General features: G+C 52.9%; 106 protein-coding genes and 2 tRNA genes (2 of these 108 cut by a window edge). 40 read left to right on the forward strand and 68 right to left on the reverse strand.

The window, feature by feature from the left end; all coding sequences use genetic code 11:
- The 3 genes from addB to trxA all read left to right on the forward strand — a co-directional run.
- Positions 1-2,869, forward strand: partial view of a double-strand break repair protein AddB gene (gene addB / locus B152_RS0101680; RefSeq protein WP_020590640.1) — the 3' portion only. It extends 170 nt beyond the left edge of the window; the window shows 2,869 of its 3,039 coding nt (coding positions 171-3,039); its start codon lies beyond the left edge, outside the window; the stop codon is at positions 2,867-2,869.
- Positions 2,866-6,366, forward strand: a complete 3,501-nt coding sequence (gene addA, locus B152_RS0101685; RefSeq protein ID WP_020590641.1) for a double-strand break repair helicase AddA — start codon at positions 2,866-2,868, stop codon at positions 6,364-6,366. The genes addB and addA overlap by 4 nt, the downstream gene beginning before the upstream one ends.
- Before the next feature lie 131 nt (positions 6,367-6,497).
- Positions 6,498-6,821 (forward strand): thioredoxin TrxA, encoded by a 324-nt coding sequence (gene trxA, locus B152_RS0101690; RefSeq protein WP_020590642.1) that lies wholly within the window; start codon positions 6,498-6,500, stop codon positions 6,819-6,821.
- Between the two features lie 163 nt (positions 6,822-6,984).
- On the opposite strand, the gene B152_RS0101695 is transcribed toward trxA, so the two are convergent.
- The 16 genes from B152_RS0101695 to aroA all read right to left on the reverse strand — a co-directional run bounded on the left by B152_RS0101695 (position 6,985) and on the right by aroA (position 22,122).
- Positions 6,985-7,179: a tautomerase family protein gene (locus B152_RS0101695; protein ID WP_020590643.1), complete on the reverse strand. Its 195-nt coding sequence runs from the start codon at positions 7,177-7,179 to the stop codon at positions 6,985-6,987.
- A gap of 163 nt (positions 7,180-7,342) precedes the next feature.
- Entirely contained in the window at positions 7,343-8,629 is a 1,287-nt protein-coding gene (locus tag B152_RS0101700) for a bifunctional folylpolyglutamate synthase/dihydrofolate synthase (protein ID WP_020590644.1), read from the reverse strand.
- A 7-nt stretch (positions 8,630-8,636) separates the two neighbouring features.
- Positions 8,637-9,563, reverse strand: coding sequence for an acetyl-CoA carboxylase, carboxyltransferase subunit beta (gene accD / locus B152_RS0101705; protein WP_020590645.1), 927 nt, complete (start codon positions 9,561-9,563; stop codon positions 8,637-8,639).
- A gap of 36 nt (positions 9,564-9,599) precedes the next feature.
- Complete coding sequence (gene trpA / locus B152_RS0101710) at positions 9,600-10,430, reverse strand: tryptophan synthase subunit alpha (RefSeq protein WP_020590646.1); 831 nt, start codon at positions 10,428-10,430, stop codon at positions 9,600-9,602.
- 13 nt (positions 10,431-10,443) lie between these two features.
- Positions 10,444-11,655: a tryptophan synthase subunit beta gene (trpB, locus tag B152_RS0101715; protein WP_020590647.1), complete on the reverse strand. Its 1,212-nt coding sequence runs from the start codon at positions 11,653-11,655 to the stop codon at positions 10,444-10,446.
- Between the two features lie 103 nt (positions 11,656-11,758).
- Positions 11,759-12,640, reverse strand: a complete 882-nt coding sequence (locus tag B152_RS0101720; RefSeq protein ID WP_020590648.1) for a phosphatase PAP2 family protein — start codon at positions 12,638-12,640, stop codon at positions 11,759-11,761.
- Positions 12,641-12,642: 2 nt separating this feature from the next.
- The gene (locus B152_RS0101725; protein WP_020590649.1) at positions 12,643-13,287 is read right to left on the reverse strand and encodes a phosphoribosylanthranilate isomerase; all 645 of its coding nucleotides are present in this window, start codon (positions 13,285-13,287) and stop codon (positions 12,643-12,645) included.
- Positions 13,288-13,355: 68 nt separating this feature from the next.
- Positions 13,356-14,288, reverse strand: coding sequence for a hypothetical protein (locus tag B152_RS0101730; RefSeq protein WP_020590650.1), 933 nt, complete (start codon positions 14,286-14,288; stop codon positions 13,356-13,358).
- Between the two features lie 87 nt (positions 14,289-14,375).
- On the reverse strand, positions 14,376-15,284 hold the full coding sequence (locus B152_RS0101735; protein WP_020590651.1) for a hypothetical protein: 909 nt from the start codon (positions 15,282-15,284) through the stop codon (positions 14,376-14,378).
- Positions 15,285-15,321: 37 nt separating this feature from the next.
- Entirely contained in the window at positions 15,322-16,026 is a 705-nt protein-coding gene (gene pyrF, locus B152_RS0101740) for an orotidine-5'-phosphate decarboxylase (protein WP_020590652.1), read from the reverse strand.
- A gap of 127 nt (positions 16,027-16,153) precedes the next feature.
- Entirely contained in the window at positions 16,154-17,101 is a 948-nt protein-coding gene (gene lhpI / locus B152_RS0101745) for a bifunctional Delta(1)-pyrroline-2-carboxylate/Delta(1)-piperideine-2-carboxylate reductase (RefSeq protein ID WP_020590653.1), read from the reverse strand.
- 204 nt (positions 17,102-17,305) lie between these two features.
- Positions 17,306-17,656: a LapA family protein gene (locus tag B152_RS22110; protein WP_020590654.1), complete on the reverse strand. Its 351-nt coding sequence runs from the start codon at positions 17,654-17,656 to the stop codon at positions 17,306-17,308.
- A 20-nt stretch (positions 17,657-17,676) separates the two neighbouring features.
- Positions 17,677-17,970 (reverse strand): integration host factor subunit beta, encoded by a 294-nt coding sequence (gene ihfB, locus B152_RS0101755; protein WP_020590655.1) that lies wholly within the window; start codon positions 17,968-17,970, stop codon positions 17,677-17,679.
- A gap of 273 nt (positions 17,971-18,243) precedes the next feature.
- Positions 18,244-19,935, reverse strand: coding sequence for a 30S ribosomal protein S1 (gene rpsA, locus B152_RS0101760; RefSeq protein ID WP_020590656.1), 1,692 nt, complete (start codon positions 19,933-19,935; stop codon positions 18,244-18,246).
- Positions 19,936-20,073: 138 nt separating this feature from the next.
- Positions 20,074-20,715, reverse strand: coding sequence for a (d)CMP kinase (cmk, locus tag B152_RS0101765; protein WP_020590657.1), 642 nt, complete (start codon positions 20,713-20,715; stop codon positions 20,074-20,076).
- Between the two features lie 81 nt (positions 20,716-20,796).
- Complete coding sequence (gene aroA, locus B152_RS0101770) at positions 20,797-22,122, reverse strand: 3-phosphoshikimate 1-carboxyvinyltransferase (protein WP_026261194.1); 1,326 nt, start codon at positions 22,120-22,122, stop codon at positions 20,797-20,799.
- A gap of 392 nt (positions 22,123-22,514) precedes the next feature.
- Between aroA and B152_RS22115 the strand changes: the two genes are divergently transcribed.
- Complete coding sequence (locus tag B152_RS22115; RefSeq protein WP_020590659.1) at positions 22,515-22,847, forward strand: TIGR02300 family protein; 333 nt, start codon at positions 22,515-22,517, stop codon at positions 22,845-22,847.
- A gap of 115 nt (positions 22,848-22,962) precedes the next feature.
- Positions 22,963-23,038 (forward strand) — tRNA-Ala (locus tag B152_RS0101780).
- 117 nt (positions 23,039-23,155) lie between these two features.
- Here the strand turns inward: B152_RS0101780 and B152_RS22120 are convergent.
- Positions 23,156-24,082 (reverse strand): LysR family transcriptional regulator, encoded by a 927-nt coding sequence (locus B152_RS22120; protein WP_020590660.1) that lies wholly within the window; start codon positions 24,080-24,082, stop codon positions 23,156-23,158.
- Between the two features lie 147 nt (positions 24,083-24,229).
- Here B152_RS22120 and B152_RS0101790 point away from each other — a divergent pair, with 147 nt between their 5' ends.
- Positions 24,230-25,249 carry an MBL fold metallo-hydrolase gene (locus B152_RS0101790; RefSeq protein WP_020590661.1) on the forward strand — a complete coding sequence of 340 codons (1,020 nt, stop codon included), beginning with the start codon at positions 24,230-24,232 and terminating at the stop codon, positions 25,247-25,249.
- Position 25,250: 1 nt separating this feature from the next.
- Here the strand turns inward: B152_RS0101790 and B152_RS22125 are convergent, their stop codons facing one another.
- The 7 genes from B152_RS22125 to B152_RS0101825 all read right to left on the reverse strand — a co-directional run bounded on the left by B152_RS22125 (position 25,251) and on the right by B152_RS0101825 (position 34,381).
- Positions 25,251-26,249, reverse strand: a complete 999-nt coding sequence (locus B152_RS22125; RefSeq protein WP_020590662.1) for an FAD:protein FMN transferase — start codon at positions 26,247-26,249, stop codon at positions 25,251-25,253.
- Positions 26,250-26,286: 37 nt separating this feature from the next.
- Entirely contained in the window at positions 26,287-26,844 is a 558-nt protein-coding gene (locus tag B152_RS0101800) for a nitrous oxide reductase accessory protein NosL (RefSeq protein ID WP_020590663.1), read from the reverse strand.
- Positions 26,841-27,671: an ABC transporter permease subunit gene (locus tag B152_RS0101805; protein WP_020590664.1), complete on the reverse strand. Its 831-nt coding sequence runs from the start codon at positions 27,669-27,671 to the stop codon at positions 26,841-26,843. The genes B152_RS0101800 and B152_RS0101805 overlap by 4 nt, the downstream gene beginning before the upstream one ends.
- 1 nt (position 27,672) lies before the next feature.
- Positions 27,673-28,599: an ABC transporter ATP-binding protein gene (locus tag B152_RS0101810; protein ID WP_020590665.1), complete on the reverse strand. Its 927-nt coding sequence runs from the start codon at positions 28,597-28,599 to the stop codon at positions 27,673-27,675.
- On the reverse strand, positions 28,596-29,930 hold the full coding sequence (locus B152_RS0101815; protein WP_020590666.1) for a nitrous oxide reductase family maturation protein NosD: 1,335 nt from the start codon (positions 29,928-29,930) through the stop codon (positions 28,596-28,598). Before B152_RS0101815 ends, B152_RS0101810 begins: the two co-directional genes overlap by 4 nt.
- 26 nt (positions 29,931-29,956) lie before the next feature.
- Positions 29,957-31,858 (reverse strand): TAT-dependent nitrous-oxide reductase, encoded by a 1,902-nt coding sequence (nosZ, locus tag B152_RS0101820; protein WP_020590667.1) that lies wholly within the window; start codon positions 31,856-31,858, stop codon positions 29,957-29,959.
- 72 nt (positions 31,859-31,930) lie between these two features.
- Entirely contained in the window at positions 31,931-34,381 is a 2,451-nt protein-coding gene (locus B152_RS0101825) for a NosR/NirI family protein (protein ID WP_020590668.1), read from the reverse strand.
- Positions 34,382-34,871: 490 nt separating this feature from the next.
- Here B152_RS0101825 and B152_RS0101835 point away from each other — a divergent pair, with 490 nt between their 5' ends.
- Positions 34,872-35,450 (forward strand): transporter substrate-binding domain-containing protein, encoded by a 579-nt coding sequence (locus tag B152_RS0101835; protein ID WP_020590670.1) that lies wholly within the window; start codon positions 34,872-34,874, stop codon positions 35,448-35,450.
- Positions 35,451-35,466: 16 nt separating this feature from the next.
- Here B152_RS0101835 and hutG read toward each other — a convergent pair whose 3' ends face one another.
- Complete coding sequence (gene hutG, locus B152_RS0101840; RefSeq protein ID WP_051082926.1) at positions 35,467-36,303, reverse strand: N-formylglutamate deformylase; 837 nt, start codon at positions 36,301-36,303, stop codon at positions 35,467-35,469.
- Positions 36,304-36,400: 97 nt separating this feature from the next.
- Between hutG and B152_RS0101845 the strand changes: the two genes are divergently transcribed.
- Positions 36,401-37,765, forward strand: a complete 1,365-nt coding sequence (locus B152_RS0101845) for a formimidoylglutamate deiminase (RefSeq protein WP_020590672.1) — start codon at positions 36,401-36,403, stop codon at positions 37,763-37,765.
- Complete coding sequence (locus B152_RS0101850; RefSeq protein WP_026261197.1) at positions 37,762-38,463, forward strand: histidine utilization transcriptional repressor HutC; 702 nt, start codon at positions 37,762-37,764, stop codon at positions 38,461-38,463. Before B152_RS0101845 ends, B152_RS0101850 begins: the two co-directional genes overlap by 4 nt.
- A gap of 140 nt (positions 38,464-38,603) precedes the next feature.
- Here B152_RS0101850 and B152_RS0101855 read toward each other — a convergent pair whose 3' ends face one another.
- Positions 38,604-39,830 carry an aminotransferase class V-fold PLP-dependent enzyme gene (locus B152_RS0101855; protein ID WP_020590674.1) on the reverse strand — a complete coding sequence of 409 codons (1,227 nt, stop codon included), beginning with the start codon at positions 39,828-39,830 and terminating at the stop codon, positions 38,604-38,606.
- A 300-nt stretch (positions 39,831-40,130) separates the two neighbouring features.
- Between B152_RS0101855 and B152_RS22130 the strand changes: the two genes are divergently transcribed.
- The gene (locus tag B152_RS22130) at positions 40,131-41,804 is read left to right on the forward strand and encodes a sensor histidine kinase (RefSeq protein WP_083921768.1); all 1,674 of its coding nucleotides are present in this window, start codon (positions 40,131-40,133) and stop codon (positions 41,802-41,804) included.
- Positions 41,805-41,819: 15 nt separating this feature from the next.
- Here B152_RS22130 and B152_RS0101870 read toward each other — a convergent pair whose 3' ends face one another.
- The 17 genes from B152_RS0101870 to B152_RS0101950 all read right to left on the reverse strand — a co-directional run bounded on the left by B152_RS0101870 (position 41,820) and on the right by B152_RS0101950 (position 60,468).
- Complete coding sequence (locus B152_RS0101870) at positions 41,820-42,800, reverse strand: carbon-nitrogen hydrolase family protein (protein WP_020590677.1); 981 nt, start codon at positions 42,798-42,800, stop codon at positions 41,820-41,822.
- A 173-nt stretch (positions 42,801-42,973) separates the two neighbouring features.
- Positions 42,974-44,014 carry a putative transporter gene (locus B152_RS0101875; RefSeq protein ID WP_020590678.1) on the reverse strand — a complete coding sequence of 347 codons (1,041 nt, stop codon included), beginning with the start codon at positions 44,012-44,014 and terminating at the stop codon, positions 42,974-42,976.
- A 200-nt stretch (positions 44,015-44,214) separates the two neighbouring features.
- The gene (locus tag B152_RS0101880; protein WP_020590679.1) at positions 44,215-45,102 is read right to left on the reverse strand and encodes an NAD(P)-dependent oxidoreductase; all 888 of its coding nucleotides are present in this window, start codon (positions 45,100-45,102) and stop codon (positions 44,215-44,217) included.
- A 137-nt stretch (positions 45,103-45,239) separates the two neighbouring features.
- Positions 45,240-45,545 (reverse strand): ArsR/SmtB family transcription factor, encoded by a 306-nt coding sequence (locus B152_RS0101885; protein ID WP_020590680.1) that lies wholly within the window; start codon positions 45,543-45,545, stop codon positions 45,240-45,242.
- A 149-nt stretch (positions 45,546-45,694) separates the two neighbouring features.
- A complete protein-coding gene (locus tag B152_RS0101890) occupies positions 45,695-46,825 on the reverse strand; it encodes an NADH:flavin oxidoreductase (RefSeq protein WP_020590681.1) in 1,131 nt (376 codons plus the stop codon).
- A 132-nt stretch (positions 46,826-46,957) separates the two neighbouring features.
- Positions 46,958-49,357 (reverse strand): ATP-binding protein, encoded by a 2,400-nt coding sequence (locus tag B152_RS24865; protein WP_020590682.1) that lies wholly within the window; start codon positions 49,355-49,357, stop codon positions 46,958-46,960.
- Positions 49,358-49,454: 97 nt separating this feature from the next.
- On the reverse strand, positions 49,455-49,874 hold the full coding sequence (locus B152_RS0101900; protein WP_020590683.1) for an iron-sulfur cluster assembly scaffold protein: 420 nt from the start codon (positions 49,872-49,874) through the stop codon (positions 49,455-49,457).
- Positions 49,864-51,561 carry an NTP transferase domain-containing protein gene (locus B152_RS22140; RefSeq protein ID WP_020590684.1) on the reverse strand — a complete coding sequence of 566 codons (1,698 nt, stop codon included), beginning with the start codon at positions 51,559-51,561 and terminating at the stop codon, positions 49,864-49,866. The genes B152_RS0101900 and B152_RS22140 overlap by 11 nt, the downstream gene beginning before the upstream one ends.
- Positions 51,558-52,259: an XdhC family protein gene (locus tag B152_RS0101910; protein WP_020590685.1), complete on the reverse strand. Its 702-nt coding sequence runs from the start codon at positions 52,257-52,259 to the stop codon at positions 51,558-51,560. Before B152_RS0101910 ends, B152_RS22140 begins: the two co-directional genes overlap by 4 nt.
- Positions 52,256-52,615 carry an XdhC family protein gene (locus tag B152_RS0101915; protein WP_020590686.1) on the reverse strand — a complete coding sequence of 120 codons (360 nt, stop codon included), beginning with the start codon at positions 52,613-52,615 and terminating at the stop codon, positions 52,256-52,258. The genes B152_RS0101910 and B152_RS0101915 overlap by 4 nt, the downstream gene beginning before the upstream one ends.
- Positions 52,602-53,903 (reverse strand): vWA domain-containing protein, encoded by a 1,302-nt coding sequence (locus tag B152_RS0101920; RefSeq protein ID WP_020590687.1) that lies wholly within the window; start codon positions 53,901-53,903, stop codon positions 52,602-52,604. Before B152_RS0101920 ends, B152_RS0101915 begins: the two co-directional genes overlap by 14 nt.
- 3 nt (positions 53,904-53,906) lie before the next feature.
- Positions 53,907-54,854 carry an AAA family ATPase gene (locus tag B152_RS0101925; RefSeq protein WP_020590688.1) on the reverse strand — a complete coding sequence of 316 codons (948 nt, stop codon included), beginning with the start codon at positions 54,852-54,854 and terminating at the stop codon, positions 53,907-53,909.
- A 68-nt stretch (positions 54,855-54,922) separates the two neighbouring features.
- A complete protein-coding gene (locus tag B152_RS0101930) occupies positions 54,923-55,702 on the reverse strand; it encodes an FAD binding domain-containing protein (RefSeq protein ID WP_020590689.1) in 780 nt (259 codons plus the stop codon).
- A gap of 14 nt (positions 55,703-55,716) precedes the next feature.
- Positions 55,717-58,068: a xanthine dehydrogenase family protein molybdopterin-binding subunit gene (locus tag B152_RS0101935; RefSeq protein WP_020590690.1), complete on the reverse strand. Its 2,352-nt coding sequence runs from the start codon at positions 58,066-58,068 to the stop codon at positions 55,717-55,719.
- A 2-nt stretch (positions 58,069-58,070) separates the two neighbouring features.
- A complete protein-coding gene (locus B152_RS0101940; protein ID WP_020590691.1) occupies positions 58,071-58,538 on the reverse strand; it encodes a (2Fe-2S)-binding protein in 468 nt (155 codons plus the stop codon).
- A gap of 133 nt (positions 58,539-58,671) precedes the next feature.
- On the reverse strand, positions 58,672-59,283 hold the full coding sequence (locus B152_RS0101945) for an SRPBCC family protein (protein ID WP_020590692.1): 612 nt from the start codon (positions 59,281-59,283) through the stop codon (positions 58,672-58,674).
- Between the two features lie 204 nt (positions 59,284-59,487).
- Positions 59,488-60,468, reverse strand: a complete 981-nt coding sequence (locus B152_RS0101950; RefSeq protein ID WP_020590693.1) for a helix-turn-helix domain-containing protein — start codon at positions 60,466-60,468, stop codon at positions 59,488-59,490.
- A gap of 323 nt (positions 60,469-60,791) precedes the next feature.
- Here B152_RS0101950 and B152_RS0101955 point away from each other — a divergent pair, with 323 nt between their 5' ends.
- Positions 60,792-61,007 (forward strand): hypothetical protein, encoded by a 216-nt coding sequence (locus B152_RS0101955; protein ID WP_211212091.1) that lies wholly within the window; start codon positions 60,792-60,794, stop codon positions 61,005-61,007.
- Positions 61,008-61,536: 529 nt separating this feature from the next.
- Here B152_RS0101955 and B152_RS0101960 read toward each other — a convergent pair.
- A complete protein-coding gene (locus tag B152_RS0101960; protein ID WP_020590695.1) occupies positions 61,537-61,728 on the reverse strand; it encodes a hypothetical protein in 192 nt (63 codons plus the stop codon).
- Between the two features lie 127 nt (positions 61,729-61,855).
- Here B152_RS0101960 and B152_RS0101965 point away from each other — a divergent pair, with 127 nt between their 5' ends.
- Positions 61,856-62,758 carry a LysR family transcriptional regulator gene (locus B152_RS0101965; RefSeq protein ID WP_211212092.1) on the forward strand — a complete coding sequence of 301 codons (903 nt, stop codon included), beginning with the start codon at positions 61,856-61,858 and terminating at the stop codon, positions 62,756-62,758.
- 39 nt (positions 62,759-62,797) lie between these two features.
- Here B152_RS0101965 and B152_RS0101970 read toward each other — a convergent pair whose 3' ends face one another.
- Positions 62,798-64,006 carry a PQQ-dependent sugar dehydrogenase gene (locus B152_RS0101970; protein WP_020590697.1) on the reverse strand — a complete coding sequence of 403 codons (1,209 nt, stop codon included), beginning with the start codon at positions 64,004-64,006 and terminating at the stop codon, positions 62,798-62,800.
- Positions 64,007-64,243: 237 nt separating this feature from the next.
- On the opposite strand from B152_RS0101970, the gene B152_RS0101980 reads away from it, so the two are divergent.
- The 3 genes from B152_RS0101980 (at position 64,244) to B152_RS0101990 (ending at position 66,730) form a co-directional block, all read left to right on the forward strand.
- Positions 64,244-65,581: an aspartate aminotransferase family protein gene (locus tag B152_RS0101980; RefSeq protein ID WP_020590699.1), complete on the forward strand. Its 1,338-nt coding sequence runs from the start codon at positions 64,244-64,246 to the stop codon at positions 65,579-65,581.
- Between the two features lie 388 nt (positions 65,582-65,969).
- Entirely contained in the window at positions 65,970-66,194 is a 225-nt protein-coding gene (locus B152_RS0101985; protein WP_020590700.1) for a hypothetical protein, read from the forward strand.
- Between the two features lie 230 nt (positions 66,195-66,424).
- The gene (locus B152_RS0101990) at positions 66,425-66,730 is read left to right on the forward strand and encodes a hypothetical protein (protein ID WP_020590701.1); all 306 of its coding nucleotides are present in this window, start codon (positions 66,425-66,427) and stop codon (positions 66,728-66,730) included.
- 51 nt (positions 66,731-66,781) lie between these two features.
- On the opposite strand, the gene B152_RS0101995 is transcribed toward B152_RS0101990, so the two are convergent.
- The 3 genes from B152_RS0101995 to B152_RS24870 all read right to left on the reverse strand — a co-directional run bounded on the left by B152_RS0101995 (position 66,782) and on the right by B152_RS24870 (position 70,177).
- Positions 66,782-67,981: an NnrS family protein gene (locus tag B152_RS0101995; protein ID WP_020590702.1), complete on the reverse strand. Its 1,200-nt coding sequence runs from the start codon at positions 67,979-67,981 to the stop codon at positions 66,782-66,784.
- A gap of 170 nt (positions 67,982-68,151) precedes the next feature.
- Positions 68,152-69,501, reverse strand: a complete 1,350-nt coding sequence (gene hemN / locus B152_RS0102000) for an oxygen-independent coproporphyrinogen III oxidase (RefSeq protein ID WP_020590703.1) — start codon at positions 69,499-69,501, stop codon at positions 68,152-68,154.
- A gap of 112 nt (positions 69,502-69,613) precedes the next feature.
- Positions 69,614-70,177 (reverse strand): c-type cytochrome, encoded by a 564-nt coding sequence (locus B152_RS24870; RefSeq protein WP_020590704.1) that lies wholly within the window; start codon positions 70,175-70,177, stop codon positions 69,614-69,616.
- A 312-nt stretch (positions 70,178-70,489) separates the two neighbouring features.
- Here B152_RS24870 and acnA point away from each other — a divergent pair, with 312 nt between their 5' ends.
- Complete coding sequence (acnA, locus tag B152_RS0102010) at positions 70,490-73,168, forward strand: aconitate hydratase AcnA (protein ID WP_020590705.1); 2,679 nt, start codon at positions 70,490-70,492, stop codon at positions 73,166-73,168.
- A 117-nt stretch (positions 73,169-73,285) separates the two neighbouring features.
- Positions 73,286-74,131 carry a DUF1223 domain-containing protein gene (locus tag B152_RS22150; RefSeq protein ID WP_020590706.1) on the forward strand — a complete coding sequence of 282 codons (846 nt, stop codon included), beginning with the start codon at positions 73,286-73,288 and terminating at the stop codon, positions 74,129-74,131.
- A gap of 17 nt (positions 74,132-74,148) precedes the next feature.
- Here B152_RS22150 and B152_RS0102020 read toward each other — a convergent pair whose 3' ends face one another.
- Positions 74,149-75,048: a LysR family transcriptional regulator gene (locus B152_RS0102020; RefSeq protein ID WP_020590707.1), complete on the reverse strand. Its 900-nt coding sequence runs from the start codon at positions 75,046-75,048 to the stop codon at positions 74,149-74,151.
- 109 nt (positions 75,049-75,157) lie between these two features.
- On the opposite strand from B152_RS0102020, the gene B152_RS0102025 reads away from it, so the two are divergent.
- Genes B152_RS0102025 through B152_RS0102035 form a run of 3 tightly spaced genes read left to right on the forward strand, consistent with a single transcriptional unit; the run spans position 75,158 to position 76,085 of the window.
- Positions 75,158-75,463 (forward strand): putative quinol monooxygenase, encoded by a 306-nt coding sequence (locus B152_RS0102025; protein ID WP_020590708.1) that lies wholly within the window; start codon positions 75,158-75,160, stop codon positions 75,461-75,463.
- Positions 75,460-75,693, forward strand: a complete 234-nt coding sequence (locus tag B152_RS0102030) for a DUF2798 domain-containing protein (RefSeq protein WP_020590709.1) — start codon at positions 75,460-75,462, stop codon at positions 75,691-75,693. Before B152_RS0102025 ends, B152_RS0102030 begins: the two co-directional genes overlap by 4 nt.
- Before the next feature lie 17 nt (positions 75,694-75,710).
- Positions 75,711-76,085 carry a RidA family protein gene (locus B152_RS0102035; protein ID WP_020590710.1) on the forward strand — a complete coding sequence of 125 codons (375 nt, stop codon included), beginning with the start codon at positions 75,711-75,713 and terminating at the stop codon, positions 76,083-76,085.
- A gap of 186 nt (positions 76,086-76,271) precedes the next feature.
- Here the strand turns inward: B152_RS0102035 and htpG are convergent, their stop codons facing one another.
- Positions 76,272-78,164 (reverse strand): molecular chaperone HtpG, encoded by a 1,893-nt coding sequence (gene htpG / locus B152_RS0102040; RefSeq protein ID WP_020590711.1) that lies wholly within the window; start codon positions 78,162-78,164, stop codon positions 76,272-76,274.
- A 271-nt stretch (positions 78,165-78,435) separates the two neighbouring features.
- Here htpG and B152_RS22155 point away from each other — a divergent pair, with 271 nt between their 5' ends.
- Entirely contained in the window at positions 78,436-79,074 is a 639-nt protein-coding gene (locus B152_RS22155) for a hypothetical protein (protein WP_020590712.1), read from the forward strand.
- A gap of 44 nt (positions 79,075-79,118) precedes the next feature.
- Here B152_RS22155 and B152_RS22160 read toward each other — a convergent pair whose 3' ends face one another.
- The gene (locus tag B152_RS22160; protein ID WP_020590713.1) at positions 79,119-80,000 is read right to left on the reverse strand and encodes a copper resistance D family protein; all 882 of its coding nucleotides are present in this window, start codon (positions 79,998-80,000) and stop codon (positions 79,119-79,121) included.
- Between the two features lie 14 nt (positions 80,001-80,014).
- Positions 80,015-80,371 carry a copper resistance CopC family protein gene (locus B152_RS22165; protein ID WP_157230774.1) on the reverse strand — a complete coding sequence of 119 codons (357 nt, stop codon included), beginning with the start codon at positions 80,369-80,371 and terminating at the stop codon, positions 80,015-80,017.
- A 198-nt stretch (positions 80,372-80,569) separates the two neighbouring features.
- Between B152_RS22165 and B152_RS0102060 the strand changes: the two genes are divergently transcribed.
- A complete protein-coding gene (locus B152_RS0102060) occupies positions 80,570-83,338 on the forward strand; it encodes a helicase-related protein (protein ID WP_020590715.1) in 2,769 nt (922 codons plus the stop codon).
- Positions 83,339-83,349: 11 nt separating this feature from the next.
- Positions 83,350-83,748: an RNA-binding S4 domain-containing protein gene (locus tag B152_RS0102065; protein ID WP_020590716.1), complete on the forward strand. Its 399-nt coding sequence runs from the start codon at positions 83,350-83,352 to the stop codon at positions 83,746-83,748.
- Between the two features lie 21 nt (positions 83,749-83,769).
- On the opposite strand, the gene B152_RS0102070 is transcribed toward B152_RS0102065, so the two are convergent.
- Together B152_RS0102070 and B152_RS0102075 are read right to left on the reverse strand one after the other, a co-directional pair.
- Positions 83,770-84,612, reverse strand: coding sequence for an EamA family transporter (locus tag B152_RS0102070; RefSeq protein ID WP_020590717.1), 843 nt, complete (start codon positions 84,610-84,612; stop codon positions 83,770-83,772).
- Between the two features lie 131 nt (positions 84,613-84,743).
- The gene (locus tag B152_RS0102075) at positions 84,744-85,415 is read right to left on the reverse strand and encodes a DUF938 domain-containing protein (protein ID WP_020590718.1); all 672 of its coding nucleotides are present in this window, start codon (positions 85,413-85,415) and stop codon (positions 84,744-84,746) included.
- 90 nt (positions 85,416-85,505) lie between these two features.
- Here B152_RS0102075 and B152_RS0102080 point away from each other — a divergent pair, with 90 nt between their 5' ends.
- The 5 genes from B152_RS0102080 (at position 85,506) to B152_RS0102105 (ending at position 89,626) form a co-directional block, all read left to right on the forward strand.
- Entirely contained in the window at positions 85,506-85,970 is a 465-nt protein-coding gene (locus B152_RS0102080) for a tellurite resistance TerB family protein (protein WP_020590719.1), read from the forward strand.
- A 127-nt stretch (positions 85,971-86,097) separates the two neighbouring features.
- Positions 86,098-86,439 (forward strand): ferredoxin FdxA, encoded by a 342-nt coding sequence (gene fdxA / locus B152_RS0102085; RefSeq protein WP_020590720.1) that lies wholly within the window; start codon positions 86,098-86,100, stop codon positions 86,437-86,439.
- 431 nt (positions 86,440-86,870) lie between these two features.
- Positions 86,871-87,368 carry a CarD family transcriptional regulator gene (locus B152_RS0102090; RefSeq protein WP_020590721.1) on the forward strand — a complete coding sequence of 166 codons (498 nt, stop codon included), beginning with the start codon at positions 86,871-86,873 and terminating at the stop codon, positions 87,366-87,368.
- Between the two features lie 292 nt (positions 87,369-87,660).
- A complete protein-coding gene (locus B152_RS0102100; protein ID WP_211212093.1) occupies positions 87,661-88,476 on the forward strand; it encodes a hypothetical protein in 816 nt (271 codons plus the stop codon).
- A gap of 214 nt (positions 88,477-88,690) precedes the next feature.
- A complete protein-coding gene (locus tag B152_RS0102105; RefSeq protein WP_020590724.1) occupies positions 88,691-89,626 on the forward strand; it encodes a sterol desaturase family protein in 936 nt (311 codons plus the stop codon).
- Between the two features lie 161 nt (positions 89,627-89,787).
- Here B152_RS0102105 and B152_RS0102110 read toward each other — a convergent pair whose 3' ends face one another.
- The 4 genes from B152_RS0102110 to B152_RS24875 all read right to left on the reverse strand — a co-directional run bounded on the left by B152_RS0102110 (position 89,788) and on the right by B152_RS24875 (position 94,577).
- A complete protein-coding gene (locus tag B152_RS0102110) occupies positions 89,788-91,713 on the reverse strand; it encodes an adenylate/guanylate cyclase domain-containing protein (RefSeq protein ID WP_020590725.1) in 1,926 nt (641 codons plus the stop codon).
- A gap of 17 nt (positions 91,714-91,730) precedes the next feature.
- Entirely contained in the window at positions 91,731-93,212 is a 1,482-nt protein-coding gene (locus B152_RS0102115) for a M48 family metalloprotease (RefSeq protein ID WP_020590726.1), read from the reverse strand.
- A gap of 46 nt (positions 93,213-93,258) precedes the next feature.
- Positions 93,259-93,669 carry a rhodanese-like domain-containing protein gene (locus tag B152_RS0102120; RefSeq protein WP_020590727.1) on the reverse strand — a complete coding sequence of 137 codons (411 nt, stop codon included), beginning with the start codon at positions 93,667-93,669 and terminating at the stop codon, positions 93,259-93,261.
- 80 nt (positions 93,670-93,749) lie between these two features.
- Positions 93,750-94,577 carry a thermonuclease family protein gene (locus B152_RS24875; protein WP_157230775.1) on the reverse strand — a complete coding sequence of 276 codons (828 nt, stop codon included), beginning with the start codon at positions 94,575-94,577 and terminating at the stop codon, positions 93,750-93,752.
- A 66-nt stretch (positions 94,578-94,643) separates the two neighbouring features.
- On the opposite strand from B152_RS24875, the gene pip reads away from it, so the two are divergent.
- The 3 genes from pip to B152_RS0102145 all read left to right on the forward strand — a co-directional run bounded on the left by pip (position 94,644) and on the right by B152_RS0102145 (position 98,160).
- A complete protein-coding gene (gene pip, locus B152_RS0102130) occupies positions 94,644-95,612 on the forward strand; it encodes a prolyl aminopeptidase (RefSeq protein ID WP_020590729.1) in 969 nt (322 codons plus the stop codon).
- 163 nt (positions 95,613-95,775) lie between these two features.
- A complete protein-coding gene (locus tag B152_RS24880) occupies positions 95,776-97,785 on the forward strand; it encodes a CAP domain-containing protein (RefSeq protein WP_020590730.1) in 2,010 nt (669 codons plus the stop codon).
- A gap of 298 nt (positions 97,786-98,083) precedes the next feature.
- Positions 98,084-98,160: transfer RNA gene (locus tag B152_RS0102145), tRNA-Arg, on the forward strand.
- A gap of 1 nt (position 98,161) precedes the next feature.
- Here B152_RS0102145 and yczE read toward each other — a convergent pair.
- The 5 genes from yczE to B152_RS24885 form a co-directional block, all read right to left on the reverse strand.
- Positions 98,162-98,842 carry a membrane protein YczE gene (gene yczE / locus B152_RS0102150; RefSeq protein WP_026261205.1) on the reverse strand — a complete coding sequence of 227 codons (681 nt, stop codon included), beginning with the start codon at positions 98,840-98,842 and terminating at the stop codon, positions 98,162-98,164.
- Between the two features lie 25 nt (positions 98,843-98,867).
- On the reverse strand, positions 98,868-99,290 hold the full coding sequence (locus B152_RS26370) for a hypothetical protein (RefSeq protein ID WP_211212094.1): 423 nt from the start codon (positions 99,288-99,290) through the stop codon (positions 98,868-98,870).
- Positions 99,257-99,730 carry a radical SAM protein gene (locus B152_RS26375; RefSeq protein ID WP_211212095.1) on the reverse strand — a complete coding sequence of 158 codons (474 nt, stop codon included), beginning with the start codon at positions 99,728-99,730 and terminating at the stop codon, positions 99,257-99,259. Before B152_RS26375 ends, B152_RS26370 begins: the two co-directional genes overlap by 34 nt.
- 251 nt (positions 99,731-99,981) lie before the next feature.
- Entirely contained in the window at positions 99,982-100,758 is a 777-nt protein-coding gene (locus tag B152_RS0102160; RefSeq protein ID WP_020590732.1) for a type 2 periplasmic-binding domain-containing protein, read from the reverse strand.
- 159 nt (positions 100,759-100,917) lie between these two features.
- Positions 100,918-101,412, reverse strand: a complete 495-nt coding sequence (locus B152_RS24885; protein WP_083921772.1) for a PAS domain-containing protein — start codon at positions 101,410-101,412, stop codon at positions 100,918-100,920.
- A gap of 183 nt (positions 101,413-101,595) precedes the next feature.
- On the opposite strand from B152_RS24885, the gene B152_RS0102170 reads away from it, so the two are divergent.
- On the forward strand, positions 101,596-102,444 hold the full coding sequence (locus tag B152_RS0102170) for a mechanosensitive ion channel family protein (protein WP_020590734.1): 849 nt from the start codon (positions 101,596-101,598) through the stop codon (positions 102,442-102,444).
- A 102-nt stretch (positions 102,445-102,546) separates the two neighbouring features.
- Here B152_RS0102170 and B152_RS0102175 read toward each other — a convergent pair whose 3' ends face one another.
- The 3 genes from B152_RS0102175 to B152_RS0102185 form a co-directional block, all read right to left on the reverse strand.
- Positions 102,547-103,401 (reverse strand): ion transporter, encoded by an 855-nt coding sequence (locus tag B152_RS0102175; RefSeq protein ID WP_026261206.1) that lies wholly within the window; start codon positions 103,399-103,401, stop codon positions 102,547-102,549.
- Positions 103,402-103,655: 254 nt separating this feature from the next.
- Positions 103,656-105,599 carry a methyl-accepting chemotaxis protein gene (locus B152_RS0102180; protein WP_020590736.1) on the reverse strand — a complete coding sequence of 648 codons (1,944 nt, stop codon included), beginning with the start codon at positions 105,597-105,599 and terminating at the stop codon, positions 103,656-103,658.
- 346 nt (positions 105,600-105,945) lie between these two features.
- The gene (locus B152_RS0102185) at positions 105,946-106,413 is read right to left on the reverse strand and encodes a PAS domain-containing protein (RefSeq protein ID WP_020590737.1); all 468 of its coding nucleotides are present in this window, start codon (positions 106,411-106,413) and stop codon (positions 105,946-105,948) included.
- A 308-nt stretch (positions 106,414-106,721) separates the two neighbouring features.
- Here B152_RS0102185 and B152_RS0102190 point away from each other — a divergent pair, with 308 nt between their 5' ends.
- The 3 genes from B152_RS0102190 to B152_RS0102200 all read left to right on the forward strand — a co-directional run bounded on the left by B152_RS0102190 (position 106,722) and on the right by B152_RS0102200 (position 109,236).
- The gene (locus B152_RS0102190) at positions 106,722-107,327 is read left to right on the forward strand and encodes a glutathione S-transferase family protein (RefSeq protein ID WP_020590738.1); all 606 of its coding nucleotides are present in this window, start codon (positions 106,722-106,724) and stop codon (positions 107,325-107,327) included.
- Between the two features lie 18 nt (positions 107,328-107,345).
- Positions 107,346-108,047 (forward strand): helix-turn-helix transcriptional regulator, encoded by a 702-nt coding sequence (locus tag B152_RS0102195; RefSeq protein ID WP_020590739.1) that lies wholly within the window; start codon positions 107,346-107,348, stop codon positions 108,045-108,047.
- Positions 108,048-108,243: 196 nt separating this feature from the next.
- On the forward strand, positions 108,244-109,236 hold the full coding sequence (locus B152_RS0102200; protein ID WP_026261207.1) for an MDR family oxidoreductase: 993 nt from the start codon (positions 108,244-108,246) through the stop codon (positions 109,234-109,236).
- 103 nt (positions 109,237-109,339) lie between these two features.
- Here the strand turns inward: B152_RS0102200 and B152_RS0102205 are convergent, their stop codons facing one another.
- Positions 109,340-109,798, reverse strand: coding sequence for a hypothetical protein (locus B152_RS0102205; protein ID WP_020590741.1), 459 nt, complete (start codon positions 109,796-109,798; stop codon positions 109,340-109,342).
- Positions 109,799-110,048: 250 nt separating this feature from the next.
- Between B152_RS0102205 and B152_RS22195 the strand changes: the two genes are divergently transcribed.
- From B152_RS22195 to B152_RS0102230, 5 genes are all read left to right on the forward strand, one after another.
- Entirely contained in the window at positions 110,049-110,987 is a 939-nt protein-coding gene (locus B152_RS22195) for a carbohydrate kinase family protein (protein WP_157230776.1), read from the forward strand.
- A 24-nt stretch (positions 110,988-111,011) separates the two neighbouring features.
- Positions 111,012-111,926 (forward strand): pseudouridine-5'-phosphate glycosidase, encoded by a 915-nt coding sequence (locus tag B152_RS0102215; RefSeq protein ID WP_281168703.1) that lies wholly within the window; start codon positions 111,012-111,014, stop codon positions 111,924-111,926.
- Positions 111,927-112,086: 160 nt separating this feature from the next.
- Positions 112,087-112,713 (forward strand): TetR/AcrR family transcriptional regulator, encoded by a 627-nt coding sequence (locus B152_RS22200; protein ID WP_020590744.1) that lies wholly within the window; start codon positions 112,087-112,089, stop codon positions 112,711-112,713.
- 42 nt (positions 112,714-112,755) lie between these two features.
- A complete protein-coding gene (locus B152_RS0102225) occupies positions 112,756-113,751 on the forward strand; it encodes an esterase/lipase family protein (protein WP_020590745.1) in 996 nt (331 codons plus the stop codon).
- Complete coding sequence (locus B152_RS0102230) at positions 113,748-114,545, forward strand: hypothetical protein (protein WP_020590746.1); 798 nt, start codon at positions 113,748-113,750, stop codon at positions 114,543-114,545. Before B152_RS0102225 ends, B152_RS0102230 begins: the two co-directional genes overlap by 4 nt.
- 87 nt (positions 114,546-114,632) lie before the next feature.
- Here the strand turns inward: B152_RS0102230 and B152_RS0102235 are convergent, their stop codons facing one another.
- On the reverse strand, positions 114,633-115,343 hold the 3' end of the coding sequence (locus B152_RS0102235) for an NAD-dependent succinate-semialdehyde dehydrogenase (RefSeq protein WP_020590747.1). The gene runs 741 nt beyond the window's last position; the window shows 711 of its 1,452 coding nt (coding positions 742-1,452); the start codon falls outside the window, past its right edge; it ends in the stop codon at positions 114,633-114,635.

Genomic DNA, 115,343 nt, shown 5'->3' on the forward strand with positions numbered 1-115,343 from the left:
TTCGGAGGGGTGTGCCCTGATGTTGCCCCGGTTGCTGCCTCTGGGGGATCTCGACCCGGATGAGCTGTTGATTTCTGCAAGCGAAGTTGGTGTTGGTGGGGGATTGGCAGCTGAACTTCCGCCGGAACTGCCCAAACTTAAGCGGCAGCTGCTGTTGAGCCAGCTGGTGTTGAAGTGGTCAGAAAGCCAGGAAAACGAGCAAAACAGCAACCGTATGCCGGAAGATCAGGCGGTGCGCCTGGCGAGTGAACTGGGGCGATTTCTGGATCAGGTTGAAACGGAAGGATTGAATTTCAGTCATCTGGCAGCGCTGGTACCTGCGGAGTATGCGGAACACTGGAAGGTTACCCTCGAGTTTCTGGAAATTTTAACCCGGGTCTGGCCTGCAGTTGAAGCTACCACCGGAGGAATCGGTTCTGCAGAACGGCGACGGCGTTTGCTTGAGGCCCAGATTGCTCACTGGCAATCCTCTCCCCCGGATCATCCAGTTATTGTTGCAGGTTCGACCGGCTCTATTCCGGCTGCGGCTGAATTGATTGCTGTGATCGCGGCTCTGCCTCTGGGACAGGTTATCCTGCCGGGTATTGACCTGCAGGCGGATGACAAGGTCTGGAATGAGGTCTTACGGGATAGTTCTCATCCACAGCATGGCCTGTCTGTCCTTCTCTCCAGACTTGCTGTTGAACGTGCTGCCATTGACTGTTGGTCAGATCAGAGCGCGGGGCGGGCCGACCCTGCCCGGGTTGCTTTTATCCAGACTGCCATGCGCCCGGCCCAGTCGACAACGGAGTGGCAGGGGTATATCGAACGAACCGACCAGAAAACTTTTGAGCTGGCTCTCGCGGGTGTAACCCGTCTGGACTGTCCCGGATCGGGAGAAGAGGCTCTGGCCATTGCCCTGATCCTGCGATCAGTGCTGGAAGACCCTGCAAAAACGGCTGCGCTTGTTACGCCGGATCGAAATCTGGCCCGCCGGGTTGCGGCGGAAATGGAACGTTGGGGAATCCGGATTGATGATTCGGCGGGTGCCCCTTTGCCGGAAGCACCTCCTGCAGTTTTCCTGCGTCTCACAGCCGAGATGATGGTTTCAAAACTTGCCCCGATTGAGCTGCTGGCGACTTTAAAACATCCGCTCTGCAGCGGAGGAATGGCACCGGGTATCTTTAACCGTATTCTCCGGCGGTTGGAAATTGCGGTCTTGCGCGGTGTCAGACCTGCTTCGGGTTTTCCGGGGTTGTTAAAGGCGCTCAAGGCAGACGAGGAACGCCATCCCGATACGGAACTCAGTTTGTTTGTCGGGAAACTGGCCGGGCTTGCGGAACATTTTGCTCAAAGTCTATCGGAAAGTTCAGGGGCTGACGGAGGCTCCTTCCGCGCTCTGCTGGACGCTCATGTTGCTTTTGCTGAACAGCTTGCCGCCACTGATGATCTTTCTGGCGCGGAGCGTCTCTGGGCCGGAGATGAAGGAACTGCTGCGGCTGAGTTTGTTGCCGAATTGCGCGAAGCAGCAGGGGATGCGCCGGAAGTTTCGGCTCATCGCTATCCGGAAATGATCGCGGCGCTGATGGTCGGGCGTGCGGTCCGGGCCCCTTTCGGGGCACATCCGCGTCTGAGCATTCTCGGGGCGATCGAGGCTCGTTTGCAGCATGCTGATGTGGTCGTTCTTGGTGGATTGAACGAAGGAAGCTGGCCTGCCGAAACCAAATCCGGCCCCTGGATGAGCCGCCCGATGCGCCGGGATTTTGGTCTACCGCAGCCCGAACAGCAAATCGGTCTTTCGGCCCAGGATTTTGTTCAGGCTTTCTGCGCCCCGCGGGTATTCCTCACCCGCTCGGAGAAGGTTGAGGGAGCGCCGACAGTTCCTTCGCGCTGGCTGTTGCGTATGGAAGCGCTGTTGGAGGGCCGCGGTTTAAAAGGTCTTCTGGAGCGTGAGGCAGCGCAATGGCTTCACTGGGTCGAAACACTGGATTTACCGGAAGATCGTATATCCATCGGCCCACCTGCGCCGCGTCCTCCTGTCAGTGCCCGCCCCCGCGAACTTTCTGTTACACGGATCGAGACATGGATGCGTGATCCCTACGCACTTTATGCCCAGAAGATCCTGAAACTGCGCAAACTGGAGCCGATTGACGCGGACCCTTCCGGGGCGGACAAGGGCAGCCTGATTCACGAGACATTGGAACTGTTTCTCAAACGCTATCCCGATGCCTTGCCCGAAGATGCGGAAACCCAGCTTCTGCTCATTGGTGAACAGGTCTTTTCATCTGTGCGGGATCGGCCGGGGATCTGGGCATTCTGGTGGCCCCGGTTCCAGCGCATTGCCAAGTGGTTTGTTGAACAGGAGGCCGTCCGGCGAAAAGAAGTTTCCCGTTCTCACGTCGAGGTGACGGGGCGAATGATCTTACAGGCCCCGGCCGGAGATTTTGTCCTGACGGCCAAGGCGGACAGAATTGACGAGCTGGCCCGAGGCGGCCTGGCTATTCTTGATTACAAGACCGGAACAGTTCCCAGCAGCAAGAATGTCTTTCAGGGGCTGTCACCACAATTGCCGCTGGAGGCCGCAATTGCGGCAGCAGGGGGCTTTGGACATTTTTCGGATGCGGTTAGCGAATTGCTTTATTGGCGTTTGACCGGAGGCGAGCCTGCGGGAGAGGAAAAGAAGGCGCTGGGCCAGCGCAGCAGCGGTGAGAGTGTAGCTGAAGCGGCAACCGTGGCGCTGGAAGGACTGCTGGATCTGATTACCGAGTTTGATCACGAGGAAACACCCTATGCGGCGCGCCCGCGTCCCAAACAGGCGTTGATCTATAATGATTATGAGCACCTCGCCCGGGTCAAGGAATGGGCCAGCAGCAGCGAGGGCGAAGCATGAGTGTTGAGCAGAAAGCTGCCCCGGCGGGGATACAGGAAATTCTTGACAAGGCGACCCGTGAACAGCGCCAGGCAGCAGACCCCACGGCGTCAGTCTGGGTCGGCGCATCTGCCGGAGCAGGTAAAACCAAGGTTCTGACAGATCGTATTCTGAATTTGCTCTTGAGCGGCTCAGAACCAGGAAAAATCTTGGCCCTGACCTTTACCAAGGCCGCAGCGGCAGAAATGGCCAATCGGCTTTCGGGTAAGCTGGCGCAGTGGTCAACCATTTCAGACGAGGTCCTGCAGAACGAACTTTCAAACCTGTTGGGACGTTTCCCAAGCGATAGCGAAACCGTTACAGCACGCCGGCTTTTTGCCCGGGTGCTTGATACACCGGGCGGTATGAAAATCCAGACCATCCATGCTTTTTGCCAGTCGCTTCTGGGGCGGTTTCCACTTGAGGCCGGAGTTGCCCCGAATTTCCAGATTCTGGATGATCGTTCTGCTGCCGAGCTGTTGATCAGGGCGCGCGAGGATGTTCTCTCCGGGCGCGGGGGAGTGAGTGAAGAAGAGGTCACGCAGGCCCTATCTTGTTTGACAGCCTATACCCAGGAACAGTCTTTTGGCCCACTGGTTCAGGAAATTATCCGTGAACGGGGGCGCATCTCTATACTGCTGCAAAAATATGGCAATCTTTCCGGCCTGAGGCAGGCGGTTCACGAGGTGCTTGATGCGCCTGAAGGGGTCGGGATTGAGGAGCTGTTACTGGATGCTTGCAGTGATCGTCTGGTGAATGTGATTGCGCTTGGACAGGCGGCGGACGCCTTGCTGCGGGGGGCAAAAACGGATCAGGAACGGGGGCGGGTTCTCAAAAGCTGGCTTGAGGCTGATCCGCAGCTGCGTCTGCAGCGCTATGCTGATTATTCCGGTGTCTTTTTTACCCAGGCTGGAGAACCGCGCAGTCGTCTGGCAACCAAGGGAGCGCTGGAGGCTTTGCCAGATCTTCCTGAAATCCTGATGGGAGAGATTGAACGCCTGATCCGGGTGAATACTAAATGTAACGCGATCGCGGTTGCGCAGGCAACAATGGCCCTGTTGCTGATGGGGGTTTCAATTCTCAAACGCTACGAGCGTTACAAGGAAGCCCGGGCTTTTCTTGATTATGATGACCTGATTCTCAAGGCCAGGGACCTCCTGCGTGGAGACCGGGCGGTTGCCTGGGTGCTGTTCAAACTTGATGGTGGTCTGGACCATGTCCTGATTGATGAAGCCCAAGATACCAATCCTGAACAGTGGGATGTGGTGGGAGCACTTTGTGAAGAATTCTTCGCCGGAGAAGGGGCGCGCGAAGAAATCAGAACAATTTTTGCCGTTGGTGATGTCAAACAGTCGATTTACAGTTTTCAGCGGGCAGATCCGGCCAAGTTTGAGGAAATGCGTCGTTATTTCCAGAAAAAGGCTGTTGCTGCGGAACAGAAGGTGGAACGGATCAGCCTGGATGTTTCTTTCCGCTCGACCCCCGCGGTTCTCGGAGTTGTCGATCAGGTCTTTGCCTCGGCGGTTGCGGCCGATGGTGTGGCTTTTGAAGCCGTAGCATTGAATCACCAGCCAGTACGTCTGGGACAGGCCGGGCGGGTTGAGCTCTGGCCCCTGATCGCCAGTGAAGCCGCCGGAGAAGAAACACCCTGGACCCTGCCGCTGGCCCAGGAAGCCGAAATGGAATCCCGGGCCCGTCTGGCGATGGTTCTGGCCCGCCGGATTCATTACTGGACCCGATCCGAAGCCGGAGCGGATGATCCACTCTGCCAGTTGCCCGCCAAGGGACGGCGTATACGGCCCGGTGATGTCCTGATCTTGGTCCGGCGACGCAATGCTTTTGTCGAGGAACTGGTGCGTGAACTTAAGGTTCTTTCGGTTCCGGTGTCCGGGGTGGACAGAATGGTGCTGACCGACCAGATGGCGGTAATGGATCTGATTGCCCTGGGGCGTTTTTTACTGTTGCCGGATGACGACCTGACACTGGCAACTGTCTTGAAGGGACCTTTGCTGGGACTGAGTGAGGAGAAGCTCTTTGTCCTGGCTCATAAACGCAAAGGCACACTCTGGTCGGTGTTGCGTGATCGGGCGGGGCAGGATGCTGACTGCGCCAGAGCGGCAGGCTTTCTCAACGGGCTTCTTGCCCGGGCTGACTATACGCCGCCCTTCGAACTGATTTCGCACATTTTGGGACCGCTTGGCGGGCGGAAAAAACTTCTGGCCCGGCTGGGGCCGGATGCCCGCGACCCGATTGAGGAGTTTCTGTCACTTGCGCTGGTTTACGAGCGCGAGGAAACACCTTCGCTGGAAGGATTCCTGCACTGGCTGGAAGCCGGAGAGCAGGAAATCAAGCGCGACCTTGAACAGGGGGGAGATGCGGTCCGGATCATGACTGTTCATGGTTCCAAGGGGTTGCAGGCACCGCTGGTGATCTTGCCGGATACAACACAGATTCCGCAGGCTGACCGCGGGGTGCTCTGGCTCAGGGAGCAGAACAACATTCCGGTCTGGTCGCCACGGACTGCCTTGCAGACCCCGGTTATTTCAACCGCAAGAGAAGGCTTACGCAAAGAAGGCCTCCGTGAATATCGCCGCCTGTTGTATGTGGCCCTGACCCGGGCAGAAGACCGCCTGGTCATCTGTGGCTGGAGCGGGCAAAGAGACCCCTCAGAAGACAGCTGGTACGCCCTGGCCAAATCGGCGCTTTCCGAGACGGCAAAAGAAGAGAATTTTACGTTCCCCGAAGATCCCGCAGGCCTCTGGGATGCACGGGGATGGCTGGTCGAGAATCCCCAGACGGCCGAGGTGAAAAAAGCGTCGAATGAACAGAGGGAAGAAGCGGCTTTGCAGGCTCTGCCGAGCTGGGCCTTTTCTGTTCCCGAGCAGGAGCCTGTGCCGCCAAAACCGCTGGCACCTTCACGCCGCAAGGATGATGAACCTCCGGTACGGTCTCCCCTGGGGGACGGGGATGGCAGCCGTTTCAGGCGCGGGCTTCTGATCCACCGTTTATTGCAGACCCTGCCGGATCTGGGGCGGGATAAATGGGAAGAAGCCGCCCGACGTTTTCTTTCTTCGCCGCTGCATGAGCTGACAGAAGACCAGGTCACCCGGCTACAGGAAGAAACCCTTTCGGTTCTTCGACATCCGGAATATCAGTCATTGTTTGGCCCGGATAGCCGGGCGGAAGTCCCGGTTGTCGGCCTGGTTCGAAGGGATGGAGATGTCGAGGTCATCTCGGGACAGGTGGATCGTCTGGTTATTACAGATAAAAAAGTAATTATTATCGACTATAAAACCAACCGTCCGCCACCTCTTTCGGTAGAGAAGGTCCACCGTGCCTATCTGCGTCAGATGGCTGCTTACCGGATGATTTTGCAGCAAATTTACCCGGATCACGAGATCGAGGCGCATCTGCTCTGGACCGATGATGCCAGATTGATGCTCTTGCCCGACAGCATTCTTGCTCAACATGCACCTTGACGTTGGGGGACCTGAATCCCTACATTCATGCTGACGTTGTGAGCAGGGCTGAGAACATTCCCCATGACATTCTTTGCGGGATGTTCTGTTGCCAGTCCGCTACACACACCAACAATGGCAAGAGGTACAAGATGGCAACGAGCGCAATCAGCGACGCTTCCTTTGAAACAGATGTTCTGAAGGCAAGCGTTCCGGTTCTGGTGGATTTCTGGGCAGAATGGTGCGGTCCTTGTAAAATGATCGCCCCGGCTCTGGAAGAACTTTCGGCGGAACTGGGTGGCAAGGTCGCAATTGCCAAGCTGAATATTGATGAGAACCCGATGACACCACAGAAGTATGGTGTTCGTGGTATCCCGACGCTTCTTCTTTTCAAAGACGGTGAAGTTGCCGCTACGAAGGTCGGCGCAATCGCCAAAGGCCAGCTTAAAGAGTGGATTGAAAACTCTCTTTCCTGAGTGTTCTCAAAAGCTGAAGGCAAAACCCTTTGTGAGTTTTGTCATGAGACAACAAAGCCCCGCAGATTTGCGGGGCTTTGTTATTCGAGAAGCGTTTTCCCATCAGCCGAATGCTTTGTCAGCTGGTTGTTGCAGCAGGTCTTGCAGCGATGAAATGCGAGTCTCAGTGGCGGGCTTTGTCGGTGCATAAAATTCCGCCAGCACCCCAGTTTTCCTTGTTTACATCATCAATGACGACATAAACAGCATCTCTATTGCAACCTGTTATCCGGGCTGTTTCCTCGGTCAGGGTTTTAACCAGAGCACGCTTTTGCTCGAGGGAACGGCCCTGAAACATCTCTACACGGATGATGGGCATAGCCTGTACCTTTTTTTACCTTCTGCAAGAGTAGCGGAAAGCAGGCAAAAAAGCTATCGAAACCAGCGGTACTTATTTGTGATAAAACGAGAGCAGAAGGGGAATTTGTTCTGCTCTCGTTTTGGTCTTCAAGAATCAATTTTCAGCCGGGTTCCTGTTGGGATCAACTGCTCTGGGAAAGGATATGGCCTGCCAGATAAAGAGAGCCGCAAATCAGAATTCTGCCGGGTTTTTCCCGGGCGAGGATTTCCTCTACTGCCTGCTGAACCGTTTCACAGGCACTGGCCTCAAAGCCAGCCTCACGGGCATGTGAGGCAGCGTCTTCGGCACTGAGCGAAGCAGGTTCAAAAGGAATCTCGATTGCCCTCAGGCTATCGCCAAGCGGCGCAAGCGGACGGAGATACTCTGTCGCTGCTTTGGTGTTGAGCATGCCATAGATGATATGAACCGGTTGGTCCTGCCATTCCTGTAAAAAAGCGGCAAGGGCAAGGCCTGCTGATTCGTTGTGGCCGCCATCAAGCCAGAGCTGCCAGTTGCTGTCAGGAAGCAGATCGGGAAGCAAGCCGGTGTGAAGCTGTTGCATCCGTCCCGGCCAGATAGCCCCGGTCAGGCCTGAAGCCATATGCTCTTGTTTAAGATCGAATTCTGTTGCAAGGATTTCGGCACAGGCGATTGCCATTGCGGCGTTCTCGATCTGGTGTGGTCCGAGCAGGTTGGGCTTGGGATAGAGAGCGCTACCTTTGTGTCCGGTGAAGAGGAATCCCTCTTGCTCGACTGTGATGGACCAGTCTCTTCCCTCGACATAAAGCGTTGCACCGATTTCCCGTGCTTTGTTCTCGATAACGGCAAGAGCTTCCTTACACTGTTTGCCGACAACACAGGGGACACCCGGCTTGAGGATACCAGCTTTCTCGCCAGCGATGGCTTCGATCGTGTTGCCAAGAAACTGGGTGTGATCAATGGAAATCGGCGTAATTGCGGTCAGGGCCGGGCGATCAATAACATTGGTGGCATCGAGACGCCCTCCCAGGCCTGTCTCGAGCAACAGGGCATCCGCAGGGATGGTGCTGTAGGCGAGGAAAGCCGCAACGGTGGTTACTTCGAAGAAAGTGATGGAATCAGAGCCGTTGACGGTTTCACAGCGTTCAAGCAGGCGAACAAGCTCTTCTTCGCTGATCAGCTCTCCGGCAAGCCTGATCCGTTCGTGGAACTTGACCAGATGTGGAGAGGTGTAGACGTGCGCTTTTTTGCCACCGGCTTCGAGGATCGCGCGAAGATAGGCAAGCAGTGATCCCTTGCCATTGGTTCCGGCAACATGGATGACGGGGGGAAGCTTTTTTTCTGGATGGTCCAGAAGCTCCAAGAGCCGCTCGACGCGGCTCAGGGAGAGATCAATTATTTTAGGGTGCAGGAGGCTCAGGCGTTCCAGCACAACATCACTACGACGCATGATTATTTCATTCGGCTTTTGAGTTGCCCTTGGGCTTTGCAGCTTTGTCTTCTGTGCTGTCCCGGAGGGGCAGAACTTTGGCTGCGGGGCCTTTCTGGGTCAGAAGATTGAAGATCCGGATCAGGGTCTCGCGCAGTTCATGGCGGTGAACCACCATGTCGACCATGCCATGTTCCAGCAGGTATTCTGCGGTCTGGAAACCTTCAGGCAGTTTCTCGCGAATGGTCTCCTCGATCACCCGTTTCCCGGCAAAGCCGATATTGGCGCCGGGTTCTGCGATGGCAATATCCCCGAGCATGGCGAAAGAGGCGGAAACACCCCCTGTGGTCGGGTCGGTCAACAGAACGACATAGGGCAGACCAGCTTCCTTGACCATATCAACCGCGACGATGGAACGGGGCATCTGCATCAGGGAAAGAATCCCTTCCTGCATTCTTGCGCCACCTGACGCGGGAATAACCAGAAGCGGTGCTTCCTGAAGGACGGCGAGTCTGGCCGCAGTCAGGAGGCCTTCACCAACAGCCGTTCCCATGGAACCGCCCATATAGGTGAAATTAAACACGGCAACAACCGCGGGCATTCCTCCCATGGACCCATGCGCGACAAGGATGGCTTCCTTGTCTTCGTTTTTGGCATTGGCGTCCTTGATCCGGTCGGTATAGCGTTTCAGATCCTTGAACTTCAGTGGATCAGTCATGGTCTTGGGCAGTTCGACCAGGGTATATTCCCCCTCGTCGAACAGGGTTTTCAGCCGATCTCGGGCCGAGATGCGTAGATGATAACCGCTATAAGGGCAAACCCAGAGGTTCTTTTCCAGTTCCTTCTTGAAGATCATCTGCCCTGTAGCAGGGGATTTGACCCAGAGGTCGTCCGGTGTGTCATTCTGCACAAGAGCGCGAATTTTTGGGCGAACGTAGTTGGAAATCCAGTTCATGCTGATCTGCCTTGTTTTTTCTCTTAGCTGTGGCGCTTAACCACGGGCGCTACGCACACCTTCGGAAAGGGTGCGCACATAATCCAGTACTGCCTGGGTGAGGCCGGGTTTTGGCCGGTTGTTCTCGTCCAGGTATTCTTTCAATTTATCAATGATCGCCGAGCCAACCACGGCAGCATCGGCAACCTCTACAGTTCGGGCGGCCTGTTCCGCTGTGCGGATGCCAAAACCGACGGCGACAGGAAGATCTGTCTGGGCCTTGATCGTTGCCACGGCATCCCTGACGACATCCTGGGCCGCGGCAGCTGTGCCGGTGATCCCGAGAATGGAGACGTAATATAGAAAACCGCTGGTGTTGTTAAGTACTTTCGGCAGGCGTTCGCCAACAGTTGTCGGTGTGGTCAGGCGAATGAAGTGCAGTCCTTGCGCCAGTGCCGGGAGGCAGAACTCGTCGTCATGTTCTGGGGGAAGATCGACGATAATAAAGCCGTCAACACCTGCAGCTTTGGCATCGCTGAGGAAAGTCTCGACGCCATAGATATAAATCGGGTTGTAATAACCCATCAGAATAACCGGCGTATCCTGATTTTCTGCGCGGAAACTGCGCACCAGATCCAGGGTTTTGCGCAGGGACATACCCTGTTTCAGGGCGCGCAGGCTGGAGGCCTGAATTGCGGGGCCATCGGCCATGGGGTCGGAAAAAGGCATGCCGAGTTCGATGACATCAGCACCTGCGGCGGGCAGGCCCTTGACGATTTCCAGGCTGGTGGCCAGGTCCGGGTCTCCGGCAGTGAGGAAGGTTACCAGACCGCCGCGCCCTTCGGCGCGCAGGTTGGCAAAGCGTTTTTCTAGTCTGCTCAAGCTCATCTCTTTTTCCCCCTTAGATCTTCACGCCGAGGGCTTCGGCGACGGTGAAGATGTCCTTGTCGCCACGACCGCAGAGGTTCATGAGTATGATCTTTTCCTTGTCCATTTTTGGAGCAATCTTGCACACGTGAGCCAGAGCGTGCGCCGGCTCGAGCGCTGGAATGATGCCTTCGATTTTTGAGAGCATCTGGAAGGCATCCAGAGCTTCGCTATCGGTGGCAGAGGCGTAGTCAACCCGGCCCATGGAGTGTAACCAGGAATGTTCCGGGCCGATCCCGGGATAGTCCAATCCGGCAGAAATTGAATGGGCATCGGTGATCTGGCCGTCTTCGTTCTGGAGCAGGAAGGTCCGGTTGCCGTGCAGCACGCCGGGTTTCCCCCCGGTAAGAGACGCAGCGTGTTCGCCACTGTCGACCCCGTGACCTGCGGCCTCAACCCCGGTGATTGCCACTTCCTTGTCATCAAGGAAGGGATAGAACAGGCCGATGGCGTTTGATCCGCCGCCGATGCAAGCAACCAGCTGGTCGGGCAGGCGGCCTTCAGCTTCGAGGATCTGTTCGCGGGCTTCACGTCCGATAATGGACTGGAAATCACGCACCATCATCGGATAGGGATGCGGGCCTGCTGCGGTGCCGATGATGTAGAACGTTTCTTCCACATTGGCGACCCAGTCGCGCAGGGCGTCGTTCATGGCATCCTTGAGGGTGCCTGTGCCGCTTTTGACCGAGATAACCTCGGCACCCAGAAGTTTCATGCGGAAGACGTTTGGTGCCTGGCGGGCAATATCGGTCGCGCCCATATAAACAACGCAGGGAAGATTAAAAAGTGCGCAGAAGGTCGCGGTGGCGACACCATGCTGACCTGCGCCTGTTTCGGCGATGATACGTTTTTTGCCCATGCGCCGCGCCAGAAGGATCTGCCCCAATACGTTATTGGCCTTGTGAGATCCGGTGTGGTTCAGCTCGTCGCGCTTGAAGTAGACCTTGGCACCGCCCAGTTCTCTGGTCAGGCGTTCGGCAAAATACAAGGGGCTGGGGCGTCCAACGTAATTCTTGGCGTAATAGTCGTAATCGCCTTGAAATGAGGAGTCAGCCTGGGCTGTCTTGTAGGCTTTTTCTACTTCGAGCACCAGCGGCATGAGGGTTTCAGCCACATAACGGCCCCCGAAAATACCGAAATGACCCCGTTCATCCGGGCCGTTTTTGTAGGAATTGGGCGTTTCCATAACTCTATATACTACCTTGTACGTTCGGCGTGTTCACTTGTTGGCGGGACTTTGCCTGAAAAGCGGTTTCCCTGCAAGAGATCCGGGCAGGGCAGGAGGCGAATTAGACCCTGAATATCCTGAACAGGCAAGGGGCGCCGTAGCTGCACCACAGCCCAGTGAGGCTGCCGACGAGGAATGTGGCTATGAGCAAAAGAGCCGAGTTCTGGTCGGGGGCAAGAAACAAAAACAAGGCTGTAGGAGGGAGGCCGATTAGAGGTCGGCAGGCCAGACGAATAAAACTGGCAGGCTTTTCCGGGTGTTTGCCATCCAGCAGGGCCAGGCCCAGGAGCCAGCCAAACAACAGACCTGGGACGAGAATGACGTTATCGGCTTTTACCGGGTCAATCGGATGACCTGCATTGATGACCCAGAGTTCAAGAACATCCCGTCCCGAGGCTTGCTCCGTTGCGAACAGGCCTGCGGCAATCAAAAGCCCGGAAAAGGCGAAAGCAGCAGAAATTCTGGTTTTCGTGTTTTTCCTGTCCCACCAGGCCACGACAGGTTTTTCAAAAAATATCATTACGAGAAGCAGAAAAATCCCGACAACCCAGCCGGATAACACTTGTTCCACGCTGTGGACATGTCCGGCAACTCTGGTCCAGCCGATGACCAGAACGATTGCGGCAGCAAGAATATAAACCCAGAACTTTCGGGAAGAACGGGCGAGCAAACCATAAAACAGCGGCGGTGTCTGGGCGTGCCCCGAGGGCAGGCCATAGGAGGTGCTTTTTTCGATCGCGACCAGGCTTGGATCAAGCCAGTAGGGGCGCGGCTGGGCAAAGAGCATCTTGAAGATGTGTTGCAGGCTGCTGGACAGGCAGAGCGCAAACCACAGCCGGGTGCCCAGGCGCGGACAGATGATCCAGTAAATACAGACCGTAGCAACAAGAAAAAGCCTGACTTCTCCGAGATGGGAAAGTATCGAAACAAGGAAATCCGGCATCTCTATCCTTTGGCCTGTTGAGTAAAGAGTTTGATTTTTTCGGCGGATTTTATCCCCGGGCTGTCCTCAACCCCGGAAGAGACGTCGACAGCAGATGCGCCGGAGATCCGAACGGCATCAGCAACATTTTGACAGGTCAGGCCGCCCGCGAGCATCCAGGGTCTGGACCAGCTCCGCCCGGCAAGCAGGCGCCAGTCAAAGGCATGGGCATTGCCACCGGGCAGGGCATTTTTGAGATCTTTTGGCGGCTTGGCATCAAACAGCAGACGATCTGCGAGGTCTTCAAACGGTGGAATATCCTTGAAGTCCTCTTTGTCTGAAATCTTGATCACCTTCATGATCTCAAGCTTGAAGGTGTTTTTGATCGCGGCGACCCGTTCCGGTGTTTCATTGCCGTGAAGCTGGAGAATATCAAGCGGGACCTGTTTCAGAATTTCCCGGATTTCCTCGTCACTGGCATCAACCAGCAAGCCGACCCGTTTGATACCGGGGCGGACTTGCCGTGACAGGGTCGCGGCCTGATCTATGTAGACATTGCGGGGGCTTTTCGGGAAAAAGACAAAGCCGAGATAATTGGCCCCGGCAGCCTGTGCTGCCGTAAGTGCCAGATCCGAATTAATCCCGCAAATTTTTACTTCTGTCGTCAAGGCTCTGTCCCAAAGTGTGGTCTCTCTAACGTCAAGTTTTATCCTATTCCCTATGAAAAACAAAGGAATCAGGAAAAACGCTCGGCGATTTCGTGATCATCTGCCCAGCCGGTATTGGTCCGGAAGCAATAGAGCAGCATGTTGAGATGAGGCAAGAACAAGAGAAAGGAAATTACAATGAAAGCGAACTGAAGCGGGAGCTGAAGGTAGAGAAACCGGTAGCTGGTCATCATGATAAAGAGGAACTGGGTAAAGGTTTCGCCGTTGCCCAGGGACGGTAAAAATATTGATACGATTCCTGCAAGCAGGAAAAACGCCAGAGATAAAATGAAAAGAGCAACAAACCAGATCAGCGAAAGAAGCAGGAAGGATCCAAAAAGCTTAAGTGACTGACCCCGGGTGTGGCGCCAGCTGTCGCCGAAACCATAGGGTTCATCAAGAGCTGCAGCAGGAATGACATAGGAAAAACGCAGCAGCAGGATGCAATATAAAGCCATAATGGCAAGGAACAGGCCGACCTTTATAAACTCGGGGAGGCTGTTATCCAATGCGAAAGCAAACACAAGCATGAACACGCCCAAAACCAGATAACTGGCAATGACAAGCAGCAGGAGTTTGCCAAAAACGACCCAGTTTCTTTTTTGCAGCGAGGTGATCAGTCCGGACCTCATATCATTCTCGCCCTTGAAGCGGAACCGGATCCAGCAAACGTAGAACTGGAGAGAGATCAGGAGGGTTATCAACATGGTCGCAAGCGAAAGAGCGATCTGCTGTAGTGCAGAACCCGGGTTGAAATTTCCCAGATTAGAGAGATCCGACACGATAAGTTCGGTCGAGAGATACATACTTAAAACCGAGAGCAAGGTTATCGCCAGTGCGGGAAAAATTGTTAGCTTGAGCGCTGTCTTCCCGTTTTTGAAGAGAGGATAAAAAGCCTCCCTCAGGGCCTCGCCAATGGCAATGGAAGCTGCAGCCTGGTTTGAATCGCGATCTATTGTCATCTATTCCCCTCATCCCCTGCGGAGCTCAGTAACTGAAGCAGGGATTATTCAATCAGGGATGGAAGATGCTGCAAAATCGCAAAGACTTCAAGCTGTGAAATCCGTTCCGTCTGATGAAGAGGCTTCCGGGGTGGGAGAGGTTTCCGGTACCCAGCCCGTGCAGGTCCGGAAGGCAAGGGACAACATAGAGATTACGGCGGCTGTCGGCAGATAACTCAATGCAAAAATAATGACCTGAAAGAGGACAAAGGAGAGGGGACTGTTTCCGATTTCTCTGGACAACTGGACTAACATATCTTCTCCCGTTGCAGGTGTGCCTGCCTGCGCTGCGGTTTCCAGCCCGGCAAAAAGGTCCGGAAATAACATGGGCAGCAAGATCGAAGCGATCATGATGATCACCAGACCAGAGGGGATAACCAGAAGCAAGAAGGAGCCAACAAGACGCCAGGCCTGGGCTTTGGTATGTTTCCAGCTGTTATTCATGCTGTATTTTTCGCCAACAGCAGCGGCAGGAAGAATAAAAGAGAGGCGGGCGACAACGTAGATTGCCGCGACGATCAAGCCAATAAAGCCAAAAGGCAGAAGTGCCGGGATGTTGCCAAAGAGAATTTGCACCGGTAGTGAACCGACAAGCACGATCAGATAAAAGAAGGCGAAAAGAACCACGGTTCTGATCAAGAACTGCCAGTGGGTACGGTTCCAGGCTGTGAGGCTGGTTGATTCATCTCCCTGCAGGTGGAGCAGGGTCTTTCTGTGCCAGGCCACGGCAAAAAGGGTGTGGGGGACGTAGCTGGCAATCTGTAACAGCGTGCTGAGTAAAGCACTGTTGGCTGCAGGAATAAGCAGGGCGATAATCAGGCTGGAAAGCAGAAGGGGGAAAAGCGCCATCCGCACCAGAGATCCCATGTTCCCGGTTACAATCCGAAGCGCAGCCATGGATACAGCCCCGACCGGGAGGTCGCTGACAGCTTCTTCTGGTGGTTGTTGCGATGACATTTCTGCTTTCCTCTGGGATTCCTGAGCGAAGATTTATTTAAAGTTCTGCAACGATCCTGCGCGCAGCTGCAACAGGGTCACTTGCGCCAGTAATAGGACGGCCAATAACCAGATAATCCGCCCCTTCCTTGATTGCATCTGCGGGGGTCATTATACGCTTCTGATCATCTGCTGACGCCCAGAGGGGGCGGATGCCAGGGACAACCAGTGTGAAGTCGGGGCCACAGGCCTTGCGCAGCAGGGATATTTCCCGGGAGGAGCAGACGACACCATCAAGGCCACTTTCCTGTGCCAGCAGGGCAAGGCGCTTTACCTGCTCGGCTGCAGGGCCTTTTTGTCCAACATCGGCAAGGTCAGCATCATCCATACTGGTCAGGACAGTAACGCCGAGAACAAGCGGACGAGGGACACCCAGATCTTCCGAGCTCTCACGGGCAGCTTCGGCAGCTGCCTGCATCATGGCTTTACCACCTGAAGCGTGAACATTGAGCATAAAGGGGCGCATGTGCAGGGAGGCCCGAACAGCCCCCGCAACGGTATTGGGGATGTCATGGAATTTGAGATCGACAAACAGCGGTTCGCCACCCATTGCATTGCGGACGGCATCCGGTCCTTGGGCGGTGAAGAGTTCCTTGCCAATTTTTACACCGCCGACTTCGCCGGACAACATGCGTGCCAGATCTCCGGCACGTTTGATGTCTGGTGTATCGATGGGGACAAAGATGCGTTCTTTGGGGGTCATGCTGCCGATCTCCGTACAGAGTTGATATCGGAGCCCATCTCTAACAGAGCCACTCGCCCAGGTCACCCTGTTTCATGCAAGAGCGGTTAATTAACGATGTTTTTCTGCCTGGAGGTGATGCTCGGCTTCACTCAGTTTTAAGGCGTTGATCCACCAGTTGTGCAGCAGCCAGGTCTTCCAGTGCATGACCAACCGATTTGAAGTAGGTGATTTCCTGGTCATTCTGGCGACCGGAGTGTTGTCCGCGACAAAGTTCAAATAGGTCAGCAAGAATGCCCTCTTCTTTTAAAACCCCGCTGCGCAAGGGAATGACAATGTCGCCGCCTTCTTTGGTCGCTCCGGCGCGGGTATCAACAAAGACACTGGAGCGTTTTACAGCCGTATCATCTGCTTCACGCATATCGGGGCGGTAAGCGCCAACAAGATCAAGATGCTGTCCGGGCTGGAGCCAGTCTCCCCTGATCAAGGGCTCCACACTGAGGGTGGCGCAGGAAATGATATCGGCAGCTCGCACGGCGGCTTCAAGATCGTCGCTTGCCCGGGCGGTGAGCCCCGAAGCCGTTACTTCCTGAGCCAGGCCACGGGCTTTTTCCAGATCGCGACCCCAGATGATGACTTCGTGGATCGGGCGAACGGCACGGTGCGCCTCAATCAGATTTGGAGCAAGGACACCATTGCCGACCATGGTGAGCACCTGGCTTTCTGCTCTGGCAAGATAAGAGGCTGCCAGGGCCGAAGCTGCTGCTGTCCGGCGGGCAGTCAGGGTTTTTGCTTCGATCAGAGCGCTGGGGGTGCCGGTTTCGCCGTCAAACAGGATATAGATTCCCTGAATTGCGGGCAGGTTTTTTTTACCATTTTCAGGGCTGACAGTGACCAATTTGACACCAACAGCTTTGCCTGATTCCCAGGCTGGCATGAGCAAAAGAGTTGATTCACGCTGTCCACCAGGCTGTTCCATATCGTGATGGTGCCGTTGGGGAACGGTAATGTTGCCTTTGAATGCCGTGTTCAATGCTTCAATGAGCGAGGGGAAATCGAGGGTTTCTGTTACCTGTTGAGCGCTGATATTCTGCACGACATGTCCTGTAATCTGGATTGGATACAATATCCGAAACCTACCCTCTTTACAGACCAAGAGCAAAATAAATCACGGAAAGATTTGTAGGGGAAATATCTCCGCTAGGCCTTTCAATCAGGCAGATACAGAAGATGTGTCGCGGCCGACCCCTTTTGCTGCTGTTCTCCTTTCCTCTCCACTGTTGAAAACAGGGGTCATTAATCAGGAGGAAAGCAGACCTTGAGATTTTGCTGCAGTTGAAGTTTTTTCAGTCGCTGCTGACTCCAACTTCTGGTTTTTTTCCTGCGCCCGCGACAGATCCCGCTGTAGATCCAGCGCGCGCCATTCGGCTTGGCGGGCTTTTTTCCGCGAGGTGCTGGCGGATAGCCAGGCAAGCAGGACGCCGATCAAAAGACCGACGCCCAGCGAGATAAGAATGATCAGATATAGCGGGTATTGCAGCTGGATGCCAAAGGGCCAGATCTCAAGAGTGACATCTTCACGATTGCTTACGGCAAAGACGAGAATGGCCAGCGTTATTGGTGCTGTCAGAACCCAGCTAAAGCGTTTCACTTGGATAACCTGCTTCCGTTTTATTCAGAATCAACGCCGCCGTTCAGACGTTCGCGGAGTTGCTTGCCTGTTTTGAAGAAAGGAATGTGTTTTGAATCGACTTCGACAGATTCCCCGGTGCGCGGGTTTCTGCCGACACGGGCATCACGGTGTTTAACAGAAAAAGCGCCAAATCCCCGGAGCTCCACTCTGTTGCCCTCAGCCAGCGCATTTGTGATCTCGTCAAAGATCGTTGTGACAATCCGTTCAACATCCCTGTGATAGAGATGTGGATTTTGTTCTGCAATGTGCTGAATGAGCTCTGACTTGGTCATCCCTTACGTCTCCCTGTAGCTGTTTTCGAGCTTTTGTACCACCCGTTCCCTCAGCCCGGTTTTATTTCGGCTTTTGTTCGTCTTAAACTGTTGTGCCGTCGAGTCTGAAAGCCTGTCTTTACCAAGGGTGCCAGAGCTCGAAAAATCCGTCAAGTCTAACCCCTTAAGAATAAAGCATTTCCTTGTGCCATTCTGCCTGTTTAATTTTTAAATAGATACAAAAAAGGCCCGGTGCGTGAACACCGGGCCTTTTTAATTACCGAAGGGTTCGGCTTATTTTTTATCTTCAGCCGCACGGGACAGGGCTTCGCCGAGGATATCGCCGAGGCTTGCACCGGAGTCTGTTGAACCGTAATCAGCCATTGCCTGTTTCTCTTCAGCAGCTTCGTACTGTTTGATGGACAGGGCAATTTTGCGGGATTTTGAATCGATGTTTGTAATACGAGCATCGATTTTTTCGCCCACTGCGAAACGGTCTGTACGCTGTTCGCTACGCTCACGGGACAGTTCAGTTTTGCGGATGGCGCCAACAGCACCGTCTGCAATCTGTACTTCGAGAGCGTTATCTGTAACAGCCGTAATGGTACAGGTAACAACAGCACCTTTTTTCAGGCCTTCGACAGAGCCAGCAAAAGGATCAGAGCCAAGCTGCTTGATACCGAGGCTGATGCGCTCTTTCTCAACGTCAACGTCAAGAACCTTGACTTTGACCATGTCGCCTTTTTTGTACTCTTTCACAGCATCTTCGCCGGAGAGTTCCCAATCCAGATCGGAAAGGTGAACCATGCCGTCAATTTCACCGGGCAGACCAACGAACAGACCGAATTCGGTGATGTTCTTGATTTCGCCTTCGAGTTCGGCTTCAGCAGGGTGAGTTGCCTGGAATGACTCCCATGGGTTGGAAGAACACTGTTTCAGGCCGAGGCTGATGCGACGTTTGGATTCGTCAACATCAAGAACCATGACTTCAACTTCCTGGCTGGTAGAAACGATTTTACCAGGGTGGATGTTTTTCTTGGTCCAGGACATTTCAGAAACGTGAACCAGGCCTTCGATGCCAGGCTCGAGTTCAACGAATGCGCCGTAGTCAGTGATATTGGTAACGCGACCGACCAGCTTGGCACCCATTGGGTATTTGGCAGCAACGCCATCCCAAGGATCTGTTTCCAGCTGTTTCATGCCGAGGCTGATACGCTGGGTTTCAGCATTGAAGCGGATAACCTGAACATCAACCTGCTGGCCAATGGAGAGGGTTTCGCTCGGGTGGTTGATACGTTTCCAGGAGATGTCGGTAACATGCAACAGGCCGTCAACACCGCCGAGATCAACGAACGCGCCGTAATCAGTGATGTTTTTAACAACACCCTGAAGAACCTGACCTTCGGAGAGGTTGGCAACCAGCTCGGAACGCTGTTCTGCACGGGTCTCTTCGAGAACTGCACGACGGGAAACAACGATGTTGCCACGTGAGCGGTCCATTTTCAGGATCTGGAATGGCTGCGGGTTGCCCATAAGCGGAGAAACGTCGCGTACCGGACGAATGTCAACCTGGCTGCCTGGCAGGAAGGCCACGGCGCCGGAAAGATCAACAGTGAATCCACCTTTAACACGACCAAAGATAACGCCATTAACGCGCTCGTTGTCGTTGAAGGATTTTTCAAGCTGTGTCCAGGCTTCTTCGCGTTTGGCTTTGTCGCGGGAGATCATAACATCCCCGGTCTTGCTTTCCATACGCTCGAGGTAAACTTCTACCTCATCCCCAACTTTAAGTTCGGGAGCCTGACCCATGTCAGCGAATTCTTTAAGTGCAACGCGGCCTTCGGATTTGAGGCCAACATCGATTACGGCAACATCACCTTCGATGGCGATGATCATGCCTTTGAGTACGTTCCCTTCGAGACGCTCGGACTGACCGAGGGATTCGTCTAGAAGATCGGCAAAACTTTCCATAGCTGCTTCAGCCATTGGTTAGAGTTCCTTTCAAAATATTGCACTATTCAGGCCGGCCGGTTTTTCCGGCGGTCTACCCAGGACCATCCCGGGCTAGTCATTTATACTGTCTGACAGAAAAACCAGGACTGTAACAAAACACCAGAAGGCCTGTCAGAGTGAGAGACGCTCTTTAATAAGCTGTCTTGCCACCTTGAAGGCCCTGTCGGCATCCATGTCACTGGTGTCCAGTATCACCGCATCATCAGCAGCCCGCAGGGGTGCCGTGTCACGATTACGATCCCGCTGATCACGTTCACGCAAATCTGCCAGTACGCGGGCGTATATAGACTCTTCACCGCGCCCTAGCAACTCTTTATGTCGACGCAAGGCGCGGACTTCCGGCGTTGCCGAGATAAAAAGCTTGATTTCTGCATCCGGGCAGACGACCGTTCCGATATCGCGGCCATCGAGAATCGCCCCTAAGTGCCCGTCAGGAGGGGTTTTTGCGAAGTTGCGCTGAAATTCCAGGAGTGCTTTTCTGACTTCCTGATTGGCGGCGACGATAGAAGCGCCCTGGCCAACTTTTTCATCGCGAATGTCTCCCCGGTCAAGATCTTCCGCTGTCAGGGTGTCGGCAACCTTGGCGGCGAGAATCGAGTCGTCCGGGTCACTGCCGCGTTCCAGAATACAGGAAGCAACGGCCCGATAGAGGGATCCCGTGTCCAGATAAGCAAGATCAAGTGATTCGGCCAGACGGCGAGCCAGAGTTCCTTTTCCCGAGGCAACGGGTCCGTCGATGGCGATAACTGGCAAAGTTGTGTCCTTAAAAACCGTGCTGTAGCAAGCGGGAAAGATAAACCCAGCGAGCTGTTCCTGCTATTGATAAATCGGGTCCTAACTGATTCCGGCACCAAGACTGTTCATCAGAGTGGCAAAACCGGGGAAACTTGTATCGATGGCCTCTGCATCCAGAACAGTAACTTTTTGCCGGGCGGCCATCCCCAGAACCAGGAAACTCATGGCGATGCGATGATCAAAATGGGTTGTGATTGTGCCGCCACCAAGAGGAGCATCGCCGTTTCCTTCGACGATGAGAAAGTCTTCGCCCTCTTCGCAGGTCACGCCACAGGCCTTGAGGCCGTTGGCCACGGCGGAAAGGCGATCACTTTCCTTGACCCTGAGTTCTCCCAGGCCATGCATCACTGTTTTGCCCTCGGCAAAGGCAGCGGCAACGGCAAGTACGGGATATTCATCAATCATGGAGGGAGCACGTTCGGCGGGGACGGTGATGCCCTTGAGCTTGCTGGCCCGGATGAGCAGATCTGCGACGGGTTCGCCCGCTTCAGTCCGTTCGTTTTCCAGCGTAATGTCGGCTCCCATTTCCTTGAGGGTAATGTAGATGCCGTTGCGATGCGGGTTCATGCCGATTCCAGGCAGACGCAGTTCTGAACCGGGATTGATCAGGGCTGCGACAGTCGGGAAGGCGGCGGATGACGGGTCGGAAGGAACAAGCACATCGGCGGCAACCAGTTCCGGCTGTCCGACGATTGTGGTTTCTCTGCCCTCTTTGGTCTGAACAACCCGGACTTCAGCACCAAAGTGACGCAACATCAACTCGGTGTGGTCGCGGGTATGTTCTGTTTCGATTACAGTGGTTTCACCCGGTGTGTTCAGGCCAGCCAGGAGGATACAGGATTTCACCTGGGCCGAAGCCATGGGAAGCTTGTATCTGATCGGCATGGGAGTTGTTGCACCGCGTACCATCAGGGGCAGGCGCTGGCCGGAACGGCAGGAGACCTGCGCGCCCATTTCAGCCAGCGGGTCGGCAACGCGTCCCATCGGGCGTTTGCGCAGGGAGGCGTCACCGGTCATGAAAGTGGTGATTGGGTGACTGCCGAGAATCCCCATCAGCAGCCGGGCAGAGGTCCCGGAGTTCCCCATATCCAGAACATCTTCCGGTTCGCAGAGCCCCCCGATTCCGCGCCCCTCAACGTGCCAGACGCCGTCATCATCCCGGTGGATAGTGGCGCCCAAAGCGGCCATGGCTTTTGCCGTGGCGAGGACGTCTTCTCCTTCAAGCATGCCAAACACTCTTGTCTCGCCGACAGCCAGGGCACCGAACATCAGGGAACGGTGGGAAATGGATTTGTCGCCTGGAACTTTAAATGTTCCTTTTAGCGAGCCGCAAGGAGTAGAGGACAACGACGAATGGCGAGTCATTTTTGCTTCCGTAATTTCTGTTCGATGGATTCATCAGATGGTTTGCATTTCTGTGAATCGGAAAGGCCTGCCCTGTTATCTCTGATACAGAGCTTGAAAGGCTGTCCCTTTGTTTTGTTGACTGTTCCCTGCTGGAGCCGGGCATTTCACCGTCCTCTTAGCATAGGATAACAGGCTTTTACCAGAGCAAGATCATTTGGAAGCTGTCGTTTTTCTCCGAGATAAGTGACTTGAAACTGTCCTGTTGGGCTCCTGTTACAAAATAATTATTTTTTCATAGAAAGCGAATGTTCCTTCACCCTTTGTTGACAGTCTGCGGTGATCATGGCAAAGGCAATTTATCAAGACTATTTTTGTTACCAAAGCGGACTTAACGACTGGAGGATCTGGCTGTGAGTAAGCCGGAATGGGGTAAGAAACATACCTGTCATAGCTGTGATGCTAAGTATTACGATTTTCGAAAATCACCTGTCATCTGCCCGAAGTGCGGTGTTGAGTTCGACCCGGAAGGTGGACGTAGCCGTCGCGGTCGTGCTGCCAAGGCAAAAGCGGAAGCCGTTGTTGCGGCCACTGAAGACGATGACGATATCCTTGTAGATGAGGATTCAGATTCCTTTCCGGATGATGAGGAGCTTCTGAATCTCGACGATGACGATAACGTCGATGATGATGATGAAGATCTTCAGACGGTTAGCGGCAAGTCAGGCGGGATCAGCGACGATTAATTCCCGCTGTTTTCCATGAGATGATTTTTATCTGTTCAGGAGAGATTTTTCTCTTGCCAAGAGGGTAAAGACATCATATTTTCCGCCGCATCCGCAAAAGATGTGGCGGATAAAAGGGGCCATAGCTCAGCTGGGAGAGCGCTTCGCTGGCAGCGAAGAGGTCAGGAGTTCGATCCTCCTTGGCTCCACCATCAAAACCCACCGCCTAAAGCGGTGGGTTTTGTCTTTTTGGCGTTGTTTCTCAAACCCTTCACTTTCCTTTTGTTTTTCACACAAGGTGGTTCAGCCTACGGGCAACAATTCCGCTTCTATGCCGCACGCCAGCTGTTGCCACGTGCAGGGGTAATCCCTTCTGTTTTGCAAAGAAGGCACAAGAGCTGATCAATGAAGGCTTCAGCCCTGCGGGACAGAGATTGCCGCGAGGGGTAAAGCAGATAAATCGGCTTTGAAGGAAGCCGATAATCTGGCAACAGCTGTTCCAGAACTCCCTGCTCAATCTGGTTCTGAATCAGAACCCTTGGGAATTTGGTAAAACCGATTCCCCGGTACAGGGCATTAAGAATAACGTCAGTATTGTCAAAGATGAAGGAGGTTGCCACCTCTGCGGAATAGTTTTTTCCTTGCCGTATCAGCTCGAGATTTTTGGTAGTGTCTTCGCGATAGCGTATCATCTGCAGGCCGGTCAGATCAGCAGGAGCCCGGGGATTACCATGAGTTTTAACAAAATCCGGCGAGGCGACGAGGACCAGGTCGAGATCTCCGATCTTGCGCGCGACGCCTTCGGATTTGCCCAGGGCGCCAACCCGGATTGCAAGATCAAAGCGATCCCTGACCAGATCCATTAGCAGATCATTGAGCTTAAGAGTGATATCAAGACCCGGATACTTTGCCTGCATGTCAAAGACAATCGGGGCGATAAGTTTCTGTCCGATTGCGAGCGGCGCAGTAATTCTCAACTTCCCGGACAGACTATTGTCAAGACTCCCAAGATTCTCTTCCAAGATATTCAACTGATCAATAATCGTATTGGCGGATTGATAAACCAATCTCCCGGCCTCGGTTGGCCGGACTCCGCGTGAGGTCCGGAAAAGCAGTTCCTTGCGGAGTTTGCTTTCAAGAAGGGTGATTTGCTGGCTGGCGGCAGGTTGGCTGATTCCAAGCAGCTTTGCTGCTGCGGAGAGTGATCCACCATCAATAGCGGCAATGAGCGTTCTGAAGAGATGAAGTTGATCCATGGTTCCGCGCTATAAGTATTCGTTATATCGACTATAGCCAAAAGACCCCTGCCCTGCCACCGAATAGTTCCGATATTAAGGGGGTAATTATCGCAAGAGAGATCTTGGTTGATAAGTCGCTCATTTATAAAACATGGAGTAGAAACAATGACATTGACCAGAAGAAATCTGTTGCGGGGGTCTTTGAAAGCAGTTGGTGCTGCCGCCGGAGTTACGGCGGGGGCGGGGCTTTTGTCCTCTGTTGCAGGAGAGAGGTCTCTGATCGGATCAAGTTTTGCAGCGGCACCGAGCGCAGCGGTTCAGACTGCCGGTGTTTACCGTTTTACGGTAGGGACATTGGAAGTGACTGCGTTGCTTGATGGATATTTTGATGCAGACCCGTCCTTGGTTCCGGAATTTGACCGGCAAGTCGTGGACCAGCTGTATCAGGCACAATTCCGAGATTTACCGGGAGAAAAAGTGCGAATCGGAGTGAATTGTTTTGTTATTAATACAGGCGACAAGCTGGTGCTGGTTGATTCTGGAACTGCCGATAAGTATGGCCCAACGATGGGAAGGCTCCCTGAAAATTTGCGTGCTGCAGGGATCGCACCGGAATCTATCGACGCTATTCTTATCACCCACATGCACATTGATCACATCTCGGGGATCTCCTCGATCGATGGTAAAGCACTGTTCCCCAATGCCGAGCTGATTGTTCACAAGGCCGACTGGGATTACTGGCATGATGATGGTGCTATGGCTAAAGTTTCTAAAACCATGCAGGACATTTCGCTGCATTCCCGCGCAATGGCTTTACCCTACAAAAAAAGGCTGACCCTGATTGAAAAAGACGGGGAAATTCTACCAGGGATCGAGGCCATGGCCCTGCCAGGCCATACCCCTGGCCACACTGGTTTCCTGTTGCGGTCTGCCGGGCAGGAAGTGTTGATCTGGGGGGATGTTATCCACTTCACAGCACTGCAGTTTGCCCGTCCGGACTGGCGCGTTGTGTTCGATACAGACATGGACCAGGCCGAGCAGACCCGCCGCCGGATGCTTGACCGGGTTGCTGCGGATCGCGTTGCTGTTCTTGGCAGTCACCTCGACTTTCCCGGACTGGGGCATGTCGCGCGCGAGGGGGATAATTTCAGATACATTCCCTCGACCTGGCAGTATCAGGTCTAAATTACATTTGCTCTTTGAGCGAAGCTGATATCAGGGGCGGGAGAGGTTTCCCGCCCCTGTCAGTTGCATGCACTGTAATGTTGTCGAGAGATGAAATCGCTGTTTCGATCTCTGCCTGGCTGAGGAAAGAAAACCCGGTGGAGAGTGCATCAGCTGTCGTGGCGTCAGGAGCAACAACAGTGAGGGTCAGATATGGCAACGCCCTTTTTGCTGCTGTCGGGTCGAGCAGGTGTGTTGTTCCGTCGTGAAAGGCGGTCCCGAGAGAGGCCGAGGTGGCTACCGCCTCGCCAGGACGCAGGCTGAGCGAGAAGAGCTTTTGCGTGGCAGGGTCCGGTGCGGCAACACGGATCGACCAGTCTCTCTGATCCGGATGCTGGCCCAATGCGCGGATTTCACCGAGGTTTACAAGGCAGTTGTCATAGCCTTCAGCGACAAGCATCCGGGTAATTTTGTCGGTGATATACCCCTGGGCAATACCGTTGAGCGTGATGGCCATGCCTTTTTGGGCAAAAGAAACCCGGTGTTTCTGCAGATTCAGTTTTTGATAATCGACCAATTCGTGAACTGACTGCTCCAGTCTCGGGAAAGAGCTGCGGGGGAAGCGATCTGCCTGCATATGAAGATCCCAGAGCGGCTGGACCGTGATGTCGAAGCTTCCATCCGTCAGCCGGGAAAAATACCGGGCCTGTTCGAGCAGCTCGTAAAATTCGGGTGAGGGGTTCGCTATCTCTGCTGCCCGGTTCAGGCGGGAAATTTCTGATCGGCTGTCATAGAGGCTGAAAATTTTCTCGAGCCGTTTGATTTCGTTAGCCAACTTCAGAGCGAGTTTTTCTGAATCTGGTCGCCGCGGCAGGATAATCTCGGCTTCTCCACCAAGTGCCCGCCCGTGCCAGCGGTGCAGATCTGCTGCTGCACGTAATCCGGAAACGGGCAGAGCGCTGACAAGAGAGGCAGTGGCTGCGATCTGCAGGAAACGTCTTCTGTTCAGGGGAGAGCGCATGACGGGCACCTTGCTGATAAGTGTTTAAAATCGTCTGTCATTGAAAGCCGGAAAGATCCGGGTTATCGGGAATATCGACCATGCCCAGAACATAGTCGCTGGGTATATCGTCCAGCGCGACAATGCGCCCGCCGTTCTGCTGGATAAAATCCCGGGCCGCTGAGGAACTTGAAAAGGGGATCACGGCCGGGGCTCCCATGCCGCCGCGTTGCTGACTTTCGATCACGAGCGTCGCCTGTTCCAGGGCAATCCAGGGCCCGGAGTCCGGGTGGTTCCAGTCGGCCTTGGCCATATCAGTCACATAAATGGCCGTAATCTCGTTATTTTCGTCAGGCAGACGCAGAAACCCGACAGCATCTCGTGTGGCGGCAAACCACAGCGGGGTATCTTTGCCAAGAAGGTGAATCTGGGCCTTGGGGCCGGGATGCCCGGCTGCGGTCATGCCACAGAAATAACTCTGGTCTTCCGAGGTCATGGTCGCTGGATCCGGACGTTTAGCTTCTTCCTGGTCAAAACAGCCAGCAAGAAGAACGGTGCCCAGAAACAGACTGAGGAATTTGGGCAGAAAGTGATAAAGAGCAGATGAGAAAATCATAGTTCTCTCCGCGAAAAGAGAAAGCCCGAGATGGTGAAGGGGATCATGATCCAGGCGTTCAGGGCAGCCAGGGCAAACCAGGGTGGCAGGATTGCCCGGCCAGCAATGGAGGACATGCCTGAAAGGGCTGCGGTACTGTCAAACCCGGTGAGGTTGAGCAGGCGGAAAGAATCGGCCGGGTTGAACAGCAAAAGCAGATTAACCAGATCGGCCTTCAGGGTTTCTCCCTGATCGACCACAAGGATACCCAGAACGGCCATGTCGTAGAGCAGAACAAAGAAAAGCCAGACAGCGACAGCGAGGCCGATGGCTGTGGCCCGCTCTTTTACAACGACGCTGAGAAGATATCCCAGCGAGATAAAAGCGCTGCCGAGCAGGACGGTTGAGCCGATTAATCCGGCAAAGGCCGCCCAGTCCTGTGCCGAGGTGGATTCTGCGCTCGCGGCAATCAGAACCCCCGCGGAACCATAGCCAACAATGGTGGCGAGAGAGAGAATAAAGCTGTGGCCCAGAAACTTGCCAAAGATCAGCTGCCACCGGCTGACTGGATAGGTCATGAGCAGCAGCATGGAGCCGCGCTCTATATCCCCGACGATGGTGTCATAGGAGAGCATCAGGGCAATGAGAGGAACCAGAAAGACAGAAAGGCTTGCCAGGCTGATGACGGTAACCTGCATCATGCTGGCTCGTACACTGCCCACGGGAGCAGTTCCGACAAAGGCGAGGCTGAGGGCTAGCAGGGCAAGCAGGGCGGTTGCCGCAAGAATCCAGCGGTTGCGCAGGGCATCTTTGAACTCTTTTCCGGCAATGGTCCAGATGGCGTTCATCTCAGGCCTCCTTTCTGGTACTGAAGACAGCATAAAGCTGGTCGAGAGAACTGTTGGAAAGCTCGATATCCTCAACAATGGAACCGAGTTCTCCGAGATGGCGCAGCAATAACATTTTTGCCTGTGGCGGACATTCCAGTTCAAGGTGACGGCCATTGAGGCGGGTGATCTGTGCCTGGTGTTTGCGCAAGGGAGAGGCAATCTTATCGGCCATGCCTTCCTTGACGGTAATACGAATGTTCAGGGGAAGCCCGGCGCGTTCGCGCAGTTGCTCCAGTGAACCGGAGGCAACAACACGGCCGGAGTTCATAACGGTCACCGCATCGGTCTGGGCTTCGAGTTCGGTCAATACATGCGAACAAAGCAGAATAGTAACGCCTTCCCGGCGCAGGTCCCGGATGATGTCATAAAACTGGTGACGCGCCGCGGGGTCGAGACCCGAAGTTGGTTCATCAAGCAGCAACACGCGGGGCTTGCCAAGCAACGCCTGGGCCAGGCCAAGGCGCTGTTTCATCCCCTTGGAGTAGGTTTTGAGGCGCCGATCAATCGCCGCGCCCAAACCGACAGTTTCCATCAGTTCAAAACAGCGTTTGTCACTCTCGTGTTTAAGCCGGGCATAAAAACGAATCAGCTCCCGGCCTGTCATGTTTGGCTCGAAAGAGACGTTTTCGGGCAGGAAGCCAATTCCTTCGCGTCGGTTAAACGCGTCCCGGTCGCAGGGATCCTTGCCCAGAATGGTCAGGTTGCCTGCTGTTGGTCTGATTAATCCAAGGATCAGTTTCATTAGCGTTGTTTTACCCGCGCCATTGTGACCGACCAGAGCCATAAGGCAGCCTTCGGGAACAAAGAGATCAACATCGCTTACCGCCTTGTGAGAGGGGTACCACTTGCTGACCTGATTGAGAGAGATGCTGTTGCTGTCTGTCATTGAAAGGGCGCCTTTGTGGCAGGAGGNTTTTCATCTGGCCCGGAGATCAGGAGGGCAGAAATTTCGGGCGGAGTCATCAGCGGGGCGCTGTCATAGACTCCTCCGGGTTGCAGCGAAGGGAACTGGGATTGTGACCAGCGCAGAATTTCGAGTGCGGGTGAATTGATCAGGAGCTTGGCCGAGGGATAGGCCCAGATCACATGGTCGAGCACATCGTTCGGGCGATAGACACTGTCGGCAATACCGTCGCCATTGAGATCAAAAGACGGGTTGTCGCTCCAGTAATTTCCCCGGTTGTTTTCAGACCAGTCGAGACTGCGGGTTCCGACATATTTGACCTGGTGCTGATTGTTGATAAAGGCATTTTCAGTGACGAAGTTTCTTTCCGAGCCAGCGGTGAAGTGGATGCCGATTTCGCAGCCTTCAAAATGGTTGCGGCGAAAACGGTTTTTGCTGGAATTATAGATGAACACACATTTCACGCCGCCATTCTGTACCTGGTTGCCTTCGAAAAGCGACTGGTTGGCGTAGTTCAGGGCAAAGCCATGTTCCCGGTCATTGATCGAGTGATTGTTTTTTACCGTGAGTTTTTTTGAAAACATCAGGGCAAAGCCAACATCGTTTCCCCGCGAAACATTTCCGGAGACCTCGCTGTCGTTGGTATACATATAATGGATGGCAAAACGGGTTTGTTCGAAAGTATTGTTTCGAAATATGTTGTTCTTGCTGGTGTTGGTGAAGATACCATCGCGGCCATAGCGCACGGTGTTGCCTTCAACCACAGAACCGGGAGAATTCCAGATCTGGATGCCATTGCCCCGGTCATTGACCTGCAGGACTTTCAGCCCCTCAATCAGGTTGTTTTTCACCCCGGCCTGCTTCGGTCCCCAGAGGTAGACCCCGATCAGATTATTCTGAAGGTGATTGTTCTCGACCCGGCTTCCGTGGGCTGATTTGCTGACAAAGATGCCTGAATCCTGACGGGAGAGATCCTGACCCGAATTGATGATCTTCAATCCGGATATAACGGTGTTGGGGGCCAGAATCTCAATGGTATGGCCTTTAGTCTGTCCGTCAATAATGGCCCCGGTTTCGCCTTGAAGCGTGATGCTCTGCTCAATCAGGACCGGGCCGTTGTACGTGCCTGGAGAAAGAATGATTTTGTCGCCGTCGCGGGTTTTCTCCAGAACCTCTGTTAAGGGAAGAGATTCTGGAGAGACCCGAAAAATCTCGGCCTGGCTCCCCCCAGGAAACCCAAGCCCTAGCAGACAGCAGCCAAGGGCAAGGACGCTGCGGCAGGAGAGGGTTTTTCCGGGGAGAGCACAGGACATGATTTTCACTCTGTTAATTGAGTTGATCAGGCTGGTTCAACCAGCATCCGGCCGCGCATCTCCATGTGGAGCGCATGACAGAACCACTGACAATAGAACCAGTGCACACCAGGCCGATCTGCAATAAAGGTCGCAGAGGCGGTCTGTTGCGGGCTGATTTCAAAGGCGATGCCATAGTTGGCAAGGGTGAAGCCATGGGTGAGATCCTCGACGTCATCCAGGTTGGTGATGACGATTGTCACCTCGTCCCCCTGCTTGACGGTGAATTTCTCAAGGCTGAACTCCGGCGCTACCGAGTTCATATAGACCCGTACCTTGTTGCCATCACGAATAACATCCTGACAATCTTCAGGATCAACCCCGTCCGCCTTAGCCATGGCAATGGTATCGGCAAAGGTCGGATCGTCTCGTTTGTAGATGTGTGCAGGGTTCACAACAGAGCGATGCACGATGATACAGTCATGGGGCTCGGCAAAGGTCGGGCCGTCATGAACGATTTTCATCTCATCACCGGAAATATCAATAAGCTGATCGTTTTCCGGTTTCAAAGGGCCGACATTGATGTAGCGGTCTTTTGAAAATTTGTTAAGTGTAACCAGCCACTTGCCATCTGCTTCGGAACTTTCCCCCATAGAGGTATGGTTGTGCCCGGGTTGGTAATGTACATCCAGCTTTTGAACGATAGGATCGACCTCCTCCCCTTTGTAGGCGCGAATAGCTTTATCCAGGTCCCACTTGCAGATCTGACTGTCGAGGAAAAGCGTGGTGTAGGCATTGCCCCGGTTATCAAAGGCTGTATGCAGAGGGCCCAGACCAAGCTGCGGCTCGGCGACAATGGCTCCCCTTGGTTCGATTTTGCCTTCAAAAACGTCATCAAGCAGCTCGACATCAATCACGGAAACGGTCGGAGACAGCTTGCCATTGACGACAATGTGGCGCTTGTCGGGGGAGGCATTCACACCGTGCGGGCTGTTTGAGATCGGAATATAGGCTGTCAGAGGTGATCCCTTGCGGCCATCAACCACCGGCACGCCACCTTCGTAGACCTCGTAGTCTCCTTTTGCCACGGCCTCTTCAATACGTTTGATATTGAAAACAACCGCGTGATCCTGTTCCGAAGAGGACATTTCGGCAAGGTTGACGCCTTCTTCCGAATTGTAACAGGAAGCAATGGCATATTTACCCTGATAATCTGCATCGACGTTATCAAGGTTGCCGCTAACCTTGACCTGCCATTTGACTTCCATCGTGTCGCCATCAATCGCACTGAAAATCGCGACGTATTTGCTCGGGTCATCCAGAACAGACCCGTCATTTGGCAGGGGAATCCGGTGTTCACCATTGGCAAAGATATATCCGGTACGTGGATATCTTTGCGGGCGTAAACCGTGAATGTCGGATGCATTCGGGATTTCGATAATCTTGTCGACTTTCATGATATCGCAGCGAACACGAGCCACACGTGTGTTTGCTTTGTCATTCATAAAGATATAACGGCCATCATAGGCCCCGTCCGTGAAGGACATATGGGGATGATGCAGATCTCCGTTCATATAGTCTCCGCCACGGGTTTCCAGAAACTTTCTGGTTTTTGGCAAGAGATTTTCGGTCAGAATTTTTTTGCTTTCATTGGTCACGCCCCAGCCGGTTGCTGAACAGCGGTTGAATACAGGTATGCGCATGAATTCACGCATGGATGGAACACCCATAATACGCAATTCACCAGCCTGGCCTGAGGACCAGAAACCGTAGTATTCATCCAGTTGCCCTGGTTCAACCGAAGCCGAATTACCGCTGGAAGCCTGGGCCGCTTTGGGGAGACCGTTGATGGCAGTGGCTCCTGCTGCTGCTCCGACACCGGCGATGGTGGCCAGCTTGGCGGAACCGCCAAGCAGGTCTCTTCTGGACAGGCCTTTATTTTCAGACATGTCTGTGCTCCTCTTTAATGTGCCGGCCTGTCGCTTGTCTCACCACTCAACAGGTCTGGCGTGCAGTCCCCCCTATGGGGACGGTTCTGCTGCTTCGGGCTTGTTGCCCGGAGCAGCTCTGTCCTCGCTGCCTGGATTTTTTTGATTTCGGGCAGGGTGAACAGATTGTTTCTTGTCGTCTGCGTTATCTGTGCCGATAAAATCGGGAATTTCAGCCGCAGGGCAGCCGCCCTTGATCAGGTTTGCACTTTTGCTTTGCATATCCTGAAGCCGTTCGCTGCGTTTGCGTTTCTGTACCATTGGCGGGCAGCGGTGGTCGTCATGATAGACAACCTGGCAATGCAGACAGTACAGGCATTCGTTCGGATTGATTTCACCTGTGGGATGAATTGCCTGGACCATGCATTCCTTGGCGCAGGTCTGGCAGGGTTTGCCACAGTCTTTTGGGTGTCGTTTCAGCCATTCGAACATGCGCATGCGCCCGGGTATTGCCAGGGCAGCACCGAGAGGGCAGAGATAACGGCAATAGAAACGTTCAACAAACAGTCCGGCGGCCAGCAGGCTGACGGCAAAAAGCACCCAGGGCCATTCGCGGACAAACTTGAGAATGATGGCTGTCTTGAAAGGTTCAATCTCGGCCCAGTGTTCTGCATCTTGCAGGGAATAGAGCGAGAGGCCGAACAGCGCGAGGAAGATGATATATTTCACTGGCCAAAGACGTTCGTGCAGTCCCCATGGCAGCTCGAACTGTGGCACCCGACAGCGTTTGGCGATCTGGTTTAAAAGCTCTTGCAGTGCGCCAAAGGGGCAAAGCCAGCCGCAATAGGCACCGCGGCCCCAAAACAGGAGAGCACCGGCAACGGAGAGCCAGAGCAGGAAAATCATCGGTTCCATCAGGAAGTAGTTCCAGCTGAAATCCGTCAGTAACGCGTTGAAAAAAGTAAGGACGTTGACAACAGAGAGCTGGGCCTGAGCATAAAATCCGACAAAAAACAGGGTAAAGGTCAGGAATGAATTTCGGGTCCAGACGAGCAGTCGAGGGTGCTTGACCAGCCAGTCCTGAAAAAAGAAAATTACTGTGAGGACAGCCAGTGCCAGAGACAGGGCGACAATCTCCAGCTGCTTCAGGTCCCACATCCGTTTCCAGAGCGCAATCCGGCTGGCATCTTCAGAAAGATCAGCCTGGCTCTCTTGAGAAGCGACAGTGTCGGGAACGGCTGTAGCCAGTTTTTCAACTTTGACATAGCTGCCCGGCAGGTCATAGCTCAGATCAAAGGCAAGAAATACTTTCTTGATTGCCCCGACTTCACGGTTGGCCAGGAGTTCGATTCTGAAGGTTTCAGCCGGGTTGAAAGGAACGTTGGTCGGGATTCTGAAAATACCAATTTCCTTGAAATCCGGAGTGCCTTCTGCTTCGAGATCACCAATACGAGTATGAAGTTTATCGCGGAAGCGAACACTGTTTTCGCCCTGGATCAATTGAAAGCGGTCAAAGATCCCGCCACGGACATAACCAGAACCCTTGAAAGAATATCTGCCGTTGGCAAAAATCATGACGGCTTCCTGACCGGGTTCCAGACTGGCAAGCAGGTTCTGGTATTCGGCTTCACCAAGCAGGGTTCGGCCGATGACGGGAACGGAAACCGGAGCAAGGTAAAGATCAATATATATTTCTTCCGGGTCGCCCTTTTCCGGCCTTTGGGCGGCAATGACATTACCGGATTCGGCGAAGGCTGCGTTGATTTCATCAAGCGTAATAACCCGGTGCCTGATCGCGCCGTTGCCAAGCAGAGTATCCCAATCGACCGGGGTTGTCTGGGTTCGGTCCACTGTCCGACGTTCACTCGGCCCTTGCGCGGGGGCAGCAGCTAGCCCGCCCAGACCGATGTGACGGGCAAACTTGATGGCAGAGCGAAAAATTGAATCCTCGATCACCATGATGGTGACTGTGGCGCCGCTGATCATATCCACTTCACCGGCATCCCGTCCTTTGCCGGTACGGGCAACAGCATCAATACCGCTGTAACCCGCCATGAAGTTGGTGATCTTTTTTTCCGGAATACCTATCAGAACGATGGGTTCGCTGTGCTTTACCAGTTTTGTGCCGGTAATTGTGCCCTTGAGATCAATGCCGACCATGACGTGAATGGGTTTACCGGAATAGCCTGTTGCATTGACAAAGTCGGTGTTGAGGTAGGCAAAACCGACCTCCTCGCCATCTGCAATGATTTTGGCGTAGGGAGGTGTCGCGGCGACGGGTTCGAGTTTGCTGGCTCCGGGGAAAAGTTCTTCTGCGGTGATCTTGCTGCTATATTTGGCAAAATTCCCGGACTGACCCGCGTCGTTTGCGCTTTTGGCCAGACCTGTGGTGCTGAGAAAAAAATATAAAAAGAGGACCACAAGCAGGGAAGCCAGGGTATGGAGCAGGACGGCGCCTTGTGAGAAAGCGGGCGTTAGGGCGACGGCGTTTGGACCGCGCTGTAAAGTTCTGGTATCCTGAGCCCACGCCTTTTGGTCTGGCACGCGACAACTCCCTTCGCATCCATTAAGTCCTGACAAGGGGATCTTCTGCCTGTCGAAGGGGGCTGCCCTTGATGTAGGTCAATAAACAGAAAAAAGATGTGATTAAGATAGATGTTATGTGAGCTAATCGCGCTTGGGGACTGGTTAAGAATTAGTGTGGTACAGTTTCTCAAGGTTGGATGAGTGTGTCTGGATGAGCCGGAAAAACCTTGATCTGAAATAAGTGTTGGACGGGAAGCTGATATTGTCTGCATGTGAGAAACGGGTTGTTGCTGCATTCGTTATCAGGCGGTTTTCTGATTGTTATTGTATCTTTTTTCTGTTGCTGACTCTGGTTTTTCTTGTGTTGAGTTTTCCGGTTCGTGCCCAAGAACCAGTTCAGACCCAAGGCGATGTGATCAATTTTGTCACTCTGGATCACCCGCCCTAAGGGTATTTTTCCAGTGCGGGCGAGCCCGAAGGTTATCTGTTTGAAATTACCAACAGTCTGATGGAAGAAGCTGGAGTAGCAGGAACCAATTCTGTTCTTCCAACCTTGCGGCTTTTCAAGGCTCTTGATGAAGGGGCCGCGAGCTGTGCCATTCTTGCCCGGGTTCCTATTCCTGAAGCCCGGTATGACAAGCTTGCGCCTATCGGCAAGGATATTCAGCTGGGTGCCATCCCGAAAAAATCGGTTCTATTGGAAAAGTATGAAGATCTGGTCGGTTTAAAAATTGCGGTGCCGAGAGGCGTTTTTGTCGGTGACCCCTTTGATCATGATATCAGATTGAAAAAAATTCTGACCGATAGTTATGATCTGAGTAGTGTCTTGTTCAAATTTGACCGGGTTGATGCTGTTGTTGGAGCCTATGACAGCCTGCTTTTTAATATGCAGCGGGCGGAAATAGAGCCGGAAAGAATTGGTCTTCCCCTGATTTTTTCTTCCGCGCCCATGTGGGTGATGTGTCAGCCGGGGAAGGTTTCTTCTGATCAGAGAGCCCGCTTGATCACGGCAACAGAGAGACTGCGCAGCAATGGCACGATTGCCAGAATCATCAAAAAATATCTTCAGGCTGATCCGGCTCTGTAAATCAGGAGAATCTGGCTCAGGAACGCAGGCTGCCTGAAAGAACAAGCTGAGTAAGCTGATCAAGGATTTCCCGTAGATGCGGACGAAGGAGATCAGCCTTGGCCTTGTCGTAGTCAAAGGGGAGCTGTTCCCTTGCCAGATGGGTTGTCTGGGTCAGTTCCATCTGGATTGCGTGAATTCCTGTTTTGGGTTGCCCGTAGTGGCGTGTGGTCCAGCCGCCCTTGAAGCGTCCGTTAAGGACAGTCGTGAATCCTTCGGCTTTTTGACAAATATCTTTAACGACCTGTTCAATCAGGGCGTGGCAAGTCTCGCCATGATTGGTGCCGATACTAAAATCAGGCAGTTTGCCGTCAAATAGAAAAGGAATATGCGAGCGGATGGAGTGGCAGTCATAAAGAATGGCTGTGCCATGAAGCTGGCGAACCCGTTCCAGCTCAGTGGCAAGTGCTTCATGATACGGACTGTGAAACAGAGTGCGTCTGCGTTCGATTTCATCAGCATCCGGTTCCTGGCCAGCAAGATAGATTGGCTGGTTATCAAAGTCGGTGAGCGGGCAGAGACTTGTCGTGTTCTGGCCGGGATAGAGGCTGACCCCGCCGGGATCACGATTGGCATCAATGGCGTAGCGATGGAAATTGGCTTTGACGATTGTTACTTCCGGTAACAACCCGCTGTAGAGCTGGTCTATGTGCCAGTCGGTGTCCGTCAGCATTTTCCCGGTTTGATTCAGCTTTTCCAGTATATCCGCAGGGAGCCATGTGCCGGTATGAGGCATGCCGAGAACCACCGGACTGCTTCCTCTTGTCACTGTTACAGCAGTTGGGGTCGAGGGATGTGGGCTGGAGGAGGGCATAGGGAATCTCGCTTGCGAACTGGCTTGATTAGGATGAACTTTTTTGTATTATGTCTGCACATAATGTTTTGTCAAGATGATGACCGGGAGAAGCAGAGTGAGACATTTATGGGCTGAACAGGCGCTGACCGACAGAGGCTGGGAAAAAAATGTGCAGGTGACCATCGGGGATGATGGTGTGATTGCAGCTGTGGAGTCCGATTGTCTTGCCAAAGGACAGCGTTGCGGCATTCTCTTGCCCTCGCCGACCAATCTGCACAGTCATGCTTTCCAGCGTGCTCTTGCCGGTATGACAGAAACCCGTGGCCAGGACCCCCGGGACAGTTTCTGGACCTGGCGCAAGCTGATGTACCGTTTTCTGGATCACCTGACCCCCGATGACATCGAAGCCATCACAGGCTTTGTCCAGATGGAGATGCTGGAGGCCGGCTACGCAGCGGTTTGCGAGTTTCACTATGTCCATCATCAGGCTGGCGGTATTGCCTATGAAGATATTGGGGAACTCTCCAATCGCATTGTCGCTGCGACGGCGGAAACCGGGATCGGCCTGACCCTCTTGCCAGTGCTTTACGAACACGGCGGTTGTGATGGTCGTGCCCTTGGGCCCGGGCAAATCCGTTTTGGCAACACCCCCGGGCGTTTCCAGAAACTGTTCGAAGCCGCAGATAAGGCACTTGGTTTCTTGCCAGGTGATAGCCGACTGGGTGTTGCGCCGCATTCTCTGCGCGCTGTCAGTCAGGAAGGACTGACCTTTGCAACCGGGCTGGCCCCGAAAGCTCCGTTGCATATGCATATTGCGGAGCAAACAGCGGAAATCGAGGAAATTCAGGCGGCCTGGGGCAAACGTCCAATGGAATGGCTGCTTGAGAACCATGAAGTCGACAGTCGCTGGTGTTTGATTCATTCAACGCATATGGAGCCGCATGAAACCGAAAAACTTGCCAGATCAGGCGCTGTAGCCGGACTTTGTCCGATTACGGAGTCCAGTCTTGGTGACGGAATCTTCGACGGGGTTCGCTATCTCTCAAATGGAGGAAAATTCGGGATCGGTTCTGACTCCAATATCCGGATTTCCCTGTCTGAAGAACTGCGGACGCTGGAATATTCTCAGCGGTTGCGGGATCGGGGCCGTGCGGTTTTGGCGACAGCCGAGAAATCAACAGGGCGAGTACTGCTTGATGGTGCCGTTCAGGGTGGAGCCCAGGCCGGACAGCGGAACGCGGGAGTTTTGAAAGCAGGGATGATCGCCGATCTTTTTGCTCTGGATGCCAGTGCTGTAGATCTTCTTGGCAAAGAAGGGGATGCACTGCTGGACAGCTATATCTTTGCCGGTGATGACCGCATGATTACGGATGTCTGGTCTGCTGGCCGTCACCTGGTAAAAGAAGGGCGACACATCAAACATGATGCCCTTGTTGCCCGTTACAAAAAGACCATGCAATCGCTTAGAGACAGAGTTTGACAAGGCAGGAAATCAACAGCTGGCAAAGCGTCAAGGCGGAGGTGATGCGCCGGATTGTCGAGCGTGTCTGGTTGCCCGGGGACCAAATCCCCAACGAGGTTGATCTGGCCGAGGAATTCGGTTGTGCCAGAGCCACGGTCAACCGGGCTTTGCGTGAAGTTGCCGAGGCCGGTCTTGTCGAGCGGCGGCGCAAGGCCGGGACCCGTGTTGCGCTGAACCCGACACGCAAGGCAACGCTTGAAATTCCCATTACCCGACAGGAAGTTGAGCAGCGCGGATGGCGCTGGCGTCATGCTATTCTCGAACGGGAAGAAACCTTGCCGCCCGTGGCCGTGACGACAAGGCTTGGTCTGTCCGGGAAGCTGCCGATGCTGCATATTCGTACGCTGCACTATGCGGATAACAATCCCTTTTTATATGAAGATCGCTGGGTCAATATCTCGGCCATCGAAGCAATCCGGGCGGTTGATTTCCTGACCATCGATGCCAATGAATGGCTGGTCCAGAATGCGCCCTTTACCCGTGGGGATATTACGTTTTCTGCAGCTAACGCCACGGAACTTGAGGCCGAGTTGCTAGAGACTAAAGAAGGGGCGGCAATCTTTGTGATCGACCGCACAACCTGGAATGCGGATATCCCGGTTACCCTCGTGCACCTGGCCTATGCGCCGGGATACCGGGTTCATACGGAACTCTGAACAGGGGTCCAGAGGTGTAAAGCTATAGGGAAGCCTGTTCAGGCATGAGTTCCTCGGCAAGAAATTTTCGATAAAAAAACTGAGAAGCTGCGGGCGTCCTGAGACTGTGATTTTTTTGTAGATGCGTTATGTCTGAAACATTAAAGCGTTGCATCCAGTGCCTTGAGCAGTTTTTCTATGTCGTTGGGGCTGGTGTAGTGGACAAAGGAAACGCGCAGGGCCCCGGCTTCCGGGTCGAGGTTCATTCCCTGGAAAAGCCGGTAGGAATAGAAGTGGCCTCCGGCGGCCATTATACCGTGTTTCGACAGTTTTTCAGCAGCGGCGCGGCCGTCCCCTTTAACAACCATGGAAATTGTCGGAGCCCTGTCTGCCGCAGTGTCCGGGCCGAGGAGCCTGATATCGTTGCGTCCGCGGATATATTCGAGGAGAGGCATCATCAGGGCTTTTTCTTGTGCCTGGAAGAGGTCGTGAATCTGGTGTCCTCGTTTTGCCCTGTCCGGTTGATCCTTGAAGTGGTGGGCATGTACCGCATCAAAATAGTCGGCAATACCACCGGATGCAGCAATCTGGGCATGATCCGGTCCGGCCGGGGTGAGGCGTTTGTGGACAAGACCTGCGTTGAAAAAATGCCCCTGGTTGGCCAGGGCATCCCGGGTTTCTTTTCGGACAACCATCAATCCCTGATGCGGGCCAAAGGTTTTATAAAGTGAGAACAGATAAATATCAGCCTCGAGAGCAGTGACATCTGGAAAGCCGTGTCCTGCGTAGGAAACACCATCAACCACTACACGGGCACCAACTGCATGTGCCCGGCGGGTGATTTCTGCAACCGGGTTGACTTGGGCAATAATATTCGAGCAGTGCGGAAAGGTCACCAGTCGGGTTTTGTCGCCAAGAAGCCGGTCGAGGTCTTTGAGATCGAGATATCCTGTTTGGGGGTCAATCTGCCATTCCCGGATGATAATCCCGCTTTCGGATAAACGTCGCCAGGATCCGGAATTGGCCTCGTGATCCTGATTGGTGACAATGATTTCGTCTCCGGGTTGCAAAATTGCCTTAAACGCCTGGGCCAGAACATAGGTGTTCTGGCTGGTGGAGGGGCCGAGATCGATCTCGTCCTCCCCAACATTCAGATAGGCGGCGAGTTTGGCTAGGGCGTGGTCCATCTCCTGTCCGGCCCGTTCGGAGGCAGGGAAGGGATGATAGGGCTGTAACTTGGTTTGCCGATAATAACGGGTCAGGTGTTCAATCACCTGGCTACAGGCATAGGATCCGCCGGCATTCTCGAAAAAGGACCAGTTTTGCAAAGAAGGTTCTTCAAAAGCAGGAAACTGGGCGCGGATAAAATCGAGATCAAGACGGGTCATGACGGGCTCACTGGGCAGGAAAGGGGAAGGTTACTTCTGTCGAGTTTGGATGCAGGAACTTTATCAAACAGTTTTTTCCTGCTTTGCGTCAAGTCATTCTGTCGCCAGAGTTTGCAGCCCCTGTTTACAACCAGAGTTTTATGTATTTACACCAAATGAGAGAATTTATTAATAAAGCTGAAAGTATGATGATCGCTTGCGTTGCATGGTCGCGCGAACAAAAACGCGTGAAAAATCAGGCCCTGATAACAACAGCAGATATTTGCAAGGGTATGTACTTACCATGACGAGATACTTTGAATGAGCATAAAGTCAGGCCTTACGACCACAGAAAATCCGTTGTATTTGCCAAAACAGACAATCGCTTTTTTTGACCGGGACAGATGCCTGATCGGCTGTCATGCCGATTTCCAGATATTTCTTGGCCTGCCTGACAGGTTTGTCCAGGGCGGCACCGGGCTGGATCAGATTTTGAAATATTGTCTGGGGGAGGAGACGGCTGAAATCAAGGGTGAAATCAAGGGTGAAAACAGGATCAGCGGTCTTGAACAGTGCCAGGAGCTTTTCAGCAAGCAGCAGCCGGTGGTGATCCTGCTTCAGACAAAAAAAATGGTGCAGCTGACAATGGCCGATCTGTCCGGAGGGGGGCTTAGTCTGGTTGTGACAGACGCAACGCCTTACTGTGCGGGAGGGCTGGAGACCATCGCCGCCAAGTTAAAGGTTGTGGTGGAGAGTATCAGCCAGGGAATCTCCCTGTTCGATCATAATCTGGATCTGGTGCTCTGGAACGAACGCTTTTGCGAGGTGATGGAATTCCCCCCCGAACAGCTCAGGCCGGGGATCGCCCTGTCGGAACTGTTCCGCTTTAACGCGGAAAGAGGAGAGTACGGTGCCGGAGATGTCGAGTTGCTGGTGGCGGATCGCATGGAGCTGGCAGCCCGTTTCAAGTCCCATCGCTTTATCCGGAAACTGCGGGATGGCCGGGTGATAGAAATTTCCGGTCATCCTGTGTCTGATGGCTTTGTCACGACCTATACCGATATTACCGAACAACATAAGTCAGCTGCAGCTCTGGCGGAAGCCAATAGACAACTGGAACAACGGGTAAGTTTACGCACCCGAGAGCTGGAACAGGAGCTGGATAACCGAATCAAGACAGAACAGCGCCTGTTGCAAACCATGGAACAAGAGCAGCTGGCAAACCGGGCCAAAACTGAATTTCTGGCGAACATGAGCCATGAACTGCGCACGCCGCTGAACTGTATTATCGGTTTCTCGGAACTGCTGAAGAAACAGATATTCGGACCTTTGGGGCAAGAGCGTTATGTTGAATACTGCACGGACATTCACTCAGCGGGTGTTCACTTGCTTGAGGTTCTGAATGATGTTCTGGACGTATCAAAGCTGGAAGCTGGAGAAATCGAATTACGGGAAGCCAGCTTTGACCTGCAGGAAATTACCCGGGCCAGTATCCAGATCGTGGCTGCGAGGGCCGAGAGCAGTGATCTTAACATCAGTACTCACTTCCCTCCGGATCTTCCGTTTCTTTTTGCCGATCCCCGCCGGGTTAAACAGGTCTTGATCAATCTGCTCTCCAATGCGGTCAAATTTACGCCGGAGGGTGGAAAAATCATGGTTTCTGCATCAATCTCGCTCCAGAATGGCTTGTTCCTCTCGGTACGGGATACGGGTATTGGCATTGGGGTGAAAGATTTAAAGCGGGTTATGGAGCCTTTTGTCCAGGTGGGTGACAGTCTGACCCGCAAGCAGGAAGGAACCGGATTGGGTCTGCATATTGTCGGCAACCTGATGGAAATGCACGGGGGGACGATCGAGCTGGAAAGTGAACCAGGGCAGGGAACCACTGTTACATTGTCCTTCCCTAAAGAACGCCTGCGTTTTGATCCATTGAACAAATTACAAAAAACGGATCCTGCAGAAGAACAGCCACAAGGTGACCGCCTTCTGCATTAGAGAATCTGATCTTTATTAAGCCTGATCTTTGATCACGAGAGTGGATTGGCGGGTTCTGTCAACAGTCAGGCGGGTTACATCGGGACGGGAATAGTGCCCGGCTGGATCAAAGTTCTGTCGTTCCCGCCGTACAAGCTTGTGATCAATCGTTGCAACGGCCAGGCGCTCTTCACCGATGATCGGCTCGATTACCCACTGGCCATCGGGCCCCATCAGACAGGTCCCGCCATTGGCGAGGAAGCCGCGGGTGTCCTGACCCATGATGAGGTCTCGATGTGGCACATCTGCCGGGATATCCTGCAGACGCATCAGACCGCAAACCGACATGACGTAGGAGCGGGATTCCTTGGCAATAAAACCGGGAAGGTCAACGGTGTTGTGAGAGCCACCGGGCCAGCAGGAGAAATGCAGGTCTTCGCCCTGGGCATAGAGCGAGGCCCTTGCCAGCGGCATCCAGTTTTCCCAGCAGTTCAGCCCTCCGACCGTGAACTCCCCCAGAGCGTGGGTGCGCAGGCCGTGACCGTCGCCAGCAGCCCAGCAGAGGCGTTCTTCGTAGGTAGGCATCAGCTTGCGGTGTACTGACCCGATCTGTCCCTGTTTGTCGATATAGACCAGGGTGCAATAAAGGCTGTGGCCGCCGCGATCCTGGGGGCGCTCCATGACGCCAAGATAGATCGCGATTTGACGTTCTTTAGCCAGCTTGCAAAGAGGTTCGAGATCGCCGCGCTCGATGGACACACCTTCATCGAGATAGCGGGCATGAATTTCTTTCTGGATGTCCGAGTTGAAACGGGCACCGTCGGTACGGTCAAGCCAGAAGGGATAGCCGGGTGCCAGTGCTTCGCCAAATCCGACCAGATCGCAGTCCTGATCCGCAGCCTGGGATACATAGTCGGCAATCTTGGCAAGTGTGGCGTCACGGTTAAGCCAGACCGGGGTGATCTGGGCGAGGCCAAGGGTAAGAAGATCTTTGTCGGGGGCGGTTACAGCAGTCATCTTTTTTCTTCCACGGGATTGATGTCGCGGAGAGTTTAGGCGCGGATTTGAGACAAGATCAAAGCCGGATAGCCTTTGGCGGATAGAATAGCGCAAGAATGTGAAAAGAGCGGCGGGATGGCCCGCCGCTCTTGGTCTCAAATGCTAAGAATAAGACACTGCTGAAGTAAAATCTAAAGCGGGTGTATTTTTTCAAAACGTTTCAGATTGTGTTCGAATTCGTTCAAACGACGATAGATCGAGCGTAGTTCAGTAATGGTCGTCCAGTTGTGCAAAAAGAGGGAAAAACTGCCGTGGACTTTCTGGAAGGCGTTGTTTACCTGCACCATAACTCCGAGAAGTATGACGCCAGTGAAGAGGCCCGGTCCCATTATTAGATATGCAGCGATGACCATGAACTGATCGTAAGAATTCAGCCAGACATCAAAATAACCGTAATGCCAATAAAGACGTTTGTAGTTTAAACGAATACCCGTAAAAAGTTCGAAGAGAGTTTCTGATTTTGCATATCCGGCTTTGTTATCTTCCGCCAAGACGAGATCTTTACGGAAAGCGGCTTCTACTCTCTGGTTGTTATATTCCAACCCCGGGAGCTTTATGCCGACGAACCATGAAACAAGCATGCCTCCAAGAGAAACGATTAGTGCTGCCCAGACGAGGGAGCCTTCAATGTCCCTGAGTATGGGAATATCAACTTTACTGCTGAAATCCCAGAGAATGGGCAGGAAAGCAATCAGGGTCATGATCGCCCGGACTATTTGAAGCCCGAGTGATTCAACAATGCGTGCAAAACGATTGCAGTCTTCCTGGATACGCTGAGAAGCGCCTTCAATTTCTTCTTCTACTGTCTTCCATCGTGGAATAAAGCCAAAAGTCATGGCTTCGCGCCATGACAAACCATAAACACGGGTGAACCAACCTGTTGCCGTAGCAATGAAGACATAGGGTGTGGCGAGAATCAGAAAGGATGTCTCACCTTCAAAACCATTGAGAATATAGTCGATCCCCATGAGTTTTTGATAAAAAATGTTTATGCCATCTTCTGATTTTTCGTAAAAATCCTTGGCGTTTTGCAGGTGATCGTAAAAGCCCCCATACCACTTATTGATGGCAACACTAATCTGCACCTGCACCCAGAGTGAAGTTATAAGGATTACTGCGCCGCCATAGGCCCAGAGCGCCCATTGTCTGGATTTGAAGAAGCTGTGGAACATGGGTTTCTTTCTCTTGAGGCCTCAAGACTTAGGATCTGCGCATGCTCGCAAGGGGATAAGGCAGAATCATGGCAGGTGGAATAACAAGAAGTTATTCCCTGAAACAAAGAGAATAGCTTCTTGTTGTGACCGTGTTTAGCACAGGTGTTTCTCAGACAGCGAGAATAATAATTTGCGCGGATCTGCTTCGGGGAAGAGGATCAGTCGTTTTGCAGCAGGTGCACTAGGCTGGAGGTATCCCAGCGTTTGCCGCCACGGCCCTGGACCTGGGCATAGAATTGGTCGATCAGGTGGGTAACTGGCAGGCGGGCCCCGTTGCGCTGGGCTTCTTCGAAACAGATGCCAAGATCCTTGCGCATCCAGTCAACGGCAAATCCGAAGTCGAACTTGCCTTCGCACATGGTGCTGCCCCGGTTTTCCATCTGCCAGGAACCCGCGGCACCCTTGGAGATCACATCGATGACTTTGGCCATATCGAGATTGGCTTTCTGGCCGAAGTTCATGGCCTCGCTCAGGCCCTGAACCAACCCGGCGATGGCGATCTGGTTGACCATTTTGGTCAACTGCCCTGATCCGGCAGGGCCCATCAGGGTGACGGCGCGGGAAAAGCAGTCGGCAACAGGCTTGATCCGGTCAAAGCTGGCTTGCTCTCCACCGCACATGACAGTCAAAACACCGTTTTCCGCTCCGGCCTGACCGCCGGAAACAGGCGCATCGATAAAATGGAGCCCTTGGTCACGGGCGAGGCCATCGAGTTCGCGGGCGACGTCAGCCGAGGCTGTCGTGTGATCAACCAGGATTGCACCCGATGCCATACCAGCAAAAATACCATCTTCTCCCAGTACTACCGAACGCAGGTCGTCGTCATTGCCGACGCAGCAAAAGACGATCTCGGCTCCTTCTGCCGCGCTGCGTGGTGTACTGGCCTTGCTGCCCTTGTGTGCCTTGACCCAGGCCTCAGCCTTGGCCGGACTGCGGTTGTAGACGGTGACGTCATGCCCTTTTGCAGCAAGATGTCCTGCCATGGGATAGCCCATAACTCCCAAACCGACGAATGCGACTTTAGCCATTTTTGTTCCTTCAATCATCCGGGTCGTCCTGATCCAGCGCAGGTGCAAAATCAGAAAATTATATCGGAAAAGAGCTTAGAAACTTGCCGGGGATGACGCAAGGGATGCCGGGAATTGTCTGTGTAAAAGGGGATACAATCTGGTGAAGGAAGAAATCAGAGTGATTGTTCCAGTGCTCGGACAAAATCCTGTATCGTCTGATTTTCCCGCTTGTAGTAAGTCCACTGTCCATGCCGCTGGGAAGAGACCAGATTGGCCCGTTGCAGGTTTGCCAGATAGAGCGAGGTGGTCGACTGGGAGAGGCCCGCTTTCTCCTGAATCCGCCCGACACAGACACCATATTCCTCCATGTCGAGAGGTTGCGGCGGGAAATGTTTTTCCGGCTCGCGCAGCCATTGCAAAATGGCCCGGCGAGTCGGGTTGGACAGGGCTTTCAGTATCTCGTTGATTTCCACGCTCATAGGCTTGGGGTTGTTTCCATCAGGTAAAAAATTGGCAAGCGAATTTCTTGCTACGGGTTGGTGATGCTAATCGCCAATGGTTGATCTTGCAACTGTCACCCCGACTTCCCCTATTATTCCGGGGGGAATGACAGTTGCAAGAGATTCTGTCAGGTCAGGCTTTGCAAGGCTTCTTTGTCAAAAGGAGTGATCAGCTCGAGCTGGCCCGCCTTTATTTTGTTGGCCCACTGTGGATCACTGAGCAATGCCCGCCCAACGGCAACCAGATCAAAATCATCCTTCGCCAGACGGCGGTTGAGTTCTTTGAGATCGGTTGTGCCTGCTTTGGGGTCTTCTGTGCCAGCAAAAATTCCGGATGAAAACTGTTTGTCGAGGCTGACTGAACCAACAGTAATTACGGGCTTGCCGGTTAATTTTCGCGCCCAGGTGGCCAGATTGTCTTCGGAGCTTTCGAAAGCCGGTTCCCAAAAGCGTCGGGTACTGGCATGGAAGACATCAACACCAGCTTGCGCAAGTGGTTGGAGTATAAGGGCCAGCTCTTCAGGGTTTTGAGCGATCCTGGCGTTGTAGTCCTGCCCCTTCCATTGAGAAAATCGGTAAACAATCGGAAAATCCGGGCCAACAGCAGTTCGAATGGCGGCTACAATTTCCAGACCGAGACGGGACCTGTTCTCCAGTGATCCGCCGTAGTTGTCGCTGCGGTGGTTGGTCTCCTCCCAATAGAACTGGTCAATGAGATAGCCATGGGCGGCATGGACTTCAATTCCATCAAACCCAAGCCTCCGGGCATCAAGTGCAGCACGAACATAGGAAGCAATCACGTCTTGGATGTCTTCAAGACTCATCTGTTGTACCGCGATCTGATCATTTTCGCGGATTTCAGAAGGTCCCTGACCCGGAACGGCGGGATCTGGTTGTAGTCCTGCGCGACGAACCGCACCGACATGCCAGATCTGGGGAATGATTTTCCCTCCAGCAGCATGAACTTCCTCGACCACTTTTTTCCAGCCAGCAAGGGCTTTTTCACCGTAGAAAGCAGGTGCGTTATCATAACCATTGGCAGCCTTGTGATCGATGTAGGTTCCTTCTGTGATGATCAGGCTGACTCCTCCTTCTGCCCGGCGGCGATAATAGGCGGCAACATCTGCTCCAGGTATGCCGTTTGGGCTGTGCAGGCGCGTCATAGGAGCCATAACAACACGATTAGCCAGGTCATATGAGCCAAAACGGAAAGGTTTGAAAAGTGGGGCCAGGGTCTCAGGGGCAGTCGTATTATTCATTTTATCGTACTCGTCAGTGATTGATAATGTTGTGTCTGAGATCGTTCGACGGAGACAGGATAAAATTGATATAATCATATATCGATAAATATCAATATATGATTTGTAAAAAACATATACCCATAAATGATCTTATTTTTCCTGGGGATGGCTGTACTGGTGAATCAGCTCAATGAGTCTTTTGAAATCGACAGGTTTCGACAGGTAATCATCCATGCCAGCGGCAATATAGCTGTCGCGGTCACCCTGCATGGCGTTAGCGGTCACAGCGATGATCGGGACAGTTCCCTTTTCTCCCTCAAGGGACCGTATTTTTCTGGTAGCTTCTATGCCATCCATATCGGGCATCTGGATATCCATCAGGACAACATCAGGGGTTTGATGTTTTACGAATTGAAATGCTTCCTTGCCGTTGACAACAACGTCGATCCGGTGCCCCTTTTTGGATAGAAATTTAGTCAGAAGCATCTGGTTTATCTGATTATCTTCAGCAATGAGAATGTGCAGGGAATCTGCGCTGATTTCTCCGGGTTGTAACGGAGGGGAAATCGGGGAGGGGGCATCGGTGATGGTTTCTTTGATCAAAACAGGCGTTGGTCTGGAGAGAATTTCTGCTTCTTCTGCGGGAGCTTGAGCAATTTCCAGTGGTATTTTAAACCAGAACAGACTGCCTTCTTCGGGTGAGCTTTCCAGGCCGACTTCTCCCCCCATCTGGTCACAGAGGTGTTTGACGATGGATAGTCCCAGACCGACCCCCCCGTGTTTGCGACTGGCGGAACCGTCGACCTGGGTGAAGCGTTCAAAAATTCTTCTCTGATCCTCGGGGGCAATACCGATGCCGCTGTCCTGAACACCGCAATAAACCAGTTGTGTTGTGCCTTCGAGGGGCAAAGCGGCAGAAATGGTAACTGTAATCTGCCCCGCACTGGTAAACTTGATTGCATTTGCCAGCAGATTGAACAGCATTTGCTTCAATCTGGTCGGATCACCCTGTAGCCAGAGTGGCAGGGTCGGATCCAGCTCTTTCACAAGTTTCAATCTCTTTGCTGTGACGCGCGGGGATTTTGCCGTGATGATTGAATCGAGCAGTTCGGCAATATTGAAATCCTGATGCTGAAGTTCACTGGTGCCGGCTTCCAGCTTTGAAATATCGAGAATGTCATTGATAAGAACCAGAAGGTGATCTGCTGACTTGCTGATCGAGTTCAGGTATTCCTGCTGCTCCTGATCCAGATTGCTTTCCATCAGCAGGCTTGTCATTCCAACCACACCGTTCATCGGTGTTCTGATTTCATGGCTGACTGTAGCGAGGAATTCAGATTTGCTCCGGTTTGCTTTTTCGGCTTCAAGTTTGGCTGTAAGGAGACGCTGTTCTGTTTTCTGGCGTTCCCTGATCTCGCCTTCTAGCTGTGCATTGGTTTCTCGGAGCCACCGCGTCCGGTCGCGAACCTTGTTTTCCAGTTCATTTTGGTGTTCTCGAATCTCTTCTTCCATTGCGTCAAAGCTCTGGAGGGCGAGTTGGAGTTCGTTGGATTGTGTATGTTTGCTGATGCCATCAGGGAGATCGCGACCATGCCCCAGGGTTGTGATCTTGTCGCGCAGGGTTGCCAAGGGTAATACCACTATCCGACGTAAGGTAATTACGACAAAAAAGAGTGTTATGGCAAAAAAGGCGGCAATCAGCTGCAAGGCGGAACTGATGGCGAATTGCCCTTTTGCGAGGATATCCATCGGGTGGGGGTGAACCAGCCGCATCAGGGAAACGCTGGTAACGTCCCTGATATCAAAGAAAGAATAAAAAACCTCTTCATCCGGGGAGCTATAGATAGCGACTGTTCCAGGATCAATCGTCTCGGTGAAAAGATCCCCCGGGATGGAATATTTTGAGGGTGGTGCTTCCACATCTGTCGAGATTTTGTGGAAAATGACATTGAGATCTGCAGCAATTTTGTCGAGACGTTTTTGATCAAGAAAGCGCCCTATAATCGCTATTCCGTTTGGGGGGCCGTCACCGTTGCTTTTAAGAATCGGATAGGCTGCCAGCAACATAGGCCCCTGCCGGGTCTGAATGTAGCCGGAGATTGATTCATTTGTGATGACGTTTTCTGGCGAGAAATGCTGGATGGTTTGCGGAGAGCTGTAGTTTAGATCCAGGTCGCTGTACCCTTCAGCATCTATGTTCCGCCACCTTCCCCAGGCCAGTTCTCCGTCCATGTTGATGAAGCCAAGCAAATCGATGTCGGTAAAGACCAGGGTTTCATCCGGGGCACTGGAATTGATAAAGTTTACATCCCGGCTGTCCATGTAGTTATAGGTGTCATCCCAGATACCCCAGTCGCTGGAATAGACGACAAGATGGGCGAGCTCGTCATTGAGGGTATTCAGGATCTGATGGCCACTATTCAGGGCATTGTCATGATCCAGACTTTTGAACTGGGGAATGATGACCTTATAGAGAATCCCTGCACTGAACAGGATCAGCGCGAGAAAAAGCACAGCCAACAACGAGCCGATTTTACTCTGGATTGTCATTTTGCTGCCGCTTCCCTCTCCCGAACTTTGCGCGCAATAGTGCGTTGGTACTGCAAAATTTTCAATGCTTGTCGTTACAAGCTATACATCCTTTAGTTTAATTTTTCCTTTCAATTTTTTCTATTGCCTGAAAGGGAAGCAGAATACAGCTGTGTCGGTTTTTTATCGGAACAGCTGGCTGGAACAGGGAAAATGCTTCCCAGGGAGCAGGAAGCACAAGCGCAACCTGTTCTTTTAATTGCATTTTTAATTGCAGGTGCAGGTTTGTGACGGCGTCGAGTTCTTCTCCTACAGCATAGCTGTGCAACAACTCAGCTGAAGCCTTGCAAAGGGCACAGGCGCGCGCTTTATAGCCGATTGCCGTAATCGTTCGCTGATTCAAAGTCAGGTCAATTGTGATCCGGTCACCACAAAGGGGGTTGTCGTGCAGGATTGAGACATCCGGGTTTGCAAGTGAGCTGTCGCCTGCGGATGCGAGTTTGAGGATGGCCTTGTTGTAAAGGGCGTCATCCTGCATCACTGAATCCCCCTGCTGGTTTTGCCATGAGTTTCTCCGCAGATTTTTCTGGAAATTTTTCTGGAAATTTCCCCTGTAAATTTTTGAGAGCCTCGGGGGTATCGATATCTGTAAGTATGGCATCAGTGTTCATGGGAACTTCCTGGATATCGCCAGTATAGTTTCCAAGGAGGTGACGGGCACCATTGTCCCCTTTTATTGTCATCATTTCCGGGATGAACTGACGCGACCAGAGAACCGGATTGCCCCGTTTGCCGATAAAGGTCGGGATGCAGATGGCAGCATTGTTTTCCGGATCGAAGGCATTGATCAACTGGTTGATCTGATTTTTGTCGATCAGGGGCATGTCCCCGAGGCAGACCAAGATAGCATCACTATCGGCGGGGACAGCCTTAAGGCCTGAGATCAGGGAGGTACTGAGACCCTCGGCAAAGCTGGGGTTATGGACAAAATCCAGCCTGTCGTCAGTCAGTTCGGCTCTGATTTTTTCGGCTTCATGCCCCGTGACGACAACGATGTTATCTACTGTACTTTGTTCCAGATTATCGACGACCCACTGAATCATGGGTTTTCCTCGCCATGGTTGCAGAAGCTTGTTGAGTTCTCCCATGCGGCGGGATTGCCCGCCAGCAAGGAGTAACGCCGTAATCTTGTATGCAGGAAGAAGTGCTGTTTCAGACAAGGCGGCGTTTCTGGAGGTTCCTTCGCGGGGTTGGGGTCTGGTGACAATTTCAGACAGGAGACCGCCACAGCCTAGGGAGGTTAAGTCTTTTGCCGTGACCTTTATATCAGCAAGACAGCGCTGCAGTATCCAGTCAAAGCCATTGAGTTTGGGCGAGCGGGCACAGCCGGGGAGACCGATCACAGGGACGCTACTGTGTTCTCCGAGTAAAAGCAGATTTCCGGGGTCAACTGGCATGCCAAAGTGCAGGATCCGGCCACCTGCTTTTTCCAGGCCGGCGGGCAGGCTGTCGCGCCGGTCGGTGATGGCCGAGGCCCCAAAAACAAGGATGAGATCGTGATCGTTGCTCCTGAGTTCCTGAATAGCTGCGGCAATAGCATCAGAACTGTGTTCTGTAACAAGGCAGGTGTGGAGATCGTTGTTGCAACTCTGCAGTCGTCGGGCAACGATTTGACGGGTTTTATCAAGCAGACTGTCCTTGATCTGGGGGAGACTGGTGAGAATAAGACCCACACGTTTTTTGCGGAAGGGAGCGACAGACAGCCTGGCTGCCCGTCCCGCCAGCTCAACGGATCTTGCCGGAGCGGCAAGCGGAATGATCTTGGCGGTAGCGACCATCTGACCAGGATAGACCACGGCATAGGCGGGCAGTGTTGCCATGGTGATGGCTTCATCAATTCCATTAAGCTGGTTAATCTCCTCAGGAGAAACCAGAAACAGACCGTGTGCGGTACTGTAGAGATTACAGCGCCCGGTAAAGGCTTCTTTCAGGGTAATGTTTTCCGCGGTGACGGCCTCGGCCAGTTGAGCGGCAGCAATATCCTCGTGAAGATCCCCTGCTTCCAGTCGCAGGGTTGTCACTTTGTGTTGGCCTGCCCGGACAAGATTTTGCAGGTCGGTTTCTGTCAATCTGTAGCCTTTGCCCAGCCGTCCTTCCGCGATCTTGATCGAATGAGCCAGATAGGTTCCTGCGGCATCCAGAGTTTCGATTTCGGCAAAAATCATTTTTTGTCCCCCTGGTTGTCTCCCTGGTTGTCTCCCTGGCGAAGTGCGGCTGTTATGGCACCGAGAATGGAGAGGGCAATTTCGGCGGGGCTTTTCGCACCGATATCCAGACCAACCGGCCCGTCTATGCGATCCAGCCGGGGAAGGTGTTTCAAGCGCTCCAGCCGTTTGGCATGTGTACGCTTGCTGCCCAGGGCACCAATATAGAAAGCGGGTGAGGGCAGGGCTATTTCCAGAGCAGGATCGTCCAGTTTGGGATCATGGGTCAGAATGACGACAGCAGTCCGGTGGTCGGGTTTTAATTCTGCAAGGGCTTCATCTGGCCAGTCATTGAGGATGGAACAGTCCGGAAACCGCTCTGCATTACCAAAGGCACGACGCGGGTCGATGACGGTAACGTCATAACCTGCCATCCGGGCCATGGGAACGAGAAACTGGGAAATATGGACAGCACCAACAATAACCAGCCGTAAGGGCGGGTTATAAACCTGGACAAAGGTTTGTTTGCCAGCTGTTTCATAAATAAAGGAACGGTCATCCCGGACGGCAGCAAGGATTTGTTCAAGCAGGGGGTGTTCTGCTTGGGGGGAAAGGGGAAAAAGCGTGTCTTGCTGACCTGTTTCCATGTCGGTGAGCAGAACGATTGTCTGTTTTTCCTGTTGTGAGCGGACCAGTTGATCGAGCGTGGATCTTTTCATGAATGTTCCAGCCGTTCGACATAGATCCGGATCGTGCCGCCACAGGCCAGTCCGACATCCCATGCCTGTTCATCGCCAACCCCGAATTCAAGAATACGCGCCTTGCCATCAATCATGATTTCCTGAGCTTCCTGGATCACAGCGCCTTCAATGCAACCTCCGCTGACGGACCCCAACATGGTCATTCGATCATCAATGATCATTATGCTGCCGGGCGGGCGGGGTGATGACCCCCATGTCTGAACCACAGTTGCCAGCGCAACCTTCCGACCCTGATCCTGCCAGAGGGCAGCAGTCAGGAGCAGATCCGGGATCGGGGTGTTTGACATTGGAGCAGGGGTTTTAGTTGAGGCCATTATCTCTCCCGGGTTTGTGTTCCATAGATATTTCAGAGGAGGTGTTCCGTCTGAATTCTGGGAAAGTGTTTCTGTATTTAGGGCTGTTTTGCAAGCTAGCAACCAGGCTTTCCAGGCTGTTGATATTGTGTGCAGACCGGAATTGGTCCACATGGGGCAGCATCAGAGCAATGCCTTTGGCCCGGGGTTCAAAACCATCGAACCGGAGCAGGGGGTTAAGCCAGATCAGCTTGCGGCAGGAGCGGTGCAGACGATCCATCTCGGCGGCAAGATCCTGATCGCTGTCCCGCTCCAGTCCGTCGGTTATCAGGAGAACATTGGCTCCCTGTCCAAGCACTCTTCGGGACCAGTTCTTGTTGAAATCATGAAGCGTTGCCGCAATCTTTGTTCCTCCAGACCAGTCATCTACCTGTTTGCCCACGGCTTCGAGAGCCTCGTCAATATCCCTGTGGCGCATCTGTCGGGTGATGTTGTGCAGGCGCGTGCCAAAAACGAAACTGTGGATGCGGTCCCGGGCGGAGCTGAGGCCATGGATGAAATGGAGTAACATCCGGCTGTAATGGCTCATGGAGCCTGAGATGTCGCAGAGAACCACCAGAGGAGATTTTTCCAGGCGACGTTTTTTTCGCCGGAGAATAATACTATCCCCGCCCAGTCGCAGGCTCGCCTGCAGACTGCGGCGCCCATCAATTATCCGGCCTGTCGCGCTTGAGGTAAAACGTCTGGTCTGGAGGTTTTCCGAGGGCAGCTTCAGCTTTTTCATCAGGCGCAAGGCTCGTTGCTGTTCTGCGCGGGTCATCTGTTCAAAGTCGCGGTGCCTCAGAACCTCTTCGTCAGAGACCGTCATTCTGGCATCAAACTCGACTTCAGGTTCGTCGTCTTCCTTATCACGGAGTGGCTGGGGGGGCTGTTCCGGGGCAAAGGCTTCACTGACCCGACGGAGGGCACGATCTTTTTCATCCCGGGGGGCGTTTTCGAGAAAGGTTGTGGGCAAAAGCATCTGCATGGCCCGTTCCAGCAGTTCGGGATTGCGCCAGAAAATATGAAAACACTGGTCAAAGATCTCCTGCTGATCGTGGCTGGTGATAAAAAGGCAGCGCAAGGTCGCATAGAAATCATCTCGCCGCGCCAGCCCGCCAGTCTTGATTGCCTCAATTGCTTCATGGACCCGTGACGGAGGGACAGGCAAACCCGCTTTTCTGAGGGTGCGGGCAAAATGCAGCAAATTTTCTGCGAGGTAACCTGCTTTGTTGTTTCGAGAGGAGAGGGGGGCCGCGGGTGGTTTCATGGGTCAGGAGCCTGTCTGGGCCAGTGTCCGGGCCAACTCACTTTCGACCCGTTGCAGAATGCTTGCGGCTTCACTGCCCTGTATCCGGGCGATGTCATCCTGATATTTGAGCAAAACGCCCAGAGTGTCCGTAACAGTTTCGGGCGCGAGAGAAACACAGTCCAGCTGGGTTAGTGCCTGGGTCCAGTCAATGGTTTCGGCGATGCCGGGTTGTTTGAAAATATCGGGATTTCTGCGAAGCTCCTGGATAAAAAGAACCACCTGCTGGCTAAGCTTTTCGGCAGCATCCGGGGCCTTGATTTTGAGAATGGCCAGTTCCCGGGCGGCATCGGGATAATCGACCCAGTGGTAGAGACAGCGACGTTTCAGGGCGTCGTGAATCTCCCGGGTCCGGTTTGAGGTAATGATGACGACAGGGGGCTCACTGGCCTTGATTGTGCCGAGTTCGGGAATGGAAATCTGATAATCGGACAGGATTTCCAGCAGATAGGCTTCAAAGGCTTCATCGGCGCGGTCAAGTTCATCAATGAGTAGAATAGGGCTTTTCCCTTCCTTGCCTTCGAGGGCTTCAAGCAAGGGACGTTTGATCAGAAACTCGGGTCTGAAAATGTCCCGGGTCAGAGCTTCCCGGTCGGTTTCGCCACTTGCTTCGGCAATGCGGATCTCGACCATCTGGCGCGGGTAGTTCCATTCGTAGACGGCAGAGCTGATGTCGAGGCCTTCATAACATTGCAGGCGAATCAGAGGGCGATCCAGTGTCGCTGAAAGGACCTTGGCAATTTCGGTTTTCCCGACACCGGCTTCCCCTTCAAGAAACAGGGGTCGTTGCATTTTCAGGGCAAGGAACAAGACAGTGGCCAGGGATCTGTCGGCGACATAGCGGCCTTCCTGTAGCTTCTGGAGGGTGGCGTCAACGGATAACGGAAGCTGGCTCCGCGAGAGATCTGGCATGGGGTACTCCGGCCTGAACAAAAAAGAAAACCGCTTCCTGCGTGATCACAGGAAGCGGTACAGGCTATCTAGCCGCCGATCTGGGCAACGGCACGTTTGGTCAGAACTTTTATCAGGTTGGCTCTGTAGTCAGCCGAAGCATGGATGTCGCTGTTTAGACCTGCCGCTGATACTGAGACTCCCTCAATCGCCTGGGCAGAGAAGTTATTGTTCAGGGCCGTTTCAAGACCCTTATGGCGAAAAACGCAGGGGCCTGCCCCGGTTACTGCCACGCGGACACCGCTGCCGGTTTTTGCAACAAAGACGCCGACGATGGCATAGCGGGACGCCGGGTTGTCGAACTTGACATAGGCAGCTGCCTGAGGTCGGGGGAAGGTTACATTGATAATGATCTCGTTTTCTTCCAGAGCGGTTTCAAAGAGATCGACAAAAAAATCATCCGCATTGATAACCCGTTTGTTTGTGGTGACCTGGGCATTCAGCCCGAGCAAGGCCGCCGGGTAATCTGCGGCAGGATCATTGTTGGCGACGGAGCCGCCAATGGTGCCCCGATTGCGCACCTGCGGATCGCCAATCCCTGCGGCCAGACAAGCAAGGGCAGGAATATCGGCTTTGCTGGCAACCTCGGCATGGGTGGTCATGGCCCCGATGGCAAGCTTGTCATCATCAGGACAAACGCCTCTGAGACTGTCGATTGCCCCGAGGTCAACCAGTGCTTCCGGCTGTGCCAGACGCTGTTTCATCGTGGGGAGCAGGGTCTGCCCTCCGGCGAGTAGCTTGCAGTCCTCTTTGAGGAGGGCAACGGCTTCGTCCAGAGTTTCTGGACGCTGGTAGTCAAATTGATACATGTGCTGTTCCTCCCTCAGAGACCTTGCGCCGCGCGCCAGACTTTTTCCGGCGTTGCGGGCATGTCGATTTCCTTGCCAAGAGCATTGGTGATGGCGTTCATCAATGCCGCAGGGGCAGAGATGGCACCGGCTTCACCGCAACCTTTGACACCAAGTGGATTGGTGGTGCAGGGGGTATTGATGGTCTGGACCCGGAAGGTCGGCAGATCATCGGCCCGAGGCATGCAGTAATCCATGTAGGAACCGGTCAGGAGCTGACCACTTTCCTTGTCGTAGACACAGTTTTCCAGCAAGGCCTGCCCGATGCCCTGGGCAATGCCGCCGTGAACCTGCCCTTCAACAATCATCGGATTGATAACGTTGCCGAAGTCATCAACCGCAACCCAGTCGAGGATTTCAGTCGTTCCGGTGTCCGGGTCGATTTCAACCTCGGCAATATGGGTCCCCGCAGGGAAGGTAAAGTTCAGCGGATCATAGAAGGCTGTCTCGTCCATGCCGGGCTCGACATCCGCCGGGTAGTTGTGCGGGACGTAGGCCGAGAAGGCAATTTCAGCCATGGTCATCTGCTTGTCGGTCCCGGCGACTTTGAAGATCCCTCCGGCGTGTTCGATATCCTCGACTGAAGCTTCCAAAGTATGGGCGGCGATCTTCTTGCTTTTCTCGACGATCTTGTCGATTGCCTTCATGATCGCCGAACCCCCGACCGCGAGGGAACGGGAGCCGTAGGTGCCCATGCCGAAAGGAACCTTGCCAGTATCACCGTGGGATATTTCGACCTGATCAATCGGAACGCCCAGCTGGTCAGAGATAATTTGGGCAAAGGTGGTCTCATGCCCCTGTCCATGAGAGTGGCTGCCGGTAAAGACAGTCACACTTCCGGTCGGGTTGAAACGCACCTGGGCTGATTCCCAGAGGCCGACACCGGCCCCGAGAGAACCTACCGCGGCGGACGGTGCGATACCACAGGCTTCGATAAAGGCCGAGAAGCCGATACCACGCAGTTTGCCTTTGGCCTGTGACTGGGCTTTGCGTGAGACAAAGCCGTTGTAGTCAATGGCCTCAAGTGCCTTGTCCATAGCCAGGGCATAGTTGCCGCTGTCATAGGTCATGATCACAGGGGTTTCATAAGGATAGGCGTCGGGTGCGATGAAGTTGCGTTTGCGGATCTCTGCGGGATCAATACCCATTTCCCTTGCGCCGATCTCGATCATCCGTTCCACAACATAGGTTGCTTCCGGGCGTCCGGCACCGCGATAGGCATCAACCGGGGCTGTATTGGTAAAGCCTGCCTGAACCTCGCAATAGATTGCCGGAATGGTGTATTGCCCGCTTAGAAGTGTGCCATAGAGATAGGTTGGCACGGCTGAGGCAAAGGTCGAGAGATAACAACCGACGTTTGCTTTGGTAGAAACCTTGAGTCCGAGGATTTTTCCATTGGCATCAAACGCCATCTCGGCAAAGGTCTCATGATCGCGACCATGGGCATCACTGAGGAAAGATTCAGAACGCTCTGCGGTCCATTTAACAGGGCGGTTGAGTTTTTTTGTCGCCCAGGCGCAGACGGTTTCTTCGGAATAAATGAAGATTTTAGAGCCGAAACCACCCCCTACATCCGGTGCGATGACCCGGAGTTTATGTTCAGGGGCTACCCCGTTGAAGGCCGAGAGAACCAGACGGTGAACATGCGGGTTCTGGCTGGTGGTATAAAGGGTAATCTCGTCGGTTCCTGAATCGTAATCGCCCAGAGCTGCCCGGGGTTCCATGGCGTTGGGGATCAGACGGTTGTTGCGCAGCTTCATGCGTGTGACATGGTGCGCTGATCCGATTGCAGCGTCCGTCTTGCCGCGGTCACCCAGTTCCCAGTCAAAAGAAAGGTTGCCGGGAACATCATCATGAATCTGTGGGGCGCCCGCTGCAAGGGCATCGCCGACTTCGATAACATGGTCGAGTTCTTCGTACTCTATTTCAACCAGTTCGGCTGCGTCACGGGCCTGTTGCAGGGTCTCGGCAACAACGAGCGCGACCTGATGCCCGACATAGCGCACCCGGCCTATCGCAAGTGCGGGATGGGCCGGGGCCTTGTGCGGCGTGCCGTCCTTGGAGGTGATGCCCCAGCCGCAGATCAGCGGGCCGATTCCGTCAGCCTGCATATCCGGTCCGGTCAGAACAGCAACAACTCCAGGAGCTTTCAGGGCCGCAGTTGAATCGAGACTGGTGATCTTCGCATGGGCGTGCGGAGAACGGATGAAGTAACCATAGGTCTGTCCGGGGCGGGAAATATCATCGAGATACCGACCCTTGCCGATGATAAAGCGTTTGTCTTCCTTGCGTTTGACGGAAGCACCAATACCTGTTTGTGTTCCCATGATCAGCCCTCCATTTCCTGTGCAGCCGCTTTGACAGACTTGACGATGTTCTGGTAACCGGTGCAGCGGCAGATGTTGCCTTCCAGCCCCTTGCGGATGGTCGCATCATCCGGCTTTCCGTGTTTCTTGACCAGATCAACGGCACTCATGATCATGCCCGTGGTGCAGAAGCCACACTGCAGGCCATGATTTTCCTGGAAGGCCTTCTGCATTGGGTGAAGATCGTTGCCCTTGGCTAGGCCCTCGATGGTCGTGACCTCTGCACCATCAGCCTGCAGGGCAAGCATGGTACAGGATTTGGCGCTTTCGCCGTTGATATGAATAACACAGGCGCCGCACTGGCTGGTATCGCAGCCGACGTGGGTGCCGGTCAACCTGAGGTTTTCGCGAAGAAAGGAGACAAGCAGTGTATTGGGCGCAATATCGGCCGTCACCTGCTTGCCATTTACTGTCATGGACACCGTTGGCATCGGTTTCTCTCCTGTTCGTAATCTCGTAGCCAGGCATTTGCTGCTTTGTGGTCTACGTGCCCGAAGGGGCGAAGGTATCGGCCCGTTTTCGGGGAGATACCGGAAGTAATATGTTGTGCACGGCCAGGGCTGGTCAGGTCAGCTGGTAAACAACCACAACAATCAGGACTGCGGCTGCAATCCAGTAAAAGGGTGTATAACCAGCTCTGTCTTTGGTCGCGGAGCTCTGTCTGTCTGCCTGCCCGTTGGCTGAAGTGTCAGAATCACTGTCGGTCAGGGGCTGTGTCTGATTTTCAAGATCGTTGTTCTCGCCGACAATCTCTGTAAATTTGGCAAAAAAATCATCGGCCATTTTTTTTGCAGCGGCATCCACAAGGCGTGAGCCGATCTGGGCGAGTTTGCCTCCGACCTTGGCGTTCACACTGTAAGTTAGAAGGGTTTGCCCATCCTGTTGTTCAAGGGTAACTCTGGCCTGTCCCTTGCCAAAACCTGCGGCACCTCCCTTGCCCTCACCTGTGAGAGTGTAGCCATTGGGTGGGTCAAGATCGGAAAGCGTCACTTGTCCCTTGAATTTGGCTTTTACCGGGCCAACCTTTGCAGTCAGGCTGGCCTGGAGTTCTGTGTCGGATGTTTTCTCAACGCTGTCACAGCCGGGTATGGATCGCTGAAGAATTTCAGGATCGTTAAGAGCCCCCCAGACCTTGTCCTGGGAAGCAGGGATCAGCTGTTGCCCTTCCATTTCCATTGTATTGTGCCTGCCTGTTTGATCTGGTTCCGGGTTTTCCCGAAATTTCTTAATTGGAGTTTTCGGTTCTGATACAGATTTATAAAAATCAGCGTATACAGGAGTATGATCCGATGTCATCTCTGGCTTTAACACTGTTAACAGTTGGCTTCCGATAGTGTCGCGAAATTGCGACAGTTGATCGGGTAAAGAATACAGCCTGTATCAGGCGTCCAGCTTGAGCCGCTTGATCTTGCGGTGGAGTGTCGCCCGGTTGATCCCCAAAGCCCGTGCAGCAGCGGTAACATTGCCCCCGGAGCGTGCCAGGGCATTCTGGATTGTTCGCCGTCCCACAAGCTGATAATCCCGGGCTTCATCGACCTCAAGCCCATAGAGCGTTGAAAGAGGAAGGGGGCGTGCCAGGTCCTTGTCACGCAGACCATAAAGCGTCCGGGCACTCCGTGTTGCGCCGATGACGAGATCGTCCTGGTCTACAGCAATAAGGGCCGGGCTTTGTCGATTGATTGGAACAGTATTTATATCGTTCTTCGGGGTCGCGAGAAGAATGCGGGAAACAGAAAAGTTGTGGCGGAAATATTCAGTTTCGATGCTGCGGGCGGCATCAATAACGGCAAGAGAAATCAGTCGGGAAAAATTCTCCGTGAGATCCGCCCGGGAGGACGAGACGTCAATAATGGCAAGAAGTTTCCCGGTTTGATCAAATACAGGTGCGGCCGTACAGGACAACAGGACATTCTTGCTGTGAAAGTGCTGGTCTTTATGGATTGTCAGAGCCCGCTCTTCGGCAATACAGGTGCCAATGCCATTGGTACCTTCGCTCAACTCGCTCCAGATTGCTCCAGTTCCCAGGCCCCACTTGTCAAAAGTGGTTTGATCAGCCGCCGCGTCGCGCCGATCCAGAAGAATACCGTTGGCATCAGACAGCAATACGCAACAGCCCATGCCACCAACAGCAAGATAAAGACGATCAAGCATGTCAGAGGCGATGCGAATAAGGGGGCCCACACGCTCGCGGGCTTGCTGGAGTTCGGGATCCGATAGTCTTTCCGGAGAACGGGACTGTTCCGGGTCGAGCCTGTGCAGCATCATGGAGCGCTGCCAGGATGCGATAAAGAAGTGCTGTGCTGCTTTGTTGCCCGCAATCGCGTTTTCAATACGCTCCGCATGGCTCGGCGCGGATTTCAAGCGTTTCTCCCCTGTGTATTTTATTTCCCGTATTTTTATTCCCCGGTAACGCTCTGTTTTGTTTTGGTTAATTCAATCGTTCGGGGTTTTTCGCATTATAATAGCAAAGATTGCCCGGCCTTCAAATCAGTTTTACGGCAGGCACATCTTGCAGAAAAGTAGTGCGTTGGAATAGCGGAGAAATTTAGATGGATTGTTTTGCATAAGAAGGGAACCATCAGTGGTTGTGATATCGGGTGGGTGCGTGTTGGCGGGGGCTGGTCGAATTTTTCAGGAGAATGTGCTATGTTTGTTTGACCGTTGCCATATGCGAGGAACTTGTGATGGAAAAAAATCATCGCCTATTTGCTCAATTCAGAACCGCCCAGGATGCAGCCCGGCCTGAAGGAAATCATGGATATTTTTTCTTTCGCCGTGAAATGCTGGAGCGTCAGAAGCGCAGTTATAAAGATCCGCTGAAGCTCTTTCGGATAATACGCACGAAGCAGGATCAGGACCGTCCGGCGGGTGCAACAGATATGTTTATGCGCCGCGAGTAACATTAAACGCGGCGACCATAAAAAAAGACCAACCGGGGGAAGCCGGTTGGTCAAGGCGGGTGCGGATACTCAGGGGGGGAAGGTTCTCTCTAAAGCGTGAGGCCCGGACCCTTGCATCGGGGTAAGATGCTCTTGAATGAAATCTGTTCTCGCGCAGAGGGTGTTTTTCGGCGGCGGTGCAACAGTTTCAAATTTCTATTTATCTCCTGTTACCAGTCTGAGAGGACAGTCATGTTTGATTTAGGTCCTGAAATTCAATCACTGGAGTCTTTAATTATTATTCTTTCAATTTATGATTGTTTATTGTGAATGTCAATCCACGGTAGATTTCTTCTGGAAAAATCTGTTTGGATCGGGGGAAGAAGATTATGTGTGGGGGACGAGTCACAACAGGTGGCGCAATAAAAAAAGAGAACCGTTAAATGTTCTCTTTTTTTATTGCTAAGGAGACAAGAGAAAGTGTCAGCAGGTGGGGTCTGAACGATGCCCACTGGAGTCTCTCAGGAATCCTTTGATCTGTACTCAGGAATCAGGCTGTTCTTGTCAGTGCAAGGACGTAGCGTGTTTTCATGCCGACAAAAGGTGAGGTCAGCAAATGGAACAGCTTTGTTACGAGCTTGTGGGCTTCTGCTGAGCGCAAGCGGCGTGCTGCAAGGATGTGCTGTTCCATATCAGCAGCAGAAAAATCAAAAGCAGCATTATTCAGATTCTGGTATTTCATTGGCTTGATCCTTTCAGATGGTTAGCCGTTGTCTTCAATATGCGCCTTTTCTGCAGAATGATAATATCTCTTGTTGGAGAAGGATTGTTTCGTATATTTTGATAATGCTATGGATGTAATCAGTGATATGACCGTTTTTGTTGAGGTGGTGGAAGCGGGCGGCATGACAGCTGCCGGGCGCAACCTCAACCTTTCAGCTGCTGTAGTCAGCAAGAGAATTGCCAATCTGGAAGAGCGACTTGATGTTCGTCTGCTCAACAGGACGACGCGCCGTTTGAGCCTGACGGATGAGGGGGCGGGGTATTTTGCCCGCTGCAAGGTTATTCTCGAAGACATTGCCGATGCCGAGGCTGCCCTTTCCGGAGTTACCGGGCACGTCAAAGGGACGCTGAGGATAACGGCCCCGGCATCTTTTGGACGAAAGCATATTTCCAGCCTTTTGCCTGAATTTCTGAAGCTACACCCTGGAGTTGCGATTCAAATTAGTCTGAGTGACCAGATTGTTGATATGGTTCACCATGGATTTGACCTTGCCATCCGGACCGGAGAACTACAGGACAGCAGCCTTATTGCCCGGAAACTCAGTCCGGCCCGGCGGGTTGTCTGTGCCTCGCCCGACTATCTGGCACAAGCAGGTATTCCCGGACACCCAAAAGATCTGGAAAAACATAACTGTCTGGTCTTGGGATATCCCGGTGGCGTGCACGATCACTGGCACTTCAAGAGTGTCGAGGGAGAGATTTCTGTCAAGGTTCGGGGAACACTTGAGACCAATAACGGGGAAATTCTCCGGGATGCGGCCAAGGAAGGTATCGGAATTGCGATCAAATCAACCTGGGACATTGCCGAAGAACTGAAGGCGGGGCTGCTGATACCAATTCTGACAAATTATGAACTGCCAAGCGCGGCAGTCTACGTACTCTATCCAAACCGTCAGCATTTGCCGGCCAAGAGCCGTGCTTTTATCGATTTTCTCGAAAGCAAGTTTGGTAGCGAACCCTATTGGGATGAGGGGATTTCTCTGGGATAGGCGAGAGGTGTTGTAGCCGTGTACTCTCTGTTTATGGGACTACGGAGCGGGCTCGAGGCGGTAGAGTCCACCCTTGTTTTCATCAGTAATCAGATAGATCAATCCATCGGGGCCCTGGCTTATATCCCTGATCCGGCCAATTCTGTGGGGGATCAATTGCTCCTCTTCACTGACACGCCCTTCGGGGGTGTAGCGCTGGCGTACCAGCATCTTGAATTTCAGGGCAGCTGTAAAAAGATCGCCCTGCCAGTTGGGAAAAGCGGCCCCGTTGTAGAAGGTGATACCGGCAGGGGCAATGGAGGGTGTCCATTGATGCTGAGGCTGTTGCATGTCGGGCTGCTCTGTATCGCCAATTGAACCGCCTGAGTATTCTTCGCCATAGGTAATGATCGGCCAGCCATAGTTGGCACCGGCAATGAGCCGGTTAATTTCATCTCCGCCCTTCGGACCATGTTCACTCAGCCAGAGCTCATCTGTATCAGGATCAAGGGCAAGCCCTTGCGGATTTCGGTGGCCGTAGGAGAAAATTTCAGCAAGAGCGTCCTTGGTATTCACAAAGGGATTGTCCGGAGGAGCGTTACCCTCGCCTGTCAGTCGCAGGACCTTTCCGGCATGAAGGTCCAGCCGCTGGGCGCTGTCACGGTTTCCTCTGTCGCCAATGGTCACAAACAGATAACCCTTGCGATCAAATAGCAAGCGGGAGCCGTAGTGGTGACTGGCGCTGGAATCCGTTTTGGCAATAAAGACTGTCTGCAGATCCTGCAGCCGGTTTTGTTCCAGTCTTCCTCTGGCAACCGCGGTGGTAGAACCAGACGCAAGGCTGTGGCTGTAGGTGAAGTAAATCCAGTGGTTGGTAGAAAAATCAGGGTGCAGGGTGACGTCAAGAAGTCCGCCCTGTCCGCGAACATGAAGATCAGGCAAAGCCGGCAGGGAAATCTTTTCCAGATGTCCTGCTCTGTAGAGGAAAAACTGCCCGCCGCGTTCTGTAATCAAGAGACTCTGATCCGGCAGGAAAACCATGCCCCAGGGATTTTTCAGCCCCTGTGTCAGGCGAACAAGCCTGAAGTCTTCCTGCTCGCTGTTGAGCGTTGCCATAACGCCTCCTGTATTTGGGAGGTTCTCGGCGGCGTGACTGTTCCCAAGGCTACCCAGAACAATGCTCAAGGTCAAAGAGGTGACGACGAAAGTATGGGATAGACGCCTGGTCAAATAGGAGGAAGCCAGTTTCTTTTGTTGAATAAAAGGCATTGGGGGCTCCTGAAAAACCGGATCGGGCAGGTGGTTGGGAACAAGAATAGAGCAAATCTGGGTAATTCCGAAGCTTTGCCCGAACAGATTTTCGTGAAGATAAATTTTTTTGGAATATTTAGCAGTTTTATTAAATTGTTGGCTCTCCTCAGGCGGCTTAAACCGGAAAGAGATCAGAAAGACTGTGTATGTTCTGCGCTAACCGTGACTTAACCCAAGAGATCAGTGGAGAGACTCATGACCCGGAAAAATGACAATACTGTCGATGGCCCGCAAAACCAAACGATTGCCGGTCGTGCTCTGGGTGTCTTCACCGCGGGAATATCCAACGGAGAATTCGGCTTTCCTCCAGAAACATTGATGATGCTCGAGCGGGGCAAGGGAGCAAAACTCTGGGACAGTGCCGGTCGGGAATATCTGGATTTTTCCATTGGATGGGGATCTTGCCTCGTCGGGCATGCCAGAGAAGAAGTTGTTGAGGCCGTAAGAAAACAGGCTGGATCAGGATCGAACTTTTCCTATCTCAATCGCCATGCGCTGGAGCTGGGAGAAGAGATCCAGCGCTTATCCCCTGGGGTTGAGCGCCTGCGGTTTTGTGCGTCGGGTACCGAGGCGACCATGTACTGTCAGCGTCTGGCCCGAGCCTTTACAGGCAAACCCAAAATTCTCAAGTTTGAAGGGGCTTATCACGGGGCCAATGAAGCAGGTGTGACATCACTTTTTCCGCAGCTGAACTTGCCTTATCCGACACCGGAGCTGACATCGGCAGGAACGCCGATGGCCCGCGAAAATCTTTTGGTCGCCCCCTATAATGATCTCGAGACAACCCGTCAGATTATTGCCAGCAACCGTGACGATTTGGCCGCTGTGTTGATGGAGCCACTCCAGCGCTGCACGCCCCCTTTCCCGGGGTTTCTTGAGGGCGTCCGTCAGCTTTGTGATGAATACGCCATTCCGCTGATCTTTGATGAGGTGGTCACGGGTTTTCGTCTTGCCTATGGCGGCGCACAGGAAAAATACGGTGTTGTTCCTGATCTGGTTGCTTATGGAAAAGCACTGGGCGGGGGGTATCCCATCGGGGCCTTCGGGGGGCGTGCTGATATTATGGATCACGTCAATGAGCACTATATCGGTCAGGAGAACTATGTCTGGATGGCCTCTACTCTGGGGGGGAATCCTGTTTCCACAGCGGCAGCGAATGCCGCGCTGTCGGTATACCGGCAGCCAGGAATATATGAAGATCTGTTTGAAAGAGGAAGTTATCTGCGCCAGCAAATGCGGCTGATTATTGATGATCTGGAGGAGACGGCACAGGTAATCGGAGACGGACCTCTGGCACAGATAGTTTTTACCGACCAGCCTGTATTCAATTATCGCTCTACAGCACAGGGAGATAAAAGAAAGGGGCGGGCAATGATGCTGGCCCTGTTCCGCCGGGGTGTTTTTCTCAACCCGATGGGAACAAAACTTTACCTGTCGATTGCACATGACCGGCAGCTTTGTGATGATTTCCTCGATCGTTTTCGCAGCAGCCTGACAGAGGTCAGGGAGTTGCCATTAAAGGACGCGATCTGAAGTCTGTGGCAATAAAGGCTGGAGGCGTCGGGTCAAAGAGACTCGGGCGCTTGCCTGTTTCCGGGATTTTCTTTGTTCTGTCCTTTTTTCAGAGCAGCGTGTCAAATTGGTGATGCTAGTGGTTCGATTCCAACATTTGCATCTGAGCTTGCCGATGAGAGATGCAAATGTTGGAATCGAACCACTAGCGGAAATCTTTTTTATGAGCTTGTAATCAAGGCGATCTCTTCATACCTTCTGCTCAGCCTTAAATTATCTTTAAATCACCATATGATTGTCTTGTTTAAAACCGAGATTTTACGATAATTGTTATCTAATCGTTTGATCGATTGGTGAGGGCGGAGTATCAGGACAGGAATGATCCTGAAAGCCATATCGAGAGCTATTGATGAGAGAGTCTTCGCGCATGCCTGAAATAGGTGATGTTTTTTCAAAAAGGGATGCTTCATATCAGGATTGGGTCGTGACTGAAGTTTACAAATCAGCCATCGACGGACTGATGTATGCCCGTCTGCGCAATAAAAACATTGGTGACAAGTCTGTCAGCGCTGTTGAATTAACGCGTCGGGGATCTGACTGGTTGCGCAAGATGGCAGCTCCGCCAAAGAGCTGATTGTTTCTGCAAGATCTGAATGATTGACGAGAGATAAACCCGCCGCTTTGCTGCGGGTTTTGCTTTTTGTGCACTCTTGTTACCAGGGGCGCTGGGGTCGTTGTGTGTCGATGGGGTGATAAAAATATGTAAAGGCTTCTGCCGCCTTCTGACGGCCTTGATGCGGTCCTTCCACTTCCATAATTTCTGACCATAGTCACCTGATAACCAAGACAACAGAAAGATGTGTTATGGCCATGCTCAAAGCTGTAAAAAAATCGCCAGAAATCGAGAAACTCCCCCAGGTAGGGGAGGTCTATTCAAAACGTACCCGTTTTCTTCAGGACTGGCTGGTGACGGATGTCTACAGATCTCATGTTGACGGTGTGATCTATGCCCGTCTAAGCAATTCACTGATGGGGGAAAAGAACGTCGGGGCGGCGGAATTGCTCCGTCGGGGATCTGACTGGAGCCAAAAGAAAACGGGTTCCGGCACCGAGGATCACCAAGCGCTCCCTTCTCTCCAGGCTGATCTGCTGATGGTTCAGGGCAAATAAGAAGAGCTTGTGCGGATTACCGGAAGAGATTTTTCTGTCTTCGGGCTGGATTCAGCCTGCTTTTCCATCAGCGCGCGGCTGGAGCATGATCGGAAAAAAGTAAACCGCATAAAGTCCAAAGGCCAGAATCCAGAACAGGGCTGAGCAGTGCAGGAGGTGCGTTGTCCAGGTGCCTTCAAGGAGGCTTTGCAGAACCCGGAGGATTGCTGAAAGACTGAGGAAAACCAGTGCAAGGGTAAGAATTCTGGTGCTTGCAAGAGCTCTGCCGGAATGTCCAAGTCCGGCCCTGATCATGACGATGAGAATCATTGAAGCGATAGAGCCCGCCGTAAGGGCATGGAGCGCGCCTTCCCAGAAATAGCCGTACTGCTGGAGTCCAAAAGCCTTGAGCAGCAGGCCGACGGGGAGCCAGAGGTATCCAAGGTGCATACTCCACAAGAGGGGATCATCAAGGGTGCGCCAGCCCTTCCAGCAGGCAAGGCGTGCAAAATGCAAAAGGGAGAGGATCAGGCAGTAGAGAGCAAAGATCTCAGGGGCGTTCCCGGAGAGCCAGAGATCTCCCGGGACCATCAAAACAGTTCCGGCAATACAGAGCAGGGTCAGGGGCGGAGGTGTTGTGATGGCAACAATCTCGCCCTTTTTCTGTAAGGCATTGCGGGTAAAGGCGGGGACGATCCTGCCGCCGATGATGGTGATCAGGACCAGCAGAATGGAAATGGCAGCCTCAAGCGTGGCGCGCGGGCTGAGCGATATAAATTCCAGCTCTGCAAGATAAAACAGCAAGTTACACCCAGCCAGAAGCAGGAACACAAAGGGGAGCACAAGGTTGCGCAGGTTGCCCGATTTATAAAGTGTGCGTGCTGTCAGACCAGCCAGGACCGGAAGAAAAAGCAGATCAAGGATCACGACAGCTTCCAAAGGCAATAGAGGGCCGGACCAGAGGGCGATCCGCCCCAGCAACCAGAGACTATATAAACCGGCAAGGGGTGCGCCGGATAATGGAGCTGTTCCGGTCCAGTTCGGCATGGCTGTGAGGATAAAGCCCGCCACAGCAGCCGTTCCCAGACCGAAAATCATTTCGTGGCCATGGATCAGGGAGACCGGGATCGGGGAGGTGATCTCAAGCAAGTCTGTGAGGTTCAGTATCCAGAGCAGCAAAGCGAGCAGGGCATAAAGGGCTGCCGAGAGGAAAAAGGGTCTGAAACCTGCTCTCCAGAGTGGCGTGGCCGAGCTTTGCATGACTGTATCCATTTGATTGCCTGCACAACAGTAAGAAGTATTTTAAATGCCTTTAATAGATTTCGATCTGATCATGGGGCAGCAAAAAGCACAAGAGCGACGGGCTGCGACGAATTGTTCCTGTGTTTCGTTCCGGGAAATAGCTGGAGGATCTGGACAGGATGACCGGCAGGAATGGTGTCTCAGACGGCCTGAGAATAAGCCCGCTCCCTTTGGCCATGATATTCGTCGAATACGGCGCAGACCGTCCGGACCAGCGCCCGGGCATCGTCAGTGACCGAGATCAGGGAGCCATCCAGTGTGACAATCCCATCGCTGGCAAGATCCTGTAACTGGCCAAATTCATAACGGAACAGATCAGGGGAACAGCTGTATTGCTCACACAGAAGGGCCAGATCAACCCGGTGATAACACATGAGCTGTTCAATGATTGCGGCGCGCAATTTGTCCTGCCCCTGGAAAGGGATCGATTTGAGAACGGCAAAATTGCCTTTGTTGATCGTGCTTTTATAGGTAGTGATCGGCACCTGGTTCTGGACAAAACCGGCAGGAAGGCATCCGATGGATGAAGCACCAAATCCGATCATCGCTTCTGCCTTGTCGGTGGTATAGCCCTGAAAGTTACGGCGCAGGGTGCCATTGGCAAAGGCAATGGCCATTGGATCATCCGATTTGGCAAAGTGATCAAGGCCAATACGGACAAAGCCATAGGAACCAAGCAGTTCTGCCGCGGCTTCCTGCTGTTCAAAACGTTCGTTGAAGTCAGGTAAAACTTCTTCGGGGATCAGGCGTTGATGCGGTTTCAGGGCGGGGATATGGGCATAACCAAACAGGGCAATACGCTCCGGGGCCATCTCCATGACCTGCCGAACAGTTTCAAGCACCGACTCCACGGTCTGGTAGGGCAGACCGTACATCAGATCCATATTGATGCCGTGGACGCCAGCCTGATGCAGCCAGGAGGCGACCTGTGCGGTTTGCTCAATACTCTGGATGCGGTTGATGGCCTGCTGTACCTTGGGCTGAATATCCTGCACGCCAAGACTGGCCCGATTGATTCCACCTTCCGCCCAGGCGTTGATTGCCTCCTGAGACATATCCCGGGGGTCGATCTCCACCGCAAGTTCGGCATCAGCTGTAAAGCTGAAGGCTTCCCGCAGGGTTCCGAAGAGGGCGCGAACATCTTCAGGAATGAGAATGGTCGGGCTGCCACCGCCAAAATGAAGATGGCTGACCGGGCGTCCCGGTCCCATAACATCGGCAGTCATCAAGATTTCTTTTTGCAAGACAGCCAGATATTCCCGGATAGGCTTGTATTTCTGGGTTATCTTGGTGTGGCAGCCACAGAACCAGCAAAGGCTGTCGCAGTAGGGAATATGGGCATACAGAGACAACGGCATCTCTTCGGGAACGGCGGAAAGCCACTCCCGATAGCTGTCCTCGCTCAGGCCGGGCTGGAAGAGGTGTGCCGTCGGATAGCTCGTATAGCGAGGTACCCCGCGGTCATATTTCTGTATGGTTTCTGTTTTCATGCAAACAGAAATATCCGAGCTGTTGAGTCGGAGCCTTGATTTATGTCAAGCGCGGCGATCAGGCTTTCTTTTTATTCCGAATTCCCCGGACATCAAAGCCACGAATGCTGAACTACTCTGCGCTTTTTGCGGTGATTTGTTTCTGCCGAAACTGAATTTCTGAGGGCCACTGGCTTTTGATGTAGGCCAGGGTTGCGGAAATTTCCTCATCCGTAAGGTTGTCTCCGAAAGCAGGCATGCCGCTGATGAACCCTTCCGGGGCAACCGCGGCACCACCGAATTTGGTGATATGAAGCAAGAGGTTGTCGGGATGGTGCCAGGTGTGACCATCTGCGTTGTGGGGTGGTGCAGGAAGCGTGCCGTCCGAACGGGGAGATCGCCAATTGGGTTCCCCTTCCAGATTCTGGCCGTGGCAGGAAGCACACTGTTTCTCATAGATAGCTTCACCAAGGGAAACCTGCGCCAGATTCGTCGGGTCAGGGAGAGGAAACGCGGCTGATTTTTCGCGGTTTGTCTGTTCGTCTTCAGTTTCAAGGACTCGACTGATTACATAGGCAAGAGCAGCAAGGAAACAGATGGTGGTAATGCAAGCGATCAAAACAGAGAGACAGTTCCATTGTTTTTTACAGATTGGTGTTGCCTGGGCCGGTTCTGTTTGGATCGATTTTTTGGGCATGGGTGCCTCTGTATTTTCCTAATGTGTGCAGGCGAAATTTGTGTTTGGGACCATAGATGTTCCAGTTGGAGGAAGCTCAAGCAGTAAATGCTTATTTTAGTATTAGTGATTACTTCTTATGAAACTTAATTTTTCTTATTTTTGCGGTGCGGCATATATTGATTTTTGTCGTTAAAGGCGTATTTTAACTTCAATGAGTTACGTTTGATGAGAAGGCCGGATCGTTGAGAGCCACTCTTTCGGGAGCTGGATTCTCTTTCTGCGTGAAGAGGCCCCATCTGGAGAGAAGCATACCAGCCGAAGGAGACTAAATTGGCTCTTGGTAAGGATACCCTGAAAACCCGCCGCCAGCTCAAAGTTAATGGTAAAACCTATGACTATTACAGCTTGGAGGAAGCTTCCAAAACACTCGGCGACATTTCACGTCTGCCGTTTTCCCTGAAAGTACTGCTCGAAAATTTGCTGCGCTTTGAAGACAATCGCAGTGTTAGCGTTGATGATATCAAAGCCATGGGCAGCTGGCTGAAAGATTGTCGCTCTGATCGGGAAATTGCCTATCGTCCTGCACGTGTTTTGATGCAGGATTTCACCGGTGTTCCTGCTGTGGTTGATCTGGCCGCCATGCGTCAGGCCATGGTTGACATGGGCGGGGATCCGAAAAAGATCAATCCGCTTTCCCCTGTTGATCTGGTGATTGACCATTCGGTCATGGTGGATTCATACGGCGGTCCCGGCTCGTTCCAGAAAAACGTGGATCTGGAGTTTGAGCGCAATGGCGAACGCTATGCTTTCCTCCGCTGGGGTCAGAAAGCTTTTGATAACTTCCGGGTTGTTCCTCCTGGAACCGGGATCTGTCATCAGGTGAACGTCGAGAACCTGGCGCAGGTGGTCTGGACCAAGGAAGAAGATGGCGTGACCATCGCCTATCCGGACACTCTGGTTGGAACAGATTCTCATACAACAATGGTTAATGGCCTGTCCGTGCTCGGTTGGGGCGTGGGTGGTATTGAAGCCGAAGCCGCGATGCTGGGACAGCCGGTCTCCATGGTTATTCCCGAAGTTGTCGGGATGAAAATGACCGGCGAAATGAAAGAAGGCACCACGGCGACTGATCTGGTTCTGACCATTACTGAAATTCTGCGGTCCCATGGTGTGGTTGGAAAGTTTGTCGAATTCTACGGCTCTGGCCTCGATAATCTGACACTGGCCGATCAGGCGACCATTGCGAACATGGCTCCGGAATATGGGGCAACCTGTGGTTTCTTCCCGGTTGATGCCGAAACAATCCGTTATCTGCGTTTCACTGGCCGCGATGAAGATCGTGTCGCACTGGTTGAAGCCTATGCCAAAGCACAGGGCATGTGGCGGGAAACCAATACTCCTGATCCGGTCTTTACGGCGTCGCTTGAGCTTGATCTCTCGACTGTTGAACCAAGTCTTGCCGGACCAAAACGTCCACAAGACCGGATTTCCCTGAGCAACCTTGCACCGAAGTCAATTGCGACAATCAAGGAAGCTGTCAAAGGCGATATCAAGAAAACAGCCGCAGTTACTGGTAAGGACTACGGGCTAAGTCATGGCGATGTGATGATCGCAGCCATCACCAGCTGTACCAACACTTCGAACCCGTCGGTTCTGATCGGTGCAGGACTGGTCGCGAAAAAAGCCTATGAACTTGGTTTGGCTGTAAAGCCGTGGGTCAAGACTTCATTGGCACCGGGGTCTCAGGTGGTAACTGATTATCTCGAGAAGGCCGGTTTGCAGGATTATCTCAACAAGCTTGGTTTCGATCTGGTTGGATACGGCTGTACAACCTGTATCGGGAACTCCGGACCGCTGGCGGATGAGTATATCGAGGCGATTGACAGGGAAGGCTTGCAGGTTGCCGCGGTTCTTTCCGGCAACCGTAACTTTGAAGGTCGTGTCAGCCCGCAGACCCGTTTGAACTATCTGGCATCCCCACCACTGGTTGTTGCTTATGCGCTTGCCGGGAATGTGACACTGGATCTGCTCAATGACCCGATTGGTCAGGATAAAGCGGGCAAGGATGTCTTCCTCAAGGATATCTGGCCGTCTTCTCAGGAAATTGCTGAGGTTTCAGGTTATGCCCTGACCCCGGAAATGTTCAAGGATCGTTACAGCAACGTCTTTGAAGGGCCTGAAGAGTGGAAGAAGATCGAAACGGCTACTGGCCTGACCTACGACTGGAATGACCAGAGTACCTATGTTCAATATCCTCCTTTCTTCGAAGGTATGAGCCGGGAAGCTGGTGGCTTTAGCGATGTTGCGGGTGCACGCCCACTTCTGGTTCTTGCCGATAACATCACAACAGACCATATCTCGCCTGCCGGTGCGATCAAGGCAGACAGCCCTGGTGGCAGCTATCTGACAGAGCATCAGGTTCGCCCGGTTGATTTCAACTCCTACGGCTCTCGCCGTGGCAACCATCATGTGATGATGCGCGGCACCTTTGCCAACATCCGGATCAAGAACGAAATGGTTGACGGCATTGAAGGTGGTTTCTCCAAGTATAAGGGCGAGACCATGCCGGTCTATGACGCGGCCATGAAGTATATGGCTGACGAGACACCATTGGTTGTCTTTGGTGGCAAGGAATACGGCATGGGATCATCCCGTGACTGGGCTGCCAAGGGGACACGCCTGCTGGGAATCAAGGCTGTCATCGTTGAAAGTTTTGAGCGTATTCACCGATCGAACCTGGTTGGTATGGGCGTCTTGCCATTGCAGTTCAAAGACGGCATGACCCGCCAGAGCCTGAAGATCACCGGGGATGAAACCATTGATCTGTCCGGTATTGCTGACGGGATCAAGCCGGGTATGGATGTGGATTGCCGGATCAGCCGTCCAGACGGTTCTGTGGAGAACATCAAGCTTCTCTGCCGGATTGATACTGCTGATGAGGTGGAATACTACCGTCATGGCGGGATCCTGCATTACGTACTGCGTAACCTGATGAACGACGCCGCCTAGTCGCGATTACGTTGCAAATAAAAAGGCAGTCTGGAATTCCAGACTGCCTTTTTTTGATCGCGTAAACTTGAAGGTGAGTGACTGGTGCAGCAGAGAGCCCGGGATTAATCTGGGCAGATGAAACACTCTTTTTCACTCCTGCTCAAACATCCGGTTACCAAGATTCTGGCTGTTATTCTGGGGCTTTCTTCAGCCTGGGTATATCAGGCTGCAAGGGGGCCTTCCGCTGAACAGGTTGCCGCAGCGGAAGCCCGACTTGGATTTGTTACCCGTGTTGCCGAGGCGTCTGATCTTTCTGAGGGGGCTGCAGAGAGTCTGTCTCCCGTGGTTGTTGAGCTTTTTACCTCTCAGGGCTGTAGCTCCTGTCCTCCAGCCGACGCCTTGTTGAATGAACTGGCTGATCTGCCGGGTATTATCGCGCTATCCTATCATGTGGACTATTGGGATTACATTGGCTGGAAAGATCCTTTCTCCAGCCCTGAGGCCACGGCAAGGCAACGGGGATATGCGCAGGCCCTGGCCTTACGTTATGTCTATACCCCGCAGATTGTTATCGACGGAAAGACCGAAATGGTCGGCTCGCGCAGAGGGGATGTCCTGTTGGCAATCGAGGCGGCGTCACAAAGAGTAAAACCAGTCAGTCTTCATATTGATCAAGTCACCCCGGGCAAATCCCGGATTATTTTTGAGGGTCTGTTGCCTGCGGGTCAAACCGCAACTTTGTGGCTGGCGAGCTTTGATCAAAAGCACGAAACAGAAATTAGCCGGGGAGAGAACAAGGGCCTGTTCATGATCAATCGGCATGTGGTGCGCAATATTGATGCCGTCGCTGTGTGGAATGGTCGCGATAAAAGACTGGATCTTGATCTGGCGTTGTTTGGCGACCCAGGAGGGGGAGACTATGCCGTTATTCTACAAGACGGTACAAACGGTACTGTTCTCGGGGCTGCCTTTATAAAATAATGCCCGGAGCAGAGGGGTTAGTTTTGTCCCTGTAAAACGGGGATCTGTGCCATGTAGTCTTGTAAAAAATCACGAAAACATTTCGCTTTGGCACTGAGAAGCCGCCCGCTTGGCCAAACGGCATAGATATCTCTTTGCGGGCCGCAGCAGGGAGCCATGAGCTGAACCAGCTGTCTGTTTTCGAGAGCGGTGTGTATTTCGCTCCGTGGTAACAGGGCGATACCGACGCCATCAATTGCCATTTGGGTAGCAAGAGTGATGTCATTTACAAATGTACTGGACTGCGGATGAAACGTTTGCCGCATTTTTGTATCCGGGTTGGTGATCTCCCATACAGGCAGGATGTTTCCGGTGATCAGACGATGATCTTTCAGCTCGTCGATTGAGCGGGGTTCTCCCTGTTGCCTGAGATAATCCGGGGCAGCAACCAACAGGGTGGAGACAGACCCCAGGCGTTTTTGGAAAAGTTGCGAATCTTCCTGTGGGCCAACCCGCAAGGCCAGATCAATCTGGGCGGACAATAGATCTTCACGTTCATTGTTGAGCTGTAGATGCAGCTGAATCGCAGGGTAGGCCTTGATAAAGGACGACCACATGGGATGAAGCAATCCAATTGAAATGTTGGTCGGTGCCATGACTCTCAACTGTCCGCCGAGCTGTTGCAGATCCTGATTGAGATCGCGTGTGGTGGTTTCCAACTGTTCTACAAGATGGGCACAGGAGCGGTAATAGGCTTCCCCTTCACTGGTCAGACTGAACTTGCGTGCAGATCTGTGGATGAGTTGACAGCCCAGAGTTTCTTCCAGCTTTTTGAGCCGCCGGGTGACTGTTGCTGCAGGCAGATTTAAATAAGTTGCGGCCCCGGAAAGGCTCTGGTTTCTGGCAATGTGGATAAAAAGAGAGATATCATCAAGCATGATTCCATTAATGGAATTTATAACGTCAATATTCAATATATATATTAAAAATGAAATTAAATATCTTTGTTCTCACTGGGTTTAACCAAAAAAAACAGAGAGAATGATCATGTTGTGGATTAGTGCAGGTATCGAAGTTACGAAGCAGAGTGAAATAGCACGGGCCCGGCGAGAGCTGGAGAAGCTGGTGGGTGAAACACAGACTGAGCCGGATTGCATCAAGTTTGAAATTCTGCAAAATCTGGAAAATCCGGCGTGTTTTACCCTCTGGGAATGCTGGGTGGATGAGGCGGCCCTGAAAGCCCACTTTGAACAGCCTCATACCAAAGCCTATCTCGCGCTGGAGCTGACCGAGGTCATGTATATCGAGCGGCTGGTGTCCTGTGCCGGAGGGTCACTGGAGCAGGCGGCATGAAACAGCGTCTTCTCTTTTCCGCCCTTATGTCATTTGTTCTATCGTTTCTGATGTCCTGCTGGGTGACCTGGATAAACCTTGGCTTGAGTGCGATGTTTATCGAACGCTGGCTCAATGCTTTTATTCTTGCCTGGCCTGCCGCGGCAGCCGTTTCTTTTCTTTTCGGGCCGATTGTCCAGCAGCTGACATTGCGTATTCTGCTGATGCGGCGATCAGAATTTCAGCGTTAAAAGCAGGGAATAAGATCATGCAGCTACAGCGTATTAACCTGCCAGAACTGGGGTTGCCTGTCGGCCCTTATGTCCATGCGGTTCGTCATCAACACACGCTTTATACGTCGGGGTTCACGGCTTATGGCACAGCATACCAATATGGCTCTCTTGCCGAACAAACCCGGGGCATTTTTGAACAGTTGTTGTCGATCGCTGAAGCCCAAAAAACGTCGCTGGAAGGGTTGGTGAAGGTAACAATATTTGTCACTGATCTGGAGCGGATTGCCGAATTAAGAGATTGCCTCATGGAGCTCTATGATGGTGCTGTTCCGGCAAGCTCTCTGGTCAAGGTCGATCGTTTGTTCTCGCCAGAACTTCTGATCGAAGTTGAAGCTATTTTTGCTCTTTGAACAGGGGGTTATCAAAGAAGCAGGGGGCGGTGTCCTTGGACACCGCCCCCTGCTTCTTTTGTGGTTGATGAAAAGGCCTAGTGGTTCGATTCCAACATTTGCATCCCCCACCGGCAAGTTCAGGTGAATTTGACATTTGAAAACGAACCCGGCCGCGGATGGGATTCAAATGTCAAATTTGCTCCACTAGATCAGGCCTTTCCCCATGACCCTGGACATGCGCTGGGCAAAGGTTGCGGCGTCAGCGGGTGCCTGTCCTTCGAGAATGCGGGCCTGATCCAGCAACAGCCAGGCGACGTCTTCAAGTTCTGAAGCGCCACCGTCTTTTTTGATCAAGCCGGAAAGCTGTTTAACCAGAACGTGTTTGGGGTTGATTTCCAGAACCCGTTTGCTGATCCGGTCGACCTGTTTATGGCTGCGCAGGATACGTTCGAGATGGATATCCATATCGCCATCATCCGCAACCAGACAGACAGCTGAATCTGTCAGGCGCTCCGAGCTTCTGACATCCTTGATCTCGCCTTCGAGAGTCAGTTTCATAAAGCCAAGCAGGGCACCTAGTTCGTCCTTGGTTTCTTCCTTGTCTTCAGCTTTGTCTTTATCTGCTTCCTCACCGGGAATCTTGCCAAGATCAGCACCACCACGGGTAACGGACTTGAAGCTCTTGCCTTCAAATTCGGTAACTGTGGTCATCCAGAACTCGTCAACCGGATCATAGAGAACCAGCACGTCAACATCCTTGGCCTTGAAACCCTCAATCTGTGGGCTGCGGCGCAGGGCCTTTTCATCTTCGCCAGAGATGTAATAGATGTGCTCCTGTCCTTCTTTCATACCAGCGACATAGTCAGCGAGGCTGATCCAGCCATCGGTCTTGACAGAGCGGAAGCGGCAGAGCTTGAGCAGATCATCCTTCTGGGCAACATCCTCGTAGAGGCCTTCCTTGAGAACCGGGCCGAACTGTTCCCAGAACTTGATGTATTCCTCTGATTCTTTGGTTGCTTTTTTCTCGAGCAGGCCAAGGACACGTTTGGTGATGCCGCTGCGGATTTTACGCAAAAGCGGATTATCCTGCAGCATTTCACGGCTGATGTTCAGCGGCAGATCCTCGGTATCGATTACGCCTTTGAGGAACCGCAGATACGGTGGAATCAGCTCCTGGCAATCATCGGTAATGAAAACCCGGCGTACATAAAGCTTAACCCCGTGTTTGCGTTCAGGGTGAAACAGGTCAAAGGGCTTGCTGCCGGGAATGAAAAGCAGACCGGAATATTCATGAACACCCTCAACCCGGAAATGTTCCTGAAGCCAGGGATCATCATAGGCATGGGCGACGTGGTGATAGAATTCCTTATATTCCTCATCGGTGACTTCGGATTTGCTCCGGGTCCAGATGGCAGAGGCAGAATTGAGGGTTGCCCATTCTTCGCCGGCTTCCTTGTCATCTTCCTGCTTGATGGCTTTAAAGCGGATGGGAATGGGGATGTGGTCGGAATAGGTCTTGATAATGGTGCTCAGGCGCAGCTCTTCGCCGAATTCACTCTGATCATCTTTCAAGTGCAGGGTAATGGAGGTTCCCCGACCGGCCTTGTCAGCTTCGCCGATGGTAAAAGCACCCTTGCCGTCTGAATCCCATTTCCAGCCTTGTGTCTCACCAGCTTTGCGGCTGACCACACTGACCTTGTCTGAAACCATATAGGCCGAATAAAAACCAACCCCGAACTGGCCGATCAGGTTGTTGCCTTCTTTGCTGCTTTCCATCTGTGACATGAAGGCGCTGGTACCGGAGCGGGCAATCGTTCCCAGATTGTCTATCAGCTCTTCACGGTTCATGCCGATGCCATTATCGCTGATGGTCAGCGTCTTTGCTTTGGAGTTTACTTCCAGATCAATCCGGAAATCCGGATCGTCTTTCATCAGGTTGCCATCGGTCAGCGCGAGATAACGCAGCTTGTCACAGGCATCTGATGCGTTGGAAATCAGTTCGCGCAGGAAGATTTCTTTGTTTGAATAGAGTGAATGGGCAACGATGTCCAAGAGGCGAGAAACCTCGGCCTGGAAGGAGAGTTGTTCCTCAGACATGATTCTTTGTCCACCTTTATTATGCTATGTAATTGATGTTGTTTCATTCCTGAGGAAAGTTCCCCGGGAACAGAAGAGATATGGCGCAGGAAGGTGATTTTTTCAAGTTATTAGAGACGGAGGGAAGCTACAGAAACTTGAACAACGACCCAACTGATGTGCGCAGATGTTGCCGCGTGAGGCGGGGGCAGACTTTGCAGAAGGGGATATCTTAGGGTACAAAGTCGGAAAGTCTAACTTGTCGATGATCTGAATACCTTCAGGAGTAGTTATGTTAAGTCTGGCTCGATTGCCTGTATTACTGGGTGCAATCCTGCTCTTGAGCGCCTGTGCTGCGAGTCCCAATTCTTCACCGATGAAGATATTTGATCGCAAGGGGATTGCCGCGCCAACAATTGATGCTTTCGAGTATTGTCATGGCTATGGCTGTCAGACCAAAGTTAAACTTTCCCTGGATGAAGCAGAAAAAAATGATCTTATTTCGGCTTTCGGTTCGGCGGAAACGCCACAGGAAGAGCGGGCAGGTATGGCCCGGGCCGTTGCCTATATGGAACAGCTGAATGGCCCGAAAACGGGAACGGACAAGGATGTCGGTGGAACCTTTACGGGCTATGGTCAGGCCGGGCAGCTTGACTGTGAAGATGAGGCAACAAACACAACAACAACCCTGATTTTTCTACGTGATCTTGGCTTGCTAAAACACCACCGTTTGCGATCCCAGGTCACAAGAGGATTTTTCTTTCGAGGCTGGCCCCATACCTCGGCAGCGGTGATCGAGATTGCTTCCGGGAAAAGTTATGTAATTGATTCCTGGTTTGAGAGCAGCGGTGTGGCCCCGCACGTTGTGCCTTATGAGATCTGGTCGTCGGGATGGGACCCGGCCAAAGATGGAGCTGTTGAGCCCGAATAGCTGGCCTTATGGTCTGATGCCGGGCAATTCTCTGTCGATGTCGTCTAACGATGGCCCAGATTTTCAGGGGAGACGAGTGTCGTGATACTGGCTGTCGCGAAAAGAATTACAACAACCAGCAATATCTCGCAGCAGATCGCCCGCCGAAGGTGCTGAATGGCAAGCGGGCTTCCTCGACTGATTGCGGGCACCAGGTAAAATTTGTTCAATCCGGCAACACCAAGTAGTAGACCGACTATTCCGATCTTGCCCAAGAGTATCCAGCCGTAGGCAGTTTTAAAGAGCCCCTGGAAACCGCCAGCTATAAACCATGCCATCACAGCGCCTGAAATCAGCAGCAGGGGGATAAGCCAACTGGCGATACGTCCAAAATGTTCAAGGGTTGGGGCGGCGCTAGTCGGAGCCCTCTTCAGGAGCATTAGAAGTGGAGCAAAGCTGCCTGCCCAGAAACTGGCAATGACAAGGTGGAAGAATATGAGGGTTTTGAGCAGAATCTCCGGGCTGTAGAGGCTTGTGTGCCCGGTTAAAATATAAGAGGAGAGGATGAGCAGCAGGCCAAGGATTGAGAGAGGTGTTCTCGCGGTCGTTATTCCCGTTAGGGCGAGTAACAAAAAACCAAATGCCAATAAGATGGAAAGTTTGCCCGCATCAGAAGACAGGACAAGCAGGATCATTTCCAGATCAGCAAGTGCGGTGCTCTCCCCTCCCGCTAACCAAATGGCACTGGTCGCAAGGTTGAGGGCGACAAAAAGAATGCCACAAACGGCAAGGCGTCGTATCAACCGGAATATCTGATCTTTAATGAGGATAATATCCCTTGAGAAGAGCAAAATGAAGATCGTACTGCCACAGGCAAAGAGACTTAGACCATAGAGAGCAGCCTTTTCACCCAATAACAGGAGTTCAAGCAGAGTGTCTGAAAACATTCAAAATTTCTTTGTTAGGGCTTGATTGAGAAGCTGAACGACCCTTTGGTCGGGTGGCCATCGCTTGCTAGGCCCCGCCAATCTATCTGGTAGGTACCTGCTTCGAGGTGGGGCAGGGGCGCAGAAATGATTGATGTTGGTTCGTTGTTTTGTTCGCCCCCCAGGGGGATCAACTCTCCTGCGGGTGTCTCCAGCTTCATAGAGGTTATGCGTACAGGCGAGGGAAAGGTGAGTGTTATCTGTTCTGGTGCGGCCGCAAGGATTGCTTGATCAGCAGGCTCGCTCATCACCATTTTCCCATGGGCGAAGGCGATACCCGGAAGAAGAGTGGCAAAAAACAGGATGCTAATGATCCTGAGGGACTTGAGCATGGACTTCTCCTTTAAACATAGCCGACCAAGGTTAAACCTTCCCCCTGCAGGAGGGTCAACAGAAGTAAATCTTGCCGCGAACATTTCCATCGAGAGCTTTTCTGTGTATAGAGGGCGCCATTGCATTAGGTCATAAATTAAAGATTCGGATTTGCTTCTGTCAGGTTGTTCCCGGGTCCCTTAGCCAGGAGGGATTATATGAGTTTTCTCGCTTCCAAAAAAATCACTGCTGTTCTCGGGCCGACCAACACTGGAAAAACTTTTCTGGCTATGGAGCGGATGCTTGGCTACAGCTCGGGCATGATCGGTTTTCCCTTGCGGCTTCTGGCGCGGGAAAACTACGATAAAGCGGTTGCAATCAAAGGAAAAAACAACTGTGCGCTGGTGACGGGTGAAGAAAAAATCCTGCCGAAAGGAGCGCGATATTTTTTCTGTACGGTTGAATCCATGCCGCTGGACAAGCTGGTAGAGTTTCTGGCCGTCGATGAAATCCAGCTGGCAGCGGATGATGAACGCGGCCATATTTTTACCGATCGCCTGCTGCACGCGCGGGGCACAGCCGAGACCATGTTTATGGGTTCGAGTACAGTCCTGCCGCTGTTGCGCAAGCTGATCAGGGATATCGAACTTATTGAGCGACCTCGCTTTTCCAAGCTGACCTATGCCGGAAGCAAAAAAATTATCCGCCTGCCGCCGCGAACGGCTGTGGTGGCGTTTTCAGCTGCGGATGTCTATATTCTGGCAGAAACGATGCGGCAACACCGGGGCGGAACGGCCGTAGTGCTGGGGGCTTTGAGCCCGCGGACCCGCAATGCCCAGGTGGCCATGTTCGAGAATGGTGAAGTTGACTATCTCGTCGCAACCGATGCGATCGGAATGGGACTAAATCTGGATGTCAATCATGTGGCTTTTGCCCGCATGGAAAAGTTTGATGGACGCATTTCGCGAAGATTGATGCCATCGGAAGTCGGGCAGATTGCCGGGCGAGCCGGACGTCATACCCGGGATGGTACCTTCGGGGTGACGGGTAACGTTAACCCCTTGAGCGAGGATCTGATCGAGCGGGTGGAGAATCACATTTACGATCCACTCAGAGTGCTCTACTGGCGTAATCGGGATCTGGATTATCGTTCTCCAGAAGGTTTGATGCGATCACTGGAACAGAGATCCGAAGATTCGGTTTTGATGCGGGTTCGCGATGCAGATGATCATCTGGCTCTTGCCGCCCTAATGCAAGAAACAACCGTTCAGGAGACGGCAACAACACAAGCATCGGTTAAGTTACTGTGGGAAGTTTGTCAGATTCCGGATTTCAGAAAAATCCTGACTGATCAACATATTCGGTTGCTTTCTCAGATATATCATTATTTGATGAGCAACCGTGGGCTGTTGCCAGATGACTGGGTTTCAGGACAAATTCGGCGGTTCGATCGTATTGACGGGGATATCGACACTTTGGTGTCGAGGATATCCCATATTCGTACCTGGACCTACATTAGTCACAGGGCGGACTGGTTAGAGGATAACGAGCATTGGCAGGGCGAAAGCCGTGCGATAGAAGATCGGTTATCAGATGCATTACACACCCGTCTGACTCAACGGTTTGTTGACAGGCGGGCAACGACATTAGTGCGGAGCCTCCGCGCGGGAGAAAGTATAGTGGCGGCGGTTAAAGCGAACGGAGATGTTATTGTCGAGGGAGAACTCCTTGGACGGATTTCCGGATTTGCCTTTGTCTTGGACGAAAGTCTGCAGGGCGGTGATATCAAGACGGCCCTTACAGCGGCACGGAAAACCCTGATGGCGGAAATGCCTGCCCGGGTGACCATGCTGGAAGAGGACAACGACGGATCTTTTCTGCTCAACGATGCAGCAGAGTTGACCTGGCGCGGCATAGCGGTTGGCAAGCTTGTTAAAGGCGACATTCCGCTTAATCCGCTGGTCGAGGTCTACGGCACAGAGTTTCTTGACGGTCCCATGCGGGAACGGGTTCGGGTACGTTTGAATGGATGGCTTGAACGCCATCTTCGGGCTCAACTTAAACCACTGTTTTTTCTGTCTGAGGCAAAGCTCGAAGGGGCTGCGCGCGGGATCTCCTTTCAGGTTCTAGAGGGGCTGGGACTGGTGCCACGGCATCTGTTGCGAGACCAGATCAATGGCCTGAGTAAAGTTGACCGGAAGGCTTTGGCGGATCTTGGATTGCGTCTGGGCCGAGAAAGCGTCTATCTGCCTAATCTTAATCGTCCCCGTCCCTGTCGTATCCGGGCATTGCTCTGGGCCGCGTGGAATGAACTTTCTGTGCCGGATCTACCGGATTTTGATCTGGTCAGCTTTGAGCCACAGATGACACAAAGCGACAGCTTTTGCGGGGCTGTGGGGTATCGCCGGCTTTCTGATCGCAAGGGCAAGGAACTTGTTTTGCGGGCGGAAATTCTGGAACGCTTGTCTCATGAGGCCTACAAACTGTTGCGTTTGAGCAAGGAAGCAGCAGAACCCAAATCGGAAAAGGGTAATAAAGAAACAGCGACAACGGCTGTTACGGAAGTCGATGTGCCTGCGGCGGAAGCACCGCTGGTCGAAAATACAACTGTAAGTGATGTTGCGATCCAAACGTCGATTCCTGAAGAGGCTGAAACGGTCGGGGTAAGCCCTGCCAATGAAGTTGCTGCTGTGAAAAAAGAAACCAAATCGGATGATGTCCTGGAACTTCCGGCAGGCTCTTTTGTCATCAGCAGTGAAATGCGCAAGGTTTCCGGGCTTGAAGACCAGCTTATCGCCTTCGTTCTGAAAACCCTGCGTTTTCAGCCAAATCGACTGAAAGGCGGAGTGACAACCTTCAGTCTCCGTGGCCCGAAAAAGCAGGACCCGAAGAAGAAAGAAGCCCGCAAGAAACAGGTTGAGGCAGAAAAAGCCCGTATGGCAGATTCTCCTTTTGCTGTTTTACAGGATCTTTCCTTTAACCGCTAAGGTCTGCAAGCGTGCCAGAAAGAGGACAGGAAACGGGAAGCCAAACTCTGCGGATAGACAAGTGGTTATGGTATGCCCGCTTTTTCAAGTCCCGTAGCCTGGCGAGCGAGGCCTGCAGCAGCGGGCGGGTTCGTACGGGTGGTACAGCAGTTCGCAAATCCAGTCATAATATCCGTGTTGGCGATGTTTTGACCTTTAACCAGGGGCCACATATCCGGGTGGTCAAGGTACTGGAGCTCGGTCAGCGTCGCGGGCCTGCCCCCGAGGCTCAGTTGTTGTATGAGGATCTTGAGCCGCCGCAAAAGAAAACCACAAGCACATTTTCTGGTGAAGGAGTGATGCGAGAGGCCGGGAGCGGGCGTCCGACAAAAAAAGATCGCCGGGAGACGGATCGCTTGCGTGGAGATTGAGGCGGCTCAAACGCCCTGTTTCTAAAGCCGGGTCATGATAATACCTGCTGCAATTGCGCAGGCAGAGAGCCAGCGCAACAGACCTGTCTTCTCTTTCAGAAAAATTACAGCAATTAACATGGCAAAGAGAACGCTGCTTTCTCTTAAACCTGAAACCAGAGCGATGGGTGCTTTTGTCATGGCCCATATGGCGATCCAGTAAGAGCCCAGGGACAAGGCACCTGCAATCAAACCGGTTTTCCATTCTGGCAGGGTTTTTGTGACTGCCTGCTTGCCCCGGGTTGCTATGGCAAGGATCAGCATGCACAGGCCATCTCCGGCAAAAAGCACCAGGGTGAAACCTGAGGCTGTTAGCGCCTCACGTGCCCCTATCCCATCAACCAATGTGTAGGCAGCCGTAAAAAAAGCGGTGCCGAGGGCAAAGAGCAACGCTGTGCCTGATAGATGGGGGCTGTTTTTCTGGGGCGCGAAAGCCATCACCATAATGCCAAGGCCAATTGCTACGACCCCGAGACTTTTGGACAGGGTTAGTATTTCGCCAAGGAAGAGGNCGCTGACAATGGAAACGATGAGAGGCGCTGTGCCACGGGCGAGGGGATAAATCTGGCTGAGATCCCCCAGCTGATAGGCTCTGATCAGAAACAGTTTATAGCCGACATGCAGAGCGATGGAGGCAAGAAGCCAGGGGAGGGACTGGAGAGAAGGCAGGGGAAAAAAAGCCAGCAGTCCCAATGAAATCGCTCCCTGAACCAGGGAAAGAAGCAAGATAGAGGAAAAACGATCAAGACCAACTTTGATAACGGCGTTCCAGCTGGCATGCATGAGGGCTCCGAACATGACAGCTATGAAGACATGACTTTCCATCGGGATTGTTTCTCGTTTGTTTGGCGCCACCAAGGTTTAACTTGTTCGTATTAAAAGAGAAAGTTGACCAAAGCCACCATAACTTCTGCGCTAAAAGAATGAAGGTGCAGTAAAGTGTGTTCCTTCTTCACCTAACCGGTTTTTGGTGAAGAGAGGGGGCGCTTAAAGACAAGGGACAGGTTATTGGCGGGCATTGAGACGATTTTTTCCAGATGAAATCCCTGTTCATTCGCCACGCGCTGAACATCTTCCAGTGAGCGGATGCCCCATTCTTTATTCTGGCTGCGTAAACTTTCATCAAAATTGAGGTTTGATGGTGCCGTCGGAACGCCATCCTGAAAGAAAGGGCCATAAAGATAAAGCGGTGAGCTGGGCTTCAGAATACGGCCCATACCGGCAAACAGGCCACAGGTAGCAGCCCAGGGTGCTATATGCAGCATGTTGATACAGACAGCAGCATCGGCCTGTTCAAGAGGCCAGTGATCACTTGTTGTGTCGATATGGAGTGGGGGCAAAAGATTATCAGCTCCAGTATCCTGTAGGTGCGCAGTAATGCCGGGAAAGTTATCCCGACTGTATTCGCTGGTTTGCCAACGCAAGGGGGCGAGCTGCGGACCAAGCCAGGCAGCATGTTCTCCAGTCCCGCTGGCGATTTCAAGCAACAGGCCATCACATGGCAGAATGTCGCGGAGTACGGCCAGAATAGCAGCGCGGTTGCGCTCGGTTGCCGGAGCATGCCGCCGGGGATCGCTCTTTGGGGGAAAGTTATCACCGGAGGTGTTGCTAGTGGGGGTGTCGATCATTAAGTTTGACTTCAGGGGCTGGTTCGTTAGTGCAAGCGAGATAAGGCCGTGACGAGAATTTCCAATAAGTGATTTTATAAAGGTGACACATTGCTCAATCGTATCAAGGAACTTTTTACAGGCTCTTCAGAGACCGCAGGAAAAAATGTCGGGCGCACCAGTGATGTCAAAGTTGCTGCCGCAGCCTTGATGGTTGAGGCCGCCCGGATGGATGAAGATTTTGGTACAGAAGAGCGGCAAAAGATATTTCAGTTGCTGGAGATGCACTTTGGGCTGAGCCGGGAAGAAAGTGGAGATCTTCTGGATCTTGCAGAGGAAAAGGCAGGTGAATCCAGCCAGCTTTTTGGTTTCACGCGCTTGCTAAAGGAGAGCTATAGTCTGGAAGAGCGGGTCGGTGTGATGGAAATGCTGTGGGAGGTGGCCTATGCGGATGGTGAACTCCATCATTTCGAAGCCAGTTTGATGCGACGAATCGCCGGATTGCTCTATGTGCCCGATCACGATAACGGTAACGCCAGAAAAAAAGCTCTTGCCCGTTTGGGGTTGACGGGGTAGGGGCTATCGGAATAATCCGGTATACCCGGCATTGTATGATGGGAACTGGTAAGAGCCTGCTTCAAGATATCATGCAGGAAAAACGTGCCTGGTAGATCTGGTCAGGAGCCAAAGTGGAGATTAGAAGATGACCTATGTCGTCCTCGAAAATTGCATCAAATGCAAATATATGGACTGTGTGGAAGTTTGCCCGGTGGATTGTTTCTACGAAGGTGAAAACATGCTGGTCATTCATCCTGACGAGTGCATCGATTGTGGTGTATGTGAACCTGAATGCCCGGCAGAGGCCATTTTGCCTGATACAGACCCCGCTTCTGAAGCCTGGATGGACCTGAACCAGAAGTATGCCGAGATCTGGCCAAACATTACCCGGATGGGTGAAAAGCCTGCGGATGCTGATGAGTGGAACGGCGTTGCTGGCAAATTTGACAAGAACTTCAGCGAGAAGCCGGGAAATACTGACGGCTAGCCGGATATTCCATGCGAATCGGATGCAAGCGTCAGTCATCCGTAAATGTTCTTTTTCAAAATGATGTCCCTGGCCCTGCCGCAATGCGGCGGGTTAACATTGTTGCATGTGCAAAATGCGCGGCAGGCATGCTCTACGCGAATGTTGAATTTCCCCCCGGAATCGTGTATAACAAAGCTGTGACGAACGGATAACTGCGGTAAAGTTGTGGGAAAATTTCTTAATATTCCCCATTTCGGACGTTTCCAGGTTTTAGGGTAGTTACTCTCCTCGCCATCTCGAAAAAAGATGTCGGCGGGGTTTCTATGCGCGTTTGGCATATCGGTTGCGGTGCGATAACCGCAACGACGGGGTCTTGAAACCGTGATGTGCTGATCTGAACATACACCCTGATAAAAATTCAGGCGGTCAAAACGGAGAGAAGAGATCTAATGGGCAAGCAAACAGAATACAGTGCCGGCGATTACGTGGTTTATCCTACACATGGTGTTGGACGTGTTCAGGGCATCGAAACCCAGGAAATTTCTGGTGTTACTCTTGATTTGCTGATTGTAACTTTCGAACAGGACCGGATGACCCTGCGGGTTCCGCTAATCCGTGCTGAGAGCTCTGGCCTACGTAAACTTTCCAGCCGTAAGTTGATGGATGACGCCCTGACGACCCTGAAAGGTCGTTCGCGTGCCAAGCGTACCATGTGGAGCCGTCGTGCCCAAGAATATGAAGCCAAGATCAATTCTGGAGATCCTGTTTCTATCGCCGAGGTTGTCCGTGACCTACACCGTGGTGCCGATCAGCCAGAGCAGTCTTTCAGTGAGCGTCAGATGTACCAGGCAGCTCTTGAACGCCTTGCCCGCGAGCTTGCCGCCGTTGAAGAGATCGATGAAGATTCAGCCGCTGTAAAACTTGAAGAATTGCTTGCAGCAGCCTGATTTTCCGGGGAACATAGAAGCGCGGTTTCCGGTTTGTGGAGCCGCGCTTGATTTTTCTTCGCTTTAACCGTCCGCAACGCCGGGCATAAAGCTGGAAAGTCAGTTGGTGGTGATTTTGCTGTTCTGGGCAGATGCCCCTTTTCGCGTTAAACGCGAGCTGCCGCTGGGCATGAGGAGGGATTTGTTTCTGGAGCAACCAAAGCAAAGTCAGCAGCTGTATCAAGAAAGCACGTCTTTCTGAGCAGTCATGCTTCTATCCAGCCGATTATTCCTGCTTTAGATCAGGACAGGGGTGACCTCCCAGCAAATGGGTGATCTGCAAAAATTCGCAGTTATGACCGCCACTCACCGGATGTGGGCTATCAGTGCCATTCATGGCGAAGTCGGAAAATTGCGGCATATCCATTCAGCTTTGGAAAGCCGTCTGCAACGCGGCGATAGAGTGGTCTATCTCGGAAATTTCATGGGGCGGGGTGCTCATATCAGTGAAACGCTGGATGAACTTGTTTCCTTCAGGCGATTTTTCCTTGCCCGGTTTCAGAATTTTACCCGTGATATTGTTTATCTGCGCGGTGCGCAGGAAGAGATGTGGCAGAAGCTGCTCCAACTTCAGTTTGCAACAGATCCCCGCGGGGTTTTGAGCTGGATGATCGACCAGGGGGTCGGGGCTTCGTTGTCAGCCTATGGTTTTGACCCTAGTGAGGGTTTTCATGAGGCCGCCGCAGGTGCCATGCAGTTGACCCGCTGGACCAACAAGGTGCGCCGGGCGATGCAGGAAAGACCCGGGCACTATCAAATCATGGGTGAACTCAAGCGTGCTGCCTATCCGGATAATGGCACGACACTTTATGTAAACAGCGGCATCAACCCGACACGTCCACTGGAAACCCAGAAAGACAGTTTCTGGTGGGCCAGTAATAGTTTTCTCAAATTGAATGAGAATTTTGGCCCCTTCACGCGTGTCTTCAGAGGCTATGATCCTGCTCAGGCAGGGGTAACCTATAATAAGCATGCTGTCAGCCTGGATGGGGGCTGCGGTTTTGGGGGCAATCTTGTTGCAGCCTGTATTCATCTTGATGGACAGGTTGTTGAATTGCTTGAAAGTTAATGCCGCTTACTGACTGCTTATCGTGATCCGCCGGGTGCTGGTCACCTGTCAAAATAGCAAGGATGTTGTGCTGCGAGGGCAGACCCCAAAAGGGATGCGCGTATAAGCTGCCTTTCCTTTTGTTGCAGCGACGCATCCTGTCGAATCGTTTCGCCCGGCAAGGATCGGGTACCAGTTATGAAATTTGTAAGATTTTTGATGCATTCTGTTGTCCGTGAAGCTTCAAGAAGAATTTGGTTCCGAGCAGTTTTCAAGTGCTTCTGATCTGGTAATCTGGGCGAGTAACGTTTTGGCGGACTGGTTTGTTATTCTGATTTTTAACTCTGCACAGGCGCTGTGGCATGCGCTGGAGAGCTTGCTGTATCCAGCCCTGTTTTTTGCCGGACTTGCCTTGATTATAAAGCGGCGGCGACTTTTTCAGGATTTTCGCCAAGCTTTGCCCGAAACAACCATCACTCTTTCCCTGATGGCTTTCAATATTGTCTTTGTGTTGCCCCTCCTGACGATTTTTTTGCTCTGGTTGACAGAAACAGGGGAGCGCTTTGGTTTCAGGATTGTTGATGAGCAGTTTTGGAAACAGCTGCCTGAGCCGCTGGTCATATTTTTGGCTGTTTTTCTGGGAGATTTTATCGGTTACTGGCGCCATCGCCTGGAACATAGTCCGTTGCTCTGGCCATCGCATGCCGTACACCACTCAGATACGGAAATGACCTGGCTGGCGTTGGAGCGCTTTCATCCTGTTAACCGGGTGACGACGGTTGTGATTGACAACACTGTTTTACTTTTGCTGGGTTTTCCGCCTTATGTACTGATCGCCAATAACTTGGTGAGGCACTATTACGGCTATTTCATTCACGCAGATCTACCATGGACGTATGGTCTTTTGGGTAAAATTTTTGTGTCGCCCTCTATGCATCGTTGGCATCATGCGGCTGATTACCGCGCCTTCAACACCAACTTTGCAACGGTCTTTTCCCTGTTTGATGTGGTGTTCGGAACTTACCGTGTGCCGGCCCCAACCCCGACCCAACTTGGGGTTACCGATAATATGGGGGACGGGGTGATCGGACAGTTAAGTTATCCTTTCAAGCCCAATGGCTATCGGCGTGTCTGGCGACGTCTGACCGGTGGGGCGGATCCAGCCGCCTAAAGCATCTTTTGTGTAATCAGAAATGAAGACAGAGCTTTAGGTGTTTCAGTGCTTTAAGCATTTACCATGTCCGTGTTTTTTTCTCTTTTGACCAATGCCAGTCAAAAGGAAAAAGCTTTTGGGTTTGTTCTTTACTCTTGCTGAAGCTGACGGTCGCTTGGTCAGGGGGATGACGTCAGTTCATAAACTTCTGTTGTGTTTTCCCGCCCGCGCAAGGCAAAGGTACCTTTCAGCGTGGTTGTGAGTGTCGGGGTCTTGCCAAGAAGATCCCTTGTCGCTGAGGAAATCAGTATTTTGGCCGAATGTGTGTTGTCCGTAAGAGCTTCCTTGGCCAGCGCTTCCAGACGTTGGGCTGTATTGACGGTATCGCCGATCAGGGTGTAGTTCACCCGCCCTTTTGCGCCAATATTCCCGGCAATGGCTGGTCCGCTGTGAATCCCGATCCGGATCTGGATCGGCAGGAGGCCAGCCCTTTCACGCGCTGCATTGTCTCTGGCCAGGGCAGTTTCGATTTTAAGCGCGGCACGGCAGGCAAGGGCAGCGTGATCTTCCTGGTTGGAAGGAGCCCCCCAGAAAGCCATGATTGAATCACCGATATATTTGTCGATGGTGCCTGCCTCGCTTTCGATACAGTCGCCCAGCAGGCTGAAGTAATGGTTGAGCAGTTCGGCCAGTTCGGCAGGAGGCATGGATTCACTCAGGCTGGTAAAGCTGACGATATCCGTGAACATAACGGTGGTATCACGTTCCTGAGAGAGGATGCCTTCGCCATCAAGTTCCATCAGCTGTTTGACCAGGGTTTTGGGGACATAGTTTTCAAACCACTTGAGGCCACCAAGCATGGAATTATAGGCATTCGCGGCGACATCCAGTTCGCGAAACATGCTGCCGGGCAAGCGTTCAGCATGCACCAGATCAAGATTGCTGACCTGTTGGGATGCCCGGGACATGCGTAACAGAGGCTGTGCGATAAAACGTCCAGAGAAAAATATCAGAACTACGGAAATTAGGGCAACCGCCAGTGCAGTGTAACCGGTGAGGTAAAGGCGATCATAATAGTCTTCGAGCTCGCCTTCCTTGAAATAGATGCCCAGAGTCAGATCATCAAATCCATAGCCTGAGAAATTGGTGTGGAGAAAGGTGATTTCGCCGGAAAAAGAATCAACCAGATGGCCTTTGATTGTTCCGTCCCCGAGGATCTCGTTAAACTCGACCAGAGGCTCATCCCAGATAAGGCGCAGGTTGCCGTCGATCACCTGGTCCAGATTGGGCAGGGGATTGGCAGCGGTCAAACCGGAACGGCTCATATCAATCAGCGACGGATGGGCAAGGACCATACGTTTATTCAGTAACAAATAGGTGTGGTTGCCCGTATCCTTGTCCAGTTTGTCCAGATATTCCGAGAGAGAGCTGATCGAGATAATGGCCCCGATGACCCCGATGTATTCACTGTTCCGATAAAGCGGGTGATAGACTGCGATATGGGGTTCTGCTTTTTCCTCTATCCAGACAATTCCTCCCCAATGGACGCCTTTAGCGGTACTCATCTCATAGAGAGTCTGGGAGAAAAGATCGTCGTAACCCTGTCGATTTTTGTCATTCTGGCTGAGGAAGGCATTTTTGCTGAGCCATCCGGCCCTGATGGAGGTTCCATCCAGCTTCATGATTGCCATCCCGGTGACCTGGGGCGTTGCCGCCAAAGCCCCCTTAATGGTCTGGATTACGGCTTTGCTATCATCTGGATCAAGTAATCCCTGCTCGACCAGATTGGCCATATAGGCAACCTGGTTGGCGGCGGTGTTCAGCTTGTTATCAAGGTGCGAGCGGATAGAGCCAAAACTGATTTCCGTGATCTCACGCGTGAGGGAGAAGGTATTGTCTCTGGCGGTGTGTAATGAAAGCCAGATGACAATGGCCAGCGCCAGCATGGTAATACCGCCAAAGCCGAAGGAAAGCGCAACTGCAATCGAGGGACGCCATCCCTGTCCACCGATCGCACAATCTATTTTTTGATTCTGTTTGTCTTTGCCCGTTTTCTCTCCGGGAAAGGGATTCTTATCTGGTGGCGTATCTATGACAGTTGCCAAGAGGATTTCCTGTGTTCTTATTCGGTGATCAATTTGACTTTTTGGCCGGTCGCGAGCGGACTTTGTTCGTTCAGGCCATTGAGAACCAGAAACCGCTCAAGCGGGTAATCGGTAAAAGGCATTTTTTTGGCGAGGCTGTGGACCGTGTCACCAGAACGGACAGTGTGAATCCGGAGGCGATAAGGCTTGAGTTTGGCGGCTTCGGCTTTTGACAGCCGGTTGAAGCTGTATGTGGTGCGGCGGAAGTCTTCTGACAAGGCAGCAGTCTGTTCCGGGTCGGTAATGAAGGTCAGGCGATAGACCTTGTCTGCTTCAAAGCGGATGGCGACCAGACGGATATCCCGGGGACCGTTTTTCCCCTGTACCCGGGCTTGCCCTGTGGCTGCTTCCATACCATTAATGGTGATGTTCTCAACGCCGTCCAGGGAAATGTTTTTGGCCCAGACAGCGGTCATATAGTTCTTCAGGCTGCCGCTGACCTTGCCTTTGGCTCCGTCGAAAATGATAACGGAACTATCTTTGACAGCGGCGACCTGGCTTGTTCCGTTTATAAGGCGAAAGCCTTCCGGGGCGGTAAAGGTAAGTTCCAGGTCCGGGTGGGAAAACTGTTGGCCGCGAATATAACCCTGTGCAGGGCTGTCGCCATAGAGAATGCCGTCGATCTTGCCGAGATAGACATCGCGCCCGATGATCGGGTTCTTGACGCTGGTGGCCCCCGCCTGCTGGATCGCCCGTTCGATCCGGTCAGAGGTGCGCGGGTGGGTCTGCATGATATTGAACTGGTCGGCCCGGTCCGGGTCTCCGGCAATCTTGGCATCCAGCCGACCACTGGCCTGAAGCTGGGTCAGAAAGTTGCCCATGCCGTTGGGATCAAACTGTCCGCGCGAGAGATAACGAACCCCCAGCAGGTCTGCCTCGAATTCCTGGTCGCGGGAAAAGCCTTGAACGGCCAGCGCTCCGGCCGAGCTGGCAGCCTGGGCCACCTCGCCACTCCCGGTCAGGATACCCAGACCTGCCGCCAAAACGCTTGCTGCAACAGTCGAACCGTAACGTTCGGCGGAGTGTTTGGCGGTGACGTGACCAATTTCATGGGCGAGCACACCTGCGACTTCGGCTTCATCATTGGCAAGCGCGAGCAGACCGCGGGTGGTGTAGACATAACCGCCGGGCAGGGCAAAGGCATTGACGATCGGGCTGTCGAGAACGGTAAAGGTGAACTGTTGGTTCGGCGTTTCCGAGGTCTTGGCCAGAAAATTACCAACACTGCTGATGTAACTGGTCAGTGCTGGATCCTCGTCATAGGCCCCGCCAAATTCAGCAAGGATCTTACTGTGCTGTTCCCGGCCAACCTGCTGTTCCTGTTCAGCAGACATGCCGCCGTTAAAGAAGGTTCGCCCGGTGGCTTCCGAGGTGGAGCAGGCAGAAAGCAGCGGTCCTGCGGCCAGCAGGGCAAGGGCGAAAAGGGGCTGTTTGAAACGAGAGAGGTGGCGCTGTGTCATGGTCAGTCTATGTTCTGTGCGAAATTCGGGGCAGTTTATGCAGGGATTATGTCTTTTCTTCGACCTTGTTGCCACTTTCCTTCCAGGCGGTAAAGCCCCCGGCGAGATGGCTGACACGGGGACAGCCCATATCCTGCAGGCTTTTGGCGGCAAGGGCGGAGCGCCAGCCTGAAGCGCAGTGTAAAATCAGGTGTTTGTCAGGTGAAAGAGCGGGTTTGTGATAAGGGCTGTCCGGGGCAATCCAGAACTCGAGCATGCCGCGTGGGCAATGATAGCTGCCAGGGATCACGCCTTCGCGGGTCAGTTCCCGGATATCGCGGATGTCAATGAGCAGCACATCATCCTGTCCCATCAGCTGGTGGACTTCCTGCGGTGTTTTTTCTGTGATTTCGGCGCGGGCGTTTTCAAGCAGCCTTGTCAGGCTGATCACGGGGGCTGTTGCAGATTTGTTGTTCATCGGATTCCCTGTGTTATCTGCCAGTGTTCTTTTGATCAGTGTTCTCTTGATCAGTGTTCTCTTGGCCAGTTTATTCCGGTTTAGTTGTTTTGTTCCAGCAAAGGAGACAAGGTCTCCAGCTGCAGGGGGCTGTAGAGAGATATCATAGGCCCGTTTTCCCAGAACAGCCAGCCTCGGACACGCAGTCTGCTGCCGGAAAGCTCCAGCAGGCCCGCGCCTTTGTCGGGAAAGCTGTCCCGGTTATCCCGGTCGAGTTTGACAGTGAAGTCCTTGCGCCAGTCAGAACCGAAATTCAGATAGAGAGTATCCCGGACTTTTGCCGTGCTGATCACCCGACCCTCGACCAACTGATAGTGGTCCAGCCCTTTCCCCGCGTATTCCGCAACGAGAGGCTGGAAAGAGTGATAGCCCCAGAGACCGCGCTGTTCCTGCCGGGCCTGATCCTCGAGTGTCAGCAGATACCGGATGATTGCCGGATCACTCTGCTGCGGCATAACCCGGGCGTAGCCCTTGCGGATCAGCTCTTCCTGCAGCCAGATGCCCTGTGATGTGGTGATCTGGGCCTGTTGGCGCCCATAACGGTCATACTGTGGGATTTCCCCTGTGGTGATCAGCCCGGCGGCGATGAAGCCTTCCAGCCTTTGCCTGCTTGCCAGCAACAGCGGGCAAATTTCCGGATGACTGTTGCAATCCCGGTCGTTGAGCAGGCGGATATCCGCAAGACCGAGCAGGCTTTTGTCAGCCAGAAGATACTGACCCGAAGCGGTCAGTTCTGTTGCAGTCACAGGGGCTGTGAAATCAGGGCGTGAGAAAGCGGCGTTTGGTTCTGGCGTGTCCTGCGCGCTGAGCTGCGCGATGGAAAGCCAGAGAAAATATGACAAAAAGAATATGGCTTTTAATGGCTTCATGAGGACGGCATAGTGGGGGCGCGTTTTTGACGAAAGCAACCCCTGCGGGTGAAAAGGGAAAATATCATGGAACAAACACAACTCTATCCTGAAATCGAACCGCAGGAAACCGGGTTCCTTGCTGTCGGAGATGGTCATGAGATCTACTGGGAAATCTCTGGCAATCCACAGGGAAAACCCGTGCTTTTTGTCCACGGCGGGCCGGGCGGCGGCACCGGGCCTAACCAACGCCGTTTTTTTGATCCGGCACATTACCGTATCGTGCTGTTCGACCAGCGCGGCTGCGGCAAATCAACCCCGCTTGGCTCGCTGATCAACAACGACACGCCGCATCTGGTCGCGGATATGGAGCAACTGCGGGTGGCGCTGGACATTGAACGCTGGATCGTCTTCGGTGGTTCCTGGGGCTCGACCCTGTCGCTGGCCTACGCACAGGCCCATCCGTCGCGGACCGATGCGCTGGTGTTGCGTGGGATTTTTCTTTCCCGTCCCCAGGAAATCGACTGGTTTATGAGCAAGACGGGTATGGGGGCCATTTTCCCCGAAGCCTATGCGGCTTTCGAGGCGACCCTGCCTGAAGCCGAACGCGGCAATGTGTTCAATGCCTTTTATGCCCGGCTGACCGATCCTGATCCGGCAATCCACCTGCCCGTTGCCAAGGCCTGGAGTGGCTATGAAGGCAACTGTGTCACGCTGTTGCCCAACCCGCAGATCGTCGAGGATTCCCGCGAGGACGGGCGCGCGCTGAGCACTGCCAGGATCGAGGCACACTATTTCAAGCACGGCAGCTTCCTGCCCCCCGAAGGTCTGCTCGGCGGGATTGACAAGATCCGGCATATCCCGGCGGTGATCGTGCAGGGGCGCTATGATATTGTCTGCCCGATTACCTCGGCCTACGACCTGCACCTGGCCTGGCCAGAAGCTGATTTCCAGGTGATTCCTGCCGCCGGGCATTCGGCTTCGGAACCGGACATCGCCGCCGCGTTGGTGGCGGCGATGGACAAGTTCAGGGATCAATTCAGGGCAATTGTATGACGGTTATAATTTTGATCCTGTATAATCTTGGAGGCGGAACTATGTCGATTTTACGGCGAAAAAATCTCCTTTAAGCCACAGATATTTCTATATTTTTTCACAACACGACAAGAAAGAATGAAGCCATGGTCTTGGGAGTTTCAAACCCAGGAAAGGACCAGATATGGCAAACCCAAGTAATCTTGAACAGTATCAGCTTGAACTGATCAACCGTGCCCGCCTTGACCCGAAAGCCGAGACCGACAGGCTTGGTATCGACCTCAATCAAGGACTGGAGCCGGGCAGCATCAACCCGGACAGTAAACAGCCGTTGGCTTTTAACGAGCAGCTGATTGATTCAGCCCGTGGGCATTCTGACTGGATGCTGGAGACCAATAGTTTTAGCCACACAGGAAATGGTGGCAGTGACCCGGGGCTGCGGATGCGTGACGCGGGACATGAGACAAAAAACTGGGCAGAGAATATTGCCTGGCAGGGCTCGACGGGGCCGTTGGATCGCTCGGCAACAACCCTGAGTGAGCACGAAGGATTGATCAAAAGCGCTGGTCATCGCGTCAACCTGATGAGTGACAGTTTTACCGAAGTGGGATTGGGGCTCTCTGAAGGGGTCTTTACGACAACAGACCAGCAAACCGGGCAACCGCAGGATTGGAACGCCCTGATGACAACCCAGAACTTTTCCGATCAGCAGGAGGGCAAGTTCCTGACAGGTGTTGCCTATAATGATGCGGATGGTGACGGGTTCTATTCCGTCGGGGAAGGCCGCGGCAATATTGTCGTCGAGGCCACGGCAAGCGAGGCCCAATCAGAAACCCCGCAAACTGAAACTACCCAGACCTATGACAGCGGTGGTTATCAGCAAATACTTGGTGCGGGGGAATACAACGTCCGTTTTTCCGGCGGTGACCTGACCCAGTCGGTTGCTGTTGCCCTGGCGGTTGCCGGGCAGAACGTCAAACTTGATCTGGTTGGTCAGGATGTCGTTGAAAGCTCGGTTACGGCAACGGCGGGTGAAAACCTTACAGGCATCAATCTGCGGGGACTGAATGACATTGATGCGACAGGTAATGAGCTGGACAATGTATTGAATGGCAACAAGGGGAACAATATTCTCTCAGGCGCTGCGGGGGCTGATATGCTCAATGGGGGCGCGGGGGATGACCGCCTTGATGGCGGCGCGGATGCCGACACCGTGATCTATAACGGCAATGCCAGCGATTTTGAAATCACTGAAACGGCTGAGGGACATCAGATCCGTGACCTGCGCGGCATTGAAGGCACCGATACGCTGATCTCTGTCGAGGCCGTGAAGTTTAACGACCAGACTGTGCAACTGGCTGCGGCCCCTCCAACACCCGAGCCAACGCCTGAGCCAACACCCGAGCCGACACCTGAGCCGACGCCCGAGCCAACACCCGAGCCAACGCCCGAGCCGACGCCCGAGCCGACGCCCGAGCCAACGCCCGAGCCGACGCCCGAGCCGACGCCCGAGCCGACGCCCGAGCCGACGCCCGAGCCAACGCCCGAGCCAACACCCGAGCCAACACCCGAGCCAACGCCTGAGCCGACCCCGGAACCAACACCCGCTCCCAACACGATTGAGGGAACCACGCGCGGTGATTATCTGATGGGGACCGAAACCAATGACCTCATCACCGGATTGCGAGGGCATGATCTGCTCTTTGGTCAGGGCGGCGATGACGAGATTTTGGGGGGGCGTGGTCACGATGTTCTCATCGGGGGCGCAGGGAATGACACACTCGACGGTGGTCACGGCCTTGACCTGCTGATCGGGGGCGAAGGGGACGATATCCTGATCGGTGGAGATGGTCATGACTTCCTGTTTGGCGGCGATGGTGCAGATCGCTTTGTCGTCTCGTCCGATCGCGGTGTTGACCGGATCTTTGATTTCAATGCAGAGGAAGGCGACGTGATTGATATTGCCGACCTTCTTGGCGATGTCGGGTATGAAGCCGGTGTTGAGGGGGATGCGCTGGATAGTTATCTGCGTGTTGAGGGCAACAACCTCCTGATCAACAACGGGGATGGCCCTTCCTGTGCGACTGGTGCGGATAGTGGCTGGGACCAGGTTGCGACGGCTGACTTTGGCGGGCAGAGCCTGCAGGACCTGCTGGACAACAACAGCATCATCACGGAAACCGCCAGTGTGTAAGGCCGTTTGACCCCATGATCAGGCCGGAAGGGGGGCCGCGGCCTGGGCTGAAAGATAACCCTGAGGCACCCTGTCTCCTTTGTGCCTCCCCTTGCCCTGACAGACCTATTGGGTGTGTCAGGGTTTTTTTGTGCTCTCAGCAGGTTTATCAGCAGATGCAGGACCAGATGTATGGGAGGGCACTCGGGCAGGCTCTGGGCTGGTTTTGTCGCCAGAGACCGGTTTTCAGGAAAGCAGGGGATTTGAACGTCACTTCCCCTTGGCAGAGCGATATCTGTCAATTATACAGAGAACCAGTGGTCCCGTAGCTCAGCAGGATAGAGCACCAGATTCCTAATCTGGGGGTCGCGCGTTCGAATCGCGCCGGGATCACCATTTACCCCTCCGCCCCGCCAAACATCTGATCCAGAATAAACAGGCTACATGCCACGGAAGGACCGATTAAAACTGCGAACAGTACGGTGCCGAGGCCGACGACACCGCCGAGGGACCATCCGATGATAACGGCGGATAGTTCTATGCCACTTCGGATCCAGGCAATGGGTAAATTGGTTTGTTGCTGGAGCCCGGTCATCAGACCGTCTCGGGGTCCCGGGCCTAAATTGGCGATCAGGTAAATACCGCTGCCCAATCCGGTTATCAGAATACCCAGCAGGGTGAGCAGGACTTGAGAGATGTAGATCTCTGGCGTTGGAATGTAGGGCAGGACAAATTCCAGAACCAGGGCGATAATGATGGCGTTGAGGAGAGTGCCGATGCCCGGGACCTGTTTGAGCGGCCACCAGAGTATGAGCACCGTTAAGCTGACCATAAAGGTCGAGAGACCGATGCTCCAGCCCGCCTGTTGGCTCACGCCTTGCGCCAGGACAGTCCAGGGGCTTACCCCTGTTCCGGCGGCGATCAGCAGAGCTTCACCCAGGCCGAAGATTATCAGGCCCACGATCAATAAGATCACGGTAACAAGATCGGGCCGCAGATTGAGGGGCTTTGGCGAGCTCCAGGACAGGGTGGGGACGGCCTTGACGGAGAGAAAGGAGAGACGCGGAAAAAATTTCATGTCAGGTTGGGCACCAAATATCCCATCAGAGGCCACGCATAAAAGGAGAACGGCGCAGGTGGATCTGGTCTTTGGCCGCGGCAATGATTTCCAATAACTTGTCGCTGTCTTTGGGCAGATTGCCCGCCAGCGGCAGACAGTTCGAAGCATGGTTGGAGCGGAAAATAACCGGCTTTGGCGGGTTGAGCAGCCTGAGCAGTTGTTCCTGTTCCAGCAGGATGGCATCGTCATCCTGAAACTCGAACCCCGCTTCCTGTTCGGCCATGAATTCCTCAAGGGTTGTTTCATCCAGCGTGAGCTGAAGGGTGGAAAGATAGGTCGGTGGATGTTCGTTGATCAGCTTTGCAGTGCTTGCAATATGGTCTTGCCAGCCTGCTTTCCCGGCGAGCCCGAGGATCACCGTCGCGGATACCTTCAATCCAGCGGCATTGGCATTGTCCAGGGCCATGCCGTGGGTCTTGTGCGAGGCCCTTTGATCACGCGCTTGAGCACCTGCGTCGAGCCTGATTCTATGCCCATATAGACGAGGCTGAGTTTCATCGCTTTAAGCGCGCGCAACTCATCAACAGATTTGTCGATCAGGTTCTTGGGCGTGGCATAGGCCGATACCCTTGTCAGCGCGGGAAAGGTTTCGTGCAGCTTGTTTAAAATCGCCCGAAGAGTGTCCATCGACAGGGTAAGCGCATCGCCATCTGCGAGGAAGACACGGCTTGCCGTGGGCCACTCCTGCGCCGCCCGGTCGATATCTGCGAAGACCTGATCAAGCGGTCTTGCCCGGTATGTTTTTGTCTTGTACATCGAGCAAAAGGTGCAGTAGTTGGCCGAACAGCCAAGCGTTGCCTGTATGATCAGGTTATTGCCTTCACTCGGAGGGCGATAGAGCGGCATATCGTAATAGATGATTTTTCCTCCAAGGGGGCGCTAACACAAAGCGGGGGATCCCTGACAAATTCTTACGTCTGACAAATTCATATGTATCGGGCGTTTGGTCAAGTTGGTTGACGTTTGCGGGTGCCTGCAGCTTGATCAGGAGGCTGCGCCATTTCCCCGTCGCATTATGTTTTGGGGCTGGTTGAAACGTCTGCCCTCTGAACCTTGATGTCATGATTTGGTTCTGGGGAGCTGGCGAGTAATCGGGGCTAATAATCGGGAATGTAATAAGGCGCGTCGGTCATCAGCTCTTTATATACCCCCTGGGTAACAAGCTTTAAAATTGCGTTGGAGAACAGGTTTGACAGGGCGATGCCTTCTTCATCGGGCTGGAAGGTAAAAGAGCCGCCCCAAAAGTCGATAACCTCCCCGTGGTGCAGGCCTTCCAGAAGTCCCTGTCTTTCCAGGGTCGGTACCCAGCCTGTCTGTATGATCCCGGCGTCAACTCTGTTGCCCAGGATCATCTTGGGGATCTGTTCATTACCGTTGGTTATTGATTTGGTTATCTGGGCATTGTCTTCATACTCCAAAGGAACACCATACCCCCGGGCACTTACAGCAGTTTTACCCTCCAGATCTTTGATATGGTGGGCAACAGGATCTTCCTGCTTGGTGAAAATATAGTAGCCGCCCATGATGATTGGCATCGAATAAACGGGGAGAAATGAATAGCCCAACTCTCTGATCCGTTCGATCTCGTCTGTGATGATAAACGGCCAGATAATGTCGATTTCTTTTTTAAAGAATAAATTCTGGCATCTTAATGCAGGTGCAAAAGATAACTCGAATTCATAACCGGTTTTTTTCTGAACGATTTCTATGGTTTGCTGATAAAATTTCAATAAAGGCTGCGGCCCTTCTTTGTCTTTTGTCATGCCGCCAGGGATCTCAACCGTACAGACCTTGAGCGTTTTGGCATATGAACTCGCAGGGTCTAGCATCAGGAAAAAGATTGCTAAGAGCGCGAATGGGGGCAATTTCTTCATATCTGATCCTGAGCAACGGTACCTGGTAAAATCTATTTTTGTTCACATTACAGGCAAAAAATTAGGGATTCGATAACAAGCCACATGCGATCTCTAAGGGACCTAATCAAAGGCAGGGCTGGTCTGGTGTGAATGAGTACAGAATTTTCTGATTTCAGGTTAACAACCTGAGGATGCCTTCCGCTGAATACTGTACAGCATAACCATATTCACAAATTCGCCGTCCTGTGAGAGCGGGACAAATATTGTTTCGTCGCCGACCATAACGCCGTTTGAATTGGGCATGTCAGAATCATCAAAGGCGATGCCCTTGTTCTTGATGACGTGGCCGTAATTGCCCCAGGCGTCCCCCCAGTTATTGGCGAGGAAAGTGTCTTTTATCTTTTTTCCTGTCGGGTCATTTCCTCTGATCGCAACTTCGTTTGTGCCGACCAGCCGGTAAGTCAGTTCCAGGGTGTCTCTTTCAACATCGACCAAAGTTATACCGGGTAAAAACCGGACCATTTCGATTGGATCAAAATCACTGCGGGAGGGGATTCGGCCTTCTTTGCACTTTGCTTTCCACATACGATAAAAGTCGGAGATACGTTCATCACATTGCTCCAGGAAGCTTTCATCAAAAATCCTGGCATTAAATCGCATGGAGGGTGTCATTGAGTAACGCGCTTTCGCTGAAGAAGCCGGATTGAGTGAACGGACGCTGCAAGGTTAATAATATGCCAACTTTCTACGGCTAACAACTTTAGCATAACGTAATTAACTGTTGATGCTGATGTCACTTCCGGTTTTGATGAACAAAGAAATCTTTTTGTTAACCAGCAACAGTGATCGTACCCCATGGATGAAGAACTGAGAACCGTACAGGCGCTTCTGGAGAAGCTGATCGAATTTTCTGTGGCCTATGGCTTTCAGATTATCGGGGCCGTTATTGTCCTGTTGATCGGGCTGAAGGTCGCCAGTTGGCTGGGCAAGAAGGTCAGCGGGCTTTGCCTGAAAAAGGATCTGGATCAGACGCTGGCGTTTTTCATTGGCAATATCGTCAAGATTGTCATTGTCGCCTTTGTCATCATCATCACGCTGGGTAATTTTGGCATCAGTACCGCGCCGCTGATCGCGTTGGCCGGGGCCAGTGCCTTTGGCGCGACCCTGGCCTTGCAGGGGCCACTGTCCAACTATGGTGCGGGATTGTCGATCATCCTTACCAGGCCTTTCACCATCGGCGATACCATCGAGGTCAAGGGCGGCAGCGGTGTGGTCCACGAGGTCAAACTGGCCCACACACAGTTGATCGGCGAAGACGGGGAGCTTATCACCATTCCCAACAAGCGCATTGTTGGCGAGGTGATCGTCAATTCACACAGCAACCGCATTGTTGAGACCCGCATTCCCCTGGCCCGGACAGGGGATGCCGACAAGGCCATCGCCCTGTTGCGCAAGGTACTGGATGAGGATGCGGTGGTGCCAGATGAACCACGACCCCAGATCGGGGTCCATGACTTTACCTATGGCGGCGTTATACTCGGCCTGCGCTATTGGGTGCCGAGCCAGCGCTATTTTCAGGAACGCTATCGCCTCAACACGGCGTTGTTGTCGGCCCTGAAGGCAGATAAAACAGAGCTTCTGGGGGCCGGGGGAACAGCGATTGCTCTTGAACCTTCTTCCGCTGACCAGGAAGAGATTTCCTAAAACCCCCAAATCGAGAAAGCCCTGCGCCCGTGAATTAAACCTTGGGCGTGGGATACTTTGGACTCAGGGATCTCCGGTCGCTGGGCAGGATTGCTTTTGCTGCTATTGCTTTTTCTCAGCGCGGGATAGCGCATCGATCTTGTTTTCCAATTGATCAAACCGTCCGATCAGGGCGCGGAGATCGTCATGGGTGACACTTGCCATCTCGGTTATGATTTCATCGGTCTCGCTTTCGTGCGAGCTCTGCATGGCATCAACGATAATACCAATAAACAGGTTGAGCACCGCAAAGCTGGTGATGATGATGAAAGGGATAAAGAAAATCCACGAGTGGGGGAAAATCTCCATTGTCGGGCGGACAATTCCCATGGACCAGCTTTCCAGCGTCATGACCTGGAACAGAGTATAGGCGGAGGCCGAGACTGTTCCGAACCATTCCTGCATGTTCGGATCGGGGTGCTGCCCAAAGAGCTTGGTTGTCAGAACCGCGGCAACATAAAAGACAATGCAGAGTACCCCGACAACCGACAGCATGCCGGGGATGGAGGTAACAATCGCCCCGATAACCCGGCGCATCTGCGGGATTACGGAGATCAGCCGGAGCACCCTCAGGATGCGGAAGGCACGCAAGACCGCAAAGGCACCACTTGCCGGGACCCAGGCGACTGTGACGATGATCAGATCAAACAGATTCCAGCCGGATTTAAAGAAATCAAGGCGATAGGCGTAGAACTTCAAGGCCAGTTCCAGGGAAAAAATAACCAGAATTGTTTTATCAACCCAATAGAGCAAGCTGGCATTCCGGGGGCTGAGATCCGGGCTGGTTTCCAGACCAAGGGTGATGGCATTGATGAAAATCAGGGCCACGATTCCATAGGTGAATCTATTGCCTTCAATAATTTTCCTGAGCTTTCCCGTGAAGGGAGGCTCTATGCCGTGAGCGAGCGTGTTGTTCATTGATATGACCAGGGCCTGTTACTGTCGAAAGCCTGTTAAAGGGCTGTTTAGCTTTTAATCAAGAAGTATCCGGGTAACCAAGCAGTATTTTGGATCAAGCGGCGTGAATTCAAGGGGCTGTTTCACCGATTAGCCGGACTGAAGTCCACGTGCATACAAGAGGCCGCCAGTTTTGTACAGGCGGCCTCTTGTCGAAGCAAAAAGTTGTCCGGAGCGTTCAGTTCCAGAGCCTGGCATCGCAGGAAGAGCTTCCCCTAACTTGCTCGGACTGTGGCGAGGAAGTCCTTGACCTCGCTACGCAGGTTTTCCGCCAGTAATTGCATCTCGCTGGAGGATTCCAGCAGGTGTCGTGCTTCGGTACTGACCTGGGTCGAAGTATCGGTAACAGCCGCGACGTTGCTGGACACTTCTTGAGTCCCGGCGGCGGCTTTCTGGACGCTACTGGCAATTTCCTGGGTGGCGGCACTCTGTTCTTCAATCGCAGCGGCGATGGCATTGGCAAATTCGTTGATCCGGCCAATGGTCTTGCTTATCTGGGTGATTTCCTGAACCGAGAGTGAACTTGAGTCCTGAATACCCTCGACCTGGGTCTGGATATCACCGGTTGCCTTGTCGGTCTGGTTGGCAAGGGCCTTGACCTCTGAAGCAACCACAGCGAAGCCCTTGCCGGCATCGCCGGCCCGGGCGGCCTCGATGGTGGCGTTGAGAGCCAGCAGATTGGTTTGTCCGGCAACATCNTGAATCATATTAACAACTTCGCCGATGCGTTGCGCGGCCTCTGCCAGATTGGTCACGGTGGTATTGGTTCGTCCAACCCCTTCGACCGCTTCGCTGGCAACCTGGATCGACTGGGTCACCTGCATGCCGATCTCGCGGATGGCGGCGGAGAGCTGCTCGGTTGCTGCTGCGACGGTTTGAACGTTGACCGTGGTTTCTGTCGCGGCGTTTGATACGGCAATCGCCCGGGCATTTGATTCCTCGGCACTGGCCGAAAGCTTTTTAGCAACGGTCTGGGTCTGTTGCGACGCCTGTGCCACGGTTTCGACGATGGAGAGGACGGTTTGTTCAAAGGAAGACGCCATCTGGTGCAGGGCATTACGCCTTTCGGTCGCCATGCGTTCTGCCGCCTGCTCGTTCTCTCGGGCGAGACGCTCCATTTCAACGGCGTTGTTCTTAAAGACCAGAACTGCAGCAGCCATCTGGCCAATCTCGTCGGTCTTGTCGCTGCCGGGTATCGGCACATCAAGATTACCGTCCGCGAGGCTGGTCATGGCATCGGTCATGGTCAGAACCGGCTGGGAAACCCAGAGACGAACCAGCACACCCAGCAGGCCCATAATCGCCAGGACAGCGATCAGCGCAGTTATGGTGGCCGTCAAACGAAAACGAGTCAGGTTGGCGAAAGCGGCATCCCGATCAATGGCAAAACCCAGATACCACTTCACGCTGGGCAGACCTTCAATCGGGAAAAAGGCAAACATCTGGTCACCTGAACCGGTGGTAATATTTGCCAGATCCGTGTTGATGCTCGGGGTTGCATCGGGAAAGACCTCGCTCATGGGGCGCAGGGTGAATTCTTTGTCACGATGGATCAGGACAGTGCCCTGGTCATTGACCAGAAATCCATATCCAATACCGCCAAGGTCAACACTGCGGACAATATCGCCGAGCACACCGATTTCAATGTCGCCGCCTGCAGTACCGACAACCTGGCTGCCATTGAGAACCGGGGTGGCAAGGGTAACGATCAGGTTGCCTGTGGAGGCGTCTTCATAGGGTTCGGTCAGGGTGCTGGCTTTTGCTGCGATGGCATCAATATACCAAGGACGTTTCCGGGGGTCGTAACCATCCGGCAGTTCATCGGGCGGCGACATAATCATCTCGCCCGTCGCGCTGCCGAAATAGGTGAACATAAAGTTGTTTTGTAGTACAGAGCGATCGACGATGCTTTTAACTGACTCGGTATCGCTGTTTATCGCAATGTTTTGCCCGACATTCTCAATCAGGATCTGGCGACCGACGACCCAGTTGGCGATAGAAGCTGTTGCGAGGTTGCCGGTTTCCGAAAGTTTTGATTTAAGCGATGTTTGAATGGAATCGCTCTGGTTGAAGTCAAAGTAAATAATAAAAGCGGAAAAAGTAACAACCACAATCAATGCTGCGGCAGCCAGAATACGGCTTCCGATGTTTAGTGTCATCGCTCGTGCTCCTTAGGTCGCCCTGTCTTAGCCGCAGGGGCCAGATCGGGATAAAAAACCGGAGAGGTGACCGCAATACGCTCTCCTTTGTGAAGAACCAAAGCTCATTATTCTATTAATTAATAAACAAAATTATAATAATTCTGTCATTCCGATGGATCTATTACTGTGCTTGTGACAAGTTAAGAAAAAAAACAGGTATTACCTTCAGCGTTATCTGGAACAACACCGTGGATCTTTTGTCCTGTTCCTGGCAGCCGATTTCTCCTGAATAAATTCTTTGCTGATTTTCCTGTCCGTCAAAACCAAGTGATCTGCATGGGGCTTTAATTACCGTTTTTTGCCATTAACCGTAGACAGAGATTCCGAGCAGAATCTGGCAGCGGTTCTCTGCATCGACTAAAGGCATTAACAGTCGCTCGATCTTTTTGTGTTCGGGGACAAAATACTGCGGTTTGCCCAGGCGATAGAGAACCTTGTTGGTTTCCGCGACATAGCTGTAATCTTCATAAACGCCGCTTGAAACCAGATCGGGGAAAGCTTCATCGAGCCACTGTCCGCCGGCATCCTTGCCGACAATGGTCGCTATTTCTGTTCCCATCAGCCGGAATTTAAAGCGGGTCGGACTGTGGTGGACGTCAAACATCCAGACAATCGGCAACAGCCGGGGAATATCCATGGGATCAAAGTGCTGACGTGAGGGCAACTGACCTTCTGCAGGATGGATGGACAGCCAGTAGTTATACATCTGCTGGATTTTTTTGTCCCAGCTCTCTGGACGAAGCGGGAGGTTGAAATCGGTTCTTCCTGTCATGGTCTATTAATCTTCTGTATTCTGTCTTTTGACAATCAGCCATCAGGTCATCTTTTTGGCGCTGCCAGCGGTATAGCATAACATGAGCGCCTTAACAGCGCATGAAGTCAGGCGAGATGACTGAAGGTTCGCTGTTCCATCCCGGAAATGGGATGTTGAAAACATGGCGAGTTGGAAAGACTGCTGACAAAACGGTGTCAGTAGTTCTTTGGTATCAAGTCCGTCAGGGTTTCCCTGTGGCGGAATTAAAGGCTTCTTGTACCTGCTCCGGCCTTCTTTATATTGCGACGAACCGAGGAAAAAACACCATGTATATTCTTTACCACTATCCCTATTCCCAGCACGCCCGGCGAGTGGTCTCTCTGCTGGAGGCAGCGGGACTGCCTTATGAATTACGCCATGTTGCCATGGAAAAGCAGGAGTATCTCTCGCCTGAATATCTGGCAATCAATCCAAATCACCAGCTGCCAACACTGCTGGATGGCGACATCAAGATCCATGAATCAAATGCCATTCTTCGATATCTCTGTTTCAAACATGAACTGAACGACTGGTATCCTGCTGATCTGGCTGCCCGTGCAGGGGTGGAGCAGTGGCTGGACTGGAACCAGTGTCGCTTTGGTCCGGCCGTTGTCGATCTTGTGTTAAACAAGGTCTTTATGGGGGAGGGAGGAGATAAGGCGGCAGTTGCCCGGGGAGAAGAGAAACTGAAAGAACTGTTGCCAATCCTAGCCAGTGGTTTGAGAGGGAAAGAGTTCCTGGCAGGGGAGAAGCCAAGCATTGCTGATCTTTCCGTCGGTTCAAACGTATTCCATCTTGGGTTTGCCGATGCCTTGCCACAGCAGCCCGAGATCGAGATCTGGTTTGGCAGAGTATCTGCACTGAAAGGATTTGTTGCGTCCTTGCCAGAATAGCCGAGAGAGACTGCTCCCATGCGCAGAACTGACCGCCTGTTCCAGATTATCCAGACGTTGAGGGGGGCTCGTCGTCCGGTGACGGGAGCCTGGCTTGCCGAGGAACTCGAGGTTTCGCCGCGGACGGTTTATCGGGATATCGCAGAACTCATGGCCCAGAATGTGCCAATCCGGGGAGAGGCCGGGATTGGCTATATTCTGGAGCAGGGCTATGACATGCCGCCTCTGATGCTGACATCCTCCGAGATTGAGGCGGCGGTCTTGGGCGCACAGTGGGTCGCAACCAGAGGCGACCCCGAACTGGCACGGAGTGCCCGGGATCTGATTTCCAAAATCAATGCAGCTGTACCCGAAGAGCTTCGTCCGATTGTTCTGGAATCTTCAGTCATGGCGCCAGATCTGCTCTCGTTGTCGCAAGATATCATCAATATGGAGGTCGTGCGGGACTGGGTTCGTCAGGGGCGGAAGCTGAAGATATGTTACTGCGACCTGCAGGGCCGGGACAGTTTGCGGGTGATCTGGCCAGTGGCGGTGGCCTATTTTGAGGCGACACGCGTTATTGCCGGCTGGTGTGAACTGCGTCAGGAATTTAGGCATTTTCGGGTTGATCGTATTCAGTCACTGGATTTTTTGCCGGAAAAATTCCCGGGTGATCGACGCCAGCTTTTCGCCACCTGGAAGAAAGGGGAGGAAACCAAGACTGGTCCTCGAAGTGAATGAGCCCCTGAGACAGATACGAGATGAAAGTATCAATCTCAGGACTGTGAAGTGGCTGTGTATCAGCAACTATAACGAGGCTATCTTGAGGCGATTTTTCAAGAAGAAGGCAGGGATGTTTTACGAACTTGCCAGAAGGGCCGCAAAAGGTGTCTCATATAAAAAACAGCCATATCAGAATTATAGCTTGGGAGCAGTCATGTTTAAGGCGGTCGTTGTTGAAAAGTCAGAAGATGGAAGTGTTTCGTCCGGTGTGCAGCAGCTGGATGACAGCCAGCTTCCCAAGGAGGGTGATGTTACTGTCGCGGTCGACTATTCAACAGTCAATTACAAGGATGGTCTGTGTCTGACCGGGGGCGGCGGACTGGTGCGTAGCTATCCCCATGTTCCGGGAATCGATTTTGCAGGAACAGTCGAACAGTCGAATGACGCCCGCTATAAAGCAGGCGACAAGGTCGTGCTGACCGGCTGGCGCGTCGGGGAGGCCTGGTGGGGCGGTTACGCCCAGAAAGCCCGTGTTAAAGGGGACTGGCTGGTGCCGCTTCCTGCCGGAATAACGACCCGTCAGGCGATGGCAGTGGGAACAGCAGGCTTTACGGCGATGCTGGCAGTTATGGCGCTGGAAGATCACGGACTGACACCTGAGCAGGGAGAGGTTCTGGTGACCGGTGCTGCCGGGGGTGTTGGTTCTGTTGCGACTGCTGTTCTGGCAAAGCTTGGTTATTCTGTTGCTGGAGTCACAGGACGTCCGGAAACGGCTGATTATCTCTGTAACCTTGGGGCGACCCGGATTGTTGCCCGGGAGGAGCTGAATGAAACGGTCAAACGACCGCTGGAGAGCGAAAACTGGGCGGGTTGTGTCGATGCCGTTGGTGGCGCAATGCTGGCGCGGGTCCTCGGGCAGATGAAATACGGGGCATCGGTTGCTGCTGTGGGGCTGGCCGGGGGTGCAGTCTTGCCTGCGACAGTCATTCCTTTCCTGTTACGCGGTGTTAATCTGTTAGGGATTGATTCTGTGATGCAACCCTTTGCCAGACGGGAACGGGCGTGGCAAAGGGTGGTTTCTGACTTGCCAATGGACAAGCTTGAAGCCATGAGCAAGACGGTTTCCCTAGGCGATCTGGAAGATCTTGGACCCGCGATTTTAAAAGGGACTGTGCAGGGACGTCTTGTTGTTGACGTCAATGCCTAGAAGCAAACGATATAAGGGCGCGCAGCTGATTTTTCCAAAATAATAAAACCAGAGACAATAAAAATCAGGAGCAAGGAGATTGTGGCCCCGCGCTCCTGATCTGTCAGGATATATGAAGGGGAAGGGGGAAATTCGGTGGGCCTCTGACCGGGGGTCGAGACGCTGGGACTGTGAAAGCCGGGGTTGAGTGATCGGGTGCAGAAAGACTGCGGACAATAACTTGCCGACGAGATAGGGGATCACTGACCGGGTGAGGAGCCTGTGTTACCGAAGTCAGAGAACAGGCCGGACAGGAAAGGTCCGTGATGTTTTCATACGGTTGACCGTCATCCCCTGTTTCCAGAGAAATGATTTTTAATCCGGAAGCTGTACAGATGACGTAACTGTCTTTGAAATCTGTTTCAAATTCCTGGATAGACAAGGCCCAGCTTTGCCCAAGCGGTAAAAGTGCCTGAAGTAACAGGGAAAGAACTGCAAGATACGAGAAAACAGGACGCGGCAGCCTAAAGCGGGGTGAGAAACCGCCTTTGCTGATTGGTCTCTGATCTGTCGTAAGCGGCACGCGCTATTCCTGTTTGAGAGTGTTCAGGACGGTTACATCTCTTGCGACAGCCTGGTTCCCCCGCCCATGAGACTGAGCGGCAACAGAATGTGCGTGCAAGGATATGTATCAGGAGGCTATGTCAGTGACAGCGGCACTTCATTGATTTCGATCAATTCAGAAGATATTAAAACCTGTTTCTCAAAGGCCTATAAATCGCTATTGCTGTTTGTCGATAAAAACATTCTTTCCCGGATCAGAGACCTATTCCTTGCAAGACCACAATCATTCTCCTGTTTTATGTATCGGTGCAGCCCATTGGGATGTGCGTTCACAGTGCAGCACCCCTGTTCGCAGGGGCACGTCTAATCCTGTGAGTGTATCCCGCTTTCCAGGAGGGGTAGCACATAATGTGGCCATGAACCTCTGTCGCCTGGGAGGGCAGGTTGGTCTGGCCAGTCGTTGGGGAGATGATCCGGCGGGCGATGCCATAGCCCGGCATCTTGCTGCCAGCGGTCTCAGCTTGCTGGCTCTGCCAAGGTCAAAAAACGCCCCGACAGCAACCTATACGGCGGTACTCGAACCGGATGGTGAGCTGGCTGTCGGACTTGCCGATATGGCCATATATGATGAATTAACTCCCGATCTGCTGGAACCCTTGCACAGAGAGCTGTCTTCCTTTCCAATCTGGTTTGTCGACACAAATATCCCGGCCAAAACACTTGAGGCGCTGGCAGACTGGCAACAGGGGCATGGTTTGCTGACGGCAGATGCCGTATCTGTTGCCAAATCAACCCGGTTGCTCAATTTGCTGGATCGTCTCGGATTGCTTTTTTGCAACTGTGACGAGGCTGCCGAGTTGAGTGGCGTGAGCATCGGTGATGTTGGTGATATCCACGATGCTGGAGTGGCCCTGATCGCCAAGGGAGTTGGCGCGGTGATGATCTCGGCAGGCAAGGAAGGGGCATTCCTGTTCCAAAAAGGGATACAGGAACATTTTCCCGCCCGAAAAGTTGAAGTGGTGGATGTTACCGGAGCAGGAGATGCCCTGATCGCCGGAACCCTGCACGGAATTGCCCGGGGGTTTGACTTCGCCAGAGCAGTACAACGGGGTGTTGCGGCAGCGGCACTAACGCTGGAAAAACACGGTGCGACATTTGAGGGCTTGCATGAAAAGGACCTTGATGCTTTTGTCGCGGGCTTGAAATAAGTTGGTGAGATAATGAATTCTGATTTGAAAAAATATATTGATATCGCCCCTGAAGTTGCCAAAGCCCTTGCTGATGGGCAGGCCGTTGTGGCGCTTGAATCGACAATCATTGCGCATGGCATGCCCTACCCGCAGAATGTTGAAACCGCACGTGAAGTTGAAAATATCATACGGGCTGAAGGTGCGGTGCCTGCAACCATTGCTGTTCTTGATGGGCGCATCTGTATCGGGTTGGACGAGGCGGCGCTTGAACGGCTGGGGCAGGCCAGGGATGTGGCAAAGCTCAGTCGACGGGATCTGCCGATGGTTGTTGCACGCAAGGGGGATGGCGCCACGACTGTCGCGGCGACGATGATCTGTGCGGCTATGGCAGGAATTACCGTTTTTGCCACAGGAGGCATCGGTGGTGTACACCGCGGGGCGGAAGACGATTTTGATATTTCTGCTGACTTGGACGAACTGGCAAAAACACCGGTTTCTGTCATCTGTGCCGGGGCAAAGTCGATTCTCGATCTTCCCAAAACCCTCGAATATCTTGAAACGCGTGGCGTGCCTGTTGTTGGTTATCAAACAGACCAGTTTCCGGCATTTTATTGTCGGGAAAGTGGTCTTGCTGCACCGTTGCGGGCTGATGATCCCCAGACCATCGCCGCGATGATCCGTGTTCAGCGTGAACTTGGTTATGCAAGCGGATCGGTCATTGCCAATCCGATTCCGGCCGAATTTGCCATGGAGGCAGCAGAGATGGACCGGGTTATTGCGTCCGCCCTTTCTGCTGCTGGTCAACAGGGCATCAAGGGCAAGGCGGTTACGCCGTTTCTACTCTCGAAAATCGTTGAGATGACAGAGGGGCGCAGTCTTGAGGCAAATATTGCATTGGTGAAGAACAATGCTGTTCTTGCTGCCCGAATTGCCAAGGGGTTAAGTGCAGAAGCTTGATAACAAGCTGTTAAACTCGACCAAACAGGCATGAGCCCGATACAATTTTGAGAGATCCCCCGGCGAATATTGTTTTAATACTGTCCGGGGGATTTTTTTTTCTTGAATTTTGAACAGTGTTCATTATTTTGTATCTAGTCCTTATTAGATTGGAGTTTTCATGGCCCGACGGGTTGATCACAGTCATGAAGAGTTGTTCGAGATGACGATAGATGCTGCAAAAAGTCTTGTTGTAGAACAGGGGTATCGAGCGATTTCCATTCGCAAAATTGCCGATGTGATCGGTTATGCGCCGGGGACGATCTATAACGTCTTCAAGAATTTTGACGACTTGATGCTGAGGGTGAACGGGCAAACATTGGACGCCTTGCATGGAGAGCTTCCCAAGAGATCTGCAATGCGCACGGTTGAGGAAAATATTGAAACCCTGGTGGAGAGTTATCTGGGGTTCGTCAGCAACAACAGCAGACTCTGGCAGGCTTTGTTCGAGCATAGTTTGCCCCAGCAACAGGAACTTCCGGGGTGGTATCAGGATAAAATTGAAAGACTTCTTTTGCGTATTGACGAGTGTCTCGAACCGCTTTTTAGCGAAACACCCAAGCGTGAACAGCGTTTGGTGTCAGCAACACTTTGGGCCAGTCTGCATGGAGTCAGCTCCCTGGCGTATGCCGGGAAACTTGGTATCGTCTCTCGGGTATCCATGGAAGAAATGTCCCGCCTTCTGGCGAAAAATTTTATCCGAGGGTTGGGGCTGGAGCACCCGTATCAACCCAACCGGCATTCGTAATATTCGCAGTGTATTTATGGTCTTATGGAAAGGGCCCTCTAGATGGAGAAACTGGAAAACAGGTTGCGACAGGGGATGAGTCTGGCTGCAAAGCTCCTGCGGGCCGAAAAGGGGTTGCCGCTGAATATCCAGATGCCAACTTTGGGCGGGAAACAGTTCTGGCTGGATGAGTATGTTTTTGCTGGCTGGCGCATCCAGTCCAATCTTTACAGTGGGCACTGCCGCTTGCTGAATCCGGATGACGAACGCCTGGCCTGGGGCAGCTATGAGAACTGCGAACAGGCTTTTGGAGCAATTCGTAAAGAGCAAAAAATTCTTCAACCTCACCTTTCAGGGACAGGAGAAAAACATCTCGTCGTCATGGTGCACGGTATCACCCGTTCTGGTGATACCTTTGACCATATGCGGAAACCTTTTGAGGCGCTTGGTTATGAAGTGGCCGCGATTACCTATCCCTCTACCCGGGCATTTATCGTCGAACATGCGCAGCAGCTGGCAAGATTGCTGGGACGCCGCCCTGATATAGAACGGGTATCATTCGTAACCCATAGTATGGGCGGGCTTGTGGTGCGGTACCTGCTGGCGCGAGCCAAAGAATGGGGCCTGGACTTAAAGCTGGGAAGGGTTGTGATGATTGCCCCGCCGAACCAGGGATCGGCAATCGCACAATGGATGCGAGATTATTCTTATTATCGCTTGATCTATGGCAAGTCAGGTCAGGAACTGGTGCCGCAGATGGTCAGCCAAATCCCCATTCCTGATTGTGATGTGGCGGTAATTGCGGGAGGTCTCTCGGATGGTAAGGGGTACAATCCCTTACTTCCGGGAGATGACGATGGTATCGTCTCTGTCGAGGAAGCCCGACTGACCAACTGTATAGATTTTATTGTTATGCCGGGATTGCATTCCATCATCTGCAGGCAGCAGGGGATTATTGTGGCGACCTTTAATTACATCCGCTGGGGGCAGTTCGAAAACAGATCTGAATATTTTGGGCAAATAGTGGAGTCTCCGTGTGAGGGAGATTGCCTTACATGATCAACAAACTGAAAAGGTATCGGACGGAAATCCTGGTTCTCAGTCTGGTTACAAGCTCTGTCGGCATGCTGTTACTTCCCCCGATCCGACAGGACCCGCTTTATCATCTTTTTGCGGATATGCGCAGCTGCTTTGGACTAAAAAATTTTGGAGATGTCGCCTCCAACCTGGGCTTTGTCATTGCTGGTCTCTGGGGGGTGTTCAAAATTTCTGAAGCAGAAAAAAGGGGATTGGTTCTGGCCCCCGGCTTGCGAACTGCTTTCATGGTTTTTTTCTTCGCGGTTATCCTGATTGCGCCGGGATCGGCCTATTATCACTCTGCCCCGGATAACGCACGCCTGTTCTGGGACCGTTTGCCTATGACCATGGCTTTTATGTCCCTCTTCGTGGTGGTTTTGGCAGACAGGGTTAACCCGGTTTTCGCCAGAAAAGATGTTCTGCTGGGGTTCTTACTGTTAGGCATTGCGGCACTTGGCTACTGGTACCAGAGCGAACTGACCGGAGTTGGAGATCTCCGGGCCTATTTTCTGGTACAGTTCTATCCAATGTTGGCGATTCCCCTGATCTGCTGGCTTTATCCGGCAGGCCGACAGACAAAGGGGAAATATCTGGCCTGGATGTATTTCTGGTATGCTGTGGCAAAAATTCTGGAATATTTTGATACAGAAATCTTTATAGCCTTCGGGCAGTCCATCAGTGGACACAGTCTGAAACATCTGGCCGCGGCACTCGCGGTTTTTATGGTGGCAGCTATGGTGAAGAGGACAGATGTAGAAACATCTCTCAAGACGTGATTTTGCGCGATTTATTGCCTTGATGTTATCATGGTAAAAGAAAAGGGAGCCCGCAGAAGGCTCCCTTTGTTCTTTAAGCGAGGAAAATTAAATCCCGCCCATGCAGAGGTATTTGATTTCGAGAAAATCTTCCATACCGTATTTTGAGCCTTCGCGTCCGACGCCACTTTCCTTGACGCCGCCAAAGGGGGCGACTTCGTTGGAAATGATGCCTTCGTTAATCCCGACAATGCCGTATTCAAGCGCGCGTGAAACCCGCCATACACGGCCAATGTCCCGGCTGTAGAAATAGGAGGCCAGACCAAAGGGGGTGTCGTTGGCCATCCTGACGGCTTCTTCTTCGGTTTTAAATTTGTACAGCGGGGCGACCGGGCCGAAAATTTCTTCGCTGAAGATGCGCATGTCATCTGTGACACCGGTAATAACTGTCGGTTCAAAGAAATTGCCACCGAGATCATGTGGTTTCCCGCCGATAACCGTCTTGGCACCTTTACCCACGGCATCATTGATCAGTTCACTGACCTTGGTTGCGGCAGCGCTATTGATCAAGGGGCCTTGCTGGGAACCATCTGTTGTGCCAGGGGCCACCTTAAGCTCGGAAACCCGTTTGGTAAGTTTTTCGGCAAAGGCTTCGTAGACACCTTCCTGTACCAGAATACGGTTGGCACAGACACAGGTCTGACCCGCGTTACGGAATTTGCTAAGCATGGCACCTTCGACGGCGGCATCAAGATCCGCATCATCAAAGACGATAAAGGGCGCATTGCCGCCCAGTTCCATCGAGGTTTTCTTGACCGT

It is taken from the genome of Kiloniella laminariae DSM 19542, assembly GCF_000374005.1.
Lineage (GTDB): Bacteria > Pseudomonadota > Alphaproteobacteria > Kiloniellales > Kiloniellaceae > Kiloniella > Kiloniella laminariae.

What these genes read in the sequence shown, in the direction of transcription:
- B152_RS0102035 (WP_020590710.1), top strand. Translation starts at nt 75,711, where the DNA reads ATGCAGCTACAGCGTATTAACCTGCCAGAACTGGGGTTGCCTGTCGGC.
- B152_RS22200 (WP_020590744.1), top strand. Translation starts at nt 112,087, where the DNA reads ATGGCCCGACGGGTTGATCACAGTCATGAAGAGTTGTTCGAGATGACG.
- B152_RS22155 (WP_020590712.1), top strand. Translation starts at nt 78,436, where the DNA reads ATGTTAAGTCTGGCTCGATTGCCTGTATTACTGGGTGCAATCCTGCTC.
- B152_RS0101965 (WP_211212092.1), top strand. Translation starts at nt 61,856, where the DNA reads ATGACCGTTTTTGTTGAGGTGGTGGAAGCGGGCGGCATGACAGCTGCC.
- B152_RS22140 (WP_020590684.1), bottom strand. Translation starts at nt 51,561, where the DNA reads ATGATTTTTGCCGAAATCGAAACTCTGGATGCCGCAGGAACCTATCTG.
- trpB (WP_020590647.1), bottom strand. Translation starts at nt 11,655, where the DNA reads ATGGAAACGCCCAATTCCTACAAAAACGGCCCGGATGAACGGGGTCAT.
- B152_RS0102030 (WP_020590709.1), top strand. Translation starts at nt 75,460, where the DNA reads ATGAAACAGCGTCTTCTCTTTTCCGCCCTTATGTCATTTGTTCTATCG.
- B152_RS0101835 (WP_020590670.1), top strand. Translation starts at nt 34,872, where the DNA reads ATGGAAGAAGCTGGAGTAGCAGGAACCAATTCTGTTCTTCCAACCTTG.
- B152_RS0101920 (WP_020590687.1), bottom strand. Translation starts at nt 53,903, where the DNA reads ATGAAACCACCCGCGGCCCCCCTCTCCTCTCGAAACAACAAAGCAGGT.
- B152_RS0101800 (WP_020590663.1), bottom strand. Translation starts at nt 26,844, where the DNA reads ATGATTTTCTCATCTGCTCTTTATCACTTTCTGCCCAAATTCCTCAGT.
- pip (WP_020590729.1), top strand. Translation starts at nt 94,644, where the DNA reads ATGGAACAAACACAACTCTATCCTGAAATCGAACCGCAGGAAACCGGG.
- B152_RS0102060 (WP_020590715.1), top strand. Translation starts at nt 80,570, where the DNA reads ATGAGTTTTCTCGCTTCCAAAAAAATCACTGCTGTTCTCGGGCCGACC.
- B152_RS0101870 (WP_020590677.1), bottom strand. Translation starts at nt 42,800, where the DNA reads ATGACTGCTGTAACCGCCCCCGACAAAGATCTTCTTACCCTTGGCCTC.
- B152_RS0101695 (WP_020590643.1), bottom strand. Translation starts at nt 7,179, where the DNA reads ATGCCCATCATCCGTGTAGAGATGTTTCAGGGCCGTTCCCTCGAGCAA.
- B152_RS0102170 (WP_020590734.1), top strand. Translation starts at nt 101,596, where the DNA reads ATGGATGAAGAACTGAGAACCGTACAGGCGCTTCTGGAGAAGCTGATC.
- B152_RS24880 (WP_020590730.1), top strand. Translation starts at nt 95,776, where the DNA reads ATGGCAAACCCAAGTAATCTTGAACAGTATCAGCTTGAACTGATCAAC.
- accD (WP_020590645.1), bottom strand. Translation starts at nt 9,563, where the DNA reads ATGAACTGGATTTCCAACTACGTTCGCCCAAAAATTCGCGCTCTTGTG.
- B152_RS0101900 (WP_020590683.1), bottom strand. Translation starts at nt 49,874, where the DNA reads ATGCAGGATGACGCCCTTTACAACAAGGCCATCCTCAAACTCGCATCC.
- B152_RS22160 (WP_020590713.1), bottom strand. Translation starts at nt 80,000, where the DNA reads ATGTTTTCAGACACTCTGCTTGAACTCCTGTTATTGGGTGAAAAGGCT.
- B152_RS22120 (WP_020590660.1), bottom strand. Translation starts at nt 24,082, where the DNA reads ATGGATCAACTTCATCTCTTCAGAACGCTCATTGCCGCTATTGATGGT.
- B152_RS0102175 (WP_026261206.1), bottom strand. Translation starts at nt 103,401, where the DNA reads ATGAACAACACGCTCGCTCACGGCATAGAGCCTCCCTTCACGGGAAAG.
- B152_RS0101890 (WP_020590681.1), bottom strand. Translation starts at nt 46,825, where the DNA reads ATGAATAATACGACTGCCCCTGAGACCCTGGCCCCACTTTTCAAACCT.
- B152_RS0101880 (WP_020590679.1), bottom strand. Translation starts at nt 45,102, where the DNA reads ATGATTGAAGGAACAAAAATGGCTAAAGTCGCATTCGTCGGTTTGGGA.
- B152_RS0102115 (WP_020590726.1), bottom strand. Translation starts at nt 93,212, where the DNA reads ATGACACAGCGCCACCTCTCTCGTTTCAAACAGCCCCTTTTCGCCCTT.
- B152_RS0101735 (WP_020590651.1), bottom strand. Translation starts at nt 15,284, where the DNA reads ATGTCATCGCAACAACCACCAGAAGAAGCTGTCAGCGACCTCCCGGTC.
- B152_RS0101980 (WP_020590699.1), top strand. Translation starts at nt 64,244, where the DNA reads ATGACCCGGAAAAATGACAATACTGTCGATGGCCCGCAAAACCAAACG.
- B152_RS22165 (WP_157230774.1), bottom strand. Translation starts at nt 80,371, where the DNA reads ATGCTCAAGTCCCTCAGGATCATTAGCATCCTGTTTTTTGCCACTCTT.
- B152_RS24875 (WP_157230775.1), bottom strand. Translation starts at nt 94,577, where the DNA reads ATGAAGCCATTAAAAGCCATATTCTTTTTGTCATATTTTCTCTGGCTT.
- B152_RS0101730 (WP_020590650.1), bottom strand. Translation starts at nt 14,288, where the DNA reads ATGACAATAGATCGCGATTCAAACCAGGCTGCAGCTTCCATTGCCATT.
- B152_RS0101720 (WP_020590648.1), bottom strand. Translation starts at nt 12,640, where the DNA reads ATGCCGGATTTCCTTGTTTCGATACTTTCCCATCTCGGAGAAGTCAGG.
- B152_RS0101790 (WP_020590661.1), top strand. Translation starts at nt 24,230, where the DNA reads ATGACATTGACCAGAAGAAATCTGTTGCGGGGGTCTTTGAAAGCAGTT.
- B152_RS0101885 (WP_020590680.1), bottom strand. Translation starts at nt 45,545, where the DNA reads ATGAGCGTGGAAATCAACGAGATACTGAAAGCCCTGTCCAACCCGACT.
- B152_RS0101925 (WP_020590688.1), bottom strand. Translation starts at nt 54,854, where the DNA reads ATGCCAGATCTCTCGCGGAGCCAGCTTCCGTTATCCGTTGACGCCACC.
- hutG (WP_051082926.1), bottom strand. Translation starts at nt 36,303, where the DNA reads ATGCCCTCCTCCAGCCCACATCCCTCGACCCCAACTGCTGTAACAGTG.
- ihfB (WP_020590655.1), bottom strand. Translation starts at nt 17,970, where the DNA reads ATGACCAAGTCAGAGCTCATTCAGCACATTGCAGAACAAAATCCACAT.
- B152_RS24870 (WP_020590704.1), bottom strand. Translation starts at nt 70,177, where the DNA reads ATGCCCAAAAAATCGATCCAAACAGAACCGGCCCAGGCAACACCAATC.
- B152_RS22130 (WP_083921768.1), top strand. Translation starts at nt 40,131, where the DNA reads ATGAGCATAAAGTCAGGCCTTACGACCACAGAAAATCCGTTGTATTTG.
- B152_RS0101985 (WP_020590700.1), top strand. Translation starts at nt 65,970, where the DNA reads ATGAGAGAGTCTTCGCGCATGCCTGAAATAGGTGATGTTTTTTCAAAA.
- htpG (WP_020590711.1), bottom strand. Translation starts at nt 78,164, where the DNA reads ATGTCTGAGGAACAACTCTCCTTCCAGGCCGAGGTTTCTCGCCTCTTG.
- B152_RS0102020 (WP_020590707.1), bottom strand. Translation starts at nt 75,048, where the DNA reads ATGCTTGATGATATCTCTCTTTTTATCCACATTGCCAGAAACCAGAGC.
- B152_RS0101955 (WP_211212091.1), top strand. Translation starts at nt 60,792, where the DNA reads ATGGAAAAAAATCATCGCCTATTTGCTCAATTCAGAACCGCCCAGGAT.
- B152_RS0101935 (WP_020590690.1), bottom strand. Translation starts at nt 58,068, where the DNA reads ATGGGAACACAAACAGGTATTGGTGCTTCCGTCAAACGCAAGGAAGAC.
- trpA (WP_020590646.1), bottom strand. Translation starts at nt 10,430, where the DNA reads ATGAGCTTGAGCAGACTAGAAAAACGCTTTGCCAACCTGCGCGCCGAA.
- B152_RS0102160 (WP_020590732.1), bottom strand. Translation starts at nt 100,758, where the DNA reads ATGAAGAAATTGCCCCCATTCGCGCTCTTAGCAATCTTTTTCCTGATG.
- B152_RS0101915 (WP_020590686.1), bottom strand. Translation starts at nt 52,615, where the DNA reads ATGGCCTCAACTAAAACCCCTGCTCCAATGTCAAACACCCCGATCCCG.
- B152_RS0102225 (WP_020590745.1), top strand. Translation starts at nt 112,756, where the DNA reads ATGGAGAAACTGGAAAACAGGTTGCGACAGGGGATGAGTCTGGCTGCA.
- rpsA (WP_020590656.1), bottom strand. Translation starts at nt 19,935, where the DNA reads ATGGCTGAAGCAGCTATGGAAAGTTTTGCCGATCTTCTAGACGAATCC.
- B152_RS22150 (WP_020590706.1), top strand. Translation starts at nt 73,286, where the DNA reads ATGAAACACTCTTTTTCACTCCTGCTCAAACATCCGGTTACCAAGATT.
- addA (WP_020590641.1), top strand. Translation starts at nt 2,866, where the DNA reads ATGAGTGTTGAGCAGAAAGCTGCCCCGGCGGGGATACAGGAAATTCTT.
- B152_RS0101990 (WP_020590701.1), top strand. Translation starts at nt 66,425, where the DNA reads ATGGCCATGCTCAAAGCTGTAAAAAAATCGCCAGAAATCGAGAAACTC.
- B152_RS0102185 (WP_020590737.1), bottom strand. Translation starts at nt 106,413, where the DNA reads ATGACAGGAAGAACCGATTTCAACCTCCCGCTTCGTCCAGAGAGCTGG.
- fdxA (WP_020590720.1), top strand. Translation starts at nt 86,098, where the DNA reads ATGACCTATGTCGTCCTCGAAAATTGCATCAAATGCAAATATATGGAC.
- aroA (WP_026261194.1), bottom strand. Translation starts at nt 22,122, where the DNA reads ATGACTCGCCATTCGTCGTTGTCCTCTACTCCTTGCGGCTCGCTAAAA.
- yczE (WP_026261205.1), bottom strand. Translation starts at nt 98,842, where the DNA reads ATGAAATTTTTTCCGCGTCTCTCCTTTCTCTCCGTCAAGGCCGTCCCC.
- B152_RS24885 (WP_083921772.1), bottom strand. Translation starts at nt 101,412, where the DNA reads ATGACACCCTCCATGCGATTTAATGCCAGGATTTTTGATGAAAGCTTC.
- hemN (WP_020590703.1), bottom strand. Translation starts at nt 69,501, where the DNA reads ATGAAAACAGAAACCATACAGAAATATGACCGCGGGGTACCTCGCTAT.
- B152_RS26375 (WP_211212095.1), bottom strand. Translation starts at nt 99,730, where the DNA reads ATGCCGCTCTATCGCCCTCCGAGTGAAGGCAATAACCTGATCATACAG.
- trxA (WP_020590642.1), top strand. Translation starts at nt 6,498, where the DNA reads ATGGCAACGAGCGCAATCAGCGACGCTTCCTTTGAAACAGATGTTCTG.
- B152_RS0101930 (WP_020590689.1), bottom strand. Translation starts at nt 55,702, where the DNA reads ATGTATCAATTTGACTACCAGCGTCCAGAAACTCTGGACGAAGCCGTT.
- B152_RS0101805 (WP_020590664.1), bottom strand. Translation starts at nt 27,671, where the DNA reads ATGAACGCCATCTGGACCATTGCCGGAAAAGAGTTCAAAGATGCCCTG.
- B152_RS0102075 (WP_020590718.1), bottom strand. Translation starts at nt 85,415, where the DNA reads ATGATCGACACCCCCACTAGCAACACCTCCGGTGATAACTTTCCCCCA.
- B152_RS0101970 (WP_020590697.1), bottom strand. Translation starts at nt 64,006, where the DNA reads ATGCCTTTTATTCAACAAAAGAAACTGGCTTCCTCCTATTTGACCAGG.
- B152_RS0102090 (WP_020590721.1), top strand. Translation starts at nt 86,871, where the DNA reads ATGGGCAAGCAAACAGAATACAGTGCCGGCGATTACGTGGTTTATCCT.
- B152_RS0101940 (WP_020590691.1), bottom strand. Translation starts at nt 58,538, where the DNA reads ATGCCAACGGTGTCCATGACAGTAAATGGCAAGCAGGTGACGGCCGAT.
- nosZ (WP_020590667.1), bottom strand. Translation starts at nt 31,858, where the DNA reads ATGTCTGAAAATAAAGGCCTGTCCAGAAGAGACCTGCTTGGCGGTTCC.
- B152_RS0101995 (WP_020590702.1), bottom strand. Translation starts at nt 67,981, where the DNA reads ATGGATACAGTCATGCAAAGCTCGGCCACGCCACTCTGGAGAGCAGGT.
- B152_RS0101700 (WP_020590644.1), bottom strand. Translation starts at nt 8,629, where the DNA reads ATGCGTCGTAGTGATGTTGTGCTGGAACGCCTGAGCCTCCTGCACCCT.
- B152_RS22125 (WP_020590662.1), bottom strand. Translation starts at nt 26,249, where the DNA reads ATGCGCTCTCCCCTGAACAGAAGACGTTTCCTGCAGATCGCAGCCACT.
- B152_RS0102230 (WP_020590746.1), top strand. Translation starts at nt 113,748, where the DNA reads ATGATCAACAAACTGAAAAGGTATCGGACGGAAATCCTGGTTCTCAGT.
- B152_RS24865 (WP_020590682.1), bottom strand. Translation starts at nt 49,357, where the DNA reads ATGACAATCCAGAGTAAAATCGGCTCGTTGTTGGCTGTGCTTTTTCTC.
- B152_RS0102190 (WP_020590738.1), top strand. Translation starts at nt 106,722, where the DNA reads ATGTATATTCTTTACCACTATCCCTATTCCCAGCACGCCCGGCGAGTG.
- B152_RS0102120 (WP_020590727.1), bottom strand. Translation starts at nt 93,669, where the DNA reads ATGAACAACAAATCTGCAACAGCCCCCGTGATCAGCCTGACAAGGCTG.
- B152_RS0102025 (WP_020590708.1), top strand. Translation starts at nt 75,158, where the DNA reads ATGTTGTGGATTAGTGCAGGTATCGAAGTTACGAAGCAGAGTGAAATA.
- B152_RS0101875 (WP_020590678.1), bottom strand. Translation starts at nt 44,014, where the DNA reads ATGTTCCACAGCTTCTTCAAATCCAGACAATGGGCGCTCTGGGCCTAT.
- B152_RS0101945 (WP_020590692.1), bottom strand. Translation starts at nt 59,283, where the DNA reads ATGGAAATGGAAGGGCAACAGCTGATCCCTGCTTCCCAGGACAAGGTC.
- B152_RS0101855 (WP_020590674.1), bottom strand. Translation starts at nt 39,830, where the DNA reads ATGACCCGTCTTGATCTCGATTTTATCCGCGCCCAGTTTCCTGCTTTT.
- B152_RS0101960 (WP_020590695.1), bottom strand. Translation starts at nt 61,728, where the DNA reads ATGAAATACCAGAATCTGAATAATGCTGCTTTTGATTTTTCTGCTGCT.
- B152_RS0101810 (WP_020590665.1), bottom strand. Translation starts at nt 28,599, where the DNA reads ATGACAGACAGCAACAGCATCTCTCTCAATCAGGTCAGCAAGTGGTAC.
- B152_RS0102195 (WP_020590739.1), top strand. Translation starts at nt 107,346, where the DNA reads ATGCGCAGAACTGACCGCCTGTTCCAGATTATCCAGACGTTGAGGGGG.
- B152_RS0101910 (WP_020590685.1), bottom strand. Translation starts at nt 52,259, where the DNA reads ATGAAAAGATCCACGCTCGATCAACTGGTCCGCTCACAACAGGAAAAA.
- B152_RS0102200 (WP_026261207.1), top strand. Translation starts at nt 108,244, where the DNA reads ATGTTTAAGGCGGTCGTTGTTGAAAAGTCAGAAGATGGAAGTGTTTCG.
- pyrF (WP_020590652.1), bottom strand. Translation starts at nt 16,026, where the DNA reads ATGACCCCCAAAGAACGCATCTTTGTCCCCATCGATACACCAGACATC.
- B152_RS26370 (WP_211212094.1), bottom strand. Translation starts at nt 99,290, where the DNA reads ATGGCCCTGGACAATGCCAATGCCGCTGGATTGAAGGTATCCGCGACG.